The sequence below is a fragment of the Candidatus Dependentiae bacterium genome, from assembly GCA_016191325.1.
GTDB lineage: Bacteria > Babelota > Babeliae > Babelales > JACPOV01 > JACPOV01.
Genome location: JACPOV010000008.1, coordinates 1,153,430 through 1,236,520, shown reverse-complemented (window position 1 = coordinate 1,236,520; position 83,091 = coordinate 1,153,430). Strand labels below are relative to the sequence as shown.

General features: G+C 39.8%; 75 protein-coding genes and 3 tRNA genes (1 of these 78 running past the window's edge). 29 read left to right on the top strand and 49 right to left on the bottom strand.

The window, feature by feature from the left end; all coding sequences use genetic code 11:
* A partial coding sequence (locus HYX58_06430; protein MBI2775618.1) for a hypothetical protein occupies positions 1–3,211 on the bottom strand: 3,211 nt, incomplete at its 3' end.
* A gap of 358 nt (positions 3,212–3,569) precedes the next feature.
* On the opposite strand from HYX58_06430, the gene pgeF reads away from it, so the two are divergent.
* Both pgeF and secA read left to right on the top strand, forming a co-directional pair.
* The gene (pgeF, locus tag HYX58_06425) at positions 3,570–4,295 is read left to right on the top strand and encodes a peptidoglycan editing factor PgeF (protein ID MBI2775617.1); all 726 of its coding nucleotides are present in this window, start codon (positions 3,570–3,572) and stop codon (positions 4,293–4,295) included.
* A 112-nt stretch (positions 4,296–4,407) separates the two neighbouring features.
* The gene (gene secA, locus HYX58_06420) at positions 4,408–6,954 is read left to right on the top strand and encodes a preprotein translocase subunit SecA (protein ID MBI2775616.1); all 2,547 of its coding nucleotides are present in this window, start codon (positions 4,408–4,410) and stop codon (positions 6,952–6,954) included.
* Positions 6,955–7,082: 128 nt separating this feature from the next.
* Here the strand turns inward: secA and HYX58_06415 are convergent, their stop codons facing one another.
* The 5 genes from HYX58_06415 to HYX58_06395 all read right to left on the bottom strand — a co-directional run bounded on the left by HYX58_06415 (position 7,083) and on the right by HYX58_06395 (position 13,953).
* Positions 7,083–8,618, bottom strand: a complete 1,536-nt coding sequence (locus HYX58_06415; GenBank protein MBI2775615.1) for a hypothetical protein — start codon at positions 8,616–8,618, stop codon at positions 7,083–7,085.
* A 247-nt stretch (positions 8,619–8,865) separates the two neighbouring features.
* Positions 8,866–9,897: a UDP-glucose 4-epimerase GalE gene (gene galE / locus HYX58_06410; GenBank protein ID MBI2775614.1), complete on the bottom strand. Its 1,032-nt coding sequence runs from the start codon at positions 9,895–9,897 to the stop codon at positions 8,866–8,868.
* Between the two features lie 258 nt (positions 9,898–10,155).
* Entirely contained in the window at positions 10,156–11,763 is a 1,608-nt protein-coding gene (locus tag HYX58_06405) for a hypothetical protein (GenBank protein MBI2775613.1), read from the bottom strand.
* Positions 11,764–11,925: 162 nt separating this feature from the next.
* Complete coding sequence (locus tag HYX58_06400) at positions 11,926–12,336, bottom strand: hypothetical protein (protein MBI2775612.1); 411 nt, start codon at positions 12,334–12,336, stop codon at positions 11,926–11,928.
* 15 nt (positions 12,337–12,351) lie between these two features.
* Positions 12,352–13,953: a hypothetical protein gene (locus tag HYX58_06395; protein MBI2775611.1), complete on the bottom strand. Its 1,602-nt coding sequence runs from the start codon at positions 13,951–13,953 to the stop codon at positions 12,352–12,354.
* 318 nt (positions 13,954–14,271) lie between these two features.
* Between HYX58_06395 and HYX58_06390 the strand changes: the two genes are divergently transcribed.
* Entirely contained in the window at positions 14,272–15,519 is a 1,248-nt protein-coding gene (locus HYX58_06390; GenBank protein MBI2775610.1) for a histidine--tRNA ligase, read from the top strand.
* 57 nt (positions 15,520–15,576) lie between these two features.
* Here HYX58_06390 and HYX58_06385 read toward each other — a convergent pair whose 3' ends face one another.
* The 3 genes from HYX58_06385 to ruvA form a co-directional block, all read right to left on the bottom strand.
* Positions 15,577–16,209: a hypothetical protein gene (locus HYX58_06385; protein MBI2775609.1), complete on the bottom strand. Its 633-nt coding sequence runs from the start codon at positions 16,207–16,209 to the stop codon at positions 15,577–15,579.
* Positions 16,210–16,383: 174 nt separating this feature from the next.
* A complete protein-coding gene (locus tag HYX58_06380; protein MBI2775608.1) occupies positions 16,384–17,031 on the bottom strand; it encodes a phosphatidate cytidylyltransferase in 648 nt (215 codons plus the stop codon).
* A gap of 16 nt (positions 17,032–17,047) precedes the next feature.
* Positions 17,048–17,644, bottom strand: a complete 597-nt coding sequence (gene ruvA, locus HYX58_06375; protein ID MBI2775607.1) for a Holliday junction branch migration protein RuvA — start codon at positions 17,642–17,644, stop codon at positions 17,048–17,050.
* 148 nt (positions 17,645–17,792) lie between these two features.
* On the opposite strand from ruvA, the gene HYX58_06370 reads away from it, so the two are divergent.
* From HYX58_06370 to HYX58_06355, 4 genes are all read left to right on the top strand, one after another.
* Positions 17,793–17,867: transfer RNA gene (locus tag HYX58_06370), tRNA-Gly, on the top strand.
* Between the two features lie 219 nt (positions 17,868–18,086).
* The gene (locus tag HYX58_06365; GenBank protein ID MBI2775606.1) at positions 18,087–18,731 is read left to right on the top strand and encodes a hypothetical protein; all 645 of its coding nucleotides are present in this window, start codon (positions 18,087–18,089) and stop codon (positions 18,729–18,731) included.
* Positions 18,728–20,104 carry a tRNA uridine-5-carboxymethylaminomethyl(34) synthesis GTPase MnmE gene (gene mnmE / locus HYX58_06360; GenBank protein MBI2775605.1) on the top strand — a complete coding sequence of 459 codons (1,377 nt, stop codon included), beginning with the start codon at positions 18,728–18,730 and terminating at the stop codon, positions 20,102–20,104. Before HYX58_06365 ends, mnmE begins: the two co-directional genes overlap by 4 nt.
* Before the next feature lie 104 nt (positions 20,105–20,208).
* On the top strand, positions 20,209–20,781 hold the full coding sequence (locus HYX58_06355; protein ID MBI2775604.1) for a hypothetical protein: 573 nt from the start codon (positions 20,209–20,211) through the stop codon (positions 20,779–20,781).
* On the opposite strand, the gene HYX58_06350 is transcribed toward HYX58_06355, so the two are convergent.
* A complete protein-coding gene (locus HYX58_06350; GenBank protein ID MBI2775603.1) occupies positions 20,724–21,011 on the bottom strand; it encodes a DUF1653 domain-containing protein in 288 nt (95 codons plus the stop codon). The genes HYX58_06355 and HYX58_06350 overlap by 58 nt on opposite strands.
* A 15-nt stretch (positions 21,012–21,026) precedes the next feature.
* Complete coding sequence (locus HYX58_06345) at positions 21,027–21,248, bottom strand: hypothetical protein (protein ID MBI2775602.1); 222 nt, start codon at positions 21,246–21,248, stop codon at positions 21,027–21,029.
* Positions 21,249–21,439: 191 nt separating this feature from the next.
* Here HYX58_06345 and HYX58_06340 point away from each other — a divergent pair, with 191 nt between their 5' ends.
* Positions 21,440–21,649 carry a hypothetical protein gene (locus HYX58_06340; protein MBI2775601.1) on the top strand — a complete coding sequence of 70 codons (210 nt, stop codon included), beginning with the start codon at positions 21,440–21,442 and terminating at the stop codon, positions 21,647–21,649.
* Positions 21,650–21,703: 54 nt separating this feature from the next.
* On the opposite strand, the gene HYX58_06335 is transcribed toward HYX58_06340, so the two are convergent.
* Positions 21,704–22,492 (bottom strand): ABC transporter permease, encoded by a 789-nt coding sequence (locus HYX58_06335; protein MBI2775600.1) that lies wholly within the window; start codon positions 22,490–22,492, stop codon positions 21,704–21,706.
* 3 nt (positions 22,493–22,495) lie between these two features.
* The gene (locus HYX58_06330) at positions 22,496–23,227 is read right to left on the bottom strand and encodes an ABC transporter ATP-binding protein (protein MBI2775599.1); all 732 of its coding nucleotides are present in this window, start codon (positions 23,225–23,227) and stop codon (positions 22,496–22,498) included.
* Between the two features lie 233 nt (positions 23,228–23,460).
* Between HYX58_06330 and HYX58_06325 the strand changes: the two genes are divergently transcribed.
* Positions 23,461–24,600 (top strand): replication-associated recombination protein A, encoded by a 1,140-nt coding sequence (locus HYX58_06325; GenBank protein ID MBI2775598.1) that lies wholly within the window; start codon positions 23,461–23,463, stop codon positions 24,598–24,600.
* Between the two features lie 4 nt (positions 24,601–24,604).
* Here HYX58_06325 and HYX58_06320 read toward each other — a convergent pair whose 3' ends face one another.
* From HYX58_06320 to HYX58_06305, 4 genes are all read right to left on the bottom strand, one after another.
* Positions 24,605–25,546, bottom strand: coding sequence for a hypothetical protein (locus HYX58_06320; protein MBI2775597.1), 942 nt, complete (start codon positions 25,544–25,546; stop codon positions 24,605–24,607).
* A 1,009-nt stretch (positions 25,547–26,555) separates the two neighbouring features.
* Positions 26,556–26,624, bottom strand: coding sequence for a hypothetical protein (locus tag HYX58_06315; GenBank protein ID MBI2775596.1), 69 nt, complete (start codon positions 26,622–26,624; stop codon positions 26,556–26,558).
* A 524-nt stretch (positions 26,625–27,148) separates the two neighbouring features.
* Positions 27,149–27,553, bottom strand: a complete 405-nt coding sequence (locus tag HYX58_06310) for a DoxX family membrane protein (GenBank protein MBI2775595.1) — start codon at positions 27,551–27,553, stop codon at positions 27,149–27,151.
* Between the two features lie 40 nt (positions 27,554–27,593).
* The gene (locus HYX58_06305; protein ID MBI2775594.1) at positions 27,594–29,075 is read right to left on the bottom strand and encodes a right-handed parallel beta-helix repeat-containing protein; all 1,482 of its coding nucleotides are present in this window, start codon (positions 29,073–29,075) and stop codon (positions 27,594–27,596) included.
* Between the two features lie 215 nt (positions 29,076–29,290).
* On the opposite strand from HYX58_06305, the gene HYX58_06300 reads away from it, so the two are divergent.
* Positions 29,291–30,493 carry an alcohol dehydrogenase catalytic domain-containing protein gene (locus HYX58_06300; protein MBI2775593.1) on the top strand — a complete coding sequence of 401 codons (1,203 nt, stop codon included), beginning with the start codon at positions 29,291–29,293 and terminating at the stop codon, positions 30,491–30,493.
* A 55-nt stretch (positions 30,494–30,548) separates the two neighbouring features.
* Here HYX58_06300 and HYX58_06295 read toward each other — a convergent pair whose 3' ends face one another.
* The 6 genes from HYX58_06295 to mgtE form a co-directional block, all read right to left on the bottom strand.
* Positions 30,549–30,896, bottom strand: a complete 348-nt coding sequence (locus HYX58_06295; GenBank protein ID MBI2775592.1) for a DUF4234 domain-containing protein — start codon at positions 30,894–30,896, stop codon at positions 30,549–30,551.
* 85 nt (positions 30,897–30,981) lie between these two features.
* Complete coding sequence (locus tag HYX58_06290; protein ID MBI2775591.1) at positions 30,982–31,509, bottom strand: hypothetical protein; 528 nt, start codon at positions 31,507–31,509, stop codon at positions 30,982–30,984.
* Positions 31,510–31,561: 52 nt separating this feature from the next.
* Positions 31,562–31,804 (bottom strand): GIY-YIG nuclease family protein, encoded by a 243-nt coding sequence (locus tag HYX58_06285; protein ID MBI2775590.1) that lies wholly within the window; start codon positions 31,802–31,804, stop codon positions 31,562–31,564.
* 148 nt (positions 31,805–31,952) lie between these two features.
* Positions 31,953–32,028, bottom strand: a tRNA-Glu gene (locus tag HYX58_06280).
* A gap of 119 nt (positions 32,029–32,147) precedes the next feature.
* Positions 32,148–32,223 (bottom strand) — tRNA-Lys (locus HYX58_06275).
* A 70-nt stretch (positions 32,224–32,293) separates the two neighbouring features.
* On the bottom strand, positions 32,294–33,649 hold the full coding sequence (gene mgtE, locus HYX58_06270) for a magnesium transporter (protein MBI2775589.1): 1,356 nt from the start codon (positions 33,647–33,649) through the stop codon (positions 32,294–32,296).
* Positions 33,650–33,958: 309 nt separating this feature from the next.
* Between mgtE and HYX58_06265 the strand changes: the two genes are divergently transcribed.
* Positions 33,959–34,906: an RluA family pseudouridine synthase gene (locus HYX58_06265; protein ID MBI2775588.1), complete on the top strand. Its 948-nt coding sequence runs from the start codon at positions 33,959–33,961 to the stop codon at positions 34,904–34,906.
* Between the two features lie 145 nt (positions 34,907–35,051).
* Here the strand turns inward: HYX58_06265 and HYX58_06260 are convergent, their stop codons facing one another.
* From HYX58_06260 to gspE, 4 genes are all read right to left on the bottom strand, one after another.
* Complete coding sequence (locus tag HYX58_06260; protein MBI2775587.1) at positions 35,052–35,741, bottom strand: hypothetical protein; 690 nt, start codon at positions 35,739–35,741, stop codon at positions 35,052–35,054.
* A 96-nt stretch (positions 35,742–35,837) separates the two neighbouring features.
* Positions 35,838–38,558: a translocation/assembly module TamB domain-containing protein gene (locus HYX58_06255; protein ID MBI2775586.1), complete on the bottom strand. Its 2,721-nt coding sequence runs from the start codon at positions 38,556–38,558 to the stop codon at positions 35,838–35,840.
* On the bottom strand, positions 38,555–39,061 hold the full coding sequence (locus HYX58_06250) for a type II secretion system protein (protein MBI2775585.1): 507 nt from the start codon (positions 39,059–39,061) through the stop codon (positions 38,555–38,557). The genes HYX58_06255 and HYX58_06250 overlap by 4 nt, the downstream gene beginning before the upstream one ends.
* 14 nt (positions 39,062–39,075) lie before the next feature.
* Positions 39,076–40,782 carry a type II secretion system ATPase GspE gene (gene gspE, locus HYX58_06245; protein ID MBI2775584.1) on the bottom strand — a complete coding sequence of 569 codons (1,707 nt, stop codon included), beginning with the start codon at positions 40,780–40,782 and terminating at the stop codon, positions 39,076–39,078.
* A 216-nt stretch (positions 40,783–40,998) separates the two neighbouring features.
* Between gspE and bamD the strand changes: the two genes are divergently transcribed.
* From bamD to HYX58_06230, 3 genes are all read left to right on the top strand, one after another.
* Positions 40,999–41,880, top strand: a complete 882-nt coding sequence (gene bamD, locus HYX58_06240; protein MBI2775583.1) for an outer membrane protein assembly factor BamD — start codon at positions 40,999–41,001, stop codon at positions 41,878–41,880.
* Positions 41,864–42,247 carry a YraN family protein gene (locus tag HYX58_06235; protein ID MBI2775582.1) on the top strand — a complete coding sequence of 128 codons (384 nt, stop codon included), beginning with the start codon at positions 41,864–41,866 and terminating at the stop codon, positions 42,245–42,247. Before bamD ends, HYX58_06235 begins: the two co-directional genes overlap by 17 nt.
* A 131-nt stretch (positions 42,248–42,378) precedes the next feature.
* On the top strand, positions 42,379–42,708 hold the full coding sequence (locus HYX58_06230; protein MBI2775581.1) for a hypothetical protein: 330 nt from the start codon (positions 42,379–42,381) through the stop codon (positions 42,706–42,708).
* Positions 42,709–42,752: 44 nt separating this feature from the next.
* Here the strand turns inward: HYX58_06230 and HYX58_06225 are convergent, their stop codons facing one another.
* Positions 42,753–43,004: a hypothetical protein gene (locus HYX58_06225; protein MBI2775580.1), complete on the bottom strand. Its 252-nt coding sequence runs from the start codon at positions 43,002–43,004 to the stop codon at positions 42,753–42,755.
* A 15-nt stretch (positions 43,005–43,019) separates the two neighbouring features.
* Positions 43,020–45,257 carry an ATP-grasp domain-containing protein gene (locus HYX58_06220; GenBank protein MBI2775579.1) on the bottom strand — a complete coding sequence of 746 codons (2,238 nt, stop codon included), beginning with the start codon at positions 45,255–45,257 and terminating at the stop codon, positions 43,020–43,022.
* 108 nt (positions 45,258–45,365) lie between these two features.
* Between HYX58_06220 and orn the strand changes: the two genes are divergently transcribed.
* The 3 genes from orn to HYX58_06205 all read left to right on the top strand — a co-directional run bounded on the left by orn (position 45,366) and on the right by HYX58_06205 (position 46,727).
* Complete coding sequence (orn, locus tag HYX58_06215; protein ID MBI2775578.1) at positions 45,366–45,932, top strand: oligoribonuclease; 567 nt, start codon at positions 45,366–45,368, stop codon at positions 45,930–45,932.
* 11 nt (positions 45,933–45,943) lie between these two features.
* Positions 45,944–46,300 carry a hypothetical protein gene (locus tag HYX58_06210; protein ID MBI2775577.1) on the top strand — a complete coding sequence of 119 codons (357 nt, stop codon included), beginning with the start codon at positions 45,944–45,946 and terminating at the stop codon, positions 46,298–46,300.
* 124 nt (positions 46,301–46,424) lie between these two features.
* On the top strand, positions 46,425–46,727 hold the full coding sequence (locus tag HYX58_06205) for a hypothetical protein (GenBank protein MBI2775576.1): 303 nt from the start codon (positions 46,425–46,427) through the stop codon (positions 46,725–46,727).
* Here the strand turns inward: HYX58_06205 and priA are convergent.
* Positions 46,705–48,672 (bottom strand): primosomal protein N', encoded by a 1,968-nt coding sequence (gene priA / locus HYX58_06200; protein ID MBI2775575.1) that lies wholly within the window; start codon positions 48,670–48,672, stop codon positions 46,705–46,707. The two genes, HYX58_06205 and priA, sit on opposite strands and share 23 nt — an antisense overlap.
* 254 nt (positions 48,673–48,926) lie before the next feature.
* Here priA and HYX58_06195 point away from each other — a divergent pair, with 254 nt between their 5' ends.
* Entirely contained in the window at positions 48,927–49,589 is a 663-nt protein-coding gene (locus HYX58_06195; GenBank protein ID MBI2775574.1) for a hypothetical protein, read from the top strand.
* Here the strand turns inward: HYX58_06195 and HYX58_06190 are convergent, their stop codons facing one another.
* The gene (locus HYX58_06190) at positions 49,590–50,132 is read right to left on the bottom strand and encodes a hypothetical protein (protein MBI2775573.1); all 543 of its coding nucleotides are present in this window, start codon (positions 50,130–50,132) and stop codon (positions 49,590–49,592) included.
* A gap of 105 nt (positions 50,133–50,237) precedes the next feature.
* Here HYX58_06190 and HYX58_06185 point away from each other — a divergent pair, with 105 nt between their 5' ends.
* Both HYX58_06185 and HYX58_06180 read left to right on the top strand, forming a co-directional pair.
* The gene (locus HYX58_06185) at positions 50,238–50,708 is read left to right on the top strand and encodes a hypothetical protein (protein ID MBI2775572.1); all 471 of its coding nucleotides are present in this window, start codon (positions 50,238–50,240) and stop codon (positions 50,706–50,708) included.
* Positions 50,709–50,780: 72 nt separating this feature from the next.
* Positions 50,781–52,586 (top strand): ABC transporter ATP-binding protein, encoded by a 1,806-nt coding sequence (locus HYX58_06180; GenBank protein ID MBI2775571.1) that lies wholly within the window; start codon positions 50,781–50,783, stop codon positions 52,584–52,586.
* A gap of 33 nt (positions 52,587–52,619) precedes the next feature.
* Here the strand turns inward: HYX58_06180 and HYX58_06175 are convergent, their stop codons facing one another.
* Positions 52,620–54,521: an ATP-binding cassette domain-containing protein gene (locus HYX58_06175; GenBank protein MBI2775570.1), complete on the bottom strand. Its 1,902-nt coding sequence runs from the start codon at positions 54,519–54,521 to the stop codon at positions 52,620–52,622.
* 23 nt (positions 54,522–54,544) lie between these two features.
* The gene (locus tag HYX58_06170; protein ID MBI2775569.1) at positions 54,545–54,871 is read right to left on the bottom strand and encodes a hypothetical protein; all 327 of its coding nucleotides are present in this window, start codon (positions 54,869–54,871) and stop codon (positions 54,545–54,547) included.
* 148 nt (positions 54,872–55,019) lie between these two features.
* On the opposite strand from HYX58_06170, the gene HYX58_06165 reads away from it, so the two are divergent.
* Both HYX58_06165 and polA read left to right on the top strand, forming a co-directional pair.
* A complete protein-coding gene (locus HYX58_06165) occupies positions 55,020–55,670 on the top strand; it encodes a hypothetical protein (protein ID MBI2775568.1) in 651 nt (216 codons plus the stop codon).
* Between the two features lie 57 nt (positions 55,671–55,727).
* Positions 55,728–58,463, top strand: coding sequence for a DNA polymerase I (gene polA / locus HYX58_06160; protein MBI2775567.1), 2,736 nt, complete (start codon positions 55,728–55,730; stop codon positions 58,461–58,463).
* Here polA and HYX58_06155 read toward each other — a convergent pair.
* Both HYX58_06155 and HYX58_06150 read right to left on the bottom strand, forming a co-directional pair.
* Positions 58,423–59,076 carry a hypothetical protein gene (locus tag HYX58_06155; GenBank protein MBI2775566.1) on the bottom strand — a complete coding sequence of 218 codons (654 nt, stop codon included), beginning with the start codon at positions 59,074–59,076 and terminating at the stop codon, positions 58,423–58,425. The two genes, polA and HYX58_06155, sit on opposite strands and share 41 nt — an antisense overlap.
* Positions 59,077–59,210: 134 nt before the next feature.
* Positions 59,211–59,900: a hypothetical protein gene (locus HYX58_06150; GenBank protein ID MBI2775565.1), complete on the bottom strand. Its 690-nt coding sequence runs from the start codon at positions 59,898–59,900 to the stop codon at positions 59,211–59,213.
* Between the two features lie 158 nt (positions 59,901–60,058).
* Here HYX58_06150 and thyX point away from each other — a divergent pair, with 158 nt between their 5' ends.
* On the top strand, positions 60,059–60,820 hold the full coding sequence (thyX, locus tag HYX58_06145; protein ID MBI2775564.1) for an FAD-dependent thymidylate synthase: 762 nt from the start codon (positions 60,059–60,061) through the stop codon (positions 60,818–60,820).
* Between the two features lie 40 nt (positions 60,821–60,860).
* On the opposite strand, the gene HYX58_06140 is transcribed toward thyX, so the two are convergent.
* From HYX58_06140 to HYX58_06130, 3 genes are all read right to left on the bottom strand, one after another.
* Positions 60,861–61,544: a leucine-rich repeat domain-containing protein gene (locus HYX58_06140; GenBank protein MBI2775563.1), complete on the bottom strand. Its 684-nt coding sequence runs from the start codon at positions 61,542–61,544 to the stop codon at positions 60,861–60,863.
* An 86-nt stretch (positions 61,545–61,630) separates the two neighbouring features.
* A complete protein-coding gene (locus tag HYX58_06135) occupies positions 61,631–62,254 on the bottom strand; it encodes a leucine-rich repeat domain-containing protein (GenBank protein ID MBI2775562.1) in 624 nt (207 codons plus the stop codon).
* 140 nt (positions 62,255–62,394) lie between these two features.
* On the bottom strand, positions 62,395–63,189 hold the full coding sequence (locus HYX58_06130; GenBank protein ID MBI2775561.1) for a hypothetical protein: 795 nt from the start codon (positions 63,187–63,189) through the stop codon (positions 62,395–62,397).
* A gap of 336 nt (positions 63,190–63,525) precedes the next feature.
* On the opposite strand from HYX58_06130, the gene rpmA reads away from it, so the two are divergent.
* From rpmA to rho, 3 genes are all read left to right on the top strand, one after another.
* A complete protein-coding gene (gene rpmA / locus HYX58_06125; GenBank protein ID MBI2775560.1) occupies positions 63,526–63,783 on the top strand; it encodes a 50S ribosomal protein L27 in 258 nt (85 codons plus the stop codon).
* A 108-nt stretch (positions 63,784–63,891) separates the two neighbouring features.
* Positions 63,892–64,776: a protein translocase subunit SecF gene (gene secF, locus HYX58_06120; protein ID MBI2775559.1), complete on the top strand. Its 885-nt coding sequence runs from the start codon at positions 63,892–63,894 to the stop codon at positions 64,774–64,776.
* Between the two features lie 250 nt (positions 64,777–65,026).
* Positions 65,027–66,358, top strand: a complete 1,332-nt coding sequence (gene rho / locus HYX58_06115; protein ID MBI2775558.1) for a transcription termination factor Rho — start codon at positions 65,027–65,029, stop codon at positions 66,356–66,358.
* A 106-nt stretch (positions 66,359–66,464) separates the two neighbouring features.
* Here the strand turns inward: rho and HYX58_06110 are convergent, their stop codons facing one another.
* From HYX58_06110 to HYX58_06095, 4 genes are all read right to left on the bottom strand, one after another.
* On the bottom strand, positions 66,465–66,983 hold the full coding sequence (locus HYX58_06110; protein MBI2775557.1) for a hypothetical protein: 519 nt from the start codon (positions 66,981–66,983) through the stop codon (positions 66,465–66,467).
* 120 nt (positions 66,984–67,103) lie between these two features.
* Positions 67,104–67,661, bottom strand: coding sequence for a hypothetical protein (locus tag HYX58_06105; protein MBI2775556.1), 558 nt, complete (start codon positions 67,659–67,661; stop codon positions 67,104–67,106).
* A 16-nt stretch (positions 67,662–67,677) separates the two neighbouring features.
* Complete coding sequence (locus HYX58_06100; protein ID MBI2775555.1) at positions 67,678–68,199, bottom strand: hypothetical protein; 522 nt, start codon at positions 68,197–68,199, stop codon at positions 67,678–67,680.
* Positions 68,200–68,213: 14 nt separating this feature from the next.
* Complete coding sequence (locus tag HYX58_06095) at positions 68,214–69,071, bottom strand: deoxyribonuclease IV (GenBank protein MBI2775554.1); 858 nt, start codon at positions 69,069–69,071, stop codon at positions 68,214–68,216.
* Positions 69,072–69,438: 367 nt separating this feature from the next.
* On the opposite strand from HYX58_06095, the gene HYX58_06090 reads away from it, so the two are divergent.
* Both HYX58_06090 and aspS read left to right on the top strand, forming a co-directional pair.
* On the top strand, positions 69,439–71,649 hold the full coding sequence (locus HYX58_06090) for a hypothetical protein (protein ID MBI2775553.1): 2,211 nt from the start codon (positions 69,439–69,441) through the stop codon (positions 71,647–71,649).
* 81 nt (positions 71,650–71,730) lie between these two features.
* Positions 71,731–73,497: an aspartate--tRNA ligase gene (gene aspS / locus HYX58_06085; GenBank protein MBI2775552.1), complete on the top strand. Its 1,767-nt coding sequence runs from the start codon at positions 71,731–71,733 to the stop codon at positions 73,495–73,497.
* Here the strand turns inward: aspS and HYX58_06080 are convergent.
* The 3 genes from HYX58_06080 to HYX58_06070 all read right to left on the bottom strand — a co-directional run bounded on the left by HYX58_06080 (position 73,494) and on the right by HYX58_06070 (position 75,394).
* Positions 73,494–74,246: a hypothetical protein gene (locus HYX58_06080; protein ID MBI2775551.1), complete on the bottom strand. Its 753-nt coding sequence runs from the start codon at positions 74,244–74,246 to the stop codon at positions 73,494–73,496. The genes aspS and HYX58_06080 overlap by 4 nt on opposite strands.
* A 120-nt stretch (positions 74,247–74,366) precedes the next feature.
* A complete protein-coding gene (locus tag HYX58_06075) occupies positions 74,367–74,810 on the bottom strand; it encodes a hypothetical protein (protein ID MBI2775550.1) in 444 nt (147 codons plus the stop codon).
* 104 nt (positions 74,811–74,914) lie between these two features.
* On the bottom strand, positions 74,915–75,394 hold the full coding sequence (locus HYX58_06070; protein MBI2775549.1) for a DNA starvation/stationary phase protection protein: 480 nt from the start codon (positions 75,392–75,394) through the stop codon (positions 74,915–74,917).
* 179 nt (positions 75,395–75,573) lie between these two features.
* On the opposite strand from HYX58_06070, the gene eno reads away from it, so the two are divergent.
* Positions 75,574–76,821 carry a phosphopyruvate hydratase gene (gene eno, locus HYX58_06065; GenBank protein ID MBI2775548.1) on the top strand — a complete coding sequence of 416 codons (1,248 nt, stop codon included), beginning with the start codon at positions 75,574–75,576 and terminating at the stop codon, positions 76,819–76,821.
* Here eno and HYX58_06060 read toward each other — a convergent pair.
* The 4 genes in view from HYX58_06060 to HYX58_06045 are tightly spaced (at most 6 nt apart) and all read right to left on the bottom strand, a layout consistent with a single transcriptional unit that may run on beyond the window.
* Positions 76,794–79,226 carry a hypothetical protein gene (locus tag HYX58_06060; protein MBI2775547.1) on the bottom strand — a complete coding sequence of 811 codons (2,433 nt, stop codon included), beginning with the start codon at positions 79,224–79,226 and terminating at the stop codon, positions 76,794–76,796. The two genes, eno and HYX58_06060, sit on opposite strands and share 28 nt — an antisense overlap.
* 6 nt (positions 79,227–79,232) lie before the next feature.
* Positions 79,233–79,817 carry a hypothetical protein gene (locus HYX58_06055; GenBank protein ID MBI2775546.1) on the bottom strand — a complete coding sequence of 195 codons (585 nt, stop codon included), beginning with the start codon at positions 79,815–79,817 and terminating at the stop codon, positions 79,233–79,235.
* Positions 79,814–81,424, bottom strand: a complete 1,611-nt coding sequence (pilM, locus tag HYX58_06050) for a pilus assembly protein PilM (GenBank protein MBI2775545.1) — start codon at positions 81,422–81,424, stop codon at positions 79,814–79,816. The genes HYX58_06055 and pilM overlap by 4 nt, the downstream gene beginning before the upstream one ends.
* Positions 81,421–83,091: the 3' portion of a hypothetical protein gene (locus tag HYX58_06045; GenBank protein ID MBI2775544.1), read on the bottom strand. The gene runs 1,056 nt beyond the window's last position; 1,671 of the gene's 2,727 nt are visible here — the last part of the coding sequence; the start codon falls outside the window, past its right edge — the gene reads right to left on this strand; its stop codon occupies positions 81,421–81,423. Before HYX58_06045 ends, pilM begins: the two co-directional genes overlap by 4 nt.

The window sequence follows — 83,091 nt, the reverse complement described above, 5'->3', positions numbered from 1 at the left end:
GAATTGTCCACGTTTGATTAAAGTCGCTTGTTATTAAACTGAAGGTTCCTTGTTGATTTGTGGTCACCGTATTCAATACTGAGAATGTACCATTACAGCATGCGGCAAGCGCAGTAAACGTTCCATTAAATCCTCCAGCTATTGCTGTGAATACGGGACTCAGACTCACTGATGATCTGATATCTGCTAACGCTGAGAAGGTTCCATTACAGCATGCAGTGAGCGAACTGAATGTCCCATTAAATCCTGCCGCAACTTGCGTGAATAACGGGCTTAAATCAGTTGTCGATGTCGTAATCAAGTTTGCTAGGACACTAAATGTTCCATTGCAGCAAGCGGCGAGTGCACTGAAAGTTCCCTGCTCATCAAGCAAGATTTCGTTAAGCACAGAGAATGTACCAATTACTTCATTATCTATTTTTGTCAGTACAGAAAAGGTGCCTTCTTGATTTACTATAATTTCTTCCAGCACTGAGAACGTTGCTGCACAACAATCTGTTAATGACGCAAGCACGCTGAACGTTCCATTAAATCCTGCAGCTACCTGCGTAAATAATGGACTCAAATCAGTTGTTACCGTCATGCTTAAATTCGCTAGAACACTGAATGTACCATTACAGCAAGCAGTTAGTGAACTGAATGTGCTATTAAATCCAGCATTGATCGCTGTAAATAGAGGGCTCAAATCAACCTGAATCGCAGTTAACGATGATTTAATGTCTGCGAGCGCCGAGAAAGTTCCGTTGCAACATGCAGCGAGTGCACTGAACGTGCCATCAAATCCTGCAGCGACTTGTGTAAATACTGGATTTAGATCTGTGGTAGCCGTCATGCTTAAATTCGCTAGAACACTGAATGTACCATTGCAGCAAGCCGTTAGTGAACTGAATGTGCTATTAAATCCAGTATTTATCGCTGTAAATAGAGGGCTCAAATCAACCTGAATCGCAGTTAGCGATGATTTAATATCTGCTAATGCGGAGAATGTTCCGTTGCAGCATGCATTAAGCGAACTAAATACGCCGCTTAAATCGGTTGTTGAGGTGATTGTTAAATTTGCTAGAACACTAAATGTACCATCAAATCCAGCATTAATTGCTGTAAACACAGGACTCAAATTCACTTGAATCGCAGTTAGCGATGATTTAATATCTGCTAATGCAGAGAAAGTTCCGTTGCAACATGCAGCGAGTGCACTGAACGTGCCATCAAATCCTGCAGCGACTTGTGTAAATACTGGATTTAGATCTGTGGTAGCCGTCATGCTTAAATTCGCTAGAACGCTAAAGGTTCCATTGCAACATGCAGTGAGGGTACTGAGCGTTTCCTGAGCTAAGCCCGATAGAGCTGCTACTTGGCCAGATATCGCGCCGAGTTCTGTAAATGTACCATTGCAACATGCTGCGAATGCACTGAACGTACCATTGAAGCCATCGGTAAGAATACTAAAAACCGGGCTTAAATTTACGGTGGCGGTTACCGTTAAATTAGCGAGCGTACTAAATGTGCCATTACAGCAAGCATTCAACGAACTGAACACCCCACTCAAATCAGTTGTTGAAGAAATGCTTAAATTTGCTAGAGCACTAAAAGTTCCGTTGCAACATGCAGTCAGAGAACTGAAGGTTCCATTAAATCCTGCAGCTTCTACTGTAAAAGTTCCTTGTTGATTGTTAATAATAGTTTGCTGGTTTACTACTATTGCATTAAGCGAACTGAACGTCCCATTGCAACACGCAGTGAGTGAACTAAACGTACTATTAAAGCCCGCATTTAGAATGCTAAATACAGGACTCAGATTTATCTGTATAGCAGTTAACGATGATTTAATATCTGCTAATGCGGAGAATGTGCCATTGCAACAAGCGGTAATTGCGCTGAAAGTTCCCTGGTCATCTAAAACTAATCTATTTAATACACTAAAGGTGCCTTGCTGATTAGTTGTAACGGTATTCAAAACAGAGAAAGTACCATTACAGCATGCTGAGAGCGAACTAAACGTACCATTAAAGCTCGCATTTAAAATGCTAAATACTGGACTCAGATTCACTTGGATAGACGTTAAAGATGATTTAATATCCGCTATTGCGCTAAAAGTTCCATTGCAACATGCAGCAAAAGCAGTGAAAGTACCTTGATCATTTATCAGCAATCTATTTAATACACTAAATGTACCTTGCTGGTTTGTGGTTACCGTATTCAAGATTGAAAATGTACTATTGCAACATGCAGTAAGTGAGCTGAACGTGCCATTAAACCCTGCATTTAAAACACTAAATACCGGACTCAAATTTACTTGGATAGCTGTTAATGATGATTTAATATCCGCTATCGCGCTAAAAGTTCCGTTGCAACATGCAGCAAGGGCAGTGAAAGTACCTTGATCATTTATCAGCAATCTATTTAATACACTAAATGTACCTTGCTGGTTTGTGGTTACCGTATTCAAGATTGAAAATGTACTATTGCAACATGAAGTAAGCGAGCTGAACGTACCATTAAAACCTGCATTTAAAACACTAAATACCGGACTCAAATCAACCGTAGCGGTAACTTGCAAATTCGCCAGTACACTGAACGTACCATTGCAGCAATCATTCAGGACCGAGAATACGGGACTAAAATCTACGGTGGCGGAGATTTGTAAATTCGCAAGAATTGTCCATGTTTCTTGAAAATCAAGCATAATAGCATTACAGCATTCTATTAGTTCATTATCAATAATAGTAAGTTTTGCTTTGATCATTCCAAGAAGTGCAAGAATTTGGCTTATGTCACAACCGCCGCAACATCCACTTACCGAACTGTTTCCTGGCTGAGGAGAGTCGGGCCGCGTGGCTTTGCTTGCTCCAGTACCCTGAACAAATTTCAGAATCAACGGCATTATTTTTAATAAATCTTCAATATCTAGCGTATCAAGCCCCTGCTCTAATCTTTCATAGCAACGCTCAAATGAAGCAACTGTTTTTTCATCACAGCCATCAAGCTCCCCGTCTTGGGCAAGGCTTGCAAGCGTGATTCGTAACTCTTTGCAAAACGGTATCACAATAATCCGATCCGCTTTTCCGGCAAAGTGTTTTAATTGCGCAGCAGCAAATAATGATTTTAAAGTATCTGGTTCTTGCGCCAACAGGCTAGGTGAAAATGATGAAACAAATAGAAAACAAAACGATGCATATAATAACGTACGAAAAAATATTTTTTTCTTCATTACTCTTCTTTTTTAAAAGGGTAATACATGACTCTTTTTCTTTAACAGAAGATACGCAAGATTAATCCAGATTGTCAACAAGCAGAGTGTAGGAACCGTTTAAAAAAGGCTCAAAATTGCGCAAAAATATGACCAGCGGGAAAACTATTATTTGTTCTTCAAATAAATATGCAGGATAGATTCGCGCGCCGAATAGCGCTCCCACTCGACATTCTTTACATTAAAAACAATTGATAACCGATTTTATCTTTCTCTTTTAAAAGCAAAAAGCTGTTTGAACGTTGTGTATCTGCGGGATTAGTTGTCAATTATTTAGTTTTCATGCAAGCTTTTGCTATTCAAAAGTAGGAACACCGAAATGATCGTCCATTCCGAACCATTATTTGTAATTATTTTTGGTGATAAGCGTACTGGATTTGTACCACGCAATTATCATGGGCTCATAAATTCACAAGAAACCCTGAATGAAGCACCATTTGTGCAATGCAAAAAGTGGGGAATAGAATCACTTAGCATTCTTCATCAAACACATAGTACCCAAGGCTTATATATTGATACGCATAAAAAAGCTGAACACCTCAAGCCCTTTACACACGAAGCTGATTTTAGTCTTACTCAACTTATCGGTGTAGGATTGGCAGTTGTCTCAGCCGATTGCTTACCGATCATTTTATATGATAAAAAAAACCATGCGATCGCAAATGTTCATGCTGGCTGGCGTGGCTCAGTTGATGGTATTGCTTCGATTGCTTTTGAGCGAATGATAAACAGCTTTGGATCGGAGCCTGAAAACATGCGTATTTTTTTTGGTCCATCAGCAAAACGATGCTGTTATAGCGTAGGCACCGACGTACAAGACAAAGTTGGAAACTTTTCTTTTAAAGATGAGGTACTTCAGCAGATTGGCGATTTAGTGATGTTCGATCTACCACTTTTCAATAAACTTCAGCTTGAAAGTTTGGGTATTGCAAAGGATGCTTTTAACGATGCCTACAATATCTGCACAATCCATACCGAATCATTCAACTCCTATCGGCGCACCCAATCACCAGAGCGACAAAGCACGATTGTCGCATTAAGATAATCAAAACGATATATTTTCGTTGACAACTGCTGGGGCACTTTTTATTGTGCGAGTACCATATCTATGTTAGATTGAATACATTAAGTAAGTTTTTATTCTATAGGATTTTCCAATGATAGCCCGTCTTTTATCCATTGTTATTGGCACCAATAATGCACGTCAGTTGCGCAAAATTGATCCTATCGTCAGAGAGATAAATAATTTTGAGCCAGCAATTTCTGCGCTCACCGATGATCAATTGACTGCAAAAACCAATGAATTCCGTGAGCAATTATCTCAAGGAAAAACACTCGATGATATTTTGCCGGAAGCTTTTGCTGTTGTTCGTGAAGCAGCACGGCGCACCCTTGGCCAACGTCATTTTGATGTACAGCTCATTGGTGGCTATGTTTTGCATCAAGGCAAAATCGCTGAGATGAAAACGGGTGAAGGTAAAACATTAACTTCAACACTTGCTCTTTATTTAAATGCACTAGCAGGAAAAGGCGCACATCTTATTACCGTCAATGATTATTTGGCAAAACGCGATGCTGAATGGATGAGCCCAATTTATAATCTTTTGGGATTGACTGTTGGCGTGATACAAAATCAGATGAATGATGCGGAAAGAAAAAAAGCGTACGATGCCGATATTACGTACGGCACGAACAACGAATTCGGTTTTGATTATTTGCGCGATAATATGAAATTCCGCCTGCAGGATTATGTTCAGCGCGATCTTCATTATGCGATCGTCGATGAAGTTGACTCTATTTTGATCGACGAAGCACGCACACCGCTCATTATTTCTGGCGCAGCTGATAAATCAAGCAATCTCTACATTGATGTAAACGCAGTCATTCCGCGGCTTAAGCCAGTGGCTGATTATGAAGTTGATGAAAAAGCACGCAGCGTACAAATGACCGAAAGCGGCATCGATAAAATCGAAGCAGCTTTGGGAATCGAAAATCTTTATGATGTAAAAAATTTAAATTTACTCCACCATGTTAATCAAGCATTGAAAGCACACGCACTTTTCAAAATTGATGTGGATTATGTTGTTAAAGACAATCAAGTATTAATTGTTGATGAGTTTACAGGCCGCATATTGCAAGGGCGCCGCTATAGCGATGGGTTGCACCAAGCACTTGAAGCAAAAGAAGGCGTTGCTATCGAACGAGAAACGCAAACGCTTGCTTCCATTACGCTACAAAATTATTTCCGCATGTATAAAAAGCTAGCCGGCATGACCGGGACGGCATTAACGGAAGCGGAAGAGTTCCACAAAATTTATAAACTCGATGTTATAAGTATTCCAACTCATCGAGCAATGATAAGAATTGATCAGCCAGATATTATATTTTTGACAAAAAATGCAAAATACAAAGCAATTGTTACCGACATAAAAGAGCGACACAAAAAAGGCCAACCGGTTCTTATTGGTACGATTGCAATCGAAACATCTGAATTGCTCAGCAATATTTTAACCGCGAATCATATTCCGCATGAAGTGCTCAATGCAAAGCAACATGCGCGGGAAGCAGAAATTGTTGCGCATGCTGGCGAAATTGGTCGCGTAACGATTGCCACAAACATGGCAGGCCGCGGTACAGATATTAAATTAACTCCTGATTCAGTATCAGCTGGGGGCTTATATATTCTCGGTACGGAACGGCACGAAAGTCGACGTATTGATAATCAGTTGCGTGGGCGCTCAGGCCGCCAAGGCGATCCTGGTGAATCTCGTTTTTACATCTCGCTTGAAGATGACTTAATTCGAATTTTTGCTGGCGATAGTATTAAGAAAAATATGCAACGCTTTGGTATGACTGAAGATGAACAAATCGAATCAAGCTTCATCTCGAAAACCATTGAGCGTTCGCAAGAAAAAGTTGAAAAACATAATTTTGAAATTCGCCGCCAACTTATTGAATATGATGATGTACTTAATCAACAGCGCATGGTTATTTACGGTTATCGTAAATCAATTCTTGAAGGCGAAGAACAAATTTCACTTTTTGTTCGAGATTTAATTAGCGAATCTACGCAAGATTTAATTGAAGAATTCTGCCCAAATCGAACAGTGACAAATGATGGATATGCAAAAATAGTCCATGCAGTGAGCGTAATTACTGGAATTCCTGCAGCTGATATTGAAAAAGAAAATTTCAGCAAAACATCTAGTGAAGCATTAGAGACAGATGTAATCAATTTCTTGCTCATGAAATATGATCTTTATCATAATGGTCCGCAAACTGAAGCCCTTCATGAAGCTGAAAAATGGCTGATGCTCGAAATAATTGACCAAGCATGGAAGCAGCACATGCTCAATCTGGATAACCTCAAAGAAGGAATCGGATTGCGCGGTTGGGGCCAGAAGAATCCTCTTATAGAATATAAAAAAGAAGCGTTCTTTATGTTCCAAGATATGATGAAGAGTGTTCGTATTGAAATTATCAATCACATTTTCCATTTAAATCTAGAGCGTTTCAATAAAGCTGAACTTGAGCAAAAGCGCCAACGTGAGCTCAATCAATTAAATCTGATTTCTGGCGATGCTACTGCACAAGAAAATAATAATAAGCCAGCGCCAAAACAAAAGAATGGCCCTGATGCAGGGCGAAATGAACCTTGCCCATGCGGATCTGGCAAAAAATTCAAAAAATGCCACGGACAATAAATTATTGTCTCCAATCTAGAATTGTAGCAAAAAACCTCCGATTTTTTTTCGGAGGTTTTTGTTTTTGTGTTTCTTAAATTATAAGAATGGGTCCGTGCGACATGATGTTTAAATCATGAGTGGGGTAACTATAAAGATATTCCCCATTTAGCCCAAATGATAATCCGCTCTATCGCCAAGTTATCTGAGGCGAATTCATAACCACCACCAATGCCAATAAACATCGGCCGTTTACAACCATCCCAATTATAACCCACGGATGCATATAAAAGATTTGAAACGGTGGATGGATGCGCGGCCGAACTTAAATTAAGATCGCCTGGCTGAATAGAATTTGAGTCATATTCTTGAGCCGTTAATGGCCCAACAGTTGCACCATTGAAAGCTTCTCGTATCGTTATGGCGCGATTTACGCTCGCTGCTACCGGTGGTGCGGAAGTCAATGCAATACCGGTTGGAAATGGATCAAAAAGTTTTACTTTTTCGCATTGGCGTCCCCAGAAGTTTGAGCCAACTTCAAGTTCCCAACGGCACCACTTAATGCCGATTGCAGAATTGTAATTGACCGTAAACCGAGGACTCACATGAACTCGCTGCGTAAAAACATTTATTCCCTCAAATGCTGCAGATGCTACTGCATCGCTAAAACTTCTATAAACAGATTGATAGCGGCTCCATTGTTTATCGTATAAATCAAATGAACGTGTTTGTCTGTTTGTAAAAAGGTAACGTCCGTTAATTTCCATCGTGGAATAAAATGTTCGATTTTTGTCGGGCCTTTGCCAGAATTCAGAATAAATCGAGCCGCCCCACATCACGCCAAAATGGTGATTATTACCAACCATTGGTTCAAAAACAAATTCTCCGGTCGGCGTATTGCCGGCTGGAATAACGATTCCGACGTACCCGTAAGCACCGTCAACATACTCGCACGTCCAATCGTATCCTAATTTAAATTCAATATCGCCAATTCCTGTTTGCTGTTTTGGGCCATCAATTTTTCCAAACATCCATCCAGAACCAGTTACCGCACCAAACTGGTTTTCTAATTTTTGTACGCCCGTAAATGCCTCTTTAACCGAAATATTTACGCCGTCATTAAGTGGCTCAAAGTCTTCGTTGATAAGAACTTCAGTTAAACGCATATCGTTTTTTACATACAGCAACGGAAATGAAAGTTCAATCCACCAGCGCTTTTCACATGGATCCCATCCAAAAAATTGAATCCAATCAATACCAATTCCTGCGTACGTTTGCTGCGGCTTGAACGCAACTGCACTTTTAAAACCCGGCGTTTCAGGAGCGCTAATAATATCAAAAAAATAGGGAATCACATCACGAAAAAGAGGATTAACAGCTGGAGGAGTACCACCACCCGAAGCAGTATCTTCTGCAAAAATAAGCATGCTTTTATCAAACGGCATAAAAAATCGCGCAATATCTTGATCGTTGGTTGATTGGCCGCCGAATGCAACTAACTGCAACGCCCCCTGCCACCCTGTTTCAAAACGTTGGGCGCGATCATTTCTAAAAAGTGTTATTTTTTCTGGTGAGCACGTTTGAAATGGGGTACGAACTGAAAAAAAAGTTTGCCCCGAAGTATCTGCTATAAGTATTTTTGAACTTAAAATTAAAAATGTAAGTATGTTTTTTTTGTTCATCATCAATACTACTTCCCATATTACTTAATATTTTCTCGTACTTATCCTTCGATACATTTTGCTGCGCAAAACACTCAGGACGAGCGGGAAAAAACTCGATTGATGAATAATTTAAAAATGCAAACAACCCCAGAATAATCTACTCATCCGCTCGTCCTGAGTGATTTCAAACTAAGTGAGAAATTGTATCGAAGGATGAGCATACCATATGCCTATAATTTTTTGCGAGTTTAAAATTTTAAGAAAAAAATCATAAAACTTTTTCGATTAAAATTCCGGGCTGCGCAATTGCATCCTGCTGTTTAAAGAACACTAACGCAGATTTTAGAATAAAGTCTAAATCTGAATAGCGCGGCTGCCATTGTAATAAAGTTTTCGCTTTAATCGGATCAGCCACGAGTGTATGCGGATCTCCTGCGCGTGGCGGCGCAGTGATCGCGCGAACTGCTATTCCTGAAATGCGTTGAACGCCATCAATCATTTCTTTAATTGAATATCCGAAACCAGTTCCCAAATTAAAAGCATCAGACGGATTGCCACGCGATAAATGTTCCAGCGCCAATAAATGTGCGTTGGCAATATCAAGAACATGTACAAAATCACGCACAGCACTACCGTCTCTTGTTGGATATGAAGAACCAAAAATGGTAAATGGTTCGCGCAGTAATGCTGCTTTTAAAAGTAACGGAATAAGATGCGTTTCCGGTTTGTGTTGTTCGCCAAGCCCTTCTTCGGGCAACGCTCCCGCTGCATTAAAATAACGCAGCGCGATATAACGCAATCCATATGCGTCGCTCGCATCTTTAAGAATTTCTTCTACCATCGCTTTTGTGCGACCATAAGGGCTCATAGGCTTTATCTGATGCGTTTCTGTTAGTGGCAAAAATTGCGGCTGGCCGTACACAGCACAACTTGAAGAAAAAATTATATTTTTAACATTTGCACGAAGCATTTGATCAACAAGTGTTATTGTTTTTGCAACGTTATTTTCATAAAAAGAAATCGGATCGCGCACAGAAATACCCACTTCAATCGATGCAGCACAATGGACAACTGCAGTAATCGAATAGGTTGAAAAAATATTTTTTAGAATTTCACTGTTCGCATATTCACCATGAATTACCGTTGCCCACGTTGGATTAAAATGCTGACCATGTACAAACGAATCCAGAATAACCACGTGATAATTCGCGCGCGCACAAAGTAATCCAACATGAGAACCGATGTAGCCGGCTCCGCCAGTAATCAAAACGGTTGGTTTATTCACGAGAAAACCTTTCATGCTATTTTTCTATTTTGCGCTTGATTCAGTCTTCGCACGAGGATTTGAAGCACATGTCGACACAGTTTTAATCCGTTCATCCTGAGTGTTTTTCGAAGCTATAAAATAGCAAGCAAAATGTATCGAAGGATCATACAAAAATTAAACCAGGATGGCGAGCAAAAAAAGAAGGAGAGGTTTCCCTCTCCTTCTTTTTGCCGTTAAAGCTCTTTATTCAAACGAGCTATGATTGCAAAGAATAATAGCTCTTTCTTTCAGTTAGATGGATACGCCGATTTTGCCCCAAACCATCCAGCGTTGCAATACTGAATTGCAAGAAGCGAATTCATAAGAACCGCCAAGCCCTGCAAAGATTGGCCAGCATCCGCACATATCAAAGTTGTACCCAGCTGAACCATAAATCGTATGCGAAAGCGCACATGGATTAGCGGCTGATTCTAAATTAATGTCGCCAGTTTGGATAGAGTTATTCGCATAGTTAGCTGAGGTAAGTGTAGGCACGCCGGCAGAGCCACCAATATTTGATCCTGCAAATGTTTCGCGAATAGTAACCGCTCGATTAATTCCAGCAGATGGTGCGCCTGTCGCATTATTAAAAGCGACAAGAGCTACAGTTCCATTAACCCATGGTGTCTTGAGGCTTACTTTTTCGCATTGGCGAGCCCACACATTATAGCCAGCTTCAAGTTCCCAACGGCAAACATCGAAGGTCAACGCTGAGTTCATATCGAATGTCCAACGAGGATTTACACGCATTTTTTGTGTAAACAGGTCGATTCCTTCGATCGGTGCTAATGAAGCAGCATCGGCAAAGCTCGTATATACTAATGAATAACGGCTCCATTGCTTATTGTAAAGATCAAATGAACGGATTTGGGTATTACGGAATAAGTAGCGACCGTTGGTTTCAACGTTCCACATTAAATGCTTATCGCCAGCGCAGCCGCGCCATAGCTCAAAGCCCAATGCGCCGCCCCACATTACGCCAAAGTGATGGTTGTTACCAATAATTGGTTCGAATACATATTCACCTTTTGGTTTGTTACCTGTTGGGATAACAACGCCCACGTATCCGTATGCATAGCAGGTTTCTTCACAAAGCCAGTCATAGCCAAGTTTAATTTCAACATCAGCTACGCCTGTTTTTGAACGAGAACCATCAATTTTGCCAAAATTAAATCCAGAACCAGTAACTATACCAGTTACGCCCTTCGCAAATGGCTTACCTGTACCAGTGTTACCACTGAACGCTTGTTCTACGTTTAAGTTAACAGCTGCGCTGAGAGGTATTCCTTGAACTAGGATAGTTTCTGTCAAACGCATATCGTTCTTAACGTTAAGAACTGGGAACGATAGCTCGAACCACCAGCGTTTATCGCATGGATCGCAATTCCATCCAAAATATTGAATCCAATCGAATCCACCACCAACGTAGGTTTGACGAGGATTGAAACTAACTCTGCTCGCAAAGTTACTTCCAGCTGTTTGAATATTGAAATTGGTAGCATTAACATCGCGGAAGAATGGATTTATTGCAGGAGGAGTACCGCCGCCAATAGCTGTTGCTTGTTGCTCAGCAAAAATCAGTTCGTTAACCTCACCAGAAGCATGAACGCCACCAGGCAAGAAGAACTTAGCAAGCTTTTTGCCTTTGACAGAACGACCACCAAATACTACCGCTTGCATTGCCCCCATCCAGCCATCTTCTTTGGCCTTTGCACGCATATTTCTGAAAAGAGTTATTTTTTCAGGAAATGCAGATTGGAATGGTGGACGAACTGAGAAGAAGGTATGGCTCGTGAAATCAGCTACGGCTGAAACAGTTACGCCAAGTAATAAGAGGGGAAGGAGAAATTGTTTTCTCATGGACACTCCTTTTTTGAAAACATTAAACATCTTTATACTCTACCTTACACTTATTTGAGTTCTAACAATTTTAGAACACGCTCGTCAAATAAAGGAGGATATCAAGCAAAAAAGAAGGAGAGGTTTCCCTCTCCTTCTTTTTTGCTTGATAAAGCTACTTAATTACTTAAGTAAATCCGGTATTCCAGCAAGGTTACCAACCTCAGCTTTTTCAGCTGGAGAAAGCCCCTTACCAGCGTCTTGAACAGCCGTCACCGCAGTTTTAACTGCAGCGGCAGCGTTCTTAACTTCCTGGCTTAATCCGCCTCGAGCAGGTGGATTAACTGGAAGAAATGGTGGCTGTTCACCTGCAAGTTTGGTTACCCTTTGGATCAAATCGGCCAATCGAGGGTTGTTCTTGTAAGTTCCAAGCCTATCCAATACTTCCTTTGCTTGTCCTGGATTACTAGATTCCACTGCTGCTCTTAGTGCTTGCACAGCTTCATCAAGTGACCTATACCCAGTAACAGCAGCCTGCGCCAATCCTTGGGCCAAGCAACTAGCTACAATGAAGAATGATAATAGTTTCTTCATCTATATCCCTCTCAGTTAGATGGATACGCCGATTTTGCCCCAAACCATCCAGCGTTGCAATACTGAATTGCAAGAACCGAATTCATAAGAACCGCCAAGCCCTGCAAAGATTGGCCAGCATCCGCACATATCAAAGTTGTAGCCAGCTGAACCATAAATCGTATGCGAAAGCGCGCATGGAGCGGCAGCTGATTCTAAGTTAATGTCGCCTGCTTGGATAGAGTTATTTGCATAATCTGCTGCAAGTGCTGGGGCAACAATGTTTGATCCTGCAAATGTTTCGCGAATAGTAACTGCACGGTTAATTGCAGCAACTGGTGCGCCTGAAAGACTATCGAAGCCAACAAGTGCTACAGTTCCATTAGCCCACGGAGTTTTGAGGCTTACTTTTTCGCATTGGCGAGCCCACATATTGTAGCCAGCTTCAAGTTCCCAACGGCAAACATCGAAGGTCAACGCTGAGTTCATATCGAATGTCCAACGAGGATTTACACGCATTTTTTGCGTAAATAGATCGATGCCTTCAATTGGTGCTAATGAAGCAGCATCTGCAGCGCTCGTATATACTAATGAATAACGGCTCCATTGCTTATTGTAAAGATCAAACGAACGTGTTTGAGTATTACGGAATAAGTAGCGACCGTTTGTTTCGAGGTTCCACATTAAGTGTCTATCGCCATCGCAACCGCGCCATAGCTCAAAGCCCAATGCGCCGCCCCACATTACGCCAAAGTGATGGTTGTTACCAATAATTGGCTCGAACACATACTCACCTTTTGGTTTGTTACCTGTTGGGATAACAACGCCAACGTATCCGTAAGCATAGCAGGTTTCTTCACAAAGCCAGTCATAGCCAAGTTTAATTTCAACGTCAGCTACGCCTGTTTTTGAACGAGAACCATCAATTTTGCCAAAATTAAATCCAGAACCAGTAACTATACCAGTTACGCCCTTCGCAAATGGCTTACCTGTGCCGGTATTACCACTGAACGCTTGTTCTACGTTGAAGTTAACAGCTGAGCTGAGAGCTGCTCCTTGAGTTAAGATAGTTTCGGTCAAACGCATATCGTTCTTAACGTTAAGAACTGGGAACGATATTTCAAACCACCAGCGCTTATCGCATGGATCGCAATTCCATCCAAAATATTGAATCCAATCAAATCCACCACCAACGTACGTTTGGCGAGGATTGAAACTAACTCTGCTCGCAAAGTTGTTATCAGCTGTTTGAATATTGAAATTGGTAGCATTAACATCACGGAAGAATGGGTTAACTGCAGGAGGAGTACCGCCACCACCATTGATGCCAGTTGCACCATCTTGCTCCGCAAAGATCAGTTCATTAACCGCACCAGAAGCATGGGTTCCACCAGGCAAAAAGAATTTAGCAAGCTTTTTCCCTTTGGTTGAACGACCACCAAATACTACCGCTTGCATTGCTCCCATCCAGCCATCTTCTTTAGCTTTTGCACGCATATTTCTGAAAAGAGTTGTTTTTTCAGGAAATGCTGATTGGAATGGAGGACGAATTGAGAAGAAAGTATGGCTCGTGAAATCAGCTACTGCTGAAACAGTTACGCCAAGTAATAAGAGAGGAATGAGAAATTGTTTTCTCATGGACACTCCTTTTTTGAAAACATTAAACATCTTTACACTCTACCTTACACTTATTTGAGTTCTAACAATTTTAGAACACGCTCGTCAATATTTTTCTGGACTTTCACCTCCTCGTAGATTTTTTCGGGGGTTGCTCTTTTGATACTTGACTCTTTTCTACCATTATCTGAAAAAAGAAGTCAACTATTTTTTGCAAAGTGCATAAAAATGGAATACGATCAAATCGGCACGCAACAGTATCAATCGGTAAAAGTATCGTTATACTGATGCTTATTAAAGCCCTTTGAATAAATGATTCATCCGTAAAGGATCCCGGTAATGATTACCAAAGTTCGCGGCACGCACGATATTATAGATACCACCCTTTTTAATTTTATTATAAAATCAGCAGCTGCGCACTTTAGACGCGCGCACTTCAATGAGATTATAACCCCAATCCTTGAACCAACCGATCTTTTTAAGCGAACGCTCGGGCTTGCAACCGATATCGTTTCTAAAGAAATGTTTACTATCAATAGTTCTGGGGATAATGATACAATTTGTTTACGCCCTGAAGCAACCGCATCAACTATGCGTGCTTTTTTAGAGCACGGAAATTTGAGCACACCATTTAAAATATTTTCGCATGGCTCAATGTTCCGGCATGAGCGACCACAAAAAGGAAGATTTAGAGAATTTCACCAATTCAATATAGAAATGATTGGTGCGGAAAATATTTCTCATGATGCTTTTTTATTGTGTTTACTCGATCAGCTTTTCCAAAATACGTTCAAACTAGATACGTTTGCATTAATGATTAACTTCCTGGGCTGCTCGCAGGATCGGATTGATTTTAAACCAAAGCTCTATGCTTTTTTAGCAGAGCATGAGAATGAAATTTGCAATGATTGCAAAGCGCGTAAAGAAAAAAATATAATGCGGGTTTTTGATTGCAAAACTCCAAAATGCCAAGAAATTTATAGAAAAGCCCCCTCGATCGCGCAGCATTTGTGCGAGCAATGCGCCATTGAATGGCAAACGCTCAAAGAACAGCTTGAGATTCTCTCTGTTACGTATACGGTCTCGCCTCATCTAGTGCGTGGCCTCGATTACTATGAAAAAACGGTCTTTGAGTTTGTTTCTGCACATTTGGGAGCGCAAAGCACTTTTTGTGGAGGCGGCCGCTATAATCAACTAGCCACGATGCTGGGCAGCAAAAATGATTATCCTTCAATTGGCGCCGCTATCGGAATAGAGCGGCTGATGCTTATGCTTGAACCAATAAATGCGCTACAACTTCCACAAGAACCTGCTCTCCATGCGATTGTGCCGCTTTCAAAAGAACAGCATAATTTAGCGCTTTTGGTTGGCGACCTGCTTTTTGATAGTGGATTATGCATAGAATTGCTACTTGATAGCGATTCTATTAAAAGTTCAATGCGAAAAGCAAATAAGCTCGGCGCACATTATGCTTTAATCATCGGACCAGAAGAACAAGAAAAGGGCTTAGTCACCGTCAAAACAATGATGACCGGGATAGAAGAAAAGATTGCGCAACGAGATCTCGTTGCGTATTTAAAAAAATAAAGCGCCCAGGAATTTCTTCCCAGGCGCTTTTTATAAGCTAGCCTATGCTTAAGTTATTTAAATTAACTTTGCGTCAACCAATCTTTTCAACCAACGGGGTTGAGTATTCGTTAAGGTTGTCTTAATAGCATTTAATGCAACTGAGTCGCCTTTTGCTTTTTTAGCAGCTTGTACTGCTTCATCAAAAGATCTAAAAACAGGAAGAGCTACTATTTCAACTGCATTTGATTGCTTAGTAACAACTGGAGTAACTACTGAGTTAGCTTGCTTAGCAGAGTCAACGACTTCTTTTGAAGCATCATTGAGCTTGTTAGCAATAGAATTGCGAACAAAGTAACGAGCTGCAATAGTACCAACTACTGCTACCGACGCTACTGCTGCTGTCGCTTTAGGGTTGTTTGTAACGAAAGCTGGAACAAAAGAACCTGCTTTAGTTATCATAGAACCACCAAAAGCCTTAACAGCTGATGCTGCACCCTTAACTGTTTCCATAGAAGGAACAGATACTGATGGCATAGATATTGATGGCATAGAAGGCATATAACCAAAACGGTTAGCTGCGTAAGCTGAAGCTGCAACTGCCGCAGTTGCCGGAACGCTTATCATTGCCGCCTTTTTAAAAGGGAAAGCTTGCACGTTTGCAAGATTGAAGAAAACCGCACCTAGTGCGATATAACGTAATGTATTCATATAACCTCCATTTAGGTTTATTTTAGTTTTACATACAAGACTAGCTTGTTAATAACCAATATAAACGTTTTAAAAGGCTTGTCAATTGCTTATTGCATAACTGAATATATTTATTGATAAAAAATGTCCCTTTTCTGTATTTCTAACCTGAAAATCAGATAAACGAGCGGTTTACTAGAAAGAAAGCCCACGTAAAAAAAGAATTGCCAAACTGGCGCCTATAAGCCCATCTATTCGATCTAGAACGCCCCCGTGGCCAGGCAGAATTGAACCTGAATCTTTCACTCCCGCTCGACGTTTGAGCCATGACTCAAAGAGATCTCCTAGAAAAGCGCCAATAGAGATAGCAAAAAAGCCCAAAAAACCGCGTATTATCGCTAACTCGGGCACAAAATAAAGCACGAAAAGGTAAGAAATCAGGCAAACTCCTAGGCCACCGAACAAACCTTCCCAGGTTTTACCTGGGCTGACCCCTGGAGCGATCTTGTGAATGCCATAAAGCTTACCCACAATGTAGCTACCCGTATCAAACGCTGCGACAAGTATTATCAGGATAAGAAGATCCAAGCGATACCGCCCTTGATTTAATAAAATCAAAAAGCTCAGAGGGAGGCCCAAATAAAGAATCAATACAGGTAAAAAAAGCCTGCTAGCAGGCGAAAGCAATCTGGGAAGCTCAATTATCCCAGTATAGGCCCATATCGTGGCCAAAAGAATGGAAAAAACCACCCTGGGTGTATAAAAAAAGACTAGAAATATTAGGGCACCTAGTACTAACGCTGTAGCCGCTCTTTTGAAGAATTCCTGTGAAAATAGCTTCATAAAAACCTGCTTTATTTCACCGTTGCTTTGAAAGAAGAGAAAGCGATTTTCTCAATAGCTGATCAAATGAATCGCCCGGCGCTTGTTGGCGAAGGGCTGCAAGTACTTGGGAAATTTCTTGGCGAGAGTAATTAAGCGATTGAAGTGCATCTGCGAGCTCTTTCCATTGCAATCCCCCTGAAATATGATCTGCAGAAATTTTACCGCTTGAAAGAAGTTTTTCTGCTGGCGAGCGCAGTTGCATAATAAGTTGTTCTGCTTTTTTTGTCCCGATTCCATGGAGGGCAGTAAGAGCATCGAGTGAGCCGTTCAATATCGCCTGCAAGAACGGGCCTGGGCTCATTTGCTCAAGTATAGTAATCGCTATTTTCGGGCCGATTCCCTGGCATTTTAAAATAAGTAAAAAAACCTGGCGCTCCTGCAAACTAGTAAACCCAAAAAAAGATGGGCCATTTTCAGCGGACCAATGCATATAGCAGTGCATTTCTGCTTCTTGATTTATTGATAGAGAGGCAGCCGAGGGGCTCATGAGTTCAAAACCTACTCCCTGCACCTCAAGAGTAACAACATTTTCTTCTATAGAACGAACCATGCCGCGCAAAAAATTAATCATTGTTTTGTGTTCCTTAAAACCAGGTTTTGATCTAACCTATACCTAATTTTCAAAAAAAATAAGAATTTCGACCCCCCGACTCGGTATAAACAATGACTTTTGTTTGACAATTGTGCTCCATGTGCTAACATTTTTCCAGTATTAGAGCGCGGGAATAGCTTAGCGGTAGAGCGTTGCCTTGCCAAGGCAAAGGTCGCGGGTTCGAATCCCGTTTCCCGCTCCAGCTTTCAGCTGGCACGTATAATCTTCGCCCTTGATAGGGTTGATATATTAAGAAATAGTTCCTAGCGTAAATGAATTTACCCCTTTCTTATTACCCTATGTTTTTCCAACTTCTTATTACTATGCTCCAAGTTATCGTTGTATACCATTGCTAAAACTCGTTTCATTTATACTTTGCACCAGCAATGAATACGTATTTTTTTAACCAAAAAGGTTCATTATGAAATCAATTATGCAGGAAGCTTCATCGATCATGAAAGCGATTGAAAAAGGATGGGAAGCTGCTGGCAAACCTAAAGAATTCTCAATTAAAGTTTTTGAAGAAGCGAAAAAGAATTTTATCGGTATGACCACCCAATCAGCCAAAGTTGGCATTTTCTTCAATGAACATACGGCTTTTCGCGATGCGCGTACGCCGGATAAAAATCAAAAGCGTCCTGAAAGAAAACCTCAATTTGAACAACCAAAAAGGCAGCATCCCGCTACCCAGCCCGTTCAGCATCCAGCTTCGCAACAACGAAGATTTGAATCGCAGCGACCGCCCGCAATTCAGGAGCAGCGCCAAACAGAAGCACAGCAACAACGCACGCTTGAGCCTCGTTCTCAAAATGTTTGGCAACCAGATATGATTGAACAAGCAAATGGCTGGATGAAAGAAACACTGCAAACGCTCAATAAAGAAAATGTTTCATTCAACACAACTACCGATAATTATCAGTTGCGCTTTACCTTTAACTCACCGGTAATTGAAGATGTTGAAAGAGAACGTCATCTTTTTCGTAATCTTTCGTTCCTGCTTCTTTGTTCACTCAAAAGAAGTTACAAACGCCCGTTGCGCGGATTTAAGGTAGTTTTAACCAGATGATAATTTCGCGAGATCACGATGCGATTATTGCGCAATGTACGCCGCGCGGTAGCGGTGCGATTGCACTTTTGCGCATCTCCGGAACTCATGCACGAACTATTGCTGCATTATTAAGCAAATTGCCCGGCAATGCATCACTTGAAAATGTTGCCACCCATACGGTTCATTATGGGTACGTTATTGATGAACATAAAACGATCATCGACCAAGTACTTTTCTTGGTTATGGACGGCCCGAAATCGTTTACGGGAGATGATACGATCGAAATTACCTGCCACAATAATCCGTTCTTAATTGAAGCGATTATTGAGCGCGCACTCAAATGCGGCGCACGTTTGGCCGAGCCAGGCGAATTTACGCGTCGCGCTTTTTTAAATAAAAAAATAGATCTTTTGCAAGCTGAAGCAATTAATGAACTCATTCACGCTTCAAATCATCTTGCATTAAAACAATCACTTTCGCAGCTGAACGGCAGTTTTTCGCAATGGATTACGCACCTTGAGAAAAAACTCGTCACGTGCTTTGCTTATTGCGAAGCGAGTTTTGAATTTTTAGATGAAGAGATGGAGTTTGGCGGCGTCATCAAAGAACAGCTTTTAGAAATTTCATCGTCGATCGAACGAATTAAAAAAACATTTGATCAGCAACATCACGTCCGCCAAGGGGTGCGCATTGCACTGATCGGCTCAGTTAATGCTGGAAAATCTTCACTATTTAATGCGCTTCTTAAAGAACAGCGCGCGATCGTGGCGCCTATTGCGGGTACGACGCGAGATTCGATAGAAAGTTCACGTACACTTCATGGAAGCATCGTCACGTTTATTGATACTGCCGGCTTACGCCAAACAAACGATTCTATTGAACAAGAAGGAATCAAGCGTTCGCAAATAGAAGCGCAAAAAGCGGATATTATTTTATTAATTCTTGATAGTTCGCGGCAAATTACTCCTCAAGAACAAAGTGTATATAACGAATTGCACGAAAATTATCCTGCAAAAATTATTCTCGTTGAGAGCAAAACAGATATGCCTCGAGCGAACAATCTACTAAATAATTCTTCCGCTCTTTTAGTCAGCGAAAAAAAAGTTGAAACAATCGCCGCTCTCGAATTTGAAATCGGAAAAAAAATGAACGAACTTTTTTCGCGCGTCGATTCACCATTTCTTCTTAATCAACGGCATTATCGGATTTTGCTCAAAATCGAAGAGCACATCTTCAGTCTCCTTGGAATGATAGAAAAACCTGTAATCGCCTACGAACTCATCTCTGCACAATTAAAAGATACGCTGGAAATACTGACCGAACTTTCGGGAAAAACTATTAGCGAACAAGCTATGGACGCAGTATTTAGAGAATTTTGCGTTGGTAAATAATGTTTTTACGGCAGCCCATTCCCTACAGAAAAAATAGCACTTGGCGAAAATAATGCTATTATTATGGGAATAAATCACTTTTTTATTCAAACAGAAAGTCCAAAGTGAGCGTAAAACTATTTTTTCTTGCTCTAAACTCTCAATTAAGAATTATATCGTTCCTACTACTTACTAATTCATGTGCACATGCGATGGAAGAAAATGACAAAGTCTCAACACCCTCGCCGCACGTTTTTTTTCAGAAAAAATATCCTGTCTCTTGGCAAATATCTAGAAAAAAACAAAAAACAGAAAAAGACCAACTCAATAATCTCATCGATACAACAAAAGAATTAGCTAAAGAATTAAAAACAATAAATCATGATTGCAAAGAACTAACAAATGGTGCCCAGGAAATATGCGTAAGCTTTGTCCCGTTCATTCCTTCGCTACCTATCAATTATCTTATAAAATTTGCTCGATCAGCGACCCGTATCCATAATTCCGCCTGCGAAAGATATCGCACCGATATTCAAATTATTAATAATAATCTTCCCCAGAATTATAAACTTGATCAAGAGCAGATGAAAAAGAAGAATGCTGCCTATGCAGAGCGCTTGAGACAAAAAATGCTTGATCCTTATATTGCTGAGCTTATGAAGCGCGGCGTATCGATAGATGATGATTCGACCAATTGAAATCGAGAACAGCATTCTCCATCAAATTCCACATTTTCAGTAAACTGCGCAACGGATCGTATAAAAACCGGCTGCGATCCAAGATTTGGGTCGTCGTATAAAGCCTGATACACTACCCATGATTCAAGCGGATCGCTTTCTGCGTTCAATGCAATTGCCAAAATTTTATAGAACTTTTTATTTTTATAATGTTGATAGTGGGCCCCTATTTGCAGTGTGCTTTTATTCATATCGCTAACTCATTATTATTTTTTATAATTACTGATTATCTCTCGTAACACTTTTTCGTATTGTTTGTGTTTCTCGATCGTCGCTCTTTTCTCCTTACATAGATCCAGCACCGCCTTAAATTGTTTGGCATTTTTCTCTATGTCGATAGTTCTTTTCGGTTGATTTGTAGATGCAGACTCCATGCCAAAAAGTTGGAAACTTCCAGCCAAACAGCATAAAAATAAAATTACAATCATATGAAAAGCTTTCATTTTTAATATTATTTTCTTTAGCACACGCGAAAATCATTTACCCGTCAAGGTAGTTTTAAGATTATTGCAGAACGACAGATTCATTTCTAGATTTTATCTGCCCAATTGATTAGCTTTATTTTTATTACGTGGTAATAATTAATTATAGAACTACCATTAACGAAGGAGTTACAACGATGGCAGCTTTTAGCACTAAATCTAAAAAGAGTGGCAAAACCTACTATTTGCATACTAAAGAGGTAAAATTAGCTGGCGGCCGCAAGCAAAAGATTTATTATTTTGCAGGTAAAGCTGGTAAAGATTCGATCGATGCAGTGCCAACCGGCTACGAAGTATTTGAAAATGCTCGCACTGGCTTGCCAATGCTCCGCAAAAAGAAAAAATAAGCTTTTTTTTAAAGCTATGAAAAGCCCCAGGGTAAGCTCCCGGGGCTTTTTTTGTTAAACAAAATCTAATCGTCTTTTGAGCAAAACAATCGCACGCCATGAGCAAAGGATTCCAAAAAATGCAATCATCAAACAGCAGATCCAAAAATTAAGATAGCCATTCTGTCCGAGCACCGCTGCACGCATACCTTCCATGATGTAGGTAATCGGATTCATAAGATTAATAAAGCTAAATAATTGAGATTTCTCTCTCAAAACGGCCCAAGAAAATTGGAAACATCCTAAAAACCAGATTGGATACACGAAGCGCATCCACACGTTTCCAATTTTTGTCATATCAGGTACGCGACTTGCAATCCAAAGCGTAAACGCTCCATAAAAAAAATAGCTCAACGTAAAAATAAGAAAAAATTTTCCAAATGCTACATGCCTAAGTGAAAACCGATCCCAAATAAGCAATTGACCAATGGGAAGTACTAGGATTCCAAGCAGTGAGAAATTAAGCGCATAATAAAAAATGAGCCTCAAAAAAATCATCCATGAAGGAAGCGGTAAGGTTAAGTAATAGGTATATACCTGATCACCTTTAAAATCGCTGACTAAATTCGCAACACTTGGAAAAATGCCAAAAAGACCCGCGCTTGCGCAAAGCCCAGCCAAAATAAATGCACTATATTCAAGCGATAAACCAAACGCAGGCATCAAATATGAGTTTACGACCGTCATGCTTATCATCCAAATGCACAAATTTATAACTTGATCGCGTACAGTGCCTTTAAGAATATATAAATCTGTGGCCAGCAGTTCTTTCAGAACCTGAAATTGATCTTTCCTTAAAAACATATTTTAATCCTGCTGCATCATATGAATAAAAACATCTTCTAAATTACTCTTTTGAAACGATCTCATGAGATTTTCAGGTGTATCGATCAAACGGATTCTTCCCTGCTCAAGAACGCATACACGATCTGAAAGAACTTCCGCTTCTTCCAAATAATGCGTTGTTAAAAGAATAGAAATATTTTTCTCTTTTAGCTGTTTGATATAATCCCATAATTGGTTACGAATATGAGGATCGAGAGCAACGGTCGGTTCATCAAGAATAATCAACTTGGGGCTATGAATAATGGTTCTAGCCAACATGAAGCGTTGCTTATAGCCGCCAGAAAGCACTTCAGGCTTTTCGTCGAGGTATTTTTTAAAATCAAAACGCTCAGCCAATTCATCTATCATTGATAAAATATGCTCATCTTCCATGCCAAAGTAACGACCTGCAAATTCTAAATTTTTTCGCAGTGAAAAATAATTATTCAAATTTGGTCGTTGTGGGCAAAAACCAATAGCTCGGCGATAACTTGAAATATCCTTGTAGATAGAATTTCCATTAAAAAGGATATCGCCAGTTGTAGGCGGCTTTAAGGTGGCAATGATTGAAGAAAGTGTCGTTTTACCCGCACCGTTTACACCGAGTAGAGTAAAAACTTCACCCTGTTCTATCTGGATCGAAATACCCTTAAGCGCTTCAAAGTTATCATATTTTTTTGTGACAGAAATAACTTGCAAAAACGGTTTATTCATAATTTTAATTAACCAATTGAGAATAAGACATAGAAGAAATACCTCCTAAGTATAGCATAAACTTTTTCGAATTACAGAAAAAGTAAAGTCTGTAAAAATCCTTGAAAATGCAGTCTTTTTACCTAATCAGCACGTCGATCTCCTAGAGACAAACGATTCGTTTTCTAGTATAATAGAAATAAATGCAGGTTATATTGCTCAGAAAGGTGGCCAATAGTTTTGGCTAGAAAAAAATGGAACCATTTGCTTCAAAAATAAGACCAAAAAATTTAATAGAATTTATCGGCCAAGATCATTTGGTGGCGCCTGGCAAACCGCTCAGAGTCGCTATAGAAAAAAAGCATTTATTTAGCTTTATCCTTTGGGGCCCCCCGGGAGTTGGCAAAACCACTCTCGCCCGTATTTACGCACAATCAATTAACGCAGATTATTATGAACTATCGGCAGTATCTGCAAGCAAAGACGACATTAGAAAGATCATCGAAGCAAAAGACGATCTTTTCACCGCAGGCAAACCACGAATACTCTTTTTAGATGAAATTCATCGATTCAATAAGGCTCAGCAAGATTTTCTCCTTCCTTACGTAGAATCTGGAAAATTAACGCTTATAGGTGCGACGACCGAAAATCCAAGCTTTGAAGTCATCTCTGCATTACTATCTCGGTGCAAAGTATTCGTTCTGAATGAATTGACACAAGAAGATATGTTCGCGATTATTGATAGAACTGGATTTGATGTAAACAGCGATGCGAAGGAATGGCTTGCTCGCATGGCAAATGGCGATGCTCGGCAAGCATTATCGATGCTCGAAAATACATCAAAGCTCTATGCTGAGATTTCTATCGCAAATCTACAGAGTACCTTACAAAACAGTACTTTGCGCTACGATAAAAAAGCGGAAGAACATTATAATACGATTTCTGCTTTTATTAAATCAATGCGGGCTAGCCAGCCAAATGCTGCACTTTATTATTTAGCACGCATGGTACAAGCGGGCGAAGATCCAAAATTCATCGCACGCCGCATGGTGGTTTTTGCATCTGAAGATATCGGATTAGCAGACCCGCAAGGGCTTACCGTGGCAAACAATGTTTTCAGAGCGGTAGAAACAATAGGCTATCCTGAATGCGCAATTAATCTTGCGCACGGAGTAAGTTATTTAGCGAAAGCCCCCAAAAACCGCAGCTCATATAATGCTTATTTTCAAGCGGTAGACGATGTGAAAGAATTCGGGAATCTTCAAGTTCCGATGAACATTCGTAATGCGCCAACTAAACTGATGAAAGATTTAGGCTATGGTGATAATTATGAAGCTTATACCAAAGAATGTTTATTACCTGAAAAACTTAAAAATAAAAAATATTTAAAATAAATTATTAAAAAATTGTACTAATGGTTAGCCAACCGGAGATGATGCGGGTTTTAAAAAGAGTCGCCCTTGCTCCAGAAAACCCTGCTCCAATAAGCAGCGGCATTTTAAGCCCCGGACACTGTTTTACTAAATGCGTAAATGTTATGTAACCGCTATTTCGAACATAAAGGGGCGCATTGATCTTTTGATTTGGCAATAACGCCGCTTGATTTGTGAAAATTGTACTATTGAAACCACCTTCAAAAAGCGTGCGTTTTATCCGATATTGCACACTTAATAATAAATCGGTCACATTTCCTGGCTGAACTTTACTACCAGCAACAGGAAATGGCCATGATCTATCAAAGAAATGAAGGAACCGGTTTTGAAAAATAATAATGCAAGATTGCCGCAGCGTTGCAATAAAATCATATGATAGCTCTGATCCAAAACCTGCACTAAAAAAACGAGTACCTACCAACGTATCGTTAATATCAACAGGATCAACTTTAAAATCGGTCGGTATACCACCTATTGCGTAACAAACTACTTGTGTTTTTTTGTTGGGAAACCAATTATGCCCCGACGAAAAAACGATGTCATCAAATCCGGTTCGAGATGCCGAAAGATTTTGACTTCCGCTCGTTTTGAAATGCTCATGCTCAACACCCGTTGTTATTTCTCCCCACCACGCAGATAAGGGTGACGTAGCGCGAAGATTAAATAATGAGCCAATCGTCGATCGTTTTTCAGTGAAATTTATTGCGCGGGCTGTATCTAGAAATTCACGATCCCGCTTATAAAAAATAGGAACAGCTGTCGCTAATATTCTTGTTTTTTGCTGTCTTCCTAAAATGGCGCTCACATTAAAAACGCGGCGAATCTTCATATTGTACACCAAGGAAGTCGCAAAGGCGGATTGCCCATTTACCAACAACAAAAAAAGGTGAACTTTTTTTATTTCCATACCGATCAATTCCCCTTTTTATCCGCGCAAAAAGCGATACCAACTATTTGCCACACTTGAATAAAAATAAGTTACTGAAGTTCCATTGGTGGCCGCTGCGAGTGCACTTCCTGGATTGAGACTCGTAATTGCGTTAATAACGGATGCACCACCAGTGCCGCCTGCATTAATCAGGGAAATAGTATTGCTCGTACCAAGCAAAATAGTAAATAGTTGACCGTCAACGGGATTTGGCGGAAAGTGAATCGTGAAATTTGTAATGTTTGCAGTGTGTTTTAAGAGAAGTAATCCGGTAGTACCGGCAACGGTTATAGATCCATTGTTCGTTGGCACAACCGTTTGCGTGGCTTGAATATTTAAAACGCTCTTGAGCAATAACGGCACGTTCACAATAACTGAGGACCCAACTTTTAAGCGCTCAGTTCCTGTGGTATCAAACGATAATGATCCATCTACGAGAGAAATACCACTTGTAGTGCTTCCAGTAAAATTCAAGGACGGCGCAGAAACTGAACCGTTAGGCAATGTAAGCACACCAGTCATAGTATCACCTGTTTTAAGCACATTAAGAGAAGCGGCTCCCGTCAGATTTGCAGTAATGGTTCCAGTGTTGAAATTACCGGACGCATCACGTTTAACAATTGCATTTGCAGTGTTGCTACTCGTGGCAGCATTCGCGGCAATGGTAGCACCAACGATGTTTGAAGCGGATTGACTACCAACGAAAGCGACCACCGTCGCACCTTGAGTGCCCGTTACATTTCCAGAAAGGGAGCCGGTAAAATTTGTCGCGGTTATCGCGGAAGTGGCTGTCGTTGCATTCCCGTTCAAATTTCCTGTTACATTTCCTATTAGATTTGCGCTAATCGTTCCGGCACTAAAATTTCCTAATACATCGCGCGCAACAATGGTGTTAGCACTACTACTTGCTGCTGCATCGGCGCTAAGCACAATATCATTTGTATTATTAACTAACGCAAGATGCGCACCCACCGCTAATGTTTTAAAATTAAGTGTATTTCCTGTTTTGTCTCTGAAAAATTGCGCAGTTCCTGTTCCCACATTCGCTGCAGTTAATTGATCACTATAATTGCAAGGCGCAAATGTAATTGCATTCGTATCAATAATGCTCGTTGGTGAAGTGCATATCCATTGAAAATCTGTAGTTGAATCTGCTGGCATAACTATAATTTGAATAAAGGATCTACCGGCTTGCGCTCCCGTATAAAAATCCGATGGTCGAATCCATGCACCCAACTGAGCAAGCCACAATCCATTTTCTTGCGGATTGGTTTGGCCAATTAAAAGAATTCTATTGTTAATCCCCGGCTTAACTCCATTAATAGCAGCTAATCCAAATAATGCATTATTTGAAATGCTCACTTGAGCTGCCGGTTTTTTTATTATTACATCTGGAGCGATAAAACTATCTATACAACTACGACGTTCAAAATTATTAATGCAATTGTTCGCAGATAAAGCAGGGATAATAAACTGATTACTATTCAAAATCACAATGCACGTTAAGAAAAATCTTTGATTCATCATATCCCTTTTTATCGCTCAGCATTATATCGTTCATCAGTTTCTAAATCGGAAATATTATTCAAGATCCTGCTTGATCGTTGTCAACTGTGCCAACGCAATGGCACCAACAATAATAACAATATCACGCACGATGATATCCAAAAAAGTAAATGTAGTAAGCAAGTCCACTACCACCAGAAAAATCGAGCAAGCGCCTAAATACGCGCCGAGTCGTGTAAACTTAGTTGCAATCATAATACCAATACCTATTTCAATAATTCCAAACACATATAAAAAATAGGTCGGCATTGCAGGAAGATGTTGGGCCACAAATGGGCTCAAATATTTTTCCCAATGCGTAACCATATTAAAAAATTTATCAGCGCCAGCTGCGAGAAACAGGATACTATACGTGACCTTAAGCATTAACCACGTATGATTTAAATGCGCATAAGCTTTATTTGAAATAGTTGTCGCCATCTTTTTATCCTTTATCAAATTTATTTTACTCAATCGCACATCACATAAATAAGTTAGCGCCCGCAAACGGCCCTGTTGGCCCTACTACCGTCGTGTCAACTTGCGTATTTGCGTTTTGCACGTTTACCGCACCGGCACCGGCATAGTGAGTTCCATTATTGCTAGCAAAACAGTGGTAAATTGATGTTCCTGCTGCAATTTGAAAACCAGTCGTATTATTGAATGCTACGCAATTTCCAATAAGGCTCGTTGAAATAGTAGTCAAAAAACCGATCGTACTGTTTGTGCTTTGGCAATATTGAAAAGTAACATCCGATACCGGTGTTCCAGAATTTGTTGAAAATCCAGCACCACTACAGTTAAATGCTTGGCAATTTGTTAGGCTAATGCGACGGCCGCTCTCGAAAAAGCCAACGCCATTAGCCGGCGGTACTGCTGTTGCGATGCAATCTTGCGCAATGCAATCCTCGATGACTCCCACGTTTCCATTCATTTCAAATCCCGCTACAAACCCGCCACCACTAATTGCAACTGCAGAACAATTAGAAAACTGATAATTAGCCACCACCCCTTGTGTACAAAGATAACCGGCCGCAAATGCGGCAGTTGGTGAAAAAGCGGTAATATTTTGAGCAACACAATTCCTTACTACAATATTATCGTTCCCATCAAAAACAAATCCAACTGGAAAGTCTATTGATCTTAAGTTCTTTACCGTACAGCTATCAATTTGATTTGAACTTCCACCATTAATTGCAAACCCTGCATTTGCAAAGCTAGGGAAAATATTAGATGTACAGTCAAAAATATTACAGAATTCAATAATACTGTTGGAAATATTATCACAAATAATTCCTTGCTGCGCATTCGAAACAGTCACATTCTTAATAAGGCTCGCATCATTAATGCCATTAAAATGCACACCAATATTTCCGATGGTGTTAATTACAATGGAATCTAAAACTGTACCGGTGCACGTTGTAATCGTCATGCCCTCTACAAAACATGTATTTATGGCAACTTCATTAATTAAAGTATTCATTGATTGATTGCATGAAACGCCATTATCAAAATTTACAATGCGTCCATTAAATACTTTTCTATTGAAACCACTGTTGATAACTATTCCACTGCCAGATCCTATGCCCGCACCGCTCATTGTATGATTATTCAAATCAAGAGACACATCGTTAGCCGTTATTATTATTCCCCCCGTAATATCATTTGCCAAACAATAGTAACCGGGAGACGAAATGGTAACGGGCGCAGTAATGGGTGTTCCTGCACACGGAATCTTTACATTACAAATACAAGTTGGCGGAATCACCGGCTTAAAAAAACCATTACAGTTATTGCATCCTGAAATCGCAGAGTTACCAAGATTTTGTTCATCCTCACGTGCAGCTCTTGGAATTTTTTCTGAATAATATCTATCTTCAGAAAAACATGAAAGACTAAGGAAAATAAAATTTAAACAAATTAATAACTTTGTAAGTAAATTTACCTTATATTTTTTATTCATTCGAATCTCCAATTAATTTCATATCAATTCCTTTTTGCCTTCTCGAATATCATATGATTGTTCATCAGAAATCAATAATCTGGGCCATTTTTAAAATAAAAAGCGGTGTCTATTAATTCATTCTTTTTTTCTGAATCTCGATAGAAATCTTTAATTGCAATCCCAGTTTTTTGTATTACTTCATTTATACGAATAATGTTGAAAGGACGTAGAAAATGAAGGCTCTCGTTTTTAATGGGATAGGTAAAATTGCTTTAAAGAATGTGAAAGCTCCGGCTTTAAAACATCAAACTGACGCTCTGGTGAAAATCACGATGTCCGCCATTTGCGGCACCGATTTACATTTTATTCGCGGAACAATCCAAGGAATGAAGAAGGGAACCATCCTGGGTCATGAGGGAGTCGGCATCGTAGAAAAAATTGGCTCTAAAGTACGCAATTTTAAAATCGGCGATCGCGTGATTGTTCCATCAACGATAGGATGCGGAAAGTGCCCCCATTGCTTAGAAGAGCATTATGCATTGTGTGATAACGCCAATCCTCATGGCCATGAAGCAGGAACTGCTTTTTACGGCGGCCCAGCGGGTACTGGTCCTTTTAATGGTATGCAAGCAGAAAAAGTTCGCGTTCCTTTTGCAGATGTAAATTTGGTGAAAATACCTGACGAACTGAACGATGAACAAGTAATTCTTTTATCCGATATTTTGCCAACTTCGTATATGGCAGTAGAAATGGCAAATGTTTCACCAATCGATACAGTTGCTGTTTTTGGATGCGGCCCCGTTGGTCAATTAGCGATCGCCTGTTTAAAACAACTACGTGTTAAACAAATTTTTGCAATCGATCATGTTAAATCACGATTAAAAATTGCGCAGTTGCAAGGCGCACGCATTATTAATTTTGATGAAGTAAATCCTGTAGAAGAACTTAGAAAACTCACAAAAGGAAAAGGGCCAACAAGAATTATAGACGCTGTTGGCGTTGATGCTGAGCATGCATCGCATTGTTCGCCCGCCATGCGCGCTGAATTTAAAAAAGAACAAAAAAAGATCGCTCCTAAAACACGCATACATGATGGCAATTGGATTCCAGGAAGCGGACCTTCTCAAGTTTTTAGATGGGCGGTGGATGCGATAGCAAAGAATGGCGTGATCTCTATTATTGGCGTCTATTCAGATTTATCAGAATCGTTTCCAATAGGAAAAGCGACCGGAAAAAATGTTACTATTCGGATGGGCGATTGCAATCACCGTAAGTATTTACCTATGCTTCTTTCTTGGGTGAAAAACGGAAAAATTGATATGCGACCTTTCCTCACGCAAAAATTACCGTTTACCAATATTATTGAAGCATATAAACACTTTGATAAACGAGAAGACAATTGGCTCAAAGTAGCGCTCACTTTTGGAAAAAAATAGTATCAGAACAAAAAAGGCATCCAGAAAATGGATGCCTTTTTAAAAAGTTTAGTAATTAGCGCATGGAGAAACTCTTATCTGCGTAATTGTTAAGTTCATATTGCACAATAAACGCTCCAACAAATGGAAAACAGGCTAAGCATACCGTTAGCAAAACTAAAAGCAGCTGATCTTCTGTCTTGCGCACCAATTTAATAAAATTTTGCGCGTAGCGATAATCAAAATAAATATTTAAAAACGGAATAATCGCAAACCAAAATGTTGGTATTTCACCACCCAACTTATTGATCTCTTGTTTAGTTTTATACTGCCAATAAAAGAAATAAAGGCCGAACGTGAAAAACATAAGCAGCGCCATCGCAATAAGACTGCGCTTTTTAATAATTATAATTGGCATATTCAAGCAACCTCCTAGGAATTCTTGTCAATACTATTAAATTAGCCAATCAAACTTGGATAATCAAATAGATTGTGGCTTATAGATAGGATTATTTTTTTGATTGGGCCATATTCAAAGACCAAAAAGAAAATTGCAATGCAACCAGTTCTAAAAAATCGGGCGATGGGTGCAGCTTATTTTGTATTCTTCCATCGGCAATATACTTCTTACCTTCTTGGCGCGCAATTTCCTGCTCTAAACTAATTTTAGTTTTCGCCATTGAAAAACGAAAATTTTCAATCGCTTCCCCAGTCCATTCATCAGCAATAACGGCTTTGCCGGGAAAAAATTTGTTAAACGATTTGAAGTTTTTGATTAAATCCTGTTGGATAGGATCAAAACCTTCCTTTGGCAAAGTCCCTTTGCTAAACAACTGAGAAATTAAAGTATCACGATATTGTCCCAATCTTTGCATTAATACAACGTCAATCAATTGAATCATATTTATGCGATAAAGCGCGAAACGATTTTGCTCTAATTGCGATTGAGGAGAATTCTCTTTTTTAGGCCCAGTTTCCATGCAAAAAGATTGCTGCGCGATACTTAACAACAATAAAAACAATATTTTAATGTTCACGTTAGACTCGTTAATTTTTTCTTAGTTTAAAGATCTGCTTTAATTATAATATTCACCAAAATCTTTTTTCGGCAAATGCGCGACCAGATTGCGACTTAAGATATTTTTCAAACTCTTTTGCTTTTTTCATCTCGACGAATGCCAAGTACATAATCAAAATCCATGGTTTATATTGAGCTGTATGAATAGAACCACCCGAGTTGTGTGTCTCGAGACGTTCTTTCAAATTAATCGTATATCCAACATAAAATTTTTCAGGAATTTGAGCTGATCTAATTAGATAAACATAATACATATTAGGGCCGGTCCAGTCTACGCTTATCCGGGTCATCAGACTCGGCAAGCTACGACGGACAGTCTTCGCCTTCTACTGATAAAATTTTATTTGGTTATTAAGTCATCTTATGGCGCAAGCCAGACGAAGCTACGTAAGTAGCGAAGACTGGCGTCCCTAAGGGGAGTCGAACCCCTGTTTCTGCCGTGAAAGGGCAATGTCCTAGGCCACTAGACGATAGGGACGTATATTTCATAGATAGGTTTTTATCTTTGCGTGCCACTCTTTTAAGAATAACATAATTTTAAAGAATGGCCGCGCCAGGCGAAGCTTGCCAAGGCGGAAGCCGTGGATAAGCGAAGCATGGTGAGCCGCGTTGGATTCGAACCAACGACCCACAGCTTAAAAGGCTGTTGCTCTACCGACTGAGCTAGCGGCTCCTGTAATTTCAATAACAAAGACTTTTAAATCGTATTAATTATGGCTTTTTTTGTCAAGAAAAACGCCGATTTAATACAAAATTAATTTACTTATATAACAATAAATCAATAATCCAAATATATCCATAAGCGTTGCCAGAAAGGGTCCAGCCGCATATGCAGGGTCAATATTAAAGCGCTTAAGCACTATTGGAATTCCAGATCCAAGAATAACCGAAAGCAGAACTATAAAAAAGAGAGAAACGCTTACGGCGAAGCTTCCCAACAGCTCTCCGTACGTAAAATAAACGCGCAAGAAAGAAAAAACACTCAACACCGAAGCGATCATAAATGCCATTAAAATCTCACGGCGCAAGAAGCGGCCAATGTTATTTTGTGTGATATCGCCAGATGCCAATCCTTGGATTACCAATGCGGAAGTTTGGCTACTTGAGTTACCGCCGGTACTGGTAAGCATCGTAATAAAAAGCGTAAGAAATCCACAAATAATCGATTCGTACGATTTTATAATAATGCTAGAAACAGATTGCGCTAAGAGTAAAATGATCAGAATATAACTGCGCTCATAAAATATACGAAAGAAAGAAGTTTCAAAATACGGATATTTGATTGGTGTCATCGCAGAAATACGGTAAACGTCTTCACTCGCTTCTTGCTCAATAACATCAACCAATGTATCGCTTGAAATAACCCCTAAAAAAAGATTATTTTCGCTCACAACAGGCACTGTCATGAGGCCATAGTGAATCATTTTTTTTGCTACTTCTTCCCGATCTTCATCCGCGAAAATGACGAGTTCATTTTTACGCAAAAATGAAGAAAGCCTATCTTTAGGATTTTTAAGAACTAAATCCTCCAGCTGAATATGCCCCACAAGTTTATTATCTTGATCGGTTACATAAATTTGCTGGTGCAAATCTCGCCGCGGCTGCAATCGCTGAAGAACATGAATACTTTTTTCTACCGTAAAATCTTGCAGCAAAGAAAGCACATCGGTATTCATGATACCGCCGGCAGACTCCGGGTCAAATTTAAGTAACGAAAGAACCGTTTGCCGATCTTGAGTACTAAGGAGTTTTAGATAATCCTTGAGTTCATCATCGGAAAGTTCATCAAAAAAGTCGGTTAATTCATCAATCGGGGTATTATTTAAAATCCCCGCCTTATCTTGATCGGGCAAGAACGAAAGAACAAATACTTTCATCGCATTTGAAAGTTCTCCAAAAACCTCAATTTGGAGGCCCATAGGCAATGCCAAGAATATTTTTTTTGCACTTTCTTTGTCTATTATCGAAAAGAATTGAGCACTATCTGCCGGGTGAAGAGACAAAAACTGTTGCCATCGAGCCTGAGCCTGGGGAGTATCTCTCGTAATTAGCTCATCTACATGATGTTGCATCTCCTGCAGCAGCATATCTGAGTTCATAGGATTGCACTCCTGAATGGTTTGCCCAGAGAAAGTAGCTTCGTGGCATTTGGCGTGTGCCGCACCCCGTCGCCTAAAGGAACATCTGCCTTATTTTTTCCGGGTCCCCGCAAAATCGCAGTTTCTCTATCACTGCGTGCGAGTTGGTTAGCAAAAAAGTGGTATTTTTTGGTCGAGCCTTCTAAGCATAATCGATCAGCTGGCCCATGTCCATTTGACTTTAACCTACACTCTTTTTAATCTGGAAACTAGAGGCTGGTTGCGATTTCTATTACAACTAAGCGAGTTTTCCAAAACGAGGTATAAAAAATGGAGAATATGTCAGAAAAAATCTATACGTCTCATGCCCTAGAGGCCCTGCCTGAACAAAAACCGGTTCGCGCAGATGTTTTCATAGCTGAGCAAATTCCCCATTATTCCCGGTCGTACCTCCAGGATCTTATCAAACAAGGGCTTGTAGCGATCAACAATAAAGTTGCTAAATCAAGCACTATTGTAAAGCCATTAGATCACGTTACGGTCTCCATTCCTCCCGTTCCCTCTATTTCGTATAAAGGTGGCCCGGAGATCGAGGGCAAACTACAAAACTTTGATGTAAAAATTATCTATGAGCATAAAGAATTTTTAATTGTGGCCAAGCCGGCCGGGCTCATGGTTCATAAACCTTCCGCATACAATACGGATGTAACACTCGTTGATTGGCTTCTTTCTCGATGGCAACAATTAAAAATGGTGGGGGATCAAGATAGGCCTGGTATTGTTCATCGTCTCGATAAAGATACTTCTGGGCTCATGGTAATCCCGCGAACGAATTATGCGCATTTTAAGTTCAGTGATCTTTTCAAGAATCGTGCCATTAAAAAAACGTACCTTGCAATTGTTCGGGGCCACCCAGATCGCACTGGTTCGATTGATTTTCCTATCGATCGCGATCCAATAACGCGCAATAAAATGTCTCATCAATCAGGTCAAGGCCGAGCTGCACTCACTCATTACAAAGTGCTCGAATATTTTACCGACACAACGCTCGTTGAGGTGCTACCAGTTACTGGACGCACCCATCAAATACGCGTTCATTTTAATGCAATCGGCCATCCACTGGAAGGCGATATTCTTTATGGTAAAAAATCATCACGTATTGATCGCCAAGCGCTTCACGCCACTTCACTTTCATTTGCCTTTGATGGCGAACCTTTTTCTTTTTCTGAATCAATGCCAGCAGACATGCAAGTGGCAATTGATCAGCTCAAAAAATAAGCTCTACGCACAGAGCGTGCGCACACAAATTTTGCTTGCTTTTTTCCATAAACGGAAATAGTCTGGTGCCAAGCTAAGAAGGAATTGTAGTAATGAAGCAAATCAACATATGAATTTAGCGCATCTCCTTTTTAGCTTCCGCTTTTTAGCGCACTTTCAATGAGAAAATTGTTTTTCTCATTCCGTATTTTAATCCATCCCACATTTCTTGAGTTGCGTAATTGCGAAGTACTTCTTTAGTTGGAATGCCACTTGAAGCTTCGCCTTTAATTTTTTCAAAATTTTGTGCAAATTCTGCGATGGTTTCTGCATTATTGGTAACAATAATATTTTCTTTGTTGCTCAGCAATCCACCTTTTGTCGTGTTTGCTGAACCAGTAACGAGAACCGTTCCTAGAAAATTCTTTTTAAATATCCAATATTTGTTATGCATAATTGAATACGGTTTTCCATAATAACTCGTTTCAATTCCGTTTTCGTGTAAGTGAGTAATTTTTTCGTTTTTGTCAAAAAAGCAACCAAGATCGGTAATTAAATAGATCTTAACGCCGCGCTGAAACGCTTTCATAAGCTCCGCGGCAACATCTGGCTCAGTAAGACGATAAAGCGCCGCCGTAATCTCTTCAGTTTCATTACGAATCAAACCAATCATAATTTTTTTTACTGAATGTTCTTTATCGGGCGTAAAAAAAGATTTTTGTATCTTGCCCTGATTGCTGGGTAACGACTCGTGCAAATATTCGATCGCTTCATCTGGCGCAATGGCACTGCTAAAAAAGCATGAAACTAAATTTAAATAGAGAACAATAAAAAACGTTCTTTTATGCATATTCATAGCCATTCTCTCCTAATTGCCATTTAAAGTATCGGCTAGCGTACAATAATCTTTTGTGCTTTGCAATTATGAGACATAGAAGCTGCAGATTGCCTATCAGAACTTCCATTTCACCTCGAGCTCACCACCAAGATCCCCGTGCTCATCTTTGATCGCGCGCAAAGTGATATCGTCAGAAAGATAATATTCCACTTCAAATTTAGTATCTTCAAGCTGACTAAAGTTTTTCTGAACAAGTCCATGTAACTGATCGTTAACATCTATCTCTATCGCGCCTCGCAATCCGCCACGCGCTGATTGATCGGTGAAACTCGGCACAATTCTTATATTCTTTAGTGGTGTAAGTAAACTTTTAAAATAACTTTCAAGTTTTGATATCGATTGTTCTGGGCCGAACAAAAGATGCTGTACATTATTCATGATAAGCGTTGGCATAATAAGAGATAATGATCCGCTTTCCGATCCGATTAAAAGCAACGTTATAATTTGTTCTTCTGTCAGCGGCGGTGTCGACTCAAAATTGATATGCGGATGTTCAACTGAACCTCCAATGCGGAGCGTTAAATCATAATGGCGAATACGCCCTTTTGCCACTAGTGTTATTTCTGGATCAAAAAGATGGGGCGGTACAAAAAATATTTTTCCCTGCGTAATAAAAAGCGGTTTATAAGGAAAGTTCAACAATCCGCGAGAGAGTAAAATTTTTCCCGTCACCAGCGGCTCTCTCACCGTTCCTTTCACTTGCCAATTCAGAGCTGCATCAGTATCCAGAAACGAAGTTTTCACACTCAACGGTTTGCGCGTCATCAAGGCGATATCAAGATCACCATCAAATGCAGTTTGCTCAAACGGTGTTTTGAACGGCGCAATATGCTGCTTTGAGGTAATGAGCGAGAAAATATTCTTTTTAAGTTGTCCCTTATCAAGAACAAGTCGACCGTAAATAGTTGTTTGATCATCATTTTTATAAAAAAGAGAATTGCCTGAAATAACAACAAAGCATTCTTTTTCAATATTAAAAAAAACTCTTTCTAGTACGCAGGGAATATGCATAAATTGTAAACGGCCCCACGAATCAAGCATGAAAGCAGCGCGCTCAGTTTTTATTGATCCTTCAAGAAGATCTATCCCTACATTTCTTAAAGATAATGCGCGTTTTGCAAAATCAAGTGAAATTTCTGCATTAATTTTTTTTATAAAGTTATAGGTCGGCGTAAGTTGAATAGTTCCGTCAACCATTTTGATATTGCCCTCAATAAGACCATTTTTATATTGAGCAGAAAGAGTAATTTTCCCTTCCCCTTTTACTGAAATGTTGAAAACTTCTTTCAGTACATTACGAATAATTTGATAATCGATCTCTCCCTGCACGATTTTATCTTCAGAGCACGATATCTTTATTAATTCTTTCTCTTTGTTCTTATAACTTCCATCAATAATTATTCCCGCAGCATTTGTCACAAATTGCGCGCAATAGCTTGCTTCACCCAGTCGCCCTTGTAGTGTGCCTGCTGAGCCATCGGCATGCATAGTTCCCGAAATTTCTCGTAAGCTATGATCGATGCGATTTTTTAAATGAACTACGTATGAACCCTCAAGGCCCCGACGGTTATCATAGTTTGCTGTTATTTGTGTTCCCTCAGATTCGATTTGCCACTGCGTGCCTTCTATTGCAAACATTTCGGCTAATGCGCAATCAAATGAACCGGCCATCGTTTGTTGATCAAATCCAAAAGATCCATTTAATTGAGATGCCAACGGCGTCATGATCGAAAATAATCCTTGCCAGCGCGCATCATTCAATTTCGCTGCAACATCAATTGAACCGAGCGAAAAATTATTATAAGAAGCTTCTTTTAAATGCGCTGAACAATCGACAAAACACCCTGCTGCATCCTGATTAATTTTTGCAGTTACAGATCCTGTCCCTTTACAAAATTGTGCATGATCTTGAACACCAAGCGCCTTCATTAACGATGAAACCAGCATCTCCGCATCAATTACCAAATAATAATCAGAAAATGATCGTGCTTTTCCTTTAGCATGCACAAAGCTGGGATTATTTAAAGTGCCCAGAGTTGCAACAATATTTTCACCGTCACTTTTGGCATTAATAATAAGCTCTGTATCGTCATCAAAAAGCACGCGATCCGGTTTGCATTTTAGATTACAAGTAAAGATAGGAATTGATTCACCCGTTTCTTTTTCAATAACGCATGAACCTGAAATTTTATTAAGACTAACATTTTTTTTATTTAATAAGCTTCCATCTAACACTGCGCAAGAAATTTTTACGCCATCATCTCTATTATCGATAGAGAGGTTGAATGAACTATGTAAATCAATCTCGTGGTCCAATCGAAAGGTAGTTTCATTCAATGAAAGAGATTTAAGCATTACTGGCATACCTTCCGGCCCATCAATCATTGAATGAATATGATCAACTATCGCTGGCCTCCCATTTGAAAATTGAGAATGGGCTTCCATGTTTTTTAAAGAAATTTCTAAACCAATTTTTTTATTTATGATTGAAAATAGCCAGGGTACCTTTAACTCAAGAAGCGGCGCTTGCCAAAACCAAGAATCATCAAGCGCACAAATTTTTATATTTTTTCCGATCACTCTACCAGTGAAAAAATTAATACTTTCTATGTGCCCTTCCTGCACTTTGCAAGAAAAGGTTTCTTCAAAAATCTGCTTTATTTTTTTTTCGCAGTTTTTTTTAAAACGTTCATCGTTTTGGGTAATAATAATCGCCAAGCAAATTCCGATAGCCCCTGCAATCAGAAAACGGCTTAAAAAATCAAACCGGATCATTCTATCAATTTCCATTCACGCTGATAACGATAAAGTCTTATATAGGAAACAAGCCCAACAGGAAGCGTAAGCGCATAACTATTTTTACTCTCTGGCGCATACAGGTAAATTGTTCCCGAAGAAATAGTCCCATCGGGATGAAACACTGCTCGGTTATCCTTAAAAGTTATTGCCGAACTTATTCTATTCTTTGGGTCTGATGGTGGCCCGTAAATATCCGCAGCGGCACCAAAACGAACGCATGATGGCAGTTTGTGCTGTCGATCATCAACACGATAACTGCTGTTTGGTATATCAAAGGAGATCACAAAATCTTTATTTTCAATTTGAGCACGTTGCCCTAGATACCAAAATGCGGAACGTAATTTTTCAATTTCAGCGCGTATTGCATAGCGCTTTATACTTGGCACCTGCGCAATTACCATCGTCATTAAAAGAGCAATCGTTCCAAATACAATCAAAAGCTCAAGCAACGAACTTCCTGATTGAATCGCGCGTGCCATTGCCCCCCTAAAAATTACTCAATCATTTCTTCTTCTGCAGCAGCAACTCGAACAACTTCTTGAATCGTAGTAAGGCCTTCTTTAATTCTGCGCAAACCATCGCTTACTAACATGGTCATTCCTTCTTTGAGCGCTTCTTTGCGAATTATGGACATGTCGGCACGTTCCATTGTTAGTTTCGCAATGTCGTTACTCATCTCCATAACTTCAAAGATTGCCATTCGCCCTTTATAGCCCGTGCCGCCACATTCTTCGCAGCCTACTGCCATATAGAAAGTAATTTCTGCTGCTTCTTTTGCAGTTATACCTAAACTTTCAATTTCTTCGGCGGTCGGTTTATATACTTTTTTACAATGTGGGCAAAGAGTACGAACAAGTCGTTGCGCCAGAATCGCCACAACCGATGATGCAATAAGATATGGTTCTATTCCCATATCAAGCAATCGCGTTATCGTAGCGGGAGCATTGTTCGTGTGGATCGTGCTCAAAACTAAGTGGCCTGTTAATGCTGCTTGAATTGCGATCTGCCCTGTTTCTTGGTCTCGGATTTCACCGATCATAATAATATCAGGGTCTTGACGCAGAATTGAGCGCAACGCTGCCGCAAAAGTTAATCCTATTTTTTCTTTTACTTGAACTTGGCCAATGCCGGGCATTTGATATTCAACAGGATCTTCAACGGTCACAATATTTACATCCGGCTGGTTGAGCTCAGATAAAATAGAATAAAGAGTCGATGTTTTACCAGAACCGGTTGGACCAGAAACAAATATAATGCCGTTAGGCCGAGCAATACTCGCTTCGATAACTTTATAATCGCGCGCACTAAATCCAAGATCTTTCAGACGTGAGAAAGTACGCGTTTTATCAAGCAAGCGCAGAACAATCCGCTCACCAAACGTTACCGGTAAAATCGAAACACGAATATCGATCGCTTTATCGGCAACTTTTATTTCGATTCTTCCATCTTGAGGAATTCTTTTTTCTGCGATGTTAAGATTGGCCATAATTTTTATACGTGATGCAAGCGCAGCTTGAATACGCTTTGGCGGATTGAAAGCATTGTACATTACGCCATCAATCCTATAGCGAACACGTACCTCTTTTTCGAATGGCTCAATATGAATATCTGAAGCACCCCGTTTGGCAGCCTGTACCAAAATATGGTTCACCAATTTTATAATCGGTGCCTCGGCCGCCATCGCCATAATATCTTTTTCTTCAATTTCTGAAAAATCTACTGCTTCTGGCGCCCCTTTTTCTTCGCCAAGCTCTTCTATCATTTGCTTGGTGCCTTCAAGGGGATAATAACGGTTTATCGCATCGATGATGACATCGTTAGTGGTAACGCCAACGCCAATATCTCCGCCCAGTAAACTACTAAGCTCATCGATCGGTTGATAATCCAGGGGATTAGCAGTTACTAAGATAACCTTGCCATCAAGTACAATCGGAACAACACTATTTTTTCGTAAAAAACGAAGCGGCACCTTAGCGAGTAATCCAGGATCTGCCATTTTTTCAGTAATTTTGCCGATATATTCAGCACCCACCAATCCTGCATAGGCTTGCGCAAGCGCAGCGGCCGGAACTATTTTTTGTTCCTTGAGATATGCCTCAATTGTCTGCCCAGCAGCATGAGCCGCACGTTCAGCTTCGTGCAACTGCTGTTCGGTTAATGCACCCTGAGCAACTAAAAGCTCGCCAAGTTTTTTTTTCATCACCATAGTGCGCCTTAAAATACGTTATTTTTACCGTTAGAAGGTACTATACCGTTTCAACATAACACAGTTACTATACCCTTCATAGACTTTTATCGCCAAATAGTAGGGTACGCTGGCCGCTTCAGATTCGTTTGCCGATACCCATCTTTTTTGATAGGGTTAGAAGTGATATATTTTGATTAAAACATGTTTCTCAAGACATCTACCATGCTCATGAATCGTATTTATTCGTATGCCGTTGCCATTCTGATAATGGTTTTATCGCTCTCTTCTTGCAGATTGAATCATAGAAAAAAGTTGATTCTTAAAGAGCCGCGCACAAAAAAAGAAATCTGTGTCTCTTATGCTTCCCCAAAAAATCAAGATGAAACAAAGAGAGAGAAAGAAATTCAGCATAAACTCGTTAAAGATTTGAACGTCGAGGAATTACGCATTCGGCTTGCGATCGATTATGCTCGCGGATACGAATCGGATCGACAAAAAATCATAGATCAACTTATTATCATGAGCACCGACCAACAAGAAGTGCAGCAACTTCGCCTAGAACGAGCGGACATTTATTTTGATGATGGCAAGATGAAAGAGGCGGCGCGTTACTATCGCGAATATGTAAAATTATATCCTGGCAGCAAAGATCGCGATTATGCGGAATATAAAAAAATACTTTGCAATTTCTATGCTCAACTTGTACCCCCGCACGATCAAACGAGAACCACAAAAACGCTCGATATGATAACCGCGTATCTAGAACAAGAATCGTTGGAGCAGGCGTTCCGCGATGAAGTGAAAAAAATTCAAACTACGTGCTATAACGATCTTTTCGAGCATGAAAAAGGCATTTTCAACTTTTATGCAAAACAGCATAATATTAAAGCGGCTGAAGCACGGCTGAAAAATATTCAAAAGACGTTTGTACCAACAGGGCGTTTTGATGCACAGTGTCTTGAGTTGGAAGCTTATTTAGCACATTTGCAAGGCAATACAGAACTTCTCAAAGAGAAAACGTTACTTCTTGAATCAAAATTCCCAGGATACTCGCCAACCCTGCTCGTTTCCAATACGCAAAAAAAACCTGATTATGTTCATCGATTCTGAGCAAAATTCAAGAAAAATAATTGGGCAGCTTGGTGAAGATGCCGCTGTTCAGCACCTTTTATCAAATAATTATACAATAGTTGCGCGCAATTTTAGAAAAAAGGGTGGCGAAATAGATATCATCGCTCAAAAAAAAGATTTGATTGTATTTGTTGAAGTTAAAACGCGCACCTCAAATTATTTTGCCCTTTCAGAAATTATTGTTCCTTCAAAGCAGCGAAAAATTATTATAACTGCGCATTCATATATTCTTGAAAACAAACTACGTGATTACATACTTCGCTTCGATATAGCACTTGTGCATCAAGTAGGCGAAAAATTTAAAATCGATTACATCGAAAACGCTTTCCAACCAAATGACAATTAATTTTTTATCTGCTCAGATAAAAATTGCACAAAAACTTTCCTCTTTTTTTGTATATCTTTTCATTTACGGCAACTTTTGTTAGGTTCGTTCGCGCAATAGACTAAATTGTATTCTTTTAAGTAGGAGACTCTATGAAATTTAAAGCATTAGTTTTAGCAGCAATGTGCGGTATTGCAATGCAAAATTCAAACGCAGTTGAGAATAACAATAACGCAAAACCATTCTATAAAAAAGCTTCGACCTGGCTTTATGGTGCCAGCGCATTATGCGGAATGGCAAGCGTATACTCATTTTGGAAATTTGGTGGTGCATGGCCGTGTTTGAAAAATTGCCCACCCGCTACCAGCACAAAGCAAGCTATTTTTCAAAAACTTCCTGGAGCTACGCTTGGCGCCGCTAGCATCGGCTTAGTATATGCGGCACGCAATCCTGAAAAAGTAGGCTTGGGTGGCTTAGATTAAAGAAAAAAAGAACGATTAAAGCCCCGAATTTATCGGGGCTTTTTTTAGTCAAAACAAGAACTTACAGCAATCTCTACCAATCTGTCGTTGATTGTTTTTCTCTTAGATCTTTTTGGTACAGCATTATTTTCGCGCGATTTGCCCGCAGATAGTTCTTCCGGTTTATTTTGCACTTGTGCGAAACGATCTTTAGATATAATAAATTGCGCAAATCGTTGCTGCCAACTTTTTAATGGCTCCGTGCATTGCAATTGAACACAACACACGAATAAAAAACCTACTAATACATCTTTCATAATTACTTCCTTTTATTATTTTGCCGTTGCACTTTCTAATGTTTTTTCCAAAACACCGACAAATTGTTCTTCATGAGCTTGCAAGCCGAGCTGAACAATTTGATTAATAAAATCCATCGGCCTCATGCCAAGTTCCGCCGCTTGATGAAAAATACATGTGGCCGGCGTCAGGCCAGGCAGCGTATTAATTTCTAAAATAACCACTCGCTCTTTTCCCGTTGCGCTCTGCTCGGCCGTTTGATAAAAACAATCAATGCGCGCATATCCTCTACAACCAACTGCAGAAAAAACTTTTTCTATAACGCGCTGAACATATTCTAATGTCGCTTTTGGCAGTAATGCAGGAGTTTGATTTTCTCCAGCTCCGGGTAAAAATTTTTCCTCTATTGATAAAATTGATCCGGCAACTACCGCTTGGCTTGGTGGCAATGCTTGAGGTTCATGATTACCAAGCACACCAACGGTCAATTCCATCCCGACAACTAATTCTTCAATGAGCGCTGCAGTTTTGCCTTGATTAAAAATTGTTTGCATTGCTCGCTCAAGTTCATCATCGTTATTCACTTTGCTAACCATAACGCTGCAACCATCATCATGCGGCTTTACAATATACGGAAATGCGCCGACCTGCTCAGCGAGATCTTTTTTTATGCGCTTTTGATCATTTTCCCATGAAGTTTTTTCAAGCAGCAAACCGCGAGGTACTTCAAATCCCTCTGATCGTAAGAACGAATTCGTTTTCCACTTATCCATGCACAACGCACTGGCAAGAACTGAAGAACCATTATACGGAAGTCCCAACATTTCAAGCGTTCCCTGAACGGAGCCATTTTCTCCTGCGCCGCCATGCAGCCCGATAAATACAAAATCTGCATGCTCGGGCAATGACGCCCAAGAAATTTTTTGCGCACGGTCTACATTTTTTTCTATCTCGCCAGTTGAACTTGAAACCAAAAGTTTTTGATCAAGAATAAAAAGCTCTAGCTGATGATTTACAAAAACAGGAATTGCATCATAGTTATGCGGCGATAATTTATAAAATACGTTTCGGCCAGATTCAAGGGAAATTTCTTTTTCATTAGATGCCCCTCCCATTAAAACAGCAACCCGTATTTTTTTTTCAGAACTCTTTTTTGAATCGCCTTCCATTTTTCCCATTCGTTTTTCAAGATCGGCTCTCTTACTTAGTTTACCATATGCACGTAGCTCAGTTTCAATTAAATGATTAATAAGCTGCGTGTGGCTCATATTGCGTTCCGCGGCTTGTTTAAACATAAAACTTGAAGGGCTCGCACCGCTAAAAGTATTTGGATCAATAATAAAGATGGAACCATCGGGCGCTAAAATTCCATCGATACGTGCGCTGTTTTTAAATTCGAGCACACGCATTACTTTGCAGCACGCTTCTTGGATTTTTTCCAAAACTTCTTGCGTACAACGCGCAGGTGTAAAAAGCACCGATTTTCCAGGCATATATTTTTGTTCATAATCAAAATATTCGAGCGCAGGGTTTGGCACCACCTCAGTTACAGAAAGTGGAACAAGATTGCCATCATTATCGGTAATAATAATAGTAGTAAATTCCATACCAGTTATTTTTTCATCGATAATAACAGATTGGATCAATCCGTTGTCGCAATGAGCCGCTTTTTTTATAGCCGCAAGCAAATCATCGGGAGAATGTACTACGGTAATACCAAAGCTCGAACCTTCTTTAGCCGGCTTTACAACGCAAGGGAAAATTATTTTTTCTTTTTCCATATCAGAAAGAAGAGTTTGTACATCTAATTTTTGATGTAGCTCATGCGCGCTTATCGCTACGCAGCGCGGAACCATAACCCCGCTCGCATTGAGTATTTTTTTTTGCATGATTTTATCCATCCCCAAAGCACTTGCAAAAACTTTGCTGCCAACGTATGGGATGCCAAGTACTTCAAGAAATCCCTGCATGGTGCCATCTTCTGCATAGCGCCCATGCTGCGCTATATATACTGCATCAACAAAGTTTTTAAGATCGTCCCAGCTGACCGCTTGCGCTTCCGCATCAAGCCGATGCTCAAAATCGGTTGTTTTACCACGATGCAAAAAACGCAGCGGCAAAATAAAAAGTTTACCTGTAATATTCTGATAAAGCGGAACAACTTCGAAATTGAATGTATCAAGATGATCGCAAACGGTGCGCCCCGAGTTGAATGAAACTTCGCGTTCGAGCGATTTGCCCCCCATAAGCACGCCAATACGTATTTTATCCATAAAACTCCTTGCCCTTATCCGCTCGTTTTCGATAGTATGAGTATATTAATTAGTGTATAACGAGAATGGCTATAGTTGAACACCATTCGTAAGCAATCGAAAAAACCTATGAATAAAGCTATCACAAAAAGAGATGATTATTTAGTCTGGATCGATTTGGAAATGACAGGATTGGAAATCGAATACGATGTTATTCTTGAAATTGCGACAATTATCACCGATGGTAATCTCAATTTAATTGCACACGGTCCCCATCTTGTAATTCATCAGCCCGATTCGATTCTTGATCATATGAACGAATGGTGCAAAAAAACACACGGCGTTTCAGGATTAACGCGCGCGAGTCAAGAATCCACTATTACAACCGAACAAGCTGAAGCAGAAACGCTCGAATTTGTAAAACTTTTCTGCAAACCAAATAGTGCACGCTTAGCCGGCAATTCCGTATGGCAAGATCGCATATTTTTGCAAAAATACATGCCAATACTTCTCAATTATTTTAATTATCGCTTAATTGATGTTTCATCAATCAAAGAAGTAATCAAACGTTGGTACCCAGCAAATGAAAAAATTAATTTTCAAAAAGCTGATAATCATCGAGCTCTGGAAGATATTGAGCAATCAATAAAAGAGTTACAACATTATCGCACCCACTTTTTTATTCCATCTCTTTAGTGGTAGTAAAAATGAAGATAAAATCGCCTATTAAAATTCATGTTATTTTTTTGCTCGTCACTTCCTTTTGCATAAACGGTATGGACGCTAAGAGAAACAACAAAGAAATCGCTTCAGAATCAGAAGATTGCAAAAAACCTAACGAAGAAGAAACTTATGAATTTTTATCTAAATGTTTTACTAACAAGAATGTAAAATCGATGTACAAGATGATTCAATATGTACAAAAAGGTGATATATCTGCAAATCATGCAACGAAGCTTTTACACAAATTAGATGGAATCAATGGCACTTCCTCAATCCAACAAAAACTTATTGAGCTCGGAGCACAAAAAACGCCACCAGCACAACCTTCCGATGCACAATAATCTTCGCATGAACTGCTAATGACGCAACTATTGCTAAACTCTTTTATTCATTGAGTACCATGAAACCAACTACGACTTTCCCGCTTTTATTTTTATTGCTCGTTTTAATAATGCCGCATATGGAATGGATGTACAGGATTTAACCAAAGAATTAGCGACCGCTTCAGAAAGAAATAATCCCCAAATGTGGCTCAATGTTTTACGGACGCCAAACTCGATGCATCTTTCTAACGAACAAGCCACGAAGTTATTGAAATCAACAATTGAATCGTTCGATTCGCGAAGTAATTTTTCTCATCAAGCCTGTCTTATACTTATCGATTTAGGCGCCGATGGATCTAAAACTATTAAAAACGGGAGCGTTACCACAACGCTAGCAAACGCAGCATTTGCTCTTGATAAAATTAACTCAACGGATGCGGAGTAAAATAGATACTGCTTTGATAGCTATTTTCATCAATTGATTGAAAAAGACGCTGTATTGCAAGCATTGTTGATGCCTTGCAATACATTTTTCTGCTACATAAATTATTCACTTTATGAACCAATGGCCGCGCTGGGCCCAAAACGCGCACAGCTAAAGAAGTTGATTGTGATTTGGCATTAAGTTGTTGCACAAGTTGCTGTGCTTCTCGTTCCACAATTGCTTCATCCGTATGCTTAAGTTCAATCTCTACAAAGCGCGCATAAGGCGGATATTCGATTTCTTGGCGCGTTATCATTTCGGTTTCATAAAATTTTATATAATCGGTTTCATTCAGAAACGAAAAGATCGGATGCTCGCTCATGGTTTGCACAATAACTAAACTATCATGGCTCGCTCTGCCTGCCCTGCCCGCCACTTGAATTAATTGCTGTAGCGTTGTTTCTGCAGCGTTAAACATAGGAAAATGTAAATTCAAATCGGCCCAAATAACGCCAACCAGGGTCACCTTTGGAAAATGATACCCTTTAGTGATCGTCTGCGTCCCTATCAAAATATCGATCGCCCCATCGTGAAACGATTTTAATGTTTGCTGCCACTTTTTTTTATTCACGGTGGCATCAACGTCGGCCCGTTCAATATGCGCCGATGGAAAAAGAGATTGAATAACAGAAACGAGCTGTTGCGTACCGATCCCTTTTTTCAAAAAAGAGGTTTTATCGGCACCACATCCTACACACGCTGGAGGCATTTGCTTTTTCAAGCCACAATAATGGCATAATAATTGTTCATGATCGTGCAGCGTAAGGGTAACTGAGCAGTGTGTACATCGCTCAATCTCGCCGCATTTTGTGCATTGCACGAAAAAACTATGCCCGCGTCGATTTAAAAATAAAATCGTCTGCTCTTTTTTCAAAAGTCTATCGGTTATTGCATTAAAGAGCTCTTTGCTTACCCAAAAATTTGGCCTTTTTTTATTTTTATCAAATTGAACCACTTCAATGCGAGGAAGAGATCCCGCATATCTATTTTTTAATTCAAGAAGTTGCCAGCCTTTTTGCTGCACAGCGTACAGCGAAGAGATTGAAGGGGTGGCCGACCCCAGAATTATAGGAATACATGCGGTTTGTGCACGCACGAGAGCTGCTTCTTTGCTGTTAATACGCGGATGTTTTTTTTCTTGATAACCAACTTCATGTTCTTCATCAACAACAATTATGCCTAAATTTTTAATCGGCAGCATTACGGGCAAATGCACTCCGATAATAATGAGCGGCGCACCCTGCACAAGCGCTTGCCATAACGCTCGCTTTTCTTTTATACCCACTGCGCTGTGAAATCCAAAAATCGTGCACTCGGGCATCGCTACGCGAAAAAGCTGCGTAAATTGTACTGCCAATGAAACTTCTGGTAATAAAACCAGCGCTGACTTTTTATTGTTAATCGCGTGCTGCAGCGCTTTTTTATATACTTCCGTTTTTCCAGATCCTGTTAATCCATGAAGTAAAAATGGTGAGTACGATTGCCCATCAATCTTTTTTGTTACTTGATTCACTGCATACTCCTGCTCATCGGTCAATGTTACTATTTTCGCTTCTGGCAGGTTTGAATTAGCTACCGCTAATTCAATTTCATGCTCTTTTTGCGTTAAAAACGAACGTAAACGTTGCGCAAAATAGAGAGGCGAAAGTTGATAGTAATCCGCAAGTTGATTAATAAATTTTTGATAATGCACATCTTCAGGAACTTTTTCAATCCCTTCGATTGAGCGTAATTGCCAAGAAACATTCGGCCGCGTGCTCGAAATCTTTTGAATCAATGCAGGCAGCACACGCGCACGCAATGGAACGCTTACAATCATACCAACGGTGAGCTCTTTTAACTCATGCGGTACTTCGTACCATAACGATTCGTGAAATCCATTGAGTAAACGTACCTGTGCAAACATAAATAACGCAGCATCTCTTATAAATAATTAAAAAACATACAGTAAGTATAAAGCAAAAATAGAAAGAAAACTGCGTTAATTTATTATTTTTATAAAACTATTTTTTTCAAACTGTACGCAACTGTTGATCAAGATCATAGTTCATCACTATAAATCAAAACGTCTGCAATTTACGTTATCTTGCTTTTTGATGGGAAATGTTTTTAAATAATGCCACAATTTCACGTTCATAACTTTTTAGCCATCAGTTTTTTATGAATATATTTTTATATTTCTTTTTCATTTTCTTCATGCAATCTACTTTCACGCAAGATCCTCTTTTTCCTGCAATCGCAAATGAAAATGGATCGGAAAAATGGTCCCAGGAATTTGTGCATTGGAAAAAAATAGAAATAACAACCGATGACGACAAGACTCTTGCAGATAGTTATTACCAAGTAGCCTATGAAGCGGTAAAAATTAACGGTCGCCGTGCACACGTTCTTTATTTAGTTCCGACCGAAGAGAATAACAGCTCTCAACCAATTTTTTTCTATAAATACTTTAATTCAGACGAAAAGAAAGTAGCAGGAACACTCGATTTAAAAACAAAAGATTTTAATCCAAATATCACCAATGCTGCTCTGGCGCTTGCAAATAAAGAATCCAGATTTATTTATCACAAGAAATTCGGGACGCTAAAATATAAAAAAGTAGGCGATTCAGGGCTCAATTCTGAACGAAGGTCACTAACATTTTGCAATCAAGGATTCTTTAAGAATTATTATCTTACTGAACTTATCAGAACCAACAACGGCGAAATGAAACTGGTCGAACCATACTCAGAATTTAATTGGCTTCGAATTGGCGTTACCGCTTTCTCACTTTTGGCACCCGCGGCATTTTGTTATATGAGATGGCGCAGCCAAAAAAGATAATTATCTTTTCGTTACAATTTTTCCGTTTTTTACCGATCCCAGGATTTTCGCCCCTTTGCGGATTTCAACTGTTCCAGGCTCTCCCTCAAATATAATATCGCCGACCACGACGGTCGCACCCTTGAGAATCAATGTGCTCTGATTCTTTTTGTTGTGATTTGCGACGATAATTTCTTTTGCGCTGGAATTTTCCAATGATAATTTTCCATCAAAGGTAATCGTATTTTCAAAATGAGATCCGGCAGCTTCCATTGAACCATTCACATCAACGGTCTCAAAAAAAATACTATTTTTTGCCAAAACAGATCCATTGATTGAAATCGCCTTGCGAAATTCCACCTCGATCACATCAAGCTTACCATTAACGTTCACGCGTTGCTGAAAGACGCTATCTTTATATTGTCCGTAGCCGCACACCTCAACCGGCCCCGAGATCGTTTTTCGATTAGGAACCTGTTGCGTAGAGTTCCTTGCAAAAGAAAGCACGATCCAAGAAGCGCATAAGATCGAAATCATCACTTTTTTATAACTAACCATATTCATAAGAGTCCTTATAGATTAAAATAAGCATAACAAAGCCAGAAATTTTATATACACCCTATCAAATTGCTTGATAAAATTTGAAAAATTCTTAAAAAAAGGATTACCATGCGCATCAAACTCTTAGCTCTTTTTCTCATCTGGGCATTTCAAACATTGGCAATGGATGTGAATGAACCCGTAAAAACTATCGATCCGCAGGACATAAATCAGTTAAGCCAACTGACTTCTCAAGGAAAATATTTTGTAAAAGAATGCTTGAATGATGATTTTCGTGCATGCGAAGAATTACAAAAAGAGCCTCAACTCATGAGACAAATTAAAGCCCAACATCCGCAAATGGCCGCAGGACTTTATCTTCAAATGAAAAAGGCAAAAAAATACAATAACGATAAACTGTTAATAGAAACCTATTTGAAGGAACGAAAAGCCTGCTTTGAAAAAAAATCGCCATCAGGCTGCGATTTCATACTTAAACATCAAAAAGCCCTTGCAGACCTAAAAGTTCTGAATGGAGCCCAATTGGATCAAGCGAAGGATACTATTGCACATATGCACTGTCCGTTTTTCTCAGAGTAATATTAAAAAATTGCGGTTTAATTTCCTTTTTTCGTATACTGCAAACGTTTCAAAAAAATAAAAGGAGCGTTTATGCCGCGCACAAAATCGCCAATTATCCATGTGGACTTTGAAAAACCATGGTGGCACATTATTTGGCTCCAAAAATGGCGCGTCTTTATTATCTCTGCTGGCGAGGCGTGTATAAACATTTTCGACACCGTAAGCCCAATTATTTTGGGATGGGTATTTACAGCCAAGCGCTATGATTATTTCGCTTATTTTTCGATAGCATGGCTCGGCTCGATAGTTTTTCAGGATTTCGTTCGTAAATTGAACTCGACGCTGCAATTGCGCTGTATTCACAGCGTCCATTTTAATGCGCATCAGTTTCTTTTGCAGGTGGACCCAATGTATCACGCTCACCGTGAAACGGGTGCGGTTTTAGGAAAAATTGATCGAGCTTCCCGTGCCTATGAAAACTTTCTTGATTCGGTGCTTATCGACATTTTGGGATATAGCGCTGGCATCGTTACCGCTCTTATATCGTTAATGTATGAAAGCGTATGGCTCGGCTTTGTGCTTTTGGGTTTATTAGCAATAATTCTCGCATTTAATTTGGGGCTTTCTCGCTATTTTATTATTCCGCGTGAACGAACACTCATTGATGCTGATGATGCGGTTAAAGCCATGGGCCAAGAAAATTTGTCGCAGATCAACCTTATACGCTCATATTTTGCCAGCAATGAAATTAATCATCAGCTCAAGCAGACCGACATAAAACTTTTTGGCCAAGAACGCAGCCTCTGGAATGCAAATATCACGATGTGGTCCATCATTAAAATTATGTATTTATTTACCGTTTTTTTGCTGGGCACCTATATTCTTGGAAATATTCACCATGGTAATTTAACTGCCGTTGATGGTATTGCCTTGATGGTGATGTATATTCAAGGCACCTATGGCATCATCAGCCTCGAGCGCCCAATTCGCACGATGACTCGTTCTCTTACTCGCATAAAAGATCTTTTTGCTTTCTTGCCAACCTTTGGCAAACAAAGTTATCCGGTTCTTCAAGAATCTGATGAAGAAATGATTCCGCCAGTTGCATCAACTTCTACTATTTCGGTCGTAGCCAACGATATTTCATTTTCCTATACCGATCAAAACAGTATCTTTGATCATCACAACTTATCGCTCTTTGTTAATTCAGAACAAATCTCAAAACTTTATGGCGTTATTGGCCCTTCAGGCGTTGGCAAGAGTACGCTGATTTCGATTTTAGGAGGGCAACTTAACCCGCTTACCGGCAGCGTGCTTATCGATGGCATTGATATTTATGCGATCGATGATTATATGCGCCGTTCCCTTATTGCAATGCAAGGGCAAATAGCTTCTAGCTTACGCGGCTCACTTCGCTATAATTTACTCTTTGGGCTGCCAGAAGAAAAACTGAATACATATACCGATGAGTATTTAATTGATATTTTGGGCCGTGTCGGCTTATGGACTATTTTCGAATCAAAGAATGGGCTCGATACGCTCATTGGCGAAGGCGGGCTCACTATTTCTGGCGGCCAACGACAACGGTTGAATTTTGCCAGCCTTTATTTGCGTGCAAACGCCTATAAACCAGCGTTAATTTTAATCGATGAGCCAACAAGTAGCCTTGATGAAGTAAGCGAACAAGCGATCACTGCAATGATTTTGGAACTTGCGTATAACGCACTCACCATTGTTATTGCGCACCGTATAAAAACAATCGAAAAAGCGGTCGGGATTTTAGATTTTTCATTAATTGCACAAGAAAAAGATCTCATTTTTTATTCACACGATGAATTGATTAAGCGTTCTGTTTATTATCAGCAACTTATGGGCGGTACCGCGACGCTCGAATAAAAGTTTTCGCTTCTCCAAAAAAATGGCCGATCGCTAATGCAATTCTTTAAGTAGCTGTTCCCATTCTGAGAGCCGTAGACTTAATTCGTTTTGTGTTTCTTTAAACTTCTTTTCAGCTTTATAATAACCATCTGAGCCGTATTGCAAATCAGCAAACTGTTCGGTCAGCTTTTTCATCTCTTGCTCTAATTTAAATATCTTTGATTCAAGCTGGGCAACGTGCTTACGCAAAACAGAAAGATCTTTATTTTCATGTTTTTGAGGCTGAGGCTCATGTTCTTCAATTTTTTTCGGGGCAGGAGCAATCGTTTTTTGCTCCGCATTATTTTGCATGTGTTTTTTTGCGTAAAGATACGATTCATAATCGCCGTTATAACTATTCAGGCCGGTGGGTGTCAATTCCAGAATCCGAGTGGCCAATTTTTGGATGAAATCGTGATCATGGCATACCATCAGAATAGTTCCGGTATATTGCTGCAACGCTTGCAATAAAATATCTTGTGCATACATATCAAGATGGTTAGTTGGCTCATCAAGAAGCAAAAAATTAGCTCTTTTTAAAAGTACTTTTACCATTGCAACGCGGTTGCGCTCTCCGCCGCTTAATACACCAATCTTTTTCTTAACATCATCACCAGAAAATAAAAACGATCCCAAAAATGAGCGAATGATCTGCTCAGAAATTGTCGGGGACGATTCTTGCACTTCCTCAAAAACAGTCAGTTTAGGATTTAAGATGCGCGTTTGATCCTGTTCAAAAAATGCAGGCGCCGCATTATGCCCAAATTCTATGGACCCATTTTGCAACGGTAGTTTTTCGTGAACCAACTCAAAAAGAGTCGTTTTACCAACGCCGTTTGGCGCAATTAAAGCAACTTTTTCACCACGGCCAATTTCGCACGAAACATTTCTAAAAAGTTCTTTGTTATCAAATGAATGCTGAACATTTTTTACCGTCAGCACGATTTTTCCTGATTGTGCTGTTTCAGGAAATTTTAAATGAATTGAAGGTAAAAGCGGCTCAACTTCAACAAGTTCTTCTTTAATGCGATCAACCTGCCGAAGCATACTTTGTGCCATTTTTGCCTTAGTAGCTTTGGTTCCCCAGCGCTGCGCCCAATCCTCTTTTTTTGAAATTTCTTTATCCTGGCGCTCGCGTTTGGTAATTGCTTGTAAGCGTCGTTCTTCTTTTTGGGCTAGATAAAACGTTAAATTACCGTTATAAAGCGTTCCTCGCCCAAGCTCGAGCTCAAAAATTTGCGGGCAACAATGCTCTAGAAAATAGCGATCATGGGTTACGAGTAAATAACCAAACGATCCATTTTTTAAAAAATTGAAGAACCATTCTTTTGCAACGATATCTAAATGGTTTGTCGGTTCATCAAAAAGATAAAAATCTGCTTCCTGCAAAAGAAGTTTTGCTAGAAGTACACGCATTTTCCAACCAACACTTAATGTACTAACCGGCAGTTCCAATTTTTCTTTCTTAAATCCAAGCCCCAGCAAGATTTCCATCGTTTTGCGCTCTGCATTCACTCTATCAAAATGCGCCAGCTTTTCCTGCACGCTCACATATTCTTCAACCGCATCTGCAGCATCGTCGTTTTCTTGCGACGTCAATAAATCTTCAAGCTCTTTCATTCGGTTTTCAAGGACGGTGTACCGTTCAAAAACGGAAAACGCTTCGTCAAAAACATTTTTTTCTGATTGCATCACCAACTCTTGTGGCATGTACGCAATTTTTTGTTGCTTATCAAGAGAAAGTGAACCATCAGTAAAGTGCTGCATACCAGCAATGATTTTAAGTAGTGTGGATTTGCCAGCGCCATTACGGCCAACGAGCCCAACTTTTTGGTGAGGCTGAAACGTTGCGCTCAATTCACGAAATATGGTGTGTTCGCCCAATTGTAGTTGCGCATCACGAATAATAATCACAATTATCCTTATGGATTTTATAGTTATGTTTCTTTAACAAGTTTGCTTATTGCTTTTAAATTTTTCGACGTAGGGCAAGAAGCATTATACAATCCATGGGCTCTAACAAACTTTTCAAAAGCTTGCTCGCGTAATTTTTCATTCTTTTTAATTTCTTCTTCAATCCCAGCGCGCGCGTGCGCTGTATCTTTCTCTGCCTTTAATGTATTCACATGATCACAAATATCACAGTACCTGACGCTTAAAGACGCGAGTGCCACAAGCGCTTTTTCCCTTTCCCGATTATAATTGGGCCAAGCAAAAACTTTTATCGAGCAAGCCAGCAACAATAGAAGAGCAAAAATACGCATATTCAACCCCTTTTTTGCTCTTAAACTACTCCATTAGTATCCATTGTATCAATTGTTAGAGCATTTGTCAGAGAGAATTCTTTAATTCTCGCGGCCACCTAGGATAGGTTAAAGCTAATGTATCCGCACTATAAAAAAGGGAGTTCGTATGTGCTTTTCAGCTACCGCTAGCTTTGCAATGAGTGGGGTTCTTGCCATCATAGGAATAGCTGCATATCGCCTGGTTCACCATAAATCACAACGCATGCTTTCCCTCATTCCCATTTTTTTTGCACTTCAACAGGCGGCAGAAGGTATCGTTTGGCTAACTATTGGTCGGCCATCTCTACAGGTTTTGCAGTATCCGGCTGCATATGTATTTCTATTTTTTGCCTTTATCACATGGCCGCTATGGATTCCGCTGTCCCTGCATGTCTTTTATCACCGGATCAAAAATATCCGATCTTCTCTGCTCGTTATTTGGGGCTGTATGGTGAGCACGTTCTTTGGCTATTATTTATTCACAACCCCGTTTGCCCTACTTATTGAGCACCGTCACATTGTTTATAATTTTGATTATACGCAACATTACGGAGTATTAAGTTCAATCGCCTATTTAATGGCTACGTTTTTACCCTTTTTGATTGCACCGCGTCGGGTTGCGCAATTTTTTGGCATTTTAGTTATTCTATCGTACGCGATCGCGTATCTTCTTTATCATTATGCGGTCGTTTCTGTTTGGTGCTTCTTTGCCGCAGGATTGAGTGTGCTCCTGTGTTTAATGATCTGGCAAGATAATCGTGAAAAAAGCCGCGCGTAGAAAATTCGTTCAATTTGCGCTATAGTCAAAAATAAACGCTTTTGAAGGAACTTTCTTTTGACTCAATCACCCTTCGATCCTAAAAAAACATTATTTTTAATAGACGGCTCATCCTTTCTGTATCGCGCTTATTATAGCATGCGCCCTCTACACACCATCACCGGCGCTCCAGTGCAAGCAGTCTTTGGATTCTGCCGAATGCTTAAGAAATTAAGCGATACATTTAAACCAGAATATTTGAGTTTAGTTTGGGATAGTCGCGGCAAAACGGTTCGGCACGAACAATATCCGGAATATAAAGCAACGCGGCAAGCAGCTCCGATTGATTTATTCAGCCAAAAAGAACTTATCCAGCAATTTGCTGAAATGGTTGGCATCGGCCAATGCCAACAAACCGGCGTTGAAGCGGACGATTTGATGTACTCGATTGCCCAAGAATTAAAAAATAATGGGGTTAAAATTGTTCTGGTAACATCCGATAAAGATATGGGCCAAACAATTGATGAATCAATTCTTATTTTCGATCCGTTTAAAGATATCGTTATCGATCGCCCTGCGTTTGAAGCAAAAATGGGTTTTCCGGTAGAAAAACTCCCCTTCTATTTTGCAATCGTTGGCGATTCCTCTGATAATATTCCGGGCGTAAAAGGAATTGGCGAAAAAGGTGCCACGCAATTAGTTACAGAATTTAATTCACTTGAAGATCTTTACGCGCATCTTGAACGCGTGCCAAAAGAACGCACACGGCAATTGCTCGCTCAAAATAAGGAAAATGCTTTCCTGAGCGAAAAACTTTTTAAATTGCATTACATTCCGCTGCATACAAGCTTGAGTGAATGGAAATACGATGCGAATAATTGGCAGAAAGCGTTACCATTTTTTCAAGAACTTAATTTTAATAGCCTCATTAAAGAAATTAAATCTGAAGGCGGCGTTCCGGCTTATCAGCAAAAAATTTCTCTTTCGAATGCGGAAAAATATAATTTTATTACGGTCACAACACGCGAGCAACTCGATGAAATTGCCAATATAATTAAAGCCAAGCGAATTGTTTCGATCGATACTGAGGGCGCTGGCCTTCTACCAATGCAAGGATACATGTGCGGATTTTCGGTATGCATGGAAAAGGGAACTGCATACTATATTCCGTATGCGCACCAAACAACTGAAACGCAACTTACCAAAGAAGAAATTTTTTCTGTGCTCAAGCCGCTACTTGAAGATGAAACCATTAAAAAAATTATGCATCACGCAAAATTCGATCTTCAAGTTTTTTTCAATGCCGGAATCGATGTGCGCGGGTTAGTAATTGATACACTCGTTGCTGCACATCTGATTACCGAAGATTGGCAGCGGATTGGCCTAAAGTATTTATCGGAGCATTTTCTTAGCGAACCGATGCTTTCATTTGCGGATGTGGTTACCAATAATGGGTATAAAATATTTCCTCAAGTGCCGCTGAAATTAGCAACCGAATACGGCGCGGCCGATGCGCATCAAACCCTGCAGCTCACTTCATTGCTCGAACATAAATTACAAGATAAAGGAATGGAAAAACTTTATCATGAAATTGAACTCCCGCTCGTACAAGTGCTCACCGACATGGAAAAAGTCGGTATCGAACTTGATCTAAAAGTAATTGAAGATCTGGGCGAACGTGCTGCAAAAGATTTGAAAGCTTTACAAGAGAAAATCATTTCGCTGATCGGCGATGAGTTTAAAGAAATCAACCTCAATTCTCCAAAACAACTTGAAGCGCTCCTTTTTACGCATCTTAAATTACCAACGCAAAAAAAGACAACGGGAAAAACTGGGTATTCAACCGATCAAGAAGTGCTTGAAGAACTTGCGCAGTTGCATCCAGTTCCAGGCCTCATTGCAAAATATCGAGAGCTTTTCAAATTAAAAAGTACGTATATTGATGCGCTTCCAGAATATATTAATCCAAAAACGGGAAGAATTCACAGCACCTTTAGCCAAACGCAAGTAGCTACTGGTCGCCTTTCAAGCTCCGATCCTAATTTACAAAATATCCCAACCGATTCTGAAAATTTTCCAGATATACAAATTAGAAAAGCATTCAAAGCCCCAGAGGGCTGCGTTTTTCTTTCTGCGGATTATTCCCAAATCGAGCTGCGCGTTTTGGCAGAATTTTCGCGCGATGAAAATTTAATCGAATCGTTTTTGCATAACATCGATATTCACCAACAAACTGCTTCAAAGATTTTTGGTGTTGCTCGCGAAAACGTAACGCATGCACAGCGCCAAGTAGGTAAACGAATAAATTTTAGTATTTTATATGGATTAACGCCGTACGGACTTTCGAAAGATTTAAAAATCCCGCTCAACGATTCAAAAAGATATATTGATACTTATTTTGCGCAGTATCCACGCGTTTCTGCATGGATGGAACAAGTAGTTGAAGAAACCAAAGCAAAAGGATACGTAACCACTTACTGGGGCCGTCGCCGCTATTTGCCAGGTATTCATGAAAAGAACAAAAATCTTTTTGATTTAGCACGAAGAATGGCGATCAACACGCGCGTTCAAGGAACCGCTGCAGAATTAATGAAATTGGGGATGATTCATATTGAGAAGTTACTTAAAGAGCATCGCCTGAGCGGCAAAATGGTTATTCAAATTCACGATGAATTATTGCTTTCTGTTCCTGAAAATGAACTGGAAAAAACTGAAAAACTAGTGCGGGAAACACTAGAAAAAGTGGTACTCTGGAAAGTACCACTCGAAGTTTCTACGCGTTCTGGACGTGATTGGTTTGAGGTGACAAAGTAAGTCGATGCATTTCCTCTAAATCCTGTAGATGATGTTTTTTCACACCCACCGATTCAAATAGTTGCGATTGAGAATGGTTCATGATTTTCTCCAGCTGCATTCTCTCTTTTGCATAATCTTCAATTTCGTCTCTAAGATCTTTAATGTGTAGTTCTTTTTCTTGAACCATTGTTTTTAAGTTCGCATTTTCACGTTTTAAGTGTAAATATTCGCCACGCAAAGAAGCCCCTGAGGCCTCATACATCAATCCAAGATCTTTGTAAGCTTCATTAAATTGCTCTTTTTGTTTAACCAATGCTTTTTTATTTTGATTTATAATTCGCGTAATCTGATTCCCTTTAAGTGCCAATTGATCAGCTGCTTTCTTTTGCTGCTTTTGATAAAGATATAATCCAGTAGCCGCAGTAATGCCAGCAACAATCCAACCCGCAGCAGGATGTTGCACAGCTGAAACTATTTTATCGCGCGCAATATCGCATGCCGTTAATAATGAAGAATATGCGATAGGAAAATGTGGTAAAACAGGCGTAAAGCTTTCATACCAAGAAGCTTGCGCCTGCGTGGCAATAAAAAGGAAGGCGAGAGTAAATACTGAGAAATTTTTTTTATTCATAATAACCCCATTCTTAATTAATAATGCTCAAGCAAGAAGCCCGCATCTATTAATAAGGATATATTATTATTACAAATAGTCAAACCAAGACGGCTTGCCAGGCAGTTTTTATAGGCAGCTACTCAAAAAGCAAACTAATTCTTGGTTTTTTCCGATTTACTATCATTTTTTTTGGTTTTTGCATGGGGAGGTTGAACTGCAAATCTGTCGGTCCAATCTGGGATGCTTTTAATCCCGTTTTCAACAATATTCAGAAATTTTAAGCTTTTACACAATTCAAATACTGGCGGTACTTCGTCAAATCTATTTTTACTTATATCAACCCATTTAACACATTGCGCTACTTGCGTAAATCCCTTTGGCAATGATGAAAGCCTGTTATTTGATAAATCCATAATATGAACGCTGAAAGCTTCAAGGTCTTTTTGTTTTGGTTTTTTCCCCGTACTCAAATGGAAAGCGAAAACTGATTCTTTGAGATAATTCCGTAAATTTTTGATGGCACGGCCCGATAAATCAAGCGTGATATAAAAACTCGTTAATTCATCCGCGTTAAGGGATCGTAGATTGGGATTCGTAACTAACTGAAAATACATAAATTTTTTACAAAGAATTTTAAACTTATCGTTCGGCTTTTTTTCCTTTTTTTTGGGGGTGCACATCACTTGAGTATAAAGCTCACTGCTGCTGTCTGTTAGATTAAAGTTCGCGTTGTACGATGAGCGCTTTTCTTTTTTAGACGTATTAAACGAAGATTTACTCCAATCCATTGCGCTGAGATTTGCACAGCACAGTAAAGAAATAAATACCGAAGCTTTTTTCATTAAAACCTCCTTTTGGATACCTAGTAAGTTTACTTAAACAAAATTTAAAAATTAAAGAGAAGGGAATCCAGCTGCGCATATTTAACATAGATTTTATTTTTTTATAAATCCCGTAGACTAAAAATATAAAAATAATTCTCATTCATGAAAGAAAACATATGAATACTCAACTTGATACAGAAACTATTCAAATCAATGAAACTAAAAGCATTGATCCCCTTGGAGATGGAATTAGCGCCATTGAATTAGTACGCGTTTCAGGATCGGATCTTGATATCGTAAATGCTGCGCGTGTTTCATACGGCAAGTTTTCGACAGAGCTTTCAGAACGCGATAAAAAATTAATTCATTTTTTAATGGAGCATCGCCATACCAGCCCATTTGAACATAACCAACTTTCATTTCGCGTTAAAGCACCAATATTTATCGCACGCCAATGGTTTCGCCATCGCATGAATTCATATAATGAAATTAGTTATCGATTCGTAAAATCGGCGCTTGAATTTTATATTCCGCAAACATGGCGCCAGCAAGATACGGTGAATAAACAAAGTTCACTTGGCAGTTTTCAGAATGAAGAATTATTGGCAACGTATAAAAAATCGCTCGAGCAGTCGGTGTACGCATACGAAGCGCTTCTTGCGGCAGGCGTTGCGCGCGAACAAGCACGAGCGCTTCTTCCTGTTTGCACCTATACAGAATTTATTTTCACCTGCAATTTGCATTCGCTTATGCATTTTATGAAATTGCGCTTGCACGCGGGCGCGCAATGGGAAATTAGAAGATTCGCGCAAGGATTATTATATTTAGCTGAACCGCATTTTAAAGAATCACTCAGCCATTGGAAAAAAATTGAAATGGCAGACATTCCACAAGAAGCATGGGATATTAATTTCGTGAATAATTTAAGCGGACAATAAAAAATAAGGCGCACCTTTTTGACTGTGCGCCCTTTTTACATTATTTCTTAGAATTTATATTTTTTTTATAGGTTACGTATCTCATATTGCCATGGCACGTATTACGCCAATCACTTACTTCTTCCTTCGATTTTTCATAATTGACGAATGGCAAATTACTCGCGTCAAATTGATTCTGCATTTTTGATGATAGCGTTAATCGAGTAAGATTAGTAAGCGCTTTGAGATTATCCTTTTGCAGTTCCAGATCAAAGTTTGCAATATTTAAATCTGTTAAGCTCGTTAGTTTAGATACAATCGCGGGAAATTTTTCAAATTGATTGCAAGAAATATCAAGAGATGTAAGTTCTCCCGCAAGATCTCCCAAAGATTCCGGCAGATCTGCTAGCTCATTTCCTTCCAATTCGAGGTATCGCACAGGAAACTGCTTAAGATCAGAATCGGTAGGTTTTTTGAAATTTGCATCCAACGCAAGCGCGGTTGCAACTTGCTTCACATACCTTTCCAGCTCATCTTTATCACGCAACCCTCTTTCCCGACATTCCAACGTCTCCCTCTCTTGCTGCGTACCTTTATATAAAGGATACTTTGCAAGTTTGAGACAAAGTATTTGCTGAGCTGCTCTTGCAAACGGGATATCCCCCACAGATTCCGTTTTGAACTCCATTGCATTCAAAGAAAGAGAAAAGCAAAGCGGCATAATAAGTTTAATAGCTGAATTCATAAAATAATTGTCCATTGTGTGATGCAATTTCTTGAATTAAAAAAAGGCGTCTAGGGACGCCCTTTTAAACAAATATTAGCAGATCTCTATTTCTGGAAAAAATGGTAACTCATTAATTTGCCACCCGATTCGCATCGTTTGAGTGAAAGCGTTAGATCACCAGCGAGTTTTGTTTTTTGGTCTACCGTAAGCACTTGAAGCTGAGAAAGCTTATTTAAGTCAGACGCTTCGATCTTGTCAATCGTATTACTCGATGCATAAAGTCTTTTTAGATTTGTAAATTGGGTGATAGGCGCAATCGTCTCAAAACAATTATTCGAAATATCAAGCGTGGTGAGCGAGGGGATTAAAAATTCAAAAGAATCAGGGATTTTATTTAATTTGTTAGTTCCTAGATCAAGCGAACAGATAGGCAATAATAACAATTCACTCTCGGTTGGCGCCGCGACAGCTTTATTCATTCGCGAAATCAATTCAGCCTTATTGATATAAGATTCTAAATCTTCTATTTCATTGCCGCCAAGCTCCAATGTCGACATTTGGGATGCACTGACGCGTCCATGCTTTTTCATTTTGTATGCTGAGGCGTACGCAACAATTTTTCTGCAATTCTTTTCGAGCCCTCCCATTTGCGGTTTAGATTCCATAGCAAACGTTGAAATTGGAAAACTCAATAAACTCAGCATCGAAAATTTTAAAATAAACTTCATAAAAGCCTCGCAGTAGTTAAAAAATAGTATAAATAATGCCCTATGATTTTATATTTTCTGACTAAAGCTGACAAGAATGCTTTTGAATAAATCACCTTTCCCCGAAATTATTATCTTTTCTAATGATTTATTCTCAGGTATTAATCTATCTTCTCAGCAATACCTTGAAGCAAATTCCCTACACATTTGGTTTTACCTGAATAAAGCAACTTCTTTAACGTTTTTATTTCTTTCACATTTTCCCACTGGATCTCTTTTATCGGATTTTCAGAAACATTGAGCGTCACGAGTTTTTTTAGTTTATTAACAACTTTCGGTATTTCGTCAAACTGGTTTCCTGCAAGGGAAAGTTCGCGCAGAACTGACGCGAGTTGGCTAAATTCATCCGGCAAAGTTTTGAGGAAATTAGACTCAATCCTGAAAATTTCAGGCACAAAGAATGCCAAATCGCCTTTTGAGATTTTTGTATCATGTTTTAGGGCTTTATGAATTCTCTTACTTGCCTCTAGGTATCCCGGGATTCCTCCATCTCGTTGATCGATTTCAAGCTTATTCAAATTTAACGTTTTCATCATTTGTGATTTAGGCGCAGTAGGGTTTGCGTTCAATTTCATATGCCGCGCACAAGCTCTGTAAAACCAGTCATCTTTTTTCTTTTTCTCTGATTTTTCCGCATCCTCCTTTATTGGTTCTTTTTTTAAAATGTTTAATTCAATGCTTGATCTATTACTACCTATGTTATTTGGGTCTACGTCCCCTTTATCAATCGTAGGAACATTGGCATAAAAGCTGATACTAGCTATATCTTTCTGTTCTGCCTGCGCCTTGGAACTCAGGGTGTCGTATGGTGTAATCACTGCATATGGATTCGATCTAGGAGTTGTTGGTGGGCTAGGAATAGATGTTTTCTGTCTATTTAATTTATAATCTTCCATACAGTTAATTGCGCAAGACCCTAAAAAAAACGCCAGCATAACTATTTTCATAATATCCCTTTACTGTTGTTTTCTAACTCGATTCATTGATATTTTACCGCTCTATGAATGTTATAAAAAGACCCCAACGTGAAACAAATAGAAATATTTTCCCTAAATAAGGCCTAAAATTGCCTTTTTGCGAAAATATTTCACATTTGAATTCATCAAAAAAAGACCTCTGATTTTGACCGTTATTGACATTTAGAACGAATTTAGGCATTTTGATAACAGATTTTCAATTCTAACGAATTCCGTTAGCTATAAAAAAAGTATTTTATCTTCTAAGGAACAACGATGGCAACTAGTAAATCGGGTGGTTCAACATCCAACGGCCGCGATAGTATGAGCAAACGTTTGGGCATCAAGCTTTTTGATGGCCAAGAAGTTTCTGGCGGCGAAATTATCGTCCGTCAACGCGGTACCGTGGTTCACCCAGGACGCTCTGTTGGTTTGGGCGGCGATGATACTCTTTTTGCACTTGCTGCAGGAGAAGTAAAGTTCCATTACGGCCGCAAGGGACGAAAATTCGTTTCTGTTTTACCTCGTCAGTAATAATTTTAAATTACCGCCGATTTGATTTCTCTGAAAAACCTTGCTATAAAAAGCAGGTAAGTTCTTGTCTTTACCACGTATGAAAAGATTCTTTTGATCGGAGAGTGCATGATTGATTTTCTAAAATACCGTTTTCTTTATGCTTTACTTTCAGCAGCTATTATCGTCAGCTTTGTTGGCGTTGCTGCATATAAAAAAATGACCACAGGTCAGATTTTTAACTACAGCGTTGAGTTCACGGGCGGCACACAATTGCTTCTTGGATTTGAAAAACCGATGAAAAGCAGCGAAGTTGTTGAAATTTTAGAGCATCAGGGATGGTCTGGAATCACCACGCGCGAGTTTTCTGATAAAGAAATTCTTATTCGTACCAAAGATGTACCTGAAGATATAGCGATACTTGGAGAAAAAGTACGCCAAACAATTCAAGAAAAACTCAGTGATAACACGGTAAAAGTTCTCCAAATTGATAGCATCGGTGAAGGAATAGGCAAAGCATTAAGCTGGAACTCTATGAAAGCGGTCATTTTTGGCCTTATTTTAATGCTTATTTACATTGCATGGCGCTTCTGGTCGGTTGCTTATGGTGCCGGCGCAGTTGTTTCATTGTTCCACGATGCGATAGTGATCTTGCTTTTCTTTTTGATCACCGGCAAAGAAATTTCTATGAACGTTATTGGCGCAATTATGGCTGTTTTGGGCTATTCAATTAACGATACGATCGTTATCTTTGCCAGAATTAGAGATAATATTAAACATATGCGAACGGGCTCGATTGAGCACATTGTAAATGTCAGCATAAACCAAACCCTACGCCGTACTATTTTGACAACAGGCGCAACAACCTTGGTTGTTATTGCCCTCTTGCTTTTTGGCGGCGAAGCGCTCCGCGATTTATCGCTTGCACTCCTGATTGGAATAGTTTTTGGTGCATACTCTACAATTTACATAGCAAATCCTGTTATGCTATTACTGTATAAAGAAACAAAGTAGTTTTTCGGCAATTTTTATATAACCTATGCTTGACGCCTTGCAGCGTACCACGTGCGTTGCATTGACTTGATAATACGTTTTTTAATAAAGAAAATCTGACATATTCCAATAGTGTTTATCTGCTCACATGGTGTTGAGCAACACGTTGGCTTATTTCTCGTTAATTCAAGAATCTTTCACGTTCAATGGCTGATTCTTATTTTCCACAGGGACATTCATTCATCACCTCTCATTAAGGAGATCCTCTCTCATGACACCAGAAGAATTAAGACAGTTAAATCTTATGGACCTTCATCAACAAGCGCGCCGCCTTGGCGTCGTTGGTGCAAGCCTTATGCTCAAAGAAGAGCTCATAAGAAATATTATGGAGATGCAAGCAAATCCTGATAAAGAGATCGTGGTAGGGGGAGTATTAGAAAAATTACCCGACGGATTTGGATTCTTGAGATCAGCAAAATTCGATTACGTTTCAGGACCGGATGATATTTATGTATCACCATCCCAAATCAGACGTTTTAATTTGCGCACCGGCGACATGGTTACCGGAGTAATCCGCAAACCAAAAGATGGCGAAAAATATTTTGCCCTTTTAAAAATTAATCAAGTAAATAATATGGATCCAGCAGTGCTTGCCGATCGCCAAATTTTCGATCGCCTGACGCCGCTTCATCCTGATAAAAAATTTAATCTTGAATCTGACCCAGCTTTTATTTCAACTCGTTTGATGGATATCTTTTCCCCTATTGGTAAAGGGCAGCGCGGATTAATCGTCGCTCCTCCAAAAGCGGGTAAAACAATGCTCCTTAAGGAAATTGCGCAAAGTATCCTCGCAAATCACCCAGAAATATTCTTGATTGTGCTGTTGATTGACGAGCGCCCTGAAGAAGTTTCAGATATGCGGCGCTCAATTAAAAACAAAAATGCAGAAGTAATCAGCTCTACGTTTGACGAACCTGCAGAGCGGCACGTTCAAGTTGCAGAAATCGTTCTTGAAAAAGCAAAACGAATGGTTGAAAGCGGCAAAGATGTGGTTATTCTGCTTGATGCAATCACTCGTTTAGCGCGTGCGTATAACACAACTGCTCCAGCATCAGGAAAAGTACTTACCGGCGGTATCGATGCGAATGCATTGCAACGCCCAAAAAGATTCTTCGGTGCTGCGCGAAATACAGAAGAAGGCGGATCGCTCACCATCATTGCAACTGCGCTTGTGGAAACAGGTTCTCGTATGGATGAAGTCATCTACGAAGAATTTAAGGGTACAGGCAATATGGAAATGCATTTGAGTAGAAAAATCTCAAATCGCAGAGTTTTCCCTGCGCTTGATTTACTTGTTTCTGGTACACGCCGCGAAGAACTTCTTCTTTCTGAAGATGAACTTAATAAATCATGGATTATTCGTAAATTCCTTTCAACGATGAACACTGTTGAAGGAATGGAATTCTTAATTGATAAGATGAAAAAGCATAAAACAAATGCTGAATTCTTTGAATCAATCCAGAAAAAAGGCCAAGGTTCCGCATCCGCTGAGCCAAGATCAGAAGGTCGCTCAGAAAATCGCAACGACAACAACAACTTTTAGAAATTAAAAAATAAAGAGGCGCTCGAATTTCGGGCGCCTTCTCTATTTTTAAGTCTTTAATACTTTTCTCTTCTTAAAAACGTATTTTGATACATCTTCAAATTCTTTAATTTTTATTCGTTACTTTATTTGAATCGATCAAGTACTTTTCAAATAGCTGTTTTCTTGCCGCTTCGCGTTCTTCCTTGGGCTTTAATCTCATAAAAACCCATTTTGGGTCGGGAAAATTCTTCCCTTGCAGTTTTTCTACTTCGAGTTTTCCATAATGGTTTATTTTTTCGGCGCCAAGTTTTGCGACATAATTCGCATACTGAGTTGCGGGGCCTTGCCCCACCGCTTGTATCCATCGCCCATCTAACCAATCGTAATTGAGAAGAACTAATTCTTCTTTTTCGCCAAACGATTCAAGTTTTTCTGCGCACGCAATCTCCGATTCGCGCAAAAATCGAGCGCTACATCGCAGCAAAAGAGCTGAATGATAATCCCCAGATTTGCATTTCTCAATCGAAAGATTATATGCAGCGTCGCCCGTTAATGGATCGATAACTTCATGCACTTCAGTCTTACCGGTCATTGCATTAGTTAAATGAGCAGATAAAAGTACTACGCAAAAAATTTTTTTCATGTTAATTTTCTTTTTATTTAGAATAATATTTCTTTATTTTTTGACACAGATGTGAGCCAAACTTCGCTCGTCATTATATTTTCGACCAATGAGCTGCTCGATAAAAGGAGTGATGCTTTCTTAGTTATCACTCTCATATGCATCTTCAAATGCCATTCTTATATTTTCAAGAGCCGCACTTCTTTTTTCTTGCCATTGATGTTCATGATAAAATTCTACTGTGGGCTGAAACTCTAGCACCCATTTTGGCGCAGGCAATTTTTTTTCGCGATTCATTGCCTGAGCCCATTCAAGCGCCCCTAGTGAAATTTGACTGATCAATTTTTCGTCAGCTTTATCAACAAACTTTGCATAAGGCTCATTATCTATTTGCGAAAAATCTTTCTCAAGCTCTGTACACAATTCTTTTGGTGAAAGATTTCTGCAGCATGCAGCATCTTGCAATAAGCGATAATTAAACATGTTGTAGTAGACAACTGACTCAGAAAAATTTTGCGCTTTTCTCTTTCCTAAAGCTAATTTCATCAATACTGGCACCTCCAGCAAGTTTTGTATGACTGGATTCGACTCTATCTCTGATTTTTCTCTTGTTGCTGAAAAAGTATCTGGCAGTTCCATACCAAAAAGTGAAAATCCCATCATTACATTCACAATAAAAAAATAACTCTTTTGTTTCATGTGCATCCTTTATGAATTAACCTAGTTTCGATCTAAATTGGGTTATCACTTCAGCCCGCTTAGCAAACCACTCTGAAGATGGAACAAATAAATCTTTTTTATTTTCGCTCAAACAATATGTTTCAAGCCACATTGGTTCTGGAAGCGGCACATCAGATTTCATTTTGCTGTCGATCCAATCCAATTGTTCATGAAACAGCTTATTATATTCTGCTTGTGATAAATCTCTAAAGTATACTAAAAATGCTTTTTGTTGCTGATTATATAAAACCTTTTCTATTTGATTAAGTGCACTCATTCCAAGAGATTTATCTGTGCAGCATGCGTCATCTTGCGCAAGCCGAATATGATAACGCTGAAACATTGCCAACCCTTCTCTATATTTTCCTTGAATACTTTTCTTCGACGCCATCTGAATAATCGCGATCGCATTTCCTTGTTCGGCAGACTTTTCCAAATCAAGAGGAGTTTCCATTGCAACAGAACACGAAAATAAAAATCCAAATATGATCGAATTAATTGATGCATAAAACTTCACGTGCAGTTCCCCGACTAAATATTTTGTAATTTCTTTTTGCTGGCACTCGTTAAAAGTTCTTTAAGTGTTGAAATATTGCGCGCATCATTTACTTCTTCCTGATCACCCTTTGGAGTTTCACAAATTTTTGGCACATCAAAAAAGCGCTCATCATTCATAAGCAACGCAAATGCTTCAATTCCTAATTTCCCTTTGCCGATATCATCATGCCGATCCACTTTTGAACCTAAATCTTTTTTTGAATCGTTGCAGTGAATTGCTTTTAATTTTTCTATCCCAATCAATTCATCAAATTGTTTCCAAAAAATATCATACGATTTTGGCGTACGTAAATCGTAACCGGCGACAAATGCATGGCACGTATCAATGCAAATGCCTACGTGCTTTTTTTTATGTACACGATTATAGATAGCTGCTAATTGCTCTAACGTTGTTCCAACTGCCGATCCCTGACCTGCAGTATTTTCAAGCAAAAGCATTGTTGGCCCATCAAATTCTTCAAAAACTTCATTGATGCTTTCTGCAATCAATTCAATGCACTCTTGAGCAGAACTGCCAACCGCTGCCCCAGGGTGAAGCACAAGCGCGGGAATGCCTAATAAAGCACAGCGTTCTAATTCTTCACGCACTGCTTGCTTTGACTTATTTCGCAACGTAGCTTGGGCAGAACCAATATTTATTAAATAACTCGCATGCGCAATAACTGCATGGATTGAAGAATTTGCCCATCGATCCTTAAAAGCTTGCGCGTCTTGGGGATCAATATGCTTTGCAGCCCATTGCTTATTGCTTTTTGTAAATATTTGCATACACGTACCGCCTACTGCCTCAGCACGTTCAATAGATTTATAAAAACCACCCGCGATGGACATATGCGCTCCAACCAGGAGTTCAGATTGTTTCTTTTTGGCTGCCATTCGCTTTTTCCTTTATGACATTAATTGACAAAATAACGCAAATTAGTAGGATAAATAGCATCCTTAAATGTCGCTGAATAGTTCATCACATTTTTGGTAAAAAATTGAGTAGTTATTGGCGCACATCTGTTTTTCCCAGAAAATAAAAATTTCCGGGGCCCCCTAAACCGTCTTGGCAGGCCGCTGTATTTCATTGTACCGGCAAAAAAGCTTGATTGCACGAGTAAAAATTGCTTGTTGCTCATTGCTTGCTCATAGGCAGAATAGTTGGGGTTATTTATAAACCCATTATTTTGAGCATTTGCACGAAGGTTTGCATTGTATGAAGTTCACCACCCGCGCCCCACTTTTTGTTTTTTTCGTTTTTGCACCGGCACTCTTTTTCTATTCTGTTCAAGCTGAAAACGCTGCGTCCGTTATTACCGCTAAGCCAGCAGATACAAAAATTTATTATGAAAAGATTGCTGAGCCACAAACGCAAAATAGCAAGGAAGAAAATTTGCCTGATGTATCTGATGAAGTAGGCGCCCCACCAGCATCGTATGAAGCATGCGCACTTGAAACAGAAAAGCCCGTAGGTAGACAGCGGTATCAACGTGTTTTACCTCCAAAAGCGCCACTCGCTTTCGATCTTGGAAATTTAACCGGCAAAATACAAATCAAATGGAAACCAGAAACGTTTTTTGCAAAAAATAGTAACCTCTTGAACGATAACAATACCAGCGACTGGTTGTTTCTCAATCGTTCAACGATCGATATCAACTTCGATTTTCTCTATGGCAGAAAAGTGCTTGGTTATGATTCAACCGAATTTTTTGTCACGTTACGAAATAAAAATCTTTGGGGAGATGCAGAAAGTATCGCAGCTACAACAGATGCTGATATCAAACTCCTTGAAGTCGTTTTCGGCCCACATCGCCACTTTATCAGTCGTAACATGGTTTGGATTCGTGAAATCTGGCTTAAATTCTGCATAAACGATGCACTTGCTTTTGGATTTAATCATAATCATTTCTTTACCCTTGGTTCATTCCCATTTGAATTAGGCCGCGGGATTGCGCTCGGTGCTGCATTTGCGGTAAGCCAACGTTTCCTTGGTTTCTTTTCCGACACCACCATTGACCAATACGCATACGGATTTAAACTTTCTGGTGATTTTTTCCCATCAAAATTGACGTACGATGTTTACGGCGCAATTCTTGAAAATAAGAGCGGAAGTTTTTCAAATACATCTCTCAAGAATCGAGGTCAGCACTTTGGCCATCGCCTCGATCAAGAACGCGGGCCAGGAAAAATTAATTTCGTGGTAGCCGGCCGCTTACGTTGGACGCCAGTTCGCCAACCATGCGGATTCCTGCAATTCGAACCGTATATTATGTACAATCGTGCGCCTGAGCAACTTGTAGAAATTCCTGCAGATTCACGCGGACAGCTTGGTACTATCGGCCTTGCATCAGAATTTACCAACGGCAATTGGGAAGGCGGATTTGATTTTGCAAAAAACTTTGGCGTGCAAGATGTATTTGGCATTGATCGCAATCGCATAGACTTTGAAAATAGATTTATTCCAAACCCTGCATTGCCAACTGCGCCAAACGCAACGGTGGTTGTAGTAAACTCACGCGTAGTTACGCAAGATCCAAACGTCGTGGCAAAACCTGCTAAAGCGTTCTACGATACTTCAAGCGTTGAAGGTAAACAAGCGCAACAAATTATTAATACGAGTGCCGAAGATGCTTCGCAAAACGGTCAGCGCATTGGAACATTACCAAGCGGCGTTGAGCTCTTTAATGATCTGAATCGTTTTAGAAATCCGCATCGCAATATTTTTGAAGGATGGATGATCGTTGCTGACGTTGCATATTGGATGAAAAATCGCACCGTACGCGTCGCAGGAACCTTCGGTTATGCTACGGGTGACGAAGATCCAAATCAAAATTTGGATGATCCAAATGGATCGCTTGTCGATGGCAATTTCAAAGGATTTATTGGTTTGCAAGAATTGTATTCTGGTAACCGTGTGCAAAGTGCGTTCTTCTTAGGCGGTGCTGGGCGAATTCCTCGACCATTAACCGTGCCTAACCCTGAAGAGGGATTGGCTGAACTACCTTCTCTCGTGAGCGGATTTACCAACTTGATGTTCGTGGGCGGCAGCGTGAACTGGTTCCCTAAAACAAAACGTACCGTTGGCGTGCGCCCAAATATTTTGACCTATTGGCAAACATTCCACACGAAGAAATTTGATGTGGCAACCGGCCAAAGCTCTCCGACAGATTTTGCAAGAAACTTCCTAGGAACCGAAATCAATACATTCATAGATGTTGAATTGATCAAAGATCTTAAAGGCTTCTTGGTTGGTTCAGTATTCTTCCCAGGAGCGCATTATAAAGATATTAAAGGTACACCGCTGAGCAAAGATCAGTTAAAAATTCTTGATAACGTCGACGTTACTGGTATTACCGACGATAAATTGCCATTACTTGGCGTTGATACGGCGTTCACGCTCAACGTTGGCCTTGAATACAGATACTAAACAAATAAGCGGCTTATCAGGAAGATCTCTTTCTGATAAGCTGGCTGCTAGAGCTCGAAATTTTAGCAAGGAATGAATTTCATGCAATACTATAGCCGCACCACAGGTTGTGGATTAATAAACGAATCGCATCTAAATAAAAGCGTTACCCTTTCTGGGTGGGTTTCTCGCCGCAGAGATCATGGGGGACTTATTTTTATTGATTTGCGAGATCGCAGCGGCATAGTTCAGCTCGTTTTCAATCCAGCATTTTCTGAGCAAGCGCATAAAGAAGCGCACGCGTTGCGCTCAGAGTTTGTTATTTCTATTACCGGCAAGGTGGTAGAACGTTCTGGAGAGACAGCCAATAAAGATTTACCAACAGGAAAATGGGAAATTCAAGTTAACAAATTGGAAATTCTCAATAAAGCAAAAGCGCTGCCATTTAATCTTGATGAAAATGATGTTGATGAAGAATTGCGCTTAAAATATCGTTATTTAGATTTGCGTCGCACTCAGATGCAGCGAAATTTGACCGTTCGTAATGATGTTCTCTTTGCAATGCGTGATTTTTTGCATCAAGAAGGTTTCTACGATATGGAAACCCCAATTTTAACTAAAGATACGCCTGAAGGTGCACGCGGCTTTCTTACTCCTTCTCGTATTAAGCCGGGATCGTTTTATGCCCTTGCGCAATCTCCCCAGCTTTATAAGCAATTGTTAATGGCCGCAGGTTTTGAGCGTTATTATCAAATTGCTCGTTGTTTTCGGGATGAAGATACTCGAATGGATCGCCAGCCGGAATTCACGCAATTAGACTTGGAAATGTCGTTCATCGATGAACAAAATGTCCAATCAGTTATTGAAAGAATGCTTCAATTTATAATGAAGAAAGTCTTCAAAATTGAACTCAATCTTCCATTAAAAAGAATGGGATACGACGAAGCTTTTTCCACCTACGGTTCTGATAAACCTGATGTGCGTTATGAGCTAAAAATTAACGATATCACCACTCTTTTTGCCGATACTCAACTCAGTTTTTTACAATCGGTACTAAAAGCAAACGGAAAAATAGGTTGTTTGTATCTTAAAAATGCACAATTTTCACGATCAGAGCTTGATGGCTGGGTAGCAAAAGCGCAACAAGTTGGCGCAAAAGGAATGCTCTGGATTAAAGTTGGCGAACAGAATGCTCTTGAATCGCCAGTTTCAAAATTTTTACCGGCAGATTTTTTTGAGCGCCTCAAGAAACAATTGCCCCTTTTAGAAAAAGGCGATGTTCTCTTTGTTATTGCTGGCCCATACGATGAAAGTTGGGAAACGCTCGGCCGTCTTCGTTGCCAGGTGGCAAAAGAATTGGGGATGATTCCAGAAGGCGAACTTAATTTTCTGTGGATTACCGATTTTCCTATGTTTGAATTTAATAAAGAAGCAAACCAATGGGTTGCAAAGCATCATCCGTTTACGGCGCCACAAGCTGGCTGGCAGGGAAAAACTCCCGGCGAAATTAAAGCACGTGCATACGATATCGTACTTAATGGCGTAGAACTTGGGGGCGGCTCAATTCGTATTCACGATCCGGAGCGCCAATCTGCCGTATTTGAAATGCTTGGCATGACAAAAGAACAAGCAGAAAATAAGTTCGGCTTTTTATTGGAAGCGCAAGAGCTTGGCTTTCCTCCGCATGGCGGTTTGGCAATCGGCATCGATCGCTTCATCATGCTTCTTACTAATACCCACTCAATAAGAGAAGTGATCGCATTTCCAAAAACTGCGCGTGGCCACGATCCGTTAATGGATGCGCCAACACCAGTTGATGAAAAAAGATTGCGTGAATATGGGTTACGAATGAAGCAATCCCAATCTTAATTTGATTTTTCTTGCTTTTGGGATAGCATATAACGCTCAAAATCTCCTTTTTTGAGCGTAAAATTTCTGCTATTTTTGCGTGAGCATTTTCCATTTCTTTTAATGGTTCTAGAACTTTGCGATGAGAATTTAAAGCGACCTGAGCCCTTTAGGGATGCAGATTTTAAAAGATCAGGATGCGTGCATTTTGTTTCTTCACTCATGGATTTAAAGCGTTCAACGCAGCGCGTAACATTTTCTCGATTCAACCAACGTTGTTCATGAACTTCGAATTTGCTCTCCATCTTCTTCTGTATTCTTAACGCTTTGTCTATTTTTCTCGTTATTTTATTTTTTGTAAAAAACCAATCAAGACCGCTCTTTTCTCGCGTAATTGATTCACCAAGCACTGATCTTAAACCTATTATTGGCAGTGGGTTAGCCATTCTATAATTTAATTGTTTTTTACTGAGCGGCAGTGCAAGATGAGCGGGAGTATCTTCAACAACCCAAGATTGATCCCGCCTTTTATGAAAAACAATAAATTCTGGCACTAGAAAATAGAGTCTCGGGTCACTAAGCGCTTGAAGAGTAGAAAATGTTGGCCCAAAACCTTCAACTTTACGAAATAGTACGTGACCAAGCACAATGTATTTAGAAACATTGGTAAGCATAAGCCGTTCGATATCTTCATCATATAATTGCGCAAACGAAAGCTGAAAAGCAAAAATTGATAATAAACAACAAATCATCAAATAATGCGGTCGCATCGCCCATCCCTTTCTTGCTCATTTTCAGAATAAACAATTAGGAACAAGCAATGCTATTATTTAATAATCAATTGAAGAAACTGCAAAAAAAACAGTTTTGATGATTAATTGATTACTCGATTAATCTAAAGAAGTTTCTGGCTGTGTGGTTGCTTTGATAATTCCAAAAGGAGATTCATTCGAAAGAACAGATTGCACATGAATATTATTCGGGCGTTCATAGAGTTGTTCCTTAACACGAATGTCCCACTTGCCGGTTTTCGTTTTTCTGTGATTAAGGCACAAATAAACAGCCCGATTGAACCTCGATAACTCTGGATCAAATAGGACAGCTTGCCCACCTGGACCAAAACCTCTTTTTTTAAAGAAACGTTTTTTTCCTATGCGGACGCTGTGTCCAACATTCGTCTGAACTAAGGCACGAATATGATCACCCTCAATTCTATTGTAAAAAGTATTACGATAAAATCTTGAAAATTGCTGAGTCATTGCTTTCGCATCATGACCAAATGACAAGATGGATAAAAGTAAAAAAATTGAAGCTCGTGCTGAAGCATATTTCATAAGTCCCTTTCTAAAATGATGCACAGAACGAAAGTAAGTTTAGCACAAAATGAAAAAGCGCGCAAATTAGCGCGCTTTTCTATATTTTATGCATGTTAGAAAAATTATTTTACCAAATGCGCGCGAAGCATCCATGCCATTTTCTCATGCGATTCGATCATACTGATTAAAAAATTATTGGTACCTTGATCCCCAAGTTCCATTGCCTTATCTTGATCTTTGCGCAATTCTTGAATAATTGCTTCGTGAGCGTGCAGTAGATCTTTAATCATTTCTAGATCGCTCATTTTATCCGCATGGTGTTCTTCTAACGTTGTTACTTTTAAGAACTGTCCCATTGTGCCGTATGATTTATGGCCCAATTTTCTGATCCGCTCAGCTACTTCATCCACAATATCAAGCATTTGCTCATATTGTTCTTTGAAAAATTCGTGAAAATCATGAAACTGGCGCCCCTCGACGTTCCAATGATAATTGAGCGTTTTGGTGTAAAGTAAAAACTCGTTAGAAAGCAGTACTTGCAGAAACTTGCATACTGCGGCGCGATTTTTTTCTGGAATTCCGATATTGACGTGAACTGTCATAAAAAAGATCCTTCTCATTTTTTTTAGTTATAAGATAACAAACTAGATTTACGCAATCAAGTTATCTATTTTTTTAATAATATGCCTGAAATTAGTACCTTTTTTTCTTTTGAGGCTCATTCACTAGCAGCAATACTTGGCAATACGGTATGCTCAAGATCAAAAAAGGATGGTGAAACATGAAAATTATTAAATTAAAAGGTCGAGAAATCTTCGACTCACGCGGCGTTCCCACAATTGAATGCCAACTTTTTTTGGAGGATGGCTCGTCATTTTATTCCTCAGTTCCTGAAGGATTATCGCGCAGCCGATACGAAGCATTTGAAATGCGTGATGGCGGAGATCGCTTGGCAGGAAACGGCGTTAGAAAAGCGATCGAAATTTTAGAAAATAAAATATCGGATGCAATTATCGGGCTCGAGCCGAATGTAATTGAACTTGATCAATTAATGATAAGCCTTGATGGCACCGAAAATAAAAGCAAACTTGGCGCAAACGCGATGCTTTCAGCAAGTATTGCAATATTGCGCGCTCAAGCATTTTTATGCCAACAAGAACCGTACGAACTGATCGCAAATCTTTGCGGAGCAGAAACCGTTACGCTTCCCTTTCCTTTATTTAATATGATCAGCGGCGGCGCGCATGCGGATAACAAATTACGCATCCAGGAATTTTTAATTTTACCTGTTGGAACCCAATCATTTCGCGAAGCGATTGAGCATGCAATCTCATTTCATAATGTGCTCAAAGAGATCATTATTGCCGAAGGCGAAGTGCCATCAACGAGTGATGAAGGTGCATTTGCACCTCTTGTTGCAAACGATTATGAAGCGCTCGATTTGATTGTGCAAGCAATAGAAGAATTTGAGGGAGAACAACTTTTCAAGATTGCTCTCGATTGCGCCGCATCACAATTTTTCAACCCGAAAAATCATACCTATACAATCGGAAGAAAAAAATATACCAGCAACGATTTAATTGAATGGTATGCAGGTATGGTCGAAGAATATCCTATTTATTCTCTTGAAGATCCTCTTGATCAAGATGATTGGTCCGGCTGGGCAACGCTCGTGGAAGTGCTTGGAGAACAAACACAAATTGCTGGCGATGATCTTTTTGCAACGGATCCTGCACGCATTTGGCACGGTATTGAAAATCACGCAGCAACTGCAGCAATAATAAAACCAAATCAAATTGGTACGGTAACTGAAACGCTCCAGGCGATTCAACTCTGCCAAGAATATGGATTCAATGTCATTGTTTCGCATCGCTCAGGAGAAACTAACGATACGTTCATTGCAGATTTAGCAGTTGGTACAAGCGCAGGCCAAATTAAAGCTGGCGGATGCGTGCGCGGCGAGCGTTTAGCAAAATACAATCGCCTTTTAAGCATTGAAGATCAACTTGCTCTTTCCATGCTTGAATGAGAAAGCGGATTTTTTTCATTGCTTACTAATTTTTTAAGCTTGCTACTTTCTTGCTCAAAAGCAACCTCATCTTCATCCCCTCCAGCAGTTCCTGTTGCTTCTGTAAAGATCGGTTCTTGGGTTGGTGCTAATGGATTGAGACCATCAAGCTTTCGCAATGAATGATATTTATAACCTTCAATGGTATGCGCACCAAGTCCGCGATCGGGCTGGAAGAACCAACGCGTTATTGGATCACGAAGATTCTCGAAACATAAACCTTCATTGATTTCATTTTTTGTGAATTCCAATTTTTGCGTGGTGAATTCGTTGATCCCGCCTTTTAAGCGAGGCTCAATGATAACTGGAGAAATAAAAATAACAAGATTATTTCGCTGAGTCGTCTTTTCTTCATTTTTGAAAAACCAACCAACTATGGGAATGCTGCCAAGAAGTGGAACCTGATTTGTAGAAATATTTGTCTGATTTTTTATGAGCCCACCAATCGCTAAAACTTCGCCGCTCCCAACGTTTGCGCATGATTGCACAACACGCGTAATGCGATTATTGCTCGAATTTGAAACGAATTCGTTCAAATTCACCGTAATTTGCAAGTTAACATTTCCGGTCAAACTAATATGCGGCAAAATATCAACTGTTAAACCTGCCGTCACCGTTTCAAAACGGAGCGCAACGGCAGTATTTGCAGTGTCCGCATCACCAACCAAAAGTCGTTCCTGCTGAATCGTCACGGTCGCTTGCTGATGATTCATGGTCACCAAGAAAGGCTGTGCAAGAATCGTCGTATTTGCATATTGATTAAGAAGTTGAAAAACTGCCCAAACGCCGCCAGATTTTTTATCATTTAACGAAATGATAAGTGAACCAGGCGCCGCGTTAGACGCAATATTACCGTTAACGCCGGTTGTCGGATCGGTAATCAGTTGCAACAGATTTGCCATGAGAGCGTTACCCGGTAATACCGGCAACCCACTAATTGGATCCGTAGTAAGAGCTTGCGGTAAAACAGGCGCCGCTAATTGAGCACTTTGGAAATTAAGTTTTCGCGAAGTGCTATTTTGAAATCCAGCTTTATCGCGAATCTGTGCACCTAAAATTTTATCATTTAAAAGAGTCAAATCTACCAAAAGAACTTCCAGCGCAACTTGCGGCTGCGGTTTATCTAAATCTTCTATCAACTTTTTAATACGCACCCAATCTTTTTTTCGTGCTGCAATAATCAAACGGTTACCGCCTAATTGTGTGCCTTCAGTTGTTGGCGACGATGCACCAGCGGGAGTTCCACCTGGCTGAGTTGGCTGCACTTGTTCAGTTTTGCGCGTAATTTCTGCTTGGATAATAACATCTTTAAAATATTGGCGCGGGCCGGTTACCTTCCCCGTTGTTTGCGATCCTGTAGCTTGTGAAGGAGTAACTAATTGTTGCAAAACCGGCGCGAAATTTGTTGCGTTCAAATATTGCAAATCATAAAGATGCAAGATCGATTCGCCAGATTCAAGCGGACGATCGATATATTTAATAATAAAATCTTTTACTAAACCGATCGCTGAAGGAGTTCCCATCATAACGAGCGAATTGGTGCGCTCAAGTGCCAACACCTTGGTATTGCGGGGAAAATAAGAAGCTTGAGGAGCTTGCTGCTGCTGCCCATTTTGTTGCTGAGGCACAAAAAGCTGCTTATTAAAGAGATCGTCAAGAACTTGTGCGCTCACATAGTAGAGCGGTAGAATTTCGATCGTATCGCGCAATCCGCCTTGATCCAATTCTTGAATAATTTTCATTACGCCTTTTATATTCACCGATTTATCGGTAAGCAGAATCGAATTAGTTTTTGCATCAAGGCGAATATCTGCATTTGGCGAAAGCATATCTTGCAATACTTTGGTCATATCTGCGCCGGTTACTTTCACGCTTAAATTGCTTAAGTAAAAAAGAGCGCGAATAATTTCTTCAGAATTAGGAAGTTCCTCGAGCGGCCGATCAACATACAGAGTAAATGGTTCACGAATAATATTAGGGTTGTCTGTTACACGAACGATTTCTAAAAAATCACCTTCAGGATGAATTGTATATCCTGCAAGATCAAGCAATGTGATAACTTGTTGCCACGCTTGATCAACCGTTATTTTATCTGGTAGGCGATAGGTTACTTTAGTTGTTATTGCAAGCGCGCCCTGAGGAAAAATAATATTTAATTCTTTGAGCGCAGCAAGTTCATTTATAATATCGACAAGCGGTTTTCCATTGTAATCGAACAAAATTTTTTTCTTGGCTTTATTAGAACGTTTTGTTCGGCTCTCTTGCGGTTGTGGTTCATCGCCTACCAACAATGAATATGTTGGCGTTGCAAGTAAACAGACACCAATAACGAGTGTACGTAATCTATCGTATTTTAATTGTGCCATTGCTTTTTACTCCGCTACAGCAGAAATCTCTTCCGCTTTCGGTTCGATAGTTGCGATTAGTAAATTAACGTTAATTGTTTGTCCATTACCATTTCCAGTCTGCTTATACATCTCAACTTCTTTAGTGTATACACGATCGGTTTGCTCAATTGCATCAAGAAGTTCTGCAACTTGTTTGGTCGTCATATTGGTAAAACTTGCATACAATTTTACTTCAGTGTATCCATTATCCAGCGTCTCGCGCGATGTTTCAGGTTCGCGTGTCTTATTTGAAGCAAGTCCAAATTTCAAAACGAGATCATTAAAATAGCCACCAATTTTGAAATCTTTATCTTTTGCCAAAATCGCATCAACTTCGGCTTGTTGTTTTTTAACCATTTCGTAACGCCCGAGCAGTTCACTTACTTGCTCACGTTTGCGATTAATTTCGATTGTTTTTTTTCGCAGGGTACCAAGCGTTGAATAATAGCGATAAACAATAATTCCTGCTATTAAAAAAATAACGCCAAATGCAGCAAGTACATAATAGCGGAACTGTTTTTCGTCTATTGAATCGATGGTAATTTGTAAACGTTTAAAAAATTCCATCATTGTTCAGTCCCATTCTTTTTGAAGAAGAACTTTTCATTAATTTTTAACTCTTGCATCGTCGGAACAATAATGAAGAGATTCGATTCGCGCAATTCACGCTCAAGCACTTTAAGCGCATTAAAATCTTTTACCTCACCCTCAAAAAGTAAGGCGTTTGGGGTAATTACTAATTTGCGCAACTTCAATCCGATCGCATCGCGATCAATTGCGCTGCTCAATTCTTGTAACGCTTTAAGGAATGAAAATCGTGTTTGCCGAGAGAATGCAAACCATAGTTCTTCTTCGCGCTGCACTTTTTCAGCAGCTTCACTTTCAGCTCGTTGCAAGTCCATTGCATCGGTAAGCTGTAAATCCTGCAGTGCACGAACAACTTCACGTTCGCTGCTTTTTACTTTTTTTGCGGCGGACGAAGTTTGCCACCACGAATAACCAATCAATCCCGCAAGAATTGAAAATGCTAAAATCGCAGCAGTGAGGAATTGTTGGAGAAATAAATTTGCAGTTGAAGGCGCAAGTTCTGCTTGGCGCAAATTAATATCGCTCGTTATAGGGCTTGGTAGCGCCGCTGCTAAACTATGTACCGCATCTTGCTCAATTCGTTGCCCTTGCTTGATCGTAATTGCTTTATTATTCAATAATGCATGCGGATCAAAAATAGTTACATCGTGTTTGAGGAAATTTGCTGCATATTGACGCATACCTGCAATTTCGCATCCAGATCCCATTAAGATAATATGATCTATCTGACCAGAAGAAATTTGAGAGCTGAATGATTGCAGCGTAAACTGAACGGTTTGCCAAAAATCCGCCGATCCAGAAGTAACCGACTGATAATATTCCGCTCCATCATGTTTTTCAAATCCAAATCGCAGAAGCTCTTCTAAAGCCTGCGTTGGCGAAATGTTGAGCAAATTTGCCATAGATCGCGCAATCGTCACAACACCTTTTGGCACGGTACGAATAAGTTTTAGTTGGCGATCAATAATAAGCATGATGCGCGTCATATACTGGCCCACATCGATAAGCACAACACTTCCCGAAAGATTTGAAAGTGATGGCATCATCATATAGAGCCCATAAATATCAAAAACATCGACGGTCACCGCCTGCGGCTCAACGCCCGCTAATTGAAAATAAGAAAGAGTTTCCTGCACAAGCGCTTTTTGAGTAGCGGCAACGAGCACCGTAGAGCTCTTTTTTTCTTCATCCGTTGCGATAACTATAACATCAACTATTGCATCCGCAAGTGAAAATGGAAGCGATGATTCAATTTCATAGGGCACTACCATTTTAATTTTTTCATAATCAGTGAACGGTAACGTCAATTGCTTGAAAACAATCCCGGTACTGCTAAGTGGTGTTCTAATAGCATCATAGCGATCAGCTCGTTTTATAATTCTTTTAATTGCCGACGCAACGCGCTGTGGATAATCCACGCTTTGATCTGTCTCGATCGGCTCCTGCATTAACTTTTCAATAACGATGCGATTTCCCGCGCACGATAGTTGAGCTGCATGCACAAATCGCTTATTAATATCAACGCCAAGGATGCGCTGAGGGAGAACAAAATAAGATCCGATTTTTCTTGGAATAAAAATATCGATCATGCTACTGCCTCCTTACCTTCAGGTAACGAGCTCATAATCGATCCTCGCTTTTTGACAGATTTTTTTACAGAAGCAACTTTATTCTCTTGGCGAGCGGGTACATTTTTTGTGCGCGGCGCTTGAGCCACCAATTGTTTTTTTTCTGAAGTTACAACTTCTTTGGCATTAACGGTTTTCAAATGCGCGTTTACCGGTTTTTCAGCAGTTTGTTTTTTAGGAGTCGCGGTAACAAATTCGGTGCGCTCTTGCTCCAATGTTACATCTTCACTGACAATTCCTGGCGCAAGTCGTTCACGCACACCGGGCGGTAAATCACCCACCCCAACAACACGCACTCGATCATAATAAGGGTTCATGCAATCTGGATTGCACCATTGCTCTTGATTTTTACCAGCAATATAGTTGTCGACCACTTCCGTATTTTCGTCGGGACGATCATGAAAAAACCAGCGATGAACAATATCGCGTCGCTCAGCCGGATGGCGCATTTCGGTCATAATCACTTTGCTGTGATCAGCTTTATCTTGGGAATAAGAACCGATGCCGCCTTCTAATTTTGGTTCTATAATGCGTGGCGAAATAAATACTAATAAATTATCCTTACTTTTTGTTTTTTCCTTGTTCTTAAAGAGCCAGCCAAGTAAAGGAATATCGCCAAGAATGGGTACTTTATTAGTTATATCAGTTTCGGTTGATCGCAGCAATCCGCCAATTGCAAGAACTTCTCCGTTTCCTACATTCGCGTTGGTTTTTATTGTTTTCGTATCGCGCGTTGCACTTGAAGGATTGTTCGTATCGGTAAACGAATCAACGCTGATGTTAATTTGTAGGTTAATATTTCCGGTGCTATTAATAAGCGGCGTAATATTTACAGTTAAATTGGCAGTTACATCACCTTGCGTTTCGGTATTAACCTGCGATTGCACCTGACCAGTTATTACACGGCGTGTTTCGCCCAATGAAACTTGCGCAGCATAGTTATTCACCGTCACCAAAAATGGATTAGAGATAACGTTAAGATGCACTTGCGTTTCAAGTAATTTAAAGAGAGCCCAAACACTATTAAACTTATTTGAGATCGATATCAACGTCGCGCCGACCGTTTGGCCTTGAGCAAGGGAGATGAGATTGGCAAGCAAACTTCCACTATTTGGATCAACGACCGGTGAAGAAAACGATCCTCCACCCAGCGGCAAGCCAGAAGTTTGTGCATTGATCCCATGCCCAAATACATCTTGGCCCTTATTTCTAATCTGAACGCCGATTGCGCGATCGTCGTTTGCAATAACGTTAACCACTAAAACTTCTAGCGCAATTTGCGGCTGCTTAACATCTATTTTTTTTATGATATCAAGCACTTTTAAATAATCTTCTTTTTCTGCACTAATCAGCAATCTGTTGCCAGATGGTTCTGCTTGAAATGTCATCGGTCGCAGATATTTATCACCATCTCGCACACCCCCGCTTTGCGAAGCTGGAGAATCCGGAGCAAATTTAGTAACCGCAGTTAAAATAGCCGCCACGTCTTCTGCTTTTGTATATTGCAGTTCATAAACATACAACGGCGAATAAGGGACTTTTATTTCGGTATCAACATAGTTAATAATAAAATCTTCAACTTTACGAATACCTTCCTGCGTTCCTAAAATAATCAGTGTATTGGTACG

Excerpts from the sequence above, each read along its gene's own strand:
- pgeF (MBI2775617.1), top strand. The coding sequence starts at position 3,570 with ATGATCGTCCATTCCGAACCATTATTTGTAATTATTTTTGGTGATAAG.
- secA (MBI2775616.1), top strand. The coding sequence starts at position 4,408 with ATGATAGCCCGTCTTTTATCCATTGTTATTGGCACCAATAATGCACGT.
- HYX58_06415 (MBI2775615.1), bottom strand. The coding sequence starts at position 8,618 with ATGATGAACAAAAAAAACATACTTACATTTTTAATTTTAAGTTCAAAA.
- galE (MBI2775614.1), bottom strand. The coding sequence starts at position 9,897 with ATGAAAGGTTTTCTCGTGAATAAACCAACCGTTTTGATTACTGGCGGA.
- HYX58_06405 (MBI2775613.1), bottom strand. The coding sequence starts at position 11,763 with ATGAGAAAACAATTTCTCCTTCCCCTCTTATTACTTGGCGTAACTGTT.
- HYX58_06400 (MBI2775612.1), bottom strand. The coding sequence starts at position 12,336 with ATGAAGAAACTATTATCATTCTTCATTGTAGCTAGTTGCTTGGCCCAA.
- HYX58_06395 (MBI2775611.1), bottom strand. The coding sequence starts at position 13,953 with ATGAGAAAACAATTTCTCATTCCTCTCTTATTACTTGGCGTAACTGTT.
- HYX58_06390 (MBI2775610.1), top strand. The coding sequence starts at position 14,272 with ATGATTACCAAAGTTCGCGGCACGCACGATATTATAGATACCACCCTT.
- HYX58_06385 (MBI2775609.1), bottom strand. The coding sequence starts at position 16,209 with ATGAATACATTACGTTATATCGCACTAGGTGCGGTTTTCTTCAATCTT.
- HYX58_06380 (MBI2775608.1), bottom strand. The coding sequence starts at position 17,031 with ATGAAGCTATTTTCACAGGAATTCTTCAAAAGAGCGGCTACAGCGTTA.
- ruvA (MBI2775607.1), bottom strand. The coding sequence starts at position 17,644 with ATGATTAATTTTTTGCGCGGCATGGTTCGTTCTATAGAAGAAAATGTT.
- HYX58_06365 (MBI2775606.1), top strand. The coding sequence starts at position 18,087 with ATGAAATCAATTATGCAGGAAGCTTCATCGATCATGAAAGCGATTGAA.
- mnmE (MBI2775605.1), top strand. The coding sequence starts at position 18,728 with ATGATAATTTCGCGAGATCACGATGCGATTATTGCGCAATGTACGCCG.
- HYX58_06350 (MBI2775603.1), bottom strand. The coding sequence starts at position 21,011 with ATGAATAAAAGCACACTGCAAATAGGGGCCCACTATCAACATTATAAA.
- HYX58_06345 (MBI2775602.1), bottom strand. The coding sequence starts at position 21,248 with ATGATTGTAATTTTATTTTTATGCTGTTTGGCTGGAAGTTTCCAACTT.
- HYX58_06340 (MBI2775601.1), top strand. The coding sequence starts at position 21,440 with ATGGCAGCTTTTAGCACTAAATCTAAAAAGAGTGGCAAAACCTACTAT.
- HYX58_06335 (MBI2775600.1), bottom strand. The coding sequence starts at position 22,492 with ATGTTTTTAAGGAAAGATCAATTTCAGGTTCTGAAAGAACTGCTGGCC.
- HYX58_06330 (MBI2775599.1), bottom strand. The coding sequence starts at position 23,227 with ATGAATAAACCGTTTTTGCAAGTTATTTCTGTCACAAAAAAATATGAT.
- HYX58_06325 (MBI2775598.1), top strand. The coding sequence starts at position 23,461 with ATGGAACCATTTGCTTCAAAAATAAGACCAAAAAATTTAATAGAATTT.
- HYX58_06320 (MBI2775597.1), bottom strand. The coding sequence starts at position 25,546 with ATGGAAATAAAAAAAGTTCACCTTTTTTTGTTGTTGGTAAATGGGCAA.
- HYX58_06310 (MBI2775595.1), bottom strand. The coding sequence starts at position 27,553 with ATGGCGACAACTATTTCAAATAAAGCTTATGCGCATTTAAATCATACG.
- HYX58_06305 (MBI2775594.1), bottom strand. The coding sequence starts at position 29,075 with ATGAATAAAAAATATAAGGTAAATTTACTTACAAAGTTATTAATTTGT.
- HYX58_06300 (MBI2775593.1), top strand. The coding sequence starts at position 29,291 with ATGAAGGCTCTCGTTTTTAATGGGATAGGTAAAATTGCTTTAAAGAAT.
- HYX58_06285 (MBI2775590.1), bottom strand. The coding sequence starts at position 31,804 with ATGTATTATGTTTATCTAATTAGATCAGCTCAAATTCCTGAAAAATTT.
- mgtE (MBI2775589.1), bottom strand. The coding sequence starts at position 33,649 with ATGAACTCAGATATGCTGCTGCAGGAGATGCAACATCATGTAGATGAG.
- HYX58_06265 (MBI2775588.1), top strand. The coding sequence starts at position 33,959 with ATGGAGAATATGTCAGAAAAAATCTATACGTCTCATGCCCTAGAGGCC.
- HYX58_06260 (MBI2775587.1), bottom strand. The coding sequence starts at position 35,741 with ATGAATATGCATAAAAGAACGTTTTTTATTGTTCTCTATTTAAATTTA.
- HYX58_06255 (MBI2775586.1), bottom strand. The coding sequence starts at position 38,558 with ATGATCCGGTTTGATTTTTTAAGCCGTTTTCTGATTGCAGGGGCTATC.
- HYX58_06250 (MBI2775585.1), bottom strand. The coding sequence starts at position 39,061 with ATGGCACGCGCGATTCAATCAGGAAGTTCGTTGCTTGAGCTTTTGATT.
- gspE (MBI2775584.1), bottom strand. The coding sequence starts at position 40,782 with ATGAAAAAAAAACTTGGCGAGCTTTTAGTTGCTCAGGGTGCATTAACC.
- bamD (MBI2775583.1), top strand. The coding sequence starts at position 40,999 with ATGAATCGTATTTATTCGTATGCCGTTGCCATTCTGATAATGGTTTTA.
- HYX58_06235 (MBI2775582.1), top strand. The coding sequence starts at position 41,864 with ATGTTCATCGATTCTGAGCAAAATTCAAGAAAAATAATTGGGCAGCTT.
- HYX58_06230 (MBI2775581.1), top strand. The coding sequence starts at position 42,379 with ATGAAATTTAAAGCATTAGTTTTAGCAGCAATGTGCGGTATTGCAATG.
- HYX58_06225 (MBI2775580.1), bottom strand. The coding sequence starts at position 43,004 with ATGAAAGATGTATTAGTAGGTTTTTTATTCGTGTGTTGTGTTCAATTG.
- HYX58_06220 (MBI2775579.1), bottom strand. The coding sequence starts at position 45,257 with ATGGATAAAATACGTATTGGCGTGCTTATGGGGGGCAAATCGCTCGAA.
- orn (MBI2775578.1), top strand. The coding sequence starts at position 45,366 with ATGAATAAAGCTATCACAAAAAGAGATGATTATTTAGTCTGGATCGAT.
- HYX58_06210 (MBI2775577.1), top strand. The coding sequence starts at position 45,944 with ATGAAGATAAAATCGCCTATTAAAATTCATGTTATTTTTTTGCTCGTC.
- HYX58_06205 (MBI2775576.1), top strand. The coding sequence starts at position 46,425 with ATGGATGTACAGGATTTAACCAAAGAATTAGCGACCGCTTCAGAAAGA.
- priA (MBI2775575.1), bottom strand. The coding sequence starts at position 48,672 with ATGTTTGCACAGGTACGTTTACTCAATGGATTTCACGAATCGTTATGG.
- HYX58_06195 (MBI2775574.1), top strand. The coding sequence starts at position 48,927 with ATGAATATATTTTTATATTTCTTTTTCATTTTCTTCATGCAATCTACT.
- HYX58_06190 (MBI2775573.1), bottom strand. The coding sequence starts at position 50,132 with ATGAATATGGTTAGTTATAAAAAAGTGATGATTTCGATCTTATGCGCT.
- HYX58_06185 (MBI2775572.1), top strand. The coding sequence starts at position 50,238 with ATGCGCATCAAACTCTTAGCTCTTTTTCTCATCTGGGCATTTCAAACA.
- HYX58_06180 (MBI2775571.1), top strand. The coding sequence starts at position 50,781 with ATGCCGCGCACAAAATCGCCAATTATCCATGTGGACTTTGAAAAACCA.
- HYX58_06170 (MBI2775569.1), bottom strand. The coding sequence starts at position 54,871 with ATGCGTATTTTTGCTCTTCTATTGTTGCTGGCTTGCTCGATAAAAGTT.
- HYX58_06165 (MBI2775568.1), top strand. The coding sequence starts at position 55,020 with ATGTGCTTTTCAGCTACCGCTAGCTTTGCAATGAGTGGGGTTCTTGCC.
- HYX58_06155 (MBI2775566.1), bottom strand. The coding sequence starts at position 59,076 with ATGAATAAAAAAAATTTCTCAGTATTTACTCTCGCCTTCCTTTTTATT.
- HYX58_06150 (MBI2775565.1), bottom strand. The coding sequence starts at position 59,900 with ATGAAAAAAGCTTCGGTATTTATTTCTTTACTGTGCTGTGCAAATCTC.
- thyX (MBI2775564.1), top strand. The coding sequence starts at position 60,059 with ATGAATACTCAACTTGATACAGAAACTATTCAAATCAATGAAACTAAA.
- HYX58_06140 (MBI2775563.1), bottom strand. The coding sequence starts at position 61,544 with ATGAATTCAGCTATTAAACTTATTATGCCGCTTTGCTTTTCTCTTTCT.
- HYX58_06135 (MBI2775562.1), bottom strand. The coding sequence starts at position 62,254 with ATGAAGTTTATTTTAAAATTTTCGATGCTGAGTTTATTGAGTTTTCCA.
- HYX58_06130 (MBI2775561.1), bottom strand. The coding sequence starts at position 63,189 with ATGGAAGATTATAAATTAAATAGACAGAAAACATCTATTCCTAGCCCA.
- rpmA (MBI2775560.1), top strand. The coding sequence starts at position 63,526 with ATGGCAACTAGTAAATCGGGTGGTTCAACATCCAACGGCCGCGATAGT.
- secF (MBI2775559.1), top strand. The coding sequence starts at position 63,892 with ATGATTGATTTTCTAAAATACCGTTTTCTTTATGCTTTACTTTCAGCA.
- rho (MBI2775558.1), top strand. The coding sequence starts at position 65,027 with ATGACACCAGAAGAATTAAGACAGTTAAATCTTATGGACCTTCATCAA.
- HYX58_06110 (MBI2775557.1), bottom strand. The coding sequence starts at position 66,983 with ATGAAAAAAATTTTTTGCGTAGTACTTTTATCTGCTCATTTAACTAAT.
- HYX58_06105 (MBI2775556.1), bottom strand. The coding sequence starts at position 67,661 with ATGAAACAAAAGAGTTATTTTTTTATTGTGAATGTAATGATGGGATTT.
- HYX58_06095 (MBI2775554.1), bottom strand. The coding sequence starts at position 69,071 with ATGTCCATCGCGGGTGGTTTTTATAAATCTATTGAACGTGCTGAGGCA.
- HYX58_06090 (MBI2775553.1), top strand. The coding sequence starts at position 69,439 with ATGAAGTTCACCACCCGCGCCCCACTTTTTGTTTTTTTCGTTTTTGCA.
- aspS (MBI2775552.1), top strand. The coding sequence starts at position 71,731 with ATGCAATACTATAGCCGCACCACAGGTTGTGGATTAATAAACGAATCG.
- HYX58_06080 (MBI2775551.1), bottom strand. The coding sequence starts at position 74,246 with ATGCGACCGCATTATTTGATGATTTGTTGTTTATTATCAATTTTTGCT.
- HYX58_06075 (MBI2775550.1), bottom strand. The coding sequence starts at position 74,810 with ATGAAATATGCTTCAGCACGAGCTTCAATTTTTTTACTTTTATCCATC.
- HYX58_06070 (MBI2775549.1), bottom strand. The coding sequence starts at position 75,394 with ATGACAGTTCACGTCAATATCGGAATTCCAGAAAAAAATCGCGCCGCA.
- eno (MBI2775548.1), top strand. The coding sequence starts at position 75,574 with ATGAAAATTATTAAATTAAAAGGTCGAGAAATCTTCGACTCACGCGGC.
- HYX58_06060 (MBI2775547.1), bottom strand. The coding sequence starts at position 79,226 with ATGGCACAATTAAAATACGATAGATTACGTACACTCGTTATTGGTGTC.
- HYX58_06055 (MBI2775546.1), bottom strand. The coding sequence starts at position 79,817 with ATGATGGAATTTTTTAAACGTTTACAAATTACCATCGATTCAATAGAC.
- pilM (MBI2775545.1), bottom strand. The coding sequence starts at position 81,424 with ATGATCGATATTTTTATTCCAAGAAAAATCGGATCTTATTTTGTTCTC.